Below are 110204 nucleotides of genomic sequence, written 5' to 3' on the forward strand. Positions count from 1 at the left end.
AGCGCCGGGCGGACAAGCCACCCGGCGCGCGTTTACGTTCCATCGAACTGGATCTAAAGACCCAGCAGACCGTTCAGCAGTCCACCGCGCTGGGGCGTGCTGGTGCGGGCCTGGCCGGTGACCTGCGCCCCGGTATCCACACGGCCCTGCGGCGCCGCCCGACGATCGTCACGGCGGGTGTCCAGTTCCTGATTGACGCGGGCGCCGGCTTCGGCATCCAGCTGTACCAGGTTGCCCAGGCCGAGTCCGAGGCCCACACCGGCGCCAGCGCCGGTACGCGAGTTCAGATCAGCCATCGCCTGGCCGCTCATGAGGCCCAGGCCAAGCATCGTCACGGTAATGAGTCGCATATCGCATCTCCTTGAGGAAGGGGTTGATCAAACGTTGCCGGTATCAACCGGACGCGTTCACCCTGCCCCGAGGCGCCTGAACCAATCCTGAACCCAGGATCGTAGCCGGCGGCTTACTCGTCGCGCTTCTGCTCCGCCTTCTGGGCCTCGACTTCGCGGATTCCGGGCACGAACAGGCGAGCACCCCAGATGCCGGCTTCGTAGAGGATGAAGATCGGCACCGCCAGCAGCGTCTGGGAAATCATGTCCGGCGGGGTCAGCAGCATCGCGATGGCGAACGCCCCCACCAGGACATAGGGCCGATAGCTGGCCAGGTCCGCCGGTGTGGTAAAGCCCGCCCAGACCAGCAGGAACAGGGCCACGGGCACCTCGAAGGCGATGCCGAAGGCCATGAACATGCCGAGTACGAAGTCCAGATAGCGGCTGATATCGGTCATTACCGCCACCCCTTCCGGGGCCACGCTGACGAAGAAACCGAATACCACCGGGAACACGATGTAGTAAGCGAATGCCATGCCCAGATAGAACAGGCTGGTGCTGGTCGCCAGCAGCGGCACCACCAGGCGCCGCTCGTTCATGTACAGCCCCGGGGCCACGAATGCCCAGATCTGATAGAGAATCCACGGCAGCGAAATGACCACCGCCAGGAGAATGGACAGCTTGAACGGCGCCAGGAACGGGGCAGCCACCTCGGTGGCGATCAGGCTGGAACCGATCGGCATGTGCGCCAGCAACGGCCCGGACAGCCAGGTGAACAGTTCCGACGAGAACACCGCCAGCGGGATGAACACCACCACCACCATGATCACCGCGCGCAACAGCCGGTCGCGCAATTCCAGCAGGTGGGAGAAAAGTGTCTGTTCCTTGTCCGGCCCCACGCTCATGAATCGCCGTCCCGGGTCTGCGACTCCAGGCGCCGGCCTGTCGGCTTGTCTGCCGATTCGTCGGTGACGGTCTCATCCGGGGTGGGCGATGCCGGCTCGGATGTCGTGCCGCCGGAGTCCTCGTCACCGCGCACCTCGGATTCGAGCTGCCGCCGGCCCTGGTCGAACTCGCTGCGGGTCTGGTCGATTTCGGACCGGGTCTGCTCGAAGGTGCGCCGCAGATCCTTGGTGTTGACCTCGCGCTCCAGCTCGGTGCTGAGCGTGCGCATGTAAGATCGCGCGCGGCCGGTCCAGCGGCCGAGCGTTCTGGCGACGGTGGGGAGCCGCTCGGGCCCGAGCACAATCAGGCCGATCACGCCGAGCACGACCAACTCCCAGAAACCCATGTCGAACATTCGATCAGGCCTGCAGGTAGGGTGTCACCGGCAACGCGCCGGTGGCCGGATCAGGATTTCTTGGCCTGATCCTGGCGTTTGTCCGCCTCTTCGGTCGGGTCCGTATTGGCCCGGGTCTCGCCAAGCTGGTCGATGACCTGGGGGTCTTCATCACGCTTGCGGGCGTCCTGGTCGTCCTCGTCACCGTCCTTCTCGCCGCCATCCTTCATGGCAGAACGAAAGCCCTTGATCGCCGAGCCCAGATCGCCGCCCATGTTGCGCAGCCGTTTGGTGCCGAAGACCATCACCACGATCGCCAGCACGATGAGCAGCTGCCAGATGCTGATACCGCCAATACCCATAATTTCCTACCTCGTTAACCCTGTCGTTGGCGTGCGGCCTTCTCGGCCAGCCCGGACATGCCGAAGCGTCTGCCCAGTTCGGCCAGCACGTCGTCGGCGGACAACCGCCGGTGTGTCAGCAGGACCATGGTGTGAAACCACAGGTCCGCAATCTCGTGAATCAGGTGGGCGTCGTCGCTGTCCCCGGCCGCCTCGATGACCTCGCCGGATTCTTCCTCGATCTTAGCAAGAATCGCCGCCACACCACCGGACAAGAGACGGGCGGTGTAGGACTCGGATGGATCGGCCTCGCAACGCTCGGCCAGCACCCGGTCCAGAGTGGCAAGCACATGATCGGTATCAGCCATAAATGTCTTCCGGATCGCGGATGACCGGGTCGGCATCCTGCCAGGCGCCGTCCGTCAACTGTCGATAAAAGCAACTCTCGCGTCCGGTATGGCACGCGATGCCGCCCACCTGTTCGACACGCAGCAGCAGCGTGTCGCCGTCGCAGTCCAGTCGGACATCGACGATGCGCTGCCGGTGACCGGAGGATTCGCCTTTCCGCCACAGTTTGCCGCGCGAGCGTGACCAGAACGTGGCAAACCCGGTGCGCAGGCTCTCGGCGAGCGAGTCGCGGTTCATCCACGCCATCATCAGCACGCGCCCGCCCGTCGCGTCCTGCACCACCGCCGGTGCCAGGCCATTCCCGTTCCAGACGACGTCATCAAGCCACTCGGTCGTCCCGTTCATCGATTGTCGTTTCCTGCTATACGCATGCCGTCGGCCATCAGACTCGCCGGCTCGCATTCTACGCCGTTCGCGCCCCGTTTGGCGCCGGCCCGACGCCCTTGCAAGCGGGCCGGTGCAGGTCTACTGTTCGGCGGCTATGAAGATCATCATTCTGGGGGCCGGCCAGGTGGGCGCCACGCTGGCCGAGAATCTGGCCGACGAGGCCAACGACGTGACCATCGTCGATACCCAGGCGAATCTCCTGGCCGAGCTGCAGGACCGGCTCGACATCCGGGCGGTTCAGGGATTCGCCGCGCATCCGGAAGTGCTGCAGGCCGCCGGGGCCGAAGACGCGGACATGATCATCGCGGTCACCGAATCCGACGAGATCAACATGGTGGCCTGCCAGATCGCGTACACCCTGTTCCACACCCCGACCAAGATCGCCCGCATCCGCGCGTCCGAATATCTCAAAGAAAAGCGTCTGTTCCAGCAGGACGCGCTGCCGGTGGACATGCACATCAGTCCGGAACAGCTGGTATGCGACTACATCAGCCGCCTAATCCAGTACCCCGGCGCGCTGCAGGTAGTGGACTTCGCCGGGGGCCGGGTCCGGGCGGTGGGCGTGAAAGCGTATTACGGCGGACCCCTGGTGGGGCAGGAACTGCGCACCATCCGCGAACACATCCCCGGGGTGGATACCCGGGTGGCGGCCATCTACCGGCGGGGCAAACCCATCATTCCGGAAGGCGACACGGTCATCGAAGCCGATGACGAGGTGTTCTTCGTCGCCGCCAAGAAGCACATCAAGAAAGTCATCAGCGAACTGCGCAAGCTCGACCGTCCGGTCAAGCGAGTGGTGCTGGCCGGCGGCGGCAACATCGGCCTGCGCCTGGCCCGGGCGCTGGAGGATCACTGTCAGGTCAAGCTGATCGAGCGCAACCGCGAACGCGCACGGGCCCTGTCCGAGCAGTTGACCAAGGCCATCGTGCTGGTCGGCGACGCCGCCAACGAAGCCCTGCTGCTGGAGGAGAACATCGAAAGCGTGGATGTGTTCTGCGCGGTCACGGACGATGACGAAGCCAACATCCTGTCCTCGATGCTGGCCAAGCGCCTGGGCGCCCGCAAGGCGATGAGCCTGATCAACCGGCTGGCCTACGTTGATCTGGTGGAAGGCGGGGCCATCGACATCGCGATTTCGCCGCAGCAATCGACGGTGTCAGCGCTGCTGTCGCACGTGCGCCGGGGCGACGTGGTGCAGGTTCACAGCCTGCGGCGGGGCGCCGCCGAAGCAATCGAGGCGGTCGCCCACGGCGACCCGAGCAATTCGCGCGTGGTAGGCCGGCGCATCGACGAGATCCGCCTGCCCACCGGCACCACCATCGGGGCCATCGCCCGCGGTGAGGAAGTGATCATCGCCCACCATGACACCGTGATCGAATCCGGCGATCACGTGATCATGTTCATCGTGGAAAAGAAGAACACCGCGGCGCTGGAGCGACTGTTCCAGGTCGGCGTGTCATTCATCTGAGTTCATGAGTCGCCGCCGGCCATGAATCATTCACTGGCGGTCGCCCAGCGGCTGGTGGGCATCCTGCTGATGCTGTTTTCCACCACCATGCTGATCCCGGCAGCAGTGTCCCTGCTGTATCGCGATGGTGAGGCGGATACGTTCTTCATCAGCTTCTGCGTGACGCTGGCGGCGGGTATCGTGAGCTGGCTGCCGGTGCGCGCGGTGCGCCGCGAACTCAAGCTGCGTGACGGCTTCCTGGTGGTGGTGCTTTTCTGGATGGTGTTGTCGCTGTTCGGTGCCATCCCGCTGCATCTTTCCAACGCGCCCGCACTCTCGATCACCGATGCGGTGTACGAGTCGGTTTCCGGTCTGACCACGACCGGTGCGACCGTCATCGTCGGCCTCGACCGGCTACCCCAGGGCATCCTGCTCTGGCGCCAGCTGCTGCAGTGGCTGGGCGGCATGGGGGTGATCGTGCTGGCAGTCGCGGTACTGCCCATGCTCGGTGTGGGCGGCATGCAGCTCTACCGGGCGGAGACGCCCGGTCCGATCAAGGACTCCAAGCTCACGCCGCGCATCCGCGAAACTGCGCGCGCGCTATGGATGATCTACGTGGGTCTTACCGTACTGTGCGCGCTGTGTTTCTGGCTGGCCGGCATGACGGCATTCGACGCGATCGGTCATGCATTCTCGACCCTGTCCACGGCCGGATTCTCGACGCATGACGCCTCGATGGGCTACTTCGACAGCGCGCTGATCGAGGGCATTGCCGTCGTGTTCATGTTTATTGGTGCGGTCAATTTCGCGCTGCACTTCCTGGCCTGGCGAAGCGCCAGCGTCATGGCGTATCTGCGCGACCCGGAATTCCGGGGCTGGGCCCTGCTCGCAGCCGGCGTGACCATTGCCTGCACGTTGGCACTCATGGCCGCCGGCACCTATAGCGAACCGGGCATCGCCCTGATCAAATCGGCCTTCCAGGTGGTTTCGATCGGCACCACCACCGGCTATACCACCGCCGATTTCACCCTGTGGCCCAGCTTCATTCCCATGATGCTGATCCTGGGCAGCATCGTGGGGGGCTGCGGTGGATCCACCACCAGCGGCATCAAGGTTGCCCGCTTCATGCTCTTGATCAAGCAAGGCGTCAGGGAACTCAACCGACAAGTGCACCCGAGCGCGGAGATGCCCGTGAAGCTTGGCGGGCGGGTAATTCCCGATCCCGTGATCCAGGCCGTATGGGGCTACTTCAGCATCTACATGGGCGTGTACGCCGTGGTGTTCATGATCCTGATGGCGATCGGCCTGGACGAAATCACCGCTTTCTCGGCCGTGGCCGCCTGCCTCAATAACCTGGGCCCGGGATTGGGTGAGGTGTCCTCGAACATGGCCGGCGTGCCCGACATCGGCAAATGGGTTCTCAGCCTGGCCATGCTCATGGGCCGACTGGAAATCCTGACCCTGCTGGTGATTCTCACACCGGCGTTCTGGCGACGTTAGCACCACGCCGGCACGGACCCGCCTACGTTACAATCCCGGCCCCATGGGCATGCGGGCGAAACTCGAGGCGATGCTGGACGGCGGGCAGGACACCGCCCTGCTGCGCTTTTCCCTCGGCGAACTGTGCGTGAAGGACGGTGATGCCCCGGCCGCAATACCGCACCTGCAGCAGGCCGTTGCGCAAGACCCGCAGTACTCCGCTGCCTGGAAGTTTCTCGGCCGCGCGCTGGCTGATGCCGGCCGCGACGAAGAGGCGGGTCAGGCATTCGACCAGGGCATTGCCGTCGCCGAGGCGCGGGGTGACCATCAGGCCGCCAAGGAGATGCGCGTATTCGCCCGGCGGCTGGCGCGCGGCAACGCCTGATGTCGGTTTATACCCGCCTGACCGCCGAGGACATCGACCGACTGCTCGGCGACTACGCCATTGGCGAGCTCGAGTATTTCCAGGGCATCTCCGAGGGCATCACCAACACCAACTACTTCGTTGATACCACGCTCGGGCGCTGGGTGCTGACGCTGTTCGAGGCGCTGGAGCCGGCCGAGCTGCCCTACTATCTCAATCTGATGGATCATCTGGCGGGGCTGGGCGTGCCCGGCGCCCACCCGGTGGCCCGGCGCGACGGCGGTTTTCTGTCGCACCTGGCGGGACGACCGGCGGCGCTGGTGTATCGGCTCCGGGGCCGCAGCCTGGTGACGCCCGACCCCGCGCATTGCGCGGCGCTGGGCGCCACCGTGGCGGAACTTCACCGGGCCGGGGAATCCTTCCCCGATCGCCAGGCCAACAGCCGCGGGCTGGCCTGGATCGCGGCCACGCGGGACGAACTGGCGGATCATCTGGCCGCGGGCGATAAAACTCTCCTGGACGACGAGATCGCATCCCAGCAGGCCTTCGACTACACCCCCCTGCCTCGGGGCGTGATCCACGCCGACCTGTTCCGCGATAACGTACTGTTCGAGGACCGCCACGTGTCCGGGCTGATCGATTTCTACTACGCCTGCCACGACCACTGGCTGTTCGACCTGGCGGTGATCTGCAACGACTGGTGCCACCAGCCGGACGGCCGGCATCTGCCGGATCACTGGCGGGCCATTGTCGATGCCTACCGGCGGCGGCGCCCGTTCACCCCCGCCGAGGTCGAGGCCTGGCCGATGATGCTGCGGGCGGCGGCGCTGCGCTTCTGGGTGTCACGCCTGGCGGACTGGCACTTCCCCCAGTCGGGCCACGACACCCACCAGAAGGACCCGCAACCGTTCGCGGACCTGCTGATTGCCCACCGAAACGCCCCGCCCCGCCTGCTGAACTGATGCGCCGCCTTACCCGGCTGGTGGCCGGCATCGACGCGGTGAACAATGCCATCGGCCGCGGCGTGGCCTGGCTGACGCTGGTCATGGTGCTGGCCGATGCCCTCGTGGTGGGGCTGCGCTACGGCTTCGGCATCGGCTGGACCGGCCTGCAGGAAAGCGTCACCTACATGCACGCCGCGGTGTTCCTGCTGGCGGCGGCCTATGCCCTGAATCGCGACGACCATGTCCGGGTGGACATCTTCCAGCGGCAGTGGTCGCCGCGTCGGCGGGCGCTGGTCGACCTGCTGGGCAGCCTTTGCCTGCTGCTGCCGGTGGCTGTGGTCCTGGCGGCGCTCAGCGTCGATTATGTCACCGACGCCTGGCAGCGGCTGGAAACCTCGGCCCAGCCGGGCGGCCTGCCCTTCGTGTACCTGCTCAAGACGCTGATCCTGGTGGTGGCCGCACAACTGGCTTCCGCCGCCCTGGCCCGGGCCGGGCACTGCTGGCTGATCTTGCGCGGGGCGTCAACGGAGGTCGGGCCGTGGCATTGATCGCCGGGTTGATGTTCTTGGTGGTCTGCCTGGTGCTGCTGGCCGGGTATCCGGTGGCCTTCACCCTCGCCGGCATCGCCCTGCTGTTCGGGCTGGGCGGGGCGGCGGCCGGTGCGTTCCCGGCCGGGGAACTGCTGGCGCTGCCGAGCCGCGTGTTCGGCATCATGACCAACGAAACCCTCATTGCCGTGCCGCTGTTCGTGTTCATGGGGGTGATGCTGGAGCGCTCGCAGATCGCCCGGGAACTGCTCGAGGCCACCGCCGCCCTGTTCGGCCGCCGCCGCGGCGGGCTCGGCATCACCGTGGTGCTGGTCGGGGCGCTGCTGGCGGCGTCAACAGGCATCGTCGGGGCGACCGTCGTCACCATGGGACTGCTCGCCCTGCCCACCATGCTGCGCCGTGGCTATGATCCCGGCCTGTCCGCCGGCACCATCTGCGCGGCTGGCACCCTGGGTCAGGTGATCCCGCCCTCGATCATGCTGGTGCTGCTGGGTGATGTCATCGCCTCGGCCTATCAGCAAGCCCAGGCCTCTATGGGCGTGTTCAGCATGCAGACGGTGTCCGTGGGCGACCTGTTCGTGGGCGCGCTGATCCCCGGCCTGCTGACCGTGGCCGCCTATCTACTGTACCTGCTGTTCGTGGCCTGGCGCTGGCCGGCCGCCATGCCGGCGGTACCCGACGACGAACGCGGCGCAACCACCGGCCTGGTGCTGGTCAGCCGGCTGCTGCCGCCGCTGGTCCTGATCATGGCGGTACTGGGCTCGATCATGATCGGTGCGGCCACGCCCACCGAGGCCGCCGCCATCGGGGCGCTGGGCGCCATACTGCTGGCCGCGGCACGCGGGCGGCTCGGACGGCGCGAACTCACGGCCGTGACCGACCAGACCGCCCGCCTGACCAGCATGGTGTTCATGATCCTGATCGGCGCGTCGCTGTTCTCGCTGGTGTTCTCGGCCTATGGCGGGGACCGCGCGGTGCACGATCTGCTGGGCAACCTGCCCGGCGGGGCGCTGGGGGCCATGCTGGTGGTGATGGCGGCCATGTTCCTGCTCGGCTTCATTCTCGATTTCATCGAGATCACCTTCGTGGTGGTGCCGATCGTGGCGCCCGCACTGCTGGCCATGGGTCTCGATCCGATCTGGCTCGGGGTGATGATGGCGATCAATCTGCAGACCTCGTTTCTCACCCCGCCCTTCGGCTTTGCGCTGTTCTACTTGCGCGGCGTGGCGCCGGCGTCGCTGGAAACCGGGGCCATCTACCGCGGCGTGGTGCCGTTCATCCTGATCCAGCTGGGCATGCTGGGGCTGCTGGCGGCCTGGCCCGGTCTGGTGACCTGGCTGCCGGGCCTGGTCTATCGATAGCCGGGGAAGCGGATGCACCTGGCGTTTCAGCCGTATCGGGCCGGCGACAAGGCCTATCTCTGGGCGATCTATGTCGAGGCAATGAAACCCCACATCTCGACGATGTGGGGCTGGGACATTGCATGGCAGGAAAACGACTTCGCGAAGAGCCTGGCGGCGTACGAGACTTGGGTGCTGGCGGATGGTGAACGCCGGATCGGCTATCTCCAGGTCAGGGACAATCGCGACAGCATTTTCATCGCCATGATCATTATCGAGCCGGGTTTCCGCTCGCGCGGCTATGGCCCGGCCATACTCGACAAGCTGCAAGGCGACCGGCCCGGCAAGCCGCTAACCCTGCGCTGCTTCCGAGTGAATACGGCCGCCTACCGGTTCTACATCCGGTGCGGGTTCCGCGTGGTCAGGACGGACGAATACTTCATCGTCATGCACCGACCCGCCTGACGATGGCGAGCCGCCACGCCACGGCCAGCTTCACTCGTCGGCGATAGCCCCTACGGTCGCAGTTCCAGGATGGCGGCCTCGCCCAGCGCGGTCCAGTCCCGCGCGCGGGCGGCAAAATCCCGGTAGGCGTCGTGCACGCGACCGGCGAAGGCATCCCCGGCCACCAGGTCTTCCAGCACGCCGGGGGTTGCCTCGCGCAAGGCCGACAAGATGTCATCGGGAAACCGGTGCAGGGTCACGCCATGCTCGTCGACCAGCGAGCGCAACGCCCGCTGATTGTTCGCCCGCATTTCCGCCTGCATGCGGCGGCCGGCGGCCATGCAGGCAGCACTGACCACGGCCTGCAGCCGTTCCGGCAGGGCGGCCCAGGCCGGCTTGTTGACGATAGCTTCGAGATTGCCGCAGGGCTCGTGCCAGCCGGGGTAATAGTAGTGGCGGGCGATCTTGTGAAAACCGAAGGCCAGATCATTGTAGGGACCGACCCATTCCGCGGCGTCAATCACCCCCTGCTGCAGCGAGGTGAACAGCTCGCTGCCGGGGATGTTCACGGTGGTCACGTCAAGCGCTTGCAGCACCTCGCCGCCCAGCCCCGGCATACGCACCTTCAGTTGCCGCAGCGCCTCCAGATCGGCCACCGGCTCGCGGAACCAGCCGCCCATCTGCGTGCCGGTATCGCCGGCCTCGAACGGCACCAGGTCGAACTCGGCGTACAGCTCCCGCCACAGCTCCATCCCGCCCCCGACATGCAGCCAGGCCTGCATTTCCGAGGCGGTCATGCCGAAGGGCACCGCGGTGAAGAACGGCGTGGCCGGGGACTTGCCCTTCCAGTAGTAGGCTGCCCCATGGCCCATCTGTGCGGCACCGCGCGACACCGCATCGAATACCTCCAGCGCCGGCACCCGCTCGCCGGCGCCATACACCCGCACCGTGAGTTCTCCGTCGGACATCCGGGTGATCAGGTCCGCCAGATGCTGGGCAGCGGTGCCCAGGCCGGGAAAATTCTTCGGCCAGGTGGTCACCATGTTCCAGGTGATGGATTCGCGGGCCGGCGCGGAACCGGTATCGTTCGCGCGCCCGCAGGCGCTGACAAGCCCGCCGGCGCCCAGCGCCAGCATCAGATCACGGCGTTTCATCATCCCCTCCGGTGTCGATCGATAACGCGTCGGAGTGTACCCAACCGCTCGGCGGTGACGGACACGAAAAGGCCCGACACCGCAGGGGGGCGCGGCGCCGGGCCAAGGGGTAGCCGTGCTAGGCTAACGGAGGCGAGACAGCAGGCGAGTCCCGTAGCCTGTCATCCGGTCCTGATCCATCCGTGGATGCCTCCCGCGCCGACCTCATTCCGTCCGTGGAGTCCAGTGGCATCGGCGCCAAGTAAGCGTGGCAGGGCCGATGCAATCCGCCTATCGGACGATTCAGCGATGATCTGTGAGCATTCTCCGACACCCAACACCACCAGCGACCGGCGGCCATGATCGGTCTGCTGCAGCGGGTAACCTGGGCCGGCGTCGATATCGACGGGGAAACCGTGGCCCGCGTCGATGCCGGGCTGCTGGTGCTGGTGGGGGTCAGACCCGACGACAACCCGGCCACCGCCCGGCGCCTGGCCGAGCGCCTGCTGACCTACCGGGTGTTCCCTGACGCCGACGGCCGCATGAGCCTGGCGCTGGCCGATACCGGCGGCGGACTGCTGCTGGTGCCCCAGTTCACCCTCGCGGCGCGCACCGACAAGGGCACCCGTGCCAGCTTCACCAGTGCGGCGCCGCCGGATCAGGCCCGGTCGCTGTTCGAGACGCTGGTAACCGCCGCCCGGGAACGCCATGCCGACGTCCAGACAGGCCGTTTCGGTGCCGACATGGCGGTATCCCTGACCAACGACGGGCCGGTGACCTTCTGGCTGGAAACCTGAAGACACTCGCTGCCGAGAGTTTCACCCCGCCGCGCCACGGCGTATCATGGCCGAAACCGCGGTGTGCCCCGCCCCCAAGACAGTAGCCATGACCACGCGAACCGCCGACATTCGCCGGGAAACCCGGGAAACGCGCATCCGCCTGACCCTGGACCTGGACGGCACCGGCAAGGCCCGGCTGGATACGGGGATTCCCTTTCTCGACCACATGCTGGAGCAGATCGCCCGCCACGGGCTGGTGGATCTGACCATCGAGGCCAGCGGCGATCTGGAAGTCGATGACCACCACACGGTCGAGGACGTCGGCATCTGCCTGGGTCAGGCGCTGTCGCAAGCGCTGGGCGACAAGGCCGGCATTGTCCGCTACGGGCACGCCTACGTCCCGCTCGACGAGGCTCTGTCCCGCGTGGTGATCGACCTGTCCGGCCGGCCCGGCCTGCAGTATGCGGTGGATTACCCCCGCGACCGCATCGGTCGTTTCGACGTCGACCTGGTGCGCGAATTCTTCCAGGGGCTGGTCAACCACGCGCGCATGACGCTGCACATCGACGGCCTGCGCGGCTTCAACGCCCATCACGTGGCCGAAACCGTGTTCAAGGCCTTCGGCCGGGCGCTGCGGGTGGCGGTCGAGCGCGATGCCCGGGCGGGGGACGCCATGCCATCGACCAAGGGCTCTCTCTAGAGCCACCACGTTCACGCGATCAGGGGCGACTGACGATGGCCACGGTGGGCATCATTGATTACGGCATGGGCAATCTGCATTCGATTGCCAAGGCGCTGCAGTATGTGGCCGGCGACGAACAGATCGAGGTTCACTACGACCCGGACGTGCTGGCCAAGGCCGACCGCCTGGTGCTGCCGGGTGTGGGCGCGATCGGCCACTGCATGGCGGAACTGCACCGGCTGGAACTCGACGCCATGGTACGCGAGCAGCTCGGTACCAAGCCGCTGCTGGGCGTGTGCCTGGGCATCGAAGTGCTGATGACCTACTCCGCGGAAAGCGGCGGCGTCCAGGGCCTGGGCGCCTTCCCCGGCGAGGCGGTGCGTTTTCCCGACCCGGACCACCAACCGGACGGCGTACGGCGCAAGATTCCGCACATGGGCTGGAATCAGGTACGTCAGGAACGCAGCCATCCTCTATGGAAGGATATCGCCCCCAACAGCTGGTTCTACTTCGTGCACAGCTACTACGTGGCGCCCGAGGACGAGCGCCACGTGGCCGGCACCACGGAGTACGGCCACCGCTTCGCTTCGGTGATACTGCGCGACCAGGTATTCGCGGTGCAGTTCCACCCGGAGAAGAGTCAGTCCGCCGGTCTGCAACTGCTGGCCAATTTCCTGGAATGGGACGGCGCTGCCTGATCACGGTCGGGCGCTGAACGACACAACAACGATTCGGAGGAGATCGTGCTGCTTATTCCCGCCATCGACATCAAGGACGGCAAGTGCGTGCGCCTGCGCCAGGGACGCATGGACGATGTCACGGTGTTCGACGAAGACCCCGCCGCCGTGGCAGAACGCTGGCTGGCCGCCGGCGCCGACCGCATCCACGTGGTGGACCTGGACGGCGCCACCGCCGGCAGGCCCGTCAACAAGGCCGCGGTCGAACGAATCATCCAGGCCTGCGGGGAGGTGCCGGTGCAGGTCGGCGGCGGCATTCGCAACGAGGAAGCCATCGACACCTACCTCGAACTGGGCGTGGAGTACGTGATCCTGGGCACGCGGGCGATCAAGGAACCGCACTTCGTGTCCGACGTGGGGGTGGAATTCGCCGGCCACGTAATCGTCGGCCTAGATGCCCGCGACGGCAAAGTGGCCACCGATGGCTGGTCCAAGCTGTCGAACCATGACGTGCTCGACCTGGCCCAGCAGTTCGAACGCGACGGCGTGGTGGCCATCATCCATACCGACATCGCCCGCGACGGGATGATGGAAGGCCTGAACATCGCGGCCACCCGGGAGCTGGCAAGCGCCATCACCATTCCGGTGCTGGCCTCCGGCGGCGTCACCTCGCTAGCCGACATCGAGGCCCTGTGCGATGCCGAAGAGGACGGCGTGGCCGGCGCCGTGATCGGCCGCGCACTCTACGAGGGCGGGCTGGATCTGGCCGCCGCGCGGAAGCTGGTCGAGGAACGCCAACAGGCATCATGAGTCTTTCCAAGCGCATAATTCCCTGCCTGGACATCGACAAGGGCCGCGTGGTCAAGGGCGTCAAGTTTCTCGAGATCCGCGACGCCGGGGATCCGGTAGAAATCGCCCGCCGCTACGACCAGCAGGGTGCCGACGAGCTGGTGTTTCTGGACATCACCGCCTCCCACGAGGCTCGCGATACCCTGATCGACGTGGTGGAACGCGTGGCCGGGGCGGTATTCATTCCCCTGACCGTGGGCGGCGGCGTCAAGACCCTGCCGGACGTGCGTCGCCTGCTGCAGGCCGGCGCCGACAAGGTCTCCATCAACACCGCCGCCATCGCCAGGCCCGAGTTCGTCACCGAGGCCGCCGACCGGTTCGGTCAGCAATGCATCGTGGTGGCCATCGACGCCAAGCGCGTCAGCAAGAAAAAGGAAGAACCCCGCTGGGAGGTATTCACCCACGGCGGCCGCAAATCCACCGGCCTGGACGCGGTGGAGTGGGCGCAGCGCATGGTGGCCAACGGCGCGGGGGAACTGCTGGTGACCAGCATGGATGCCGACGGCACCAAGACCGGTTTCGACCTCAAGCTGACCCGCGCCATTTCCGAATCCGTGGATGTGCCGGTGATCGCGTCGGGCGGGGTCGGCTCGCTGGAACATCTGCATGATGGCCTGGAAGTGGGCCGCGCGGATGCCGTGCTGGCCGCCAGCATCTTCCATTTCGGCGAATACACGATCCAGCAGGCCAAGGGCTATCTGGCCGAGCGTGGCGTATGCGTCAGGGACGCGATCTACCGCTGACGCTCGATCACGGCGTAGAAAAACCCGTCCATGCCGGCCTCGCCCGGCGCAATGCGTCGTCCCGCCCCGGCGGGTTCACCCCAGTCTTCGGTCATGGGCACCGGCCGGGCCGCCGGGGTGTCCTTGTAGAACCCTGCCACCACTTCACCCCCTTCGATGGCCAGCACCGAGCAGGTGGCATAGACCAGCCTTCCGCCGGGCGCCAGCAGCGGCCAGAGCGCATCCAGCAGCGCCCGCTGACGCACCGCCAGCGCGGCCGAGTCGGTCTCGCGCCGTAGCCACTTGATGTCCGGATGCCGCCGGATCACGCCGGTGCCGGTACAGGGGGCATCGATCAGGATGCGGTCGAAGGGGCGGCCGTCCCACCAGTCATCGGCCAGAGTTGCATCGGCGACCTGCAACGTCGCGCCCTCCCGCAAACCGAGCCGGTCCAGGGTTTCGGCAACCCGCTCGAGCCGGTTCGGATCACTGTCCAGGGCCACCAGTTCGCAATCGAACAACTCCCGGCAATGAGCCGCCTTGCCCCCGGGGGCACTACAGGCATCCAGCACCCGCATGCCCGGCTCGATCGCCAGCAGCCGCGCAGCCAACTGGGCCGCCGCATCCTGAACCGACACATCACCGTCGCCGAAACCCGGCAGTGACGCCACCCCGACCGGCGTATCCAGCATCAGGGCTTCCGCCGCATATGGATGCGCGTGCGCCACCATGCCCGCGGCATGCAGCCGGTCCCGATACGCATCGCGCGTCGTCCGCCGGGCATTGACACGCAGTGTCATCGGCGCCGGCTGATTATTGGCCGTCAGCAGCGCCGGCCAGTCGGCCGGCCAGTCCTGGCGCAGACGTGCGACCAGCCAGTCGGGATGGGACTGCTGCACGCCGGGGTCGTCGGACAGGGCCGCGATCCGATCCCGTGATTCCCGCTGAAAGCGCCTCAGCACGGCATTGACCAGCCCCCGATGCTGAGGTTTCTTCAGCGGGCCGGTGGCCGCCACCGTGGCATGTACCGCGGCATGGGGCGGGATCCGCATGGCGATAAGCTGGTGGAAGCCGACCAGAATCAGCGCAAGAACCGGACGCGGGGGCGGCCGGCGAAGCAATCCGTCAGCAATCGTCGCCAGGCGGCGATAATCCCGAACCACGCCGTAGGCCAGCGCCGCGGCCAGGCTCTGATCGGCCGCGGCCAGGCCCGCCTGGGCGGCCGGCAACGCCGCGTCCAGGCTCTGCCCCTGCAGTACCCCGGCCACCGCCCGGGCGGCGGCGGCACGGGTCGCCGCACCGTCATCGGCGTCACTCAAAACGCTTGCCGATCAGGGGACGGCCGCGGGCGATCTCCGCCGCCGGCAGCCGGCGCCGGCCGGGCCATTGCAGCTCGGTGATGCGCAGCTGCCCGTTGCCGGTGGCCACATCGATGCCGGCGGCGTCGGCCGCCACCACGGTACCGGCATCGGTCTCGGCGGCGCCGCCAATGGCTTCGGCCTGCCAGATGCGTACGCGCTCGCCATCCAGGCCGCCGTGGGCCACCGGCCAGGGGTTGAAGGCCCGCACCGCCCGCGACAGCGACACCGCCGACTGGCCCCAGTCCAGCGCGGCCTCGGCCTTGTCCAGCCGCCGCGCATGGGTGGCTGCGGCCTCATCCTGGACCCGTCCGGCAACCTCGCCATCGGCCAGCGCATCGATCATCGCCGGCAGCATACGGGCACCCAGGTCGGCCAGCCGGTCATGCAGGTCGCCGGCGGTTTCGCGTGGGCCGATCGCGGTGGATTCCTGGGCAAGAATGTCGCCGGTATCCAGCCCGCGGGCCATGCGCATGAGCGTGATGCCGGTGATCGAATCCCCGGCCAGGATGGCCCGGGCAATCGGCGCGGCCCCGCGCCAGCGCGGCAGCAGCGACGCATGCACATTGATGCAACCCAGCGCGGGCAGCGACAGCATCCAGCCGGGCAGGAGCAGACCGTAGGCGGCCACTACCGCCAGATCCGGCCGCAGGGCGCGGATGTCGGCCTCGCCATGCCGACCGCGCAGGGTTTCCGGTTGCAGTATCGGCAGGCCCAGTTCCAGCGCCCGCTGCTTGATCGGCGAGGCCTGCAGGCGCCGGCCACGGCCGGCCGGCCGGTCGGGCTGGGTCATCACACCCACCAGTTCGTGACCGATGTCGGCGACCGCGTTCAGGCTCGGCAGCGCGAACTCGGGGGTGCCCGCGAACAGGATTCTCACGCGGACCATCCGGACGGGAGACCGATCCGCATCCGGATCACGCCTCCCGCTTTCGGGTCTTTTCCAGCTTGCGCCGGATGCGTTGCTGCTTGAGCCGCGAAAGCAGGTCGATGTAGAGCCCGCCGTCGAGGTGACCGATCTCGTGCTGCACGCACTGCGCCAGCAGGTCCTCGGCCTCCATTTCGTAGGGCTCGCCGTCGCGGTCCAGCGCCCGGAACCGCACCCAGCGATGGCGGGTGACCTTGTCGTAGTGCTCCGGTACCGACAGGCAGCCCTCGTCCACCGTCACCGGTTCCTCGGCACTCAGGATTTCCGGATTGATCATCACGATGGGCATGTTCCTGTCCTCGGAGCAGTCCATCACCGCCACCCGCCGGGCCACCCCCACCTGGGTCGCCGCCAGACCCACGCCGGGGGCGTCGTACATGGTCTCGAACATGTCCTCTATGAAGCTCTGCAGATCGCGGTCGATATCCTCGATGGGTTCGGCGACTTCGCGCAGGCGCGGATCCGGGTGATGCAATATGGTCAGTAGGGCCATCGGTGGTCTGCTGCTGTGAGACGGGAAACTGCTAAAGTAAAAACGCTGCCGGGCCGGGGCGAATGCCGGGCAGCATCCGCCAGGATGGGCATGGGGAGACGCGTGCAATCAAACCGCAAGTATAACCGTTCGTTACGCCGGCTTTGGGCAGCCTGCGGCCTGGCCATGGCAATCCTGGGTGCCGCCGGCTGTGCCAGCAGCCCCTCGTCACCCGACGAATCGCGCCCCGATCAGCCGGCAACCGACCAGACCCGGCCGCTGCCCGACAAGCAGCCACCGGACGCCCGGGCCCGCGATCCGCGCCCGGCGCCGCGCCTGTCCGCCGAGGTCGACGAGAACGAGCCGCTGCGCTACGTGGTCAAGCGCGGGGACACGCTCTGGGACATCGCCGACTATTTCCTTGCCGATCCCTGGTACTGGCCGGAACTCTGGTACGCCAATCCGGACATTGCCAATCCGCACCTGATCTATCCCGGCGACATTCTGGAACTGGTGTGGGTGGACGGTCGCCCGCAACTGCGGCGCGCGGAACCGCGAACCGGCGAGCGCCTGTCCCCGGAGATACGCGAACAGCCCATCGATGCCGCCATCCCCACCATTCCGCTGGACGCCATCCGGCAATTCCTCAATGGTCCGCAACTGGTCACGGAAGAGGAGCTGGACGAGGCCCCCTACGTCATTCATTTCCTGGACGAACATCTGATCGGCGGCACCGGCGACGAGCTGTACGTTCGCAGGGCCGAGGCCGCAGACGGGGATGACTACGCCCTGGTCCGGCCGGGTCAGCGCTACATCGACCCGGACAACGGTGACCTGATGGGCTACGAGGCGATTCCGGTGGGCCGCGTCACCATGAGCGCCTTCGCCGACGTGTCCACCGGCGAGCTGCGGCGCAGCTACCGCGAATCACTGGTCGGCGACCGGCTGCTACCGCTGACCGACGAAAAACTGCTGGCATCGGACTTCTACCCCCGGGCACCCGAGCACGAAGTGGATGGTCGCCTGGTTGCGGTATTCGACGGGGTGTCCGAGATCGGCCAGTACCAGATCGTGGTGCTCAACCGCGGCGAAGTGGACGGCATCGAACGCGGCCACGTGCTCGACATCCTGCAGACCGGGCGGCAGACACGCGATCCGCTCACCGGCGAGCGGCTGACGCTGCCCGACCTCAAGGCCGGCACGCTGATGGTGTTCGATGTCGAGCAGGAGCTGTCGTTCGCGCTGATCATGCGGGCCACCCGCGCCGTGCACGTGCGCGACAGCGTGCGCAATCCCTCGGATTCGTGACTCGGGCGGCGGCGCTTTCCGACTGGCTCACACTCGCCCGCTGCCCCGGTCTGGGCCCGCGGGTGGCCCAACGCCTGCTCACCGAACACGGTGGCGACCCCGGCGCCGTGCTGTCAGCCTCCCGGACTGTCTGGCGGGATGCCGGCCTCAGCGCAGCGGGCTGTGACTGGCTGGCCCGGCCGGACGAAAAGGCCCTGGCCGAGGACCGGGCCTGGCTCGACGCCAACGACGACCGCCACTTCATCCACTGGCAAGACACCCGCTACCCGCCGAGCCTGGCGGATATCGACGATTCCCCGCCCTGGCTGTTCGCCATCGGCGATACCGACCTGCTCGCGGTACCGGGCCTGGCCATCGTGGGTAGCCGCAATCCCACGCCGGGCGGCCGGGAGAACGCCACCGGCTTTGCCCGGGAACTGGCGGCTGGCGGGCTGTCGATCATCAGCGGCCTGGCCAGCGGTATCGACACCGCCGCCCACCAGGGCGCCCTCGCCGCGCAGGGCATGACCATCGCGGTATGCGGCACCGGGCTGGACCGCGTCTACCCGGCCCGCAACCGGGATCTGGCGCGGCAGATCGGCAGCCAGGGCCTGCTGCTATCCGAATTTCACCTGGGCACCGAAGCCCGCCCCGGCCATTTTCCCCGTCGCAACCGCCTGATTGCCGGCCTGACCCTCGGGACCCTGGTGGTGGAGGCCGCCCGCGCCAGCGGTTCGCTCATTACCGCCCGGCTGGCATCGGAATCCGGCCGTGAGGTATTCGCCATTCCCGGGTCGATCCACAATCCGCTGGCGCGGGGCTGCCACCAGCTGATCCGGGACGGCGCCACCCTGGTGGAATCGGCCGGCGACATCCTGGCCGAGATCGGCCACCGCCTGCCGGCCGATGCCCCCGTCGGCGACCGGCCGACACCCGAAACCGCGACCGCCACCCCGGCCGATCCGGACCAGAAACACCTGCTGGACGCCATGGGGGATGGCCCGGCCCGCGTCGATGAACTGGTGGCCCGCACCGCGTTGACCCCCGAGGCCGTATCCTCCATGCTGCTCATCATGGAGCTGCAAGGCTTGGTCGCGACCGCTCCCGGCGGCGCATTCACCCGAACGCGCGAATCCTTCCGATTCGATCAGCCCGAATAAGTCACGAGGGCGATAGCCTAGGCGCATGAACGAAAACATCCTCGACGTCCTGCTCTACCTGTTCGAGAACTACCCGAACAACGAACTGCAGGACGACATTGCCCTCCGTGACGATCTCGACGAAGCCGGTTTCCTGCCCGAGGAAGTGGACGACGCCTTCGCGTGGCTGCGCGGTACGGATGCCGGTCGTCAACACCTGCTGGGCGTCCCGGGCGACCACGCCATCCGGCTGTATGCCGATATCGAACTGGAACGCCTGAGCGCCGATTGCCAGGGCTATCTGCTGCGGCTCCAGCACCACGGCATTCTCTCCGGCGCCATCCGCGAAGTGGTAATCGACCGCCTCATGGCGCTGGCCGACGAGGATGGCCCCGACAACGGGGTGATCGAACTGGAACAGCTCAAGTGGGTGGTGATGATGGTGCTGTCCAGCCAGGCCGACGACGCCGCCTATGCCCGCATGGAAGCCATGCTGCACGCCGAGGACGCGGTTCCGGCCCACTAGCCGCCCGCGCCGGCGGGCGCCCGGTTTGTCTCGCGTCGCCGCAAACGCCTGTGCTAGTGTTCGCGCGCTTCGACCGCTGATCGCCATTTCCACACTCATGGACATTGATGGGCCGTAATCTCGTCATCGTCGAATCGCCGGCCAAGGCCCGGACGATCGAGAAATACCTGGGCAAGGACTTCGAGGTCCTGGCCTCGTACGGCCACGTGCGCGATCTGGTGCCCAAGGAAGGGGCGGTCGATACCGAACACGACTTCGCCATGCGTTACGACGTCATCGATCGCAACGCCAAGCACGTGGACAAGATCGCCAAGTCGCTGGCCAAGGCCGACGCCCTCTACCTGGCCACGGACCCCGACCGCGAAGGCGAGGCCATTGCCTGGCATCTGCTCGAGCTGCTGCGCGAGCGCGACAAGATCAAGGACAAGCCGGTCAAGCGGGTGGTGTTTCACGAAATCACCTCCCGGGCGGTCAAGGAGGCAGTGGCCAATCCGCGGGAGATTTCCGCCGATCTGGTCAACGCCCAGCAGGCGCGACGGGCGCTGGACTACCTGGTGGGTTTCAACCTGTCGCCGCTGCTGTGGCGCAAGGTGCAACGCGGCCTGTCCGCCGGCCGCGTGCAAAGCCCCTCGCTACGGCTGATCTGCGAGCGCGAAGCCGCCATCGAGGCCTTCGAGCCCCGCGAGTACTGGAAGATCGAGGCCCGCGCCGACAAGGACGGCCAGGCCTTCGGGGCCCGCCTGTACGAATACGACGGTGACAAGGTCGAGCAGTTCACCGTCACCTCCGCCGACCAGGCCGAGCGCGTGGAAAAGGCGCTGCGGGATGCCGCCAACGGCGAACTTGCAGTCAGCAAGGTCGACAAGAAGCAGCGCAAGCGCAACCCGGCGCCGCCGTTCACCACCTCGACCCTGCAGCAGGATGCGTCGCGCAAGCTCGGCTTCACCGCCGTACGCACCATGCGCACCGCCCAGCAGCTCTACGAGGGCATCGACCTCGACGGCGAGGCCATCGGCCTGATTACCTATATGCGTACCGACTCGGTCAGCCTCGCCAATGACGCGGTCAGCGAGATGCGCGAGACCATCGCCAAGCGCTATGGCGACAAGGCGCTGCCGGACGCGCCGCGAACGTTCAAGACCAAGTCCAAGAACGCGCAGGAAGCCCACGAGGCGATCCGTCCCACCGCCAGCGCCCGCACGCCGGACGCGATGAAGGCCCACCTGACCACCGACCAGGCCCGACTCTACGAGCTGATCTGGCAGCGGGCGGTGGCCAGCCAGATGCAGCACGCGCTGTTCGACACCGTGGCGGCCGATCTGGCCGCCGGGCAGCATCTGTTCCGGGCCACCGGTCAGACGCTGCGCGATCCCGGGTTTCTCGCCGTCTACCAGGAAGGCAAGGACGAGGTCGACGACAGCGACGACGACAAGCGGCTGCCGGCCCTCACCGAAGGCGAAACCCTGGCCCTGGCCGATATCCTCACCAGCCAGCATTTCACGGAGCCACCGCCGCGCTACACCGAGGCCTCGCTGGTGAAGACGCTGGAGGAATACGACATCGGGCGGCCGTCGACCTATGCCTCGATCATTTCCACCCTGCTCGATCGCGAGTACGTGGAAATGGACGGCAAGGCCTTCCTGCCCACCTCGCTGGGCAAGATCGTCAACAAGTTCCTGACCGATCACTTCACCCGCTACGTGGACTACGACTTCACCGCGGCGCTGGAGGACGATCTCGACGCCATCTCCCGCGGCGAGCGGGAATGGAAACCGCTGCTGGCGGATTTCTGGAAACGCTTTTCCGAGCAGATCGAGTCCAAGCAGGACCTGTCCCGCGAGGAGGTCGCCCAGGCCCGCGAGCTGGGCACCGACCCGGAATCCGGCAAGCCGGTGATCGTGCGGCTGGGCAAGTACGGACCGTTCGTGCAGATCGGCAGCAAGGACGACGAGGAAAAGCCGAAGTTCGCCGGCCTGCGCCCCGGCCAGGACATGGACAAGATCACCCTCGACGAAGCCATGGTGCTGTTCACCCTGCCGCGCGATCTGGGCGAAACCCCGGAAGGCGAGGAGATGCAGGTCAATGTCGGCCGGTTCGGCCCCTACGTGCGCTACGGCAGCAAGTTCGCCTCGCTCAAGGAGGACGACCCCTACACCATCGGCCGCGACCGCGCGCTGGAAGTGGTGGCCGAAAAGAAGGAAGCCGACGCCAAGAAGCTGATCCGCGAGTTCGACGGCAGCAAGACGCGCATCCTGCACGGGCCGTACGGGCCGTACATCACCAACGGCAAGAAGAACGCCCGCGTGCCCAAGGAAACCGAGGACCCGGCCAAGCTGACCCTCGACGAGTGCGAAGCACTCCTCGCCGCGGCGCCCGAACGCAAGGCCCGCAAGCGCGGCGGCCGGCGCAAGGCGGCTGCCCGCAAGTAGCCCCGGGGCCGCAACCACCGTGAACCCGCCCGTCACCGATATCAGGATTGCGCCGGGTCCCGGTGTCGCTCAGGCCGGCCGGGAATGAGGATGCCCGACAACGCCGCGGCTGATGATTACGCCGGGTCACCCTGGCGGCTGGGCCACGCGGTCCGGATACTGGCCGCGGGCGGGCTGGTGAGCCACCCCACCGAAGGCGTCTGGGGGCTGGCCTGCGATCCGCTGGATCCGGCGGCGGTTCTGCATCTTCTGGCTGCCAAGCGGCGGGCACCCGACAAGGGACTGATCCTGATCGCGCACACCGCCGACGCCCTGACCCCGTTCCTAGACGGCGAGCCGCCCGCGATGGCCCGGGAAAGCTGGCCCGGCCCGGTTACCTGGCTGCTGCCCGCGTCCCCCAGCGTGCCCGACTGGCTCACCGGCGGTCGAACCACCCTGGCGGTACGCGTCACCGACCACCCGCTGGCGGCCGCCCTGTGCCGTGCCTGGGGCGGCCCGCTGGTGTCCACCAGCGCCAACCGTGCCGGTCACCCGGCCGCGCTGCACGGCTGGCAGGTACGGGCCGCCCTCCGCGATTACGTGGACCTTTTTCTGGCCGGCGACCTGCAGCAGCCGGGACGGCCCAGCCGCATCCGCGACGGCGCCGGCCACACCATCCGCGGGTCCGGTAACGCATGACGGCCGCCGTCGATGCCGACGCCGTGGTGGCTTATCTCCAGGGCCTGCAGGACGACATCTGCCAGACCCTGGGCAGGTTCGAGACCGAGGCGACATTCCATCGCGACGTGTGGACGCGCGAGGCCGGCGGCGGGGGCGACACCCGCATCCTGGCCGACGGCGAGGTACTGGAACGCGCCGGCGTGGGCTTTTCCCGTATCACCGGCGATTCGCTGCCGGCGGCCGCGTCGGCCCGCCGGCCGGAACTGGCCGGCCGGCGCTTCCTGGCCACTGGCGTGTCGGTGGTGGCACATCCGCGCAATCCCTACGCCCCCACCGCTCATGCCAACATACGCTTTTTCATCGCCGAACACGATGACGCGCCGCCCGTCTGGTGGTTCGGTGGCGGCTTCGATCTGACGCCCTATTACGGTTTCACCGAAGACGCGCGCCACTGGCACGCAACCGCTCGCGACCTGTGCGCGCCATTCGGCGACGATGTCTATCCCCGTTTCAAGCAGTGGTGCGACGAATACTTCTACCTGCCCCATCGCGACGAGCCCCGCGGCATCGGCGGCCTGTTCTTCGATGACCTGGACGACTGGGGCTTTGCCCGCTGCTTCGACTTCCTGCAGGCCGTGGGCCACGGCTTTCTCGACGCCTACGCCCCCATCCTCGAGCGTCGTCGGCACCAGCCCTGGGGCGAACGCGAACGGGATTTCCAGCTCTACCGCCGCGGCCGCTATGTGGAGTTCAACCTGGTCTACGACCGGGGCACGCTGTTCGGGCTGCAGTCGAAGGGGCGCACCGAGTCGATCCTGATGTCGATGCCGCCGCTGGCCGGGTGGCGCTATGATTGGCAGCCGTCACCCGGCAGCGAGGAAGCCCGCCTCTACGAGCACTTCCTGCAACCTCGCGACTGGGTCTGACACTACGACCGGAGCCCGCCATGACCCTCACCGAACTGCGCTATCTGGTCGCGCTGGACAAGGAACGCCATTTCGGCCGAGCCGCGGAACGGGCATTCGTCAGCCAGCCGACCCTGTCGGTAGCGGTCAGGAAGCTTGAAGCCGAACTCGGCATCGCCATCTTCGAGCGCAACCGCGGGGAGGCCGCTGTCACCCCGGTCGGCCGGCGCCTGATAGACCAGGCCTATCGCGTGCTGTCGGAAGTGGACACGCTCAGCGCGATCGCGGCCAGCGGCAAGGATGAGCTGCAGGGCCCGCTGCGGCTGGGGGTGATCTACACCGTCGGCCCCTATCTTCTGCCGCATCTCATCCCCACCCTGCGCACCCAGGTGCCCAACATGCCGCTGGTGATCGAGGAGAATTTCACCCGCAACCTGTCGCAGCAGCTGCGGGCCAACGAACTCGATGCCATTATCGTGGCGCTGCCTTTCAGCCAGCCCGGCCTGCTCGGCTGGCCGCTCTACGACGAGCCGTTCGTCGTGGTGCTGCCGCAGGGCCACCCCTGGGAAAAACAGACAGCCATCGAGGCTAACGACCTGTCCAGCGAGGAACTGCTGCTGCTCGGCCCCGGGCATTGCTTCCGCGACCAGGTGCTGGCGGCCTGTCCCGACTGCAACGAAACCGACCCCGACCAGCAGCCGCGCGCCGGCTCCAGCCTGGAGACTATCCGGCACATGGTGGCCAGCGGCCTGGGCATCACGGTGCTGCCGCAGTCCTCCATCGATGACCGCAACCGCGACGAGCAGCCGCTGCTCACCACCCGGCCGTTCGCCGGCAACGGACCCACCCGCCGGGTGGCGCTGGTCTGGCGGCGCAGTTTCCCCCGGCCGCGGGCCATCGCCGCCCTGCGTCAGGCGATCGTGGACTGCGAGCTGGGCGGGGTCACGCTGCTCCGGTCAGCCCCGCCGGTGGACGCCAACGACGCCGCGGTCGACATCGACAGCATCACCCTGTGACGATCCGCCGGCCGCGGTCACGCCGTCAGCAGCATATCCAGCCCGACGATCATCAACAGCACGGCGAAGGCCCGGCGTAGCCAGCTACCCGGCAAGTGGTGCGCCAGCCGCACACCCAGCGGCGTGAACACGAGACTGCCGAGCACGATGCCGGCCACCGCTAGCGGCTGCACGAAGCCGATGCTCCAGGCGCCGCGGCCCGGCTCGTCCAGGCCAACCCAGACCATGCCGACCGTCCCCGCCCAGGCGATGGGCATGCCGCAGGCCGCGGAGGTGCCCACCGCCCGGGCCATCGGCAACCGGCACCACGACAGGAACGGCACGGTCAACGACCCGCCGCCGATGCCGAGCAGGGCCGACAGCCCGCCAATGCCCCCGCCCACGCCGATCAACCCGGCCTTTCCGGGCAGCTCACGCGACGGCGAGGGCTTCATCTCGATGAACATGCGCACCGCCATGAGCACGGCCGCCATCCCGATCAGCCGCTGCAGAAACAGGCTGGAGATGCTATCCGCCACCGCCGCGCCCGCCAGGGCCCCGACGACCATCCCGGGCGCCAGCCAGCGGAACACCCGCCAGTCCACCCCGTCGCGGTGATGATGGGAACGGGCGGAATTGATCGCGATCAGGCTCACGCAGGCCAGCGACGTGCCCACCGCCATATGGGCCAGGGCGTTGCCATTCACCCCCAGCGGCGGCAACAGGTAGATCAGCGCGGGCACCATCACCAGGCCGCCGCCGATGCCGAACAGGCCGGCCAGCAGGCCAGCAACCATGCCCAGCAGGGCGAAAATCGCTAACGACAGGAGCATGCCCGCAGTTTACGCCATCGGTTACACTCGGCAGCCCCATCCGGTGGTGAGTCGCCAAGCCCATGCGCCTGTTCACAACTCTCTGCGCGCTGCTGCTGACAACCGGCGCCCAGGCTCTGACACCCGAGGCCGCGCGCGAGCTTTTCCGCGACCTGGAAGCCGCCGTGGCCCAGGGCGAGCTGGCCCAGCAGCAGGACGCGCTGGTCAAGCTGGCCGACTACCCGCTCACCCCCTACCTGCTGGCCGACGACCTGCGCCGGCGGCTGCGGCGTTCTCCCGACCCGGTGCTGGACGATCAGATCGATGCGTTTCTGGCCGAGCACGAACCGATGCCACCGGTTGAGAGTCTGCGCCGAGCCTGGCTCGACAGCCTGGCGGAGCGCGGACACTGGCCCCGGCTGCTCGAGCAGGTCCGCGACGATGACGGCACCGCGGTGCAATGCCACGCCACCCTCGCCCGCATCCGGCTGGACCAGGCGAGCGCGGCCGAACTCACCGCCCAGGGCCTGACGCACTGGCAGGTCGGGCGCAGCCAGCCGGAAGCCTGCGACCCCGTCTTCGCCTGGCTGGAACAGCGCGGCGAGCTCACCCGCGATCGGATCATCGAGCGGGCCCGGCTGGCGGTGCTGGCCGATCAGACCGGCCTCGCCCGCTACCTGGCCCGGCAGCTGCCCGAAGACCGGCAGGGCCCGATCCCGCGCTGGATCGACGCCGTCGCCAATCCCGGCGAGCTGCGCCAGATCGCCGCCCTGGATGGTGATATTGCCGTCCACGCCTACAAGAAACTGGCACTGCGGGACCTCGATGGCGCCGGGGACATCCTCCCGAGCCTGGTGCAACGCCTGGATCTCGACGCCGGACAACGCCACGAGATGCAGCGCTGGACCGCGCTCCTGCACGGCCAGGGTCACAACGACGAGGCACTAACCTGGTTCGCGAAGCTCGATCCGGCCCGCACGGACGACTTCGCCCGCGGCTGGCACGTGCGCAGCGCCATCCGCCAGCAGGCCTGGGACACCGCTCTGCGGGTGATCGATGCCATGCCGGCGGCCCAGCAGGAGGAAGAGGAGTGGCGTTACTGGCGGGGCCGCAGCCTGGCCGCGACCGGCCGCCGCGAAGCTGCGGAACAGGTCTACGCGGCGCTGGCGGGCGAGCGCTCCTATCACGGCTATCTGGCCGCCGACCGGCTGGATCTGCCCTATGATTTCAATCGCAATCCCCTGAGTCGGGATGCCGACAGCCAGCGCCGGCTGCAGGCGATTCCCGCGTTGCAACGGGCGCGCGAACTGCGGGCCCTGGAACGCGAGTATCCGGCCCGCGCCGAGTGGCGGCTGGGCACGCGCGACCTGTCGCCAGCCATGCTCGAGCAGGCCGCCCTGCTGGCCCATGACTGGAACTGGCACCCGCTGGCCATCATCACCCTGGCGGACAGTGACTACTGGGACGACCTGGACATCCGCTATCCGCTGCATTTACGCGATGCGGTCAGCGATGCCGCAACGACCAGCGGCCTGGATCCGGCGCTGATTCTCACGATCATGCGCACCGAAAGCCTGTTCATGGCCAACGCCCACTCCCCGGCCGGTGCCATCGGGCTGATGCAGCTGATGCCGGCCACCGCCCGGCGGGTAGCACAGGATATGGGCGAGGCCCGCCCGGGCATCGCCGATCTGGAAACCCCGGCCACCAACCTCCGGTTGGGTACCCGCTACCTGGATCAGATGCTGGAACGGTTCGACCGCCAGCCGGCACTGGCCATGGCGGCCTACAACGCCGGTCCGCACCGAGTGGATCGCTGGCTGCCGGAGGCCGCGATGCCGGCCGATATCTGGGTGGAGACCATCGCCTATACCGAGACCCGCGAATACGTGAAACGCGCCTTTTCCCACCTGATCGTCTTCCGCATGCGGCTGGATCAACCGGTCGGCCGACTGTCGGACCGCATGCCACCGGTACCGGCAGCCAGGCAACTGGAGGCCGCACGCGAGGCGGCCGACGAACGGGAGTCATGACCCCCGACGTCCCCCGACGCATCGGCGTGATTGGCGGCACCGGCTTCGTCGGCCGGGTACTGTGCCGGCGGCTGCGGGCCGACGGCCACCGGCTGGTAGTGATCTCGCGCAATGCTCGCCGCCACGCCGATCTGGACGACGGCGACGGCCTGCGGCTGCTGGAAGGCAACGCGTCCGACGCGCATTTCCTGGAGCACGCTTTTACCGGCTGCGATACCGCGATCAACCTGGCGGGCATTCTCAACGAACGGGGTAACAGCGGGCGCGAGTTCCGCGCCGTGCACGTGGACCTGCCACGAGTGCTGGGCCGCGTGGCCAAGGGCCTGAGCATACGGCGGGTGCTGCACATGAGTGCGCTGGGCGCCCGGGCCGGCGGGGCGCCCAGCCGCTATCTGCGCTCCAAGGGGGAAGGCGGCAACGCGCTGCAGGTGGAGCTGGGCGGCGCGGTCGAATGGACCATCTTCCGACCCTCGGTGATATTCGGCCCGGGCGATGACTTCACCCGCCGCTTCGCCCGCCTGTTGCGGCTGGCCCCGGGCGTGTTTCCGCTGGCCTGCCCCGATGCCCGCTTCGCGCCGGTGTACGTGGAGGATGTGGCGGAGGCCTTCGCCCGCAGTCTGGACAGCGAGCAGGTCAACCGCCAGCGCCTGGCGCTGTGCGGGCCGGAGGAATACACCCTGCGCGAGATCGTCGCGCTACTGGGCGAGATCACCGGCCATCCGCGCCGCATCCTGCCGTTGTCCGACCGCATGGCCCGATTCCAGGCCACCGTCATGGAACGCTTACCGGGCAAGCCCTTCTCCCGCGACAATTACCTGTCGCTGCAGATCGACAGTGTTTGCGAATCGGGCAGCGGCGATCGCGAGGGGTTTGCCGAACTCGGCATCCGGCCGCAGGCCATGCCCGGTCTGGTGCGGGGTTATCTGGGCCACCGGGACCGGGGCTGATGCAGACCTACCTGGTGGGCGGGGCGGTGCGCGACCGTCTTCTGGGGCTCGACGTCACCGAACGGGACTGGGTCGTGGTTGGCGCCACGCCGGAGACCATGACCGCCGCCGGCTTCCGTCCGGTCGGTCGGGATTTTCCGGTGTTCCTGCATCCGGATACCGGCGAGGAATACGCGCTGGCGCGTACCGAGCGCAAGGCCGGCCGGGGCTATCACGGGTTCGAGTTTCACGCCGGTCCCGAGGTGACCCTTTCCGAGGACCTGCAACGCCGGGATCTCACCGTCAATGCTATGGCCGAGGATGACCAGGGCCGGCTGATCGATCCGCATGACGGCCGTACCGATCTGGAAAATCGGGTCCTGCGCCACGTGTCGCCGGCGTTCGTGGAGGACCCCGTCCGCCTGCTGCGACTGGCCCGTTTCCACGCCCGCTTCCGGCCGCTGGGCTTTACCGTGGCCCCGGCAACCATGGCACTGCTGCGCCGGATGGTGGCCAATGGCGAGGTCGATCATCTGGTGCCGGAACGTGTCTGGGCGGAAATGCAGCGCAGCCTGGCCCTGGACGAGCCGCAGCAGTTCTTCCGCCTGCTGCGTGAAACGGGGGCGCTGGCGCGCTTGCTGCCGGAGCTCGACGCCCTGTTCGGCGTCCCCCAGCCGCCCCGTCACCATCCCGAGATCGACACCGGCGAGCACACCCTGATGGCGCTGGCCCAGACGGTGCGGTTGCAAGCATCACCGGCGGTTCGCTTCGCCGTACTCTGCCACGATTTCGGCAAGGCCCTGACGCCGGCGGACAAACTCCCCTCGCACCCCGGTCACGAGGCGGCGGGCATCGAGCCCGTTCGCGCCGCCTGCGAACGGCTCGGTGTACCGCGGGCCTGGCGGGAGCTGGCCTTGCTGGTCACCCGCTGGCATCTTCACATCCACCGCGCCGACCAGCTGCGCCCGGCCAAACTGCTGGATCTACTGCAGGCGGCCGATGCCTTTCGCCGCCCCGAACGGCTGGACGATCTCCTGCTGGCCTGCGAGGCCGATGCCCGCGGGCGTACCGGGCTCGAGGACCGGACCTACGAGTCGCCGGCACGCATCCGGCAGGCACTGACCGCGGCGGCGGCGGTGGACGCCGGACGGTTCGCAGCCGAGGGGCTCAAGGGGCCGGCCATCGGCGATGCACTGCGCCAGGCCCGCATCAAGGCCATTGCCGCAGCGTAGCCCGCGACCGACCGAGCCTTCCTCATGGCTCGAATCCGAATACCGCCAGCAACACCATGCCGAGCACGATGCGATAGATCACGAACGGCATCATCCCCATCCGCTGGAGCAGCGCCAGGAATAGATGAATGGTGATCCAGGCGGCGACAGCCGCCAGAAGCGCGGCCAGACTCAGCATGCCCCAGGGGGCGACCACCGGGTCCGCGATCAGTTGCACGGCTTCGTAGGCAATCGCCGCCGCGGTGATCGGCATGGCCAGAAAGAACGACACCCGCGCTGCATCCTGGCGCGACAGCCCCAGGGCACGGCCGGCCATGATGGTCATCCCGGAACGCGACGCGCCCGGAATCAGTGCCAGGGCCTGCGCCACGCCAATGCCCAGAAACCCCCGCAGGCCCAGATCGCCAGCCACGCGATCCGTGCGCGCGCGCCAGTCCACCCAGCCCAGAAGAACGCCGAACACGATACTGGCCAGGGCCACGACCCAGGGTTGACGCATCACCGATTCGCCGGTCAGGCCCAGCAGGGTGCCCACCACAACCGCCGGCACCGTGGCGAGGATGACGCCCCAGGCCAGACGGGCATCGGCATCGAATCCGCGACCGGCGAGGCTCGCCGCCCAGGCGCGCAGCATTCGCGCCACGTCGTGACGGAAATAACCCAGCACGGCAACCAGCGTGCCCAGATGCACTGCCAGATCGAAGGCCAGGCCCTGGTCCGGCCAGCCGGTGACCACCGGCACCAGAATCAGGTGGGCCGAGGAGGAGATCGGCAGGAACTCGGTCACGCCCTGAATCAGGGCCAGTACCAGAAGCTGCAGCAGATCCATTGCGTCCCTTGGGGCATCGACCGCGCCGAGCGGCGGCAGCGGCGGCTTGTTTCGCTACACTGGGTCCCGTCGCAACGGGCCGTGGCCCGCATCATACCCAGCCAAGTGAGTCATGTCCGTGTCAAGCGATCGAGCGCCCCTGTTCATTACCGGTGCGGGCCGCAACGTCGGAGCCCATATCGCCCGGCGTCTGCTCGCCGATGGACTGCCGGTGATCGCGCACTACCGGACGGCCACCGACGAGGTCGATGCGCTGGCGGCCGCCGGGGCCATGCTGGTCCGGGGTTCGCTTGATGACGAAGCCGGCATCCGTGCGGTGACGGACGCGGTCAACGGGCACACCCCGCGCCTGTCCGGCCTGATCCATAACGCCTCGCGCTTCGAACCCACGCCGGATGATCCCGGCACGGCGGCCGCCGCCTTCGCCGACTACTGGGCAGTGCACATGCTCGCCCCCTATCTGCTGACCACCCTGCTGACCCCGGCACTGGAACCCGTCGGCGATCGGGCGTCGGACGTGGTGATGATCACCGACATCTATGCCGACGACCCGACACCGAAACACGACATCTACTGCGCCACCAAGGCGGGCCTGCAGAACCTGGCGCTGTCGTTCGCCAAACGCCTAGGCCCCGGCATCAAGGTCAACGCTATCCAGCCGGGACCGATCAGCTTCACCGACTGGCACCAGCCCGAGGCCCGACAGCGCATTCTGGCCGACACGCTGCTGGGCCGGGCCGGCAATCCGGAAGCGATCTACCGGGCGGTGCGCGGGCTGATGGACAACGACTACATCACCGGCGCGATCCTGCCGGTGGACGGCGGTCGCCGCCTGGGCCGATGAGCCGCCGACCCCGAGCCGGCCGCCGCGGCCGTTGCAGCGCCTGACGCCGCCTGTCATGGCACGCGACCCAGCCACCGACGCCGGCCACGGCACCACCGGCCGCGCCGCGGCCGCCGCCTTTAACGACGCCGCGCTGGCGGCATTCGCCGGGCTGGTCGACAACCTGTTCGTCCATGCCGAGGAAACCGTCTTCGATCTCGTCGACGCGCGCGGCACGCCGGCACCACCTGCCGCCCGATTGCGGGCCCTGCGACGGGCACAGACCGCGGTGACCCGGGCCTTTATCGACGAAATCACGGACCGGCTGCGATACGGACCGCCACCGGATATGCCGGATCTGCCGGCCGCGCCGGCGTTCGAGTCTCTGATCAACGCGTCGGGCATGGCCACCCGGGCGGAAGCCGCCCATCGCGATGCCGTCCTGGCGCTGGAACTCCGCCTGGCCTGGCTGGCCGCTCGGCAGACCGAGGTGGCCGAGCGCGGAGCCAGTCCCCTGGCACTCTGTCAGGCGTTTGCTCAGGCCGTGGACACGGCCGGGCTCGACGACCCCGCGCGGGCCCTGCTCGACGACGTGTTCGAACACACGCTGCATACCGGACTGGGGGTTTGCTACGAAAATCTGCTCGCCGTTCTCGAACGCCACCAGGTGCCGGCTGCGCCGCGCCGGGTGCTGCAGGATGAGCGCAGATCCCCGTTGACCGCGGCCGCCACCGGCCGACGCGCCCGGCGGGACCAGATGCGCAATGCCGTGTCGCCGGAACAGCATTTCGGTGCCGGCGAGGTTCTGGCCATGCTGGAAAGCATGGCCGGGGCAACCTTCGACGCGGACACGCCCATCCTCGACCACCTGCTGGCGCAACTGCGCCGGGATCAGACCGACGCCGCGCCCCGCGGACTGCAGCCGGACCTGCGGGAACGCCTGCGCCTGGCCGATACGATCTGGCGGGACGCGCTCGAGGACGGCGTCGCCGACGCCGCAATCCGCCCATCGGTTGTCCGCCTGCGGCCGCTGCTGCTGCAGACGGCCCTGCTCGACCCGGGCGGGATTCGCGTGGGCGACCACGCGGCGCGCCGGCTGCTACAGACCGTCCCGGATGGGACCGCCAGCCGCAACGACTGGCCAGAGGCAATCGAACATCTGATCGGCTGTGTCGCGGACGATCCCGATCAACTGGAACCGCGGGTCGACGAGCTGGTGGCGGCCGCGACCGCGCATCAGCCGGCCGACTGGCGCGAGCGCCTGCCCCGGGTTCACCAGGTGATCCGGCTGGAATTCCGGCAACTGACCCTTGATCGGGTGCCCCCGGTGCCGGCCCAGCGCTTCCTGCTCGGCGCCTGGGCACCCCGCATGGCGGTGGCGTTGCTACAGGAGGGGCTCGGCGGCCCCGCCTGGCGTCTGGCCTCGAACCAGCTGGATCAGCTGCTGGATCTGCTGCAGCCGCCGGACTCGACCGACCAGGCCGACCATAGGCGGCCGGACCAGCAAAGGCTTCTGTCCGACCTGCGCAGCGCCCTGCGGCGCATCCGGTACAGCCCCGCCCGACTCACCGACGCGCTGGACCGACTGGTAGAGGCATTCGAGCAGGCCAATCAGGCGCCGCCGGCGCCGGCCGGGCGACCGCTGTCCATCTGGCAGCCGGATGACACGGTCTTCGATGACAGCGGCGCCCACGCGGGGGCGGATGAGCACTTCGAGCGGGTGGTGACAACCGCAATGGCCGCCCCCGGCACCGCGCGGGCTGCCGCCGAACCGGCGCCCGGGGCCCTTTTCGACGCCGTGGAACGGTTATGCCGACACGGCACCTGGTTCCGCTTCGAAACCGATCCCGTCGGTGCCGGACGCTGGATGAAGTTCGCCGCGCTGGACCGCGAACAGCAACTCGCCCGCTTCACCAACCGGCGCGGCGAGCTCGTTCAGGCCGTTCCGCTAGCCGATCTGGTCGCCGGTCTCAGGGCCGGGCGCGTACGCGCCATTGCCGATGTCGACAATGTCGAGACCCGTATCGCCGAGTTATTCGGACTGCATTCGGCAGAGGAGGACAACTAGGCGGCAGACTCGACCCGCAACGCGCCGCATACCCTCAGCAGCCGCAACTGCCGCGCCGCCGACTCGGCCTGCATCAGGTCGCGGTACAGCGGCCCCGGCGGCAGACAATCCTCCCAGTGCCAGGCAATGTGCTTGCGGGCGATACGCAGACCGCGGTATTCGCCATAGAAGTCATGCAGCTGCTCGACCAGCCATTCCAGCCAGGCCTGGCGTTCTGCCGGGCTCGGGGCGGGGCGATGCCGGCCGGTCGCCAGGAAGTAAGCAATGTCGCCGAACAGCCAGGGCTGGCGACAGGCCGCGCGGCCGACCATCACTCCGTCCGCCCCGGTCAGGTGCAGCACCCGGGCGGCAGCTTCCGGCGAATCGACGTCGCCGTTGGCCCACACCGGCAGACTCACCGCCGCCTTGATCGCGCGGATTGTTTCGTACTCGGCCCGTCCGTTGTAGAACTGGTCCCGGGTGCGGCCGTGTACCGCCAGCGCGGCGATACCGCTGTCCTCGGCAATCCGGGCGATCTGCACGCCATTGCGCGCCCGGGCCGTCACGCCGGTGCGAATCTTCAGGGTGACGGGTACCGACACGGCGCCGACCGTAGCCGCCAGAATCCGGCCCACCAGCGACTCGTCGGCCAGCAGCGCCGACCCGGCGGCCCGGCGGCAGACCTTCTTGGCCGGGCATCCCATGTTGATGTCGATGACGTCGGCGCCCAGGTCCACGTTGTAGCGGGCGGCATCGGCCATCTGACCCGGGTCGCTGCCGGCAATCTGCACGATGCGCGGCGAGGGTTCGCCGGCATGGTCCCGCCGCTGCCGGGATTTCGCGGTATCACGGGTGCGCGGATTGGCCGCCACCATCTCGGACACGGTCATGCCCGCGCCCAGGCTGCGGCACAACTGGCGGAATGGACGGTCGGTGACGCCCGCCATCGGGGCGGCTGCCAGACGATTGGCAATGGCATAGGGACCGATCTGCATGGCGGGATTCTACTGCCCCCGGCAGGCCGGCGGCATCGTGTAAGCTTTCGCCGCATGAAAAAGAATCACGCACTCCGCTACCGCCGTCTGCCCGCGATCGCCCTCGCCGCCGCCGTTCTGATCTTTCTCAACGGTTGCAGCGAGACGCCGCAGCAGCGCTACCAGCGGGCCACCGACGCCCTGACCGAGGCCCGCGACGCCCGCGAGACCGCAGCGGAAAACGTGGCCGAGCGCCGCCGCGCCCTGGATCGGGCGGAAAGCGACCTGGCGGCCGCCCGCGAGGAACTCGAGGCGGCCGAAGCGCGGGTGAACGAAGCCGAATCGGCCGTCAATGAGTCGGTCGATGACGACGTGCTGTTCCGGGCCGTCCAGCGCGCCCTGCTCGACGCCGACCGATTCGATGGCGCCGCCATCGCCGTCGGCGTGACCGATGCCGTGGTCACCCTGAACGGCACGGTGCCGGATGCGGCCACCCGCGAGGCTGCCGTGGCCACCGCCGCGGACTTCCCCGGCGTGGCCGACGTGCGTGATCAACTGGTAGTCGACAAGCCGGACCCGGACGGCGCACCCTGAACCGGTTCCCCGGCCGGTGTCGGCCGGGGCCACCCTGGGGAGGGGACGACCATGCTGACGATTTCACTCATCGTGCTGGCCGGCGCGGCCGCCGGCGGGCTGTTTCTGGGGCTGTCGAAACAGGTACCGGGATTCATGCGACTGGGCCACGGCGCCTTTGCCGGCATCGGCCTGGCCCTGCTGCTGATCGCCGCCCTGGGCGACGGCCGCAGCCTGGTATGGACCGCCTTTGGCCTGATCGCGGCCGGCTTTGCCGGCGGCGCGGTGCTGTTCGGTGCCGTGTTTCGCGACCGCAAGCCGCCCGGCTTCATGATCGCCGGGCATGGCGCCCTGAACGGTCTGGGCGTACTGGTACTGGCCTGGGCCGTACTCTACCCGGGCTGACGGGCGGGCCAATGCCCACCCGGCCGCCGGGTGGTGTCAGGCCTTTTCCTTGAGAAAGCCGCGGATGCGGAACGCGGTCTTGTATTCGTTGAACAGATGGCCGAACAGGCCGCGCAGCGCGCCCATGCGGTAATCCGCCTCGCGCCCGTTGCCGATGCGCAGCAACTGCATGTAGAACCAGCCCATCTGGCCGAAAACATTCATGAACTTCAGCGTCACGCTGCGGCTGGCCGGGCCCAGGAAACCGCCACCGATGTTGAGCTTGAGTTCCTGCTTCTCGGCCTCGTCGACCGTGCCTTCGAACAGACGCTTGACGAAGTGCGGGTCGGTCACCAGCGGCCGGCCGATGCCGAGGACGTCGGCGTCACCCGAGGCCAGCGCGGCTTCCATCACCTGGCGTGAACGAAAGCCCCCGGTCACCATGATCGGCATGGTGGCGACCTCGCGCACCTTCTTCGCATATTCCATGAAGTAGGCCTCGCGCTCGCGGGTGCTGGCCTTGGCGTCCGGGTCGGCGGTGTCCTCGTCGCCCTGATAGCCCACCATCCCGGGCTGCTCGTAGCTGCCGCCGGAGACTTCCAGCAGATCGATGCCGGCGTCGTTGAGCCATTTCACCACCTTGAGGCATTCCTCGAAGGTGTAGCCGCCCTTCTGGAAATCGGCGGAGTTGAGCTTCACCGCAATCGGGAATCCGGGCCCCACCGCCGCGCGGGTGGCGGCCACCGTCTCCAGCAGGAAGCGAGCACGATTTTCCAGCGACCCGCCCCAGTCGTCGGTGCGCTGGTTGACCAGCGGCGAGAGAAACTCGCTGATCAGATAGCCATGGGCCCCGTGGACCTGCACACCGGTAAATCCGGCTTCCTTGGCGGTGCGCGCCGCCACGGCGAAGCGTTCGATCAGTTCGCGAATTTCCGCATCGGTCAGCGGCTCGGGCTTGCCGTAGCTGCCCAGCAGCTTGAGCTGCACGTCCGACGGCGCCTTGGGATGGCGGTTGATGTACATCGGCGTCTGGCGGCCGGCGTGGGAAATCTGCATCCACAGATGGTTGCCGTTGGCGGTGCCGGCCTCCGCCCAGCGCGCCAGGTCCTCGCGCTTCTCGTCGGTATCGATGACCACGTTGCCGGCACGTTCCAGACAGTGACGATCCACCTGCACGTTGCCGGTGATCAGCACCCCGGCGCCGCCCTCCGACCACAGCCGGTAGAGCCGTTCATGGCGCTCGGTCGCGCGCAGCCGGTTGTCGGCCAGGCCCTCGGTCATCGCCGCCTTGCACATGCGGTTGGGCAGGGTGACGCCGCAGGGCAGTTCCAGCGGCTGCTGAAGGGGATCGCTCATGATGCTGTTCGTCCTCGGCAAAACAAGCGGGCATGTTAGCGCACCGCGCGGCCGATCGGACGATCAACCCGGCGCGGCGTCCCCCAGCCCGCTGTCGCCGGCCCGGGTGTAGATCGCGTGGCTGGCGTGTTCGGCCGGCTCCCAGAGATTCATCGCGCGAGCCACCTGATCGGCCTCGATCAGCGGCAGGCGCTCGGTGGCCGCGGACACGAACGCGGTCTCGGCCACCCGCATCAGGGCCCGGGTGTTGCCGCGCCAGGGGCAATCGCGGATCAGCGCCCAGGCCTCGTCGGTAAGGCCCGCCGGCGGCTGCCAGCTGGTGGCCTTCGACCCCATCCCGGCCAGGGTGGCGGCCAGCACCGCGATCAGATCCTCCTGGCGCACGGACAGATCGGCCAGATGCAGGATCACCGCCCCCAGCCGCGCATGCTCGTCCAGATTGACCTGGCTGATCAGCGTATCCCAGGTGCGGTTGGAGGCGAACACTACCGCGCAGCGCAGCGGCTGCTTGGCCGATGCCCCGTACGGCAGGTACTGGCCGGAATCCAGCGCCTCCATCAGCACTTCCATGACGCTGCCGGACACCCCGTGGGATTCATCCAGAAAGCACACACCCTCGCGCGAATGGGCGAACGCGCCGGTGCGCGATCCCGCGCCGGGGAATGCCCCGGCCACGTGGCCGCAAAGCAGCGACTTCATCGCTGCCTTGTCGTCGGTGGATTCCGAGGTGAGATTGACGGTGACGAAATTGCCCTGCGCCCGGGCGAGGTAGAAATAATAGGCCAGCGAGGTCTTGCCCGACCCCGGACCGCCCAGCAGGTAGACCCGCTCGATGCCGTTGGCCGCCAGTTCCGCCAGATGGGCCAGCAGGCCGCGCAGCTGGGGACTCAGGCAGTAGAAATACTTGTAGTCGGCGGTTTCCACCTCGGTGGACACGGGCATCGCCACCACATTGGGGCCGATAACGGGGGCGAGCCGGTCCTCCAGCGCCGCGGCAACCGCCAGCGGATCGGCGTCCACCACCAGCCGCAGACCGTCGATGCCATCCGCCGGGGCGTTGCGCGTCAGCCAGGCGCCGAAAGCCGTGAGCTGACCCGGCGCCAGTCCCACGACCAGCACCGGCCAGCCGTCGTCCCGGCTAGCGCGCGCGGCCTTGACCCGAGGCGCCAGCTGATCCAGCGCCTCGGGCTCGGGGAACAGCGCCACCACCGCCCGGGCGTCACGCAGCGCCTTGTCGGTGACCTGGCTGGCCTGGAGCGCGACAACGTCGCTGCCGGCGGCAGCGACCAGCGCCTGATTCAGCGCCTCGTCACCGGCCTGAGCCGGTGGCGCCACCAGCAGCACCGCATCCCCGGCGCCGGCGCCGGCGTTCTTCCTGCGATTGCCAAACATGACCACTCCCGTGACGGTTGATGGGCGAAGCGGTCGACCACTCCGGTAATCCGCAATTTACGCAACCACGCGCCGGCGCGCAGCCCGTAGCCGACCGGACCGCCCTGTCACAGTCATCGGCAGACCTCAGTCGTCGAACAGCCCTGCCTGTCCGCCAGTGGGGGCCAGCGTAACCAGATCGCCCACGGTAATGCCCAAAAGCCGAGCCGGGCGGATGCCGGCATCGGTACGCCGCAGCAGCGCGGCCGCCACCGAACGCAGCCACTCGGGCCGATGATCAGGCACCGGGAGCGTGGCGCTGCGGGTCACGGTGTCGAAATTGGCATAGCGCAGTTTCAGCGTCACCCGCCGGCCGCCAACACCGCCGTCCGCCAGACGTCGGGCCACCTTGGCGGCCAGCTCGTCCAGCACCGCGTCGAGCGCCGCCGGATCGCGCAAATCACGATCGAATGTGGTTTCCGCCCCCACCGACTTGCGCGGTCGATCGGGCCGCACGGGCCGGGTGTCCTCGCCCCGCGCCAGTTCCCCCAGCCGGGTACCCGCGCGGCCCAGTGCCGCGGCCAGGCCGGCGGCGGGATAGGCGGCCAGGTCATGGCAGGTGGTCAGGCCCAGTGCCGTCAGCCGCCGCGCCGTGGCGGGCCCCACCCCGGGCAGGCGTGCTACCGGCAGCTCGTTGAGCAACGCGGCTGCCTGGCCCGGTGCGATGACGGTCAGCCCGTCCGGTTTTTCCATCGCGCTGGCCAGCTTGGCCAGCATCTTGTTGGTGGACACCCCGGCGCTGGCGGTCAGGCCGGTGGTGTCGCGGATGCGCTGCTTGAGCAGTCGCGCGATGCGGGTGGCGGAGCCTTCGCAGACGTCCGACCCGGTGACGTCCAGATAGGCCTCGTCCAGCGACAGCGGCTCCACCAGCGGCGTGACCTCCCGGAACAGGGCCTGGATCTGGCGCGACACGGCGCGATAAACGTCGAACCGCGGCCGCACCACCACCGCTTCGGGGCACAGCCGCAGGGCGCGGGCGCAGGGCATGGCCGAATGAATTCCGAACCTGCGGGCCTCGTAGCTGGCCGCGGCCACCACGCCCCGTCCCTCGGGCCGGCCGCCCACGATCACCGGCCGACCGGCCAGGCTCGCATCATCCCGCTGTTCCACCGAGGCGTAGAAGGCATCCATGTCCACGTGCAGAATCTTGCGCACGGTCCCGGCCTCGGCCGGCGCGCGTACACTGGCGGACCCGCCGGCGTCTGGCGCCGGCTCGACGCCGTTTCGTGTGTTCATGCCGATCGCATCCGTCCTGCCGACAGCCCTGACACCGCGATTGTACCGCCGGCCGGCGCTGATCCTGATCGCCCTGCTGACCGCCGCCTGCGGACCAGCCGATCCGATGGAGGACTACGCCGACCGGGTGGCACGGGTGCTCGATCAACCGGTGACCCCGGCGGCGCCCTCCCTGCCCCGCTACCCTCGGCCGCGCGACCGGCATCTGCCCGTGCCGCCCGAGCGCACTGGCTGGATCGGCTACTTCCAGCTCAAGCGCTGCGGCCTGCTGGGTCTGATCGGTCAGCGCAACAGCATCCTGGGCCGGGTGGCACCCCCGGCCCGGCGCCTGGACTACGAACGCACGCTGCTCGCCGGCCTGCGCGCCTGCCGGCCAGATACACGCGAGGCGGCGGCCGATCCCGAATTTGCCGCCCGGCTGGACGAACTCATCGCCACCAAACAGGCGCAGCTGCCGAACGTGATCTGGAACGCCACGCTGGGCGCGGACGCCGTGGCCGACGCCTTCAGCCTGGCGGCCGGCCGCCTCCCGGTCACGACCGACGTGATGCCCGGCGAGTCGCTCGCGGCGCTGGCCAAACTGACCCGCGCGGCGCGTACGCCGCAGCCGCCGGAAACGCTGGAACCCGCCTACCGGGTGCTGGAAACCCGTCATTACGGCGGGCGGCTGCTGCAGTCGGTGGCCGCGGTCACCGCCACGCTGGACGCCGTCACCACAGCAATCGAGCAACGGCAGGACCGGCGGCCCCTGTGTTTCCGCGGGCAGGCCAACCGCCAGGCCCGCATTGCCGAAACCGTGCTGCGCGAGTTCTACATCGCCGGCCTGCAACCCCACATGGCCGCGCTATCCGACGCCGGCCGGCTGTGGCACGAGGCCCTCGACGCCCTATTCGCGTCCCAGTCGGTGACCGTTCCCGAGGCAATCACCCGTTATCGTGACCGCGCCCTGGGCGAGTCCAGCCGCGTATGGCGCCACTACCGGCGCGCCTCGCGGGAACACGGTCAGGCCTGGACGGAATTGCTCGACAGTTGCGGCCTGGCCCCCGAGCGCGGCTTTTGACCACCGCAAACCCCCGTGCTACAAGGTGTTTCCGCACTCAACCCGCAGCTCGTGACGCGTGAAAATCATCGGTCTGGATATCGGTTTCGGCTTCACCAAAGTCACCGACGGCCACCGGCGTGAACTGTTCAAGTCGGTGATCGGCGAGGCCACGGACATCCAGTTCCGGGCCCCGATCGGCAACAGCGGCCGGGACGAGGAACATCTGCACCTGACCGTGGACGACGAAGCCTTCTTCGCCGGCGACCTCGCCGAACGCCAGTCCAGCGTGCGCAGTTTCACCCTGGATCAGGACCAGCTGATCGCCGGCTACGCCAAGCGGCTGGCGCTGGCCGGCCTCACTCGTCTGGTGGGCGACAACGACCCGGTTCACGTGGTGACCGGCCTGCCGGTGCGCTATTTCCGGCGCCATCGCGAGGCCATCAGCAATCTGCTCACCGGGTCGCACAAGCTGACCCTGCACGATGTCGCCGGCAAGGCGCAGGAAATCACGTTGCGGGTGGACAAGGTACGGGTGGTACCGCAGCCGTTCGGGTCATTCTTCGGCGCCATGCTCAACGACATCGGCCGGGTGGCCGAGGCGCGCTTTGCCCGCGACAAGATCGGCATTATCGACATCGGCTTTCGCACCGCCGACTACAGCATTGCCGACCGCACCCGCTATTCCGAGCGCGGCAGCGGCACCTCGGATGCCGGCATTGCCCGCGCCTTCGAGCCCATCGCCGCCGCCCTGCAGGAGCGCAGCGGCGTCTCGGTGGAACTCTACCGCCTGTACGACGCGGTACAGTCCGGCAGCATCAAGATCCGCGGCAACAGCTACGACCTGGCCCGCATTACCGAACGGGCCTTCGGCCAGCTGGCCGCGGCGATTGCCGGCGAGGTCAACCGGCTGTGGGCAGACGACTGGGATGTCGACGCGGTACTTCTCGCCGGCGGCGGCGGGGCCGTACTGGCCCCGTACCTGCAGCCGCTGCTGGAGCACGAGGTTCTGCCGCTACCCGAACAGGATCCCCGCTTCGCCAACGTCAACGGCTACTGGAAATACGGCGTTCACCTCTGGAAGCGGTAGACCCGCGGGTTCGGCGCGAAGCGGCAGTCGCCGTATCGGCAGCGCCGGGGCTCATGGCCGTACCAGCGGCCCCGGTCATGGCGATAGTGATGACCACCGAACGCCGGGGCGCGCCAGTGGCGCTGCTGATAGATGGTGTTCGGCCCCAGAATGATCACGGACCGGTGGTGGCTGCGCGACTCGTAATGGCGCGGCAGCACTAGCCCCAGACTACCGTGCTTGCCCCGGTAGTGAACGGACGGGGCCTGCGGCGCCAGCCGATGACCGTGCCAGCCGGCACCGCCCGCCAGCGCCGGCGGCATTGCCGTGAACAACAGCAAGCCGGCGACAACGGCTGCGGCGAGGGATCGGGACATGGCAAACTCCGGTGAAGGATACGAACCTCGCGTATAGCGAGATGGTCATGAACCGGCGCTGAACGCCCGCGGCTTGCGCGTTCAGACTCGGTTCAGGGGGGACGGGCTAGGCTGCAGCCACGATTCGCGGACAACCGTGAATCCGCTACAGTCAAACAGCCAAGGAGACCGTCATGCGAGTACTGATTTCCAGCCTGATGACCGGCGCCATCCTAGCCACCGGCACCGCCTTTGCCGGGGAGCGCCAGCTCGACCCGATCTTCGCCGCCACGCCGGTGGATCAGGGCCAGCCCGCCCAGGAATGCTTCAACGCACCCGATAACCGCAACGTCGTGGTTCGCGGCGCCACCAGCACCACCGGCCAGACCATCATCGGCGGCCTGCTGGGTGCAGCCCTGGGTGACCAGTTCGGTGACGGCAGCGGCAACGATCTTGCCACTGGCGTGGGTGCCGCGCTGGGTGCTGCCAGCGGCGCCTGGAATGCCCAGCGCATGCAGGAGCAGCGCGTTCGTGAGTGCCAGCAGTACCAGGGGTACGCCGACAGTCAGCAGGGCGTGAACCAGGGCAGCCGCTACGACACCCGCCGGGTGGGCTACTGATTCCGCAGCCATGCAGCGACTCCCCCTCAAATCCGCCCGACCCGGGCCCCGATGGCTGGCGGCGGCCGTGCTGATGATGGCCGCCGCCTCCGTCTCTGCCGGACCCGCGGGCCTGGTCCCGTCCGCGGCGCTTGACGCGCTGGTGCCGGGGATGGCCGGCGACCGGCTGGCCCAGTCCAACCTGATTCCCCGGCTGGGCAATGACCGCAGCCGCAGTCGGCCCGACAAGACCCCGGCCGAGGCCGCCCGCGAGGCCCGCGAGCGCTACGGCGGCAAGGTGCTCGCGGTCAACCGCGACGGCGACGGCTACCGGGTGAAACTCATCAAGCAGGGCAACGTGCGCGTTGTCCGTATCGACTGATGCGCGCGCTGGTAATCGAGGACGATGTCGACCTGCAGGGTCAGATCCGTGACCAGCTGCGGGCCGAGGGCTTTGCCGTCGACGCCACCGGCGACGGCGAGGAAGGCCTGTTCTTCGCCGAGGAATACAGCATCGACGTGGCCATCATCGACCTCGGCCTGCCCGGCAAGAACGGCATGGAGATCATCCGCGAAGCCCGTGCGGCGGGGCGGGATTTCCCCATTCTCATTCTCACCGCCCGCACCCGCTGGCAGGACAAGGTCGAGGGCCTGGAGGCCGGCGCCGACGACTACGTGGTCAAGCCGTTTCAGCCGGAGGAGTTGATGGCCCGCGTGCAGGCGCTGGTGCGGCGCTCGCGCGGATGGTCCAAGCCGGTGCTGGAAGTCGGCGACATCGCGCTGGATACCGCCGGCCAGGAAGTAAGGGTGGCCGGCACGCCGGTGAGCCTGACCGCCTACGAATTCCGCGTGCTGCAGCAATTGATGCTGCGGGCCGGCGACGTGGTGTCCAAGACCGAACTCTACGAACACATCTACGAGGAAGACGACGAACGCGACAGCAACGTCATCGAGGTGTTCATCCGGCGGCTGCGCACCAAGCTCGACCCCGACGGCAACCGTCAGCCGATCGAGACCCTGCGTGGCCGCGGCTACCGCCTGTTGCGACCGGAGACCCCCTGATTCACGCCGCGCGACCTGATCGATGAACTCGCTGGCCGCGCGCCTGCTGGTGGCGGCCGGGCTGGTGCTGCTGGCCTTTGTGGCCCTGACCGGCCTTGCGCTGGAGCGCGCGGTCTATCAGCGGGCCCTGCAGGCCGAACGCGACAAGCTCCAGGGCCTGACCTACGCCCTGCTCGGCAGCGCCGAGATCGGCGACGACGGCAGCTTCCGCCTGCCGGAACGCTCGCTGCCCGATTCCGACCTCGCCCGCCCCGGCGGCGGCCTCTACGCCCTGGTCACCGATGGCGACGGGGCGGTGATCTGGCAATCGCCCTCCATCATCGATTTCATCGCCCCGCCACCCGCGCCGGGTGTCGGCCAGTGGCGCTTCGTGCCACCGGAGGCCGGCGACAACCGCTGGATCAAGCTGGCATTCGGCATCCGCTGGGTGGCCGGCGAGGATCAGGACTACCGCTTCACGCTCATGGTGGCTGAAAGCGCCGAACCGCTGACCGCCCAGCTCGAGCGGTTCCGCGGCGTGCTGTGGTTGTGGCTGAGCGGCGCGGCCGGTCTGCTGCTGGCGGTGCAGCTGGCGATCCTGCGCTGGGGGCTCGCCCCGGTACGGCGGCTGTCGCGCAGCCTGCGGGACATCGAGGCCGGCCGGCGCGAGCGCATCGAGGGTCAGCATCCCAAGGAGCTGCGCTCGCTGGTACGCAGCCTCAACGCCCTGCTGGCCAGCGAGAAGGCGCGGCTGGAACGTTACCGCAACGCCCTGGCCGATCTGGCCCATGCCCTGAAGACGCCGGTGGCCGTGCTGCGGGGCATGACCAATGAACCCGCCCTGCCCGATGAGCAGCGCCGGCACCTGCAGGGCCAGCTGGCGCGGATCAACGAGATCGTGGACTACCAGGTACAGCGGGCCGCGGCGGCGGGCACCCGCACCCTGGCGCCGCCGGTGGCGCTGGCGCCAATCGTCGAGCGGCTGGCCGGGGCTCTTCGCAAGGTCTACGCCGAGGCCGGCACCGAATTCCGCGTCGACATCGACCGGCGTCTGACCGCCGCCGCCGACGAGGGCGATCTCACCGAGGTGATCGGCAACGTCATGGACAATGCCGCCAAGTACGGCCGGGGCCGGGTACAGGTCAGTGGCGCGCGGGACGGCGACGCCACGTTGGTCTTCATCGACGACGACGGCGACGGTTTCCCGGAAGACGAACCGGATACCCTGCTGCAGCGGGGCGTACGCGCCGATGCCCGCCGCGAGGGCCAGGGTATCGGGCTGGCGGTGACCGCGGAAATCGTGAAAGCCTACGGTGGCGACATTCAGCTGACCCGCGCGCCAACGCTGGGCGGCGGCCGCGTGAGCCTGCGGCTGCCCGGCTGACTTGCGCCCCCGGCGCGGCTTGCAGACAATCTCGCCGAAGGCGCGTACAGGACTACCGCGCTTGCCACTTTGGACCCGTGCGGTGCTCGCAATGCTCACGTATTGCTAATACGCTGCGCTTTCTGCGCGCCGCCGTGTCCAAACTGGCTGCGCTCGCGACGTCTTATAAACACCTTCTCGGACCCGCGCCACTGCCACGAATGAGCGACTCCCTCCGTCACATCGACGTCAACGGCCATCGCATCGCGATCGCCGGCCACAACGAAGAGGCCGACGGCCCGCCGCTGGTGGTGATCCACGGCGTGTCCCTGTCGCTGAATGTCTGGCCCCATGCGCTGCACCACACGCTGCGCCACCGGCGCTGGTATGCCGTGGGCCTGCCGGCCCATTTTCCCAGCCAGCCACCGGCCGGCTTCAACGATCAGCCCATGCCTCCCAGCCTGTTCAGCCACGGACTGCTGGAAGCGATCCGCGCGGTAATCGGCAACGAAGCCTTCACCGTGATGGGGCATTCCACCGGCGGTTACTCGGCGCTGGCGATTGCCGCCGAGGCCCCGGCGCAGGTCCGCGCGGTCTGCGCCATCTCCCCGTTTGCCCAGGGTCGCTGGCGGGGGATTATCGGCCTGCTACAGTTCCTGGCCCGCATACCGGGCATCGGCCCCGGCGTTTGCGCCGCCGGTCTGTGGCTGCTGGCCCGGCACTCGCTGATCGCCCGGGTGGTCACGCTGTTCGCCACCACCCGGCCGCGGGCCTACTGGGCCTGGCCACCGGCCGCCGACATCGCGCGGGTGATGGTGGCCGATCTGCGGCGGGGATCGGTTCGCGCCCTGGCCCACTTCTTCGATGAAATCCACGATCACGACATCCGGTCGTCGCTGGGCGCAATTAAGGCCCCTACCCTTCTGATCCACGGCACCGCCGATCCCATCGTGCCCTTCGATCAGAGTCTTCTCATTCAGCGTTTCGTGCCGCATGCCGAACTGCTGCGCCTGAACGGCATCGGTCACATGCCCTTTGGCGAGGCCGGCGACGACTACGCACAACCCCTGGAGGAATGGTTCGACCGTGTCGACGCCTGAAACCCATCTGGACCCGGAACAGCTGGGCCGCGACGCCCTCGACCCGGACACCTATCATCTGGTGGTGGGGCCGGCGCTGCAGGTCTGCGCCGCGCTGGCCGCCAAGCGCGGCGACCCGACCCTGCACGCCGACATGCCGGCGATGCTGGCGCTGGTGCACCTGGTCACCGAACTCGGCCACCACTGGACGGCGGATCACGACGAGGCCGACAACGAGCGGCTGGACCAGGCCGCGGTGGCCGCCTGCGTGATGGTGCTGCGGGAAGCGGGTCTGGCCGAGGATGCCATCGGCCAGTGCCTGGCCGCGCTGGAGGCGGCGTACGCCCAGCTTGCCGAGCACAATGTGACCGAGCCCGCCGGCCCGTTCATCGGAACCGCCTGGCGGGCCCTGTCGGTGGACGACCGCGACACCGCCATCGAACAGCTCGAGCAGGCCGCCCACCGTATCGTGGCCGCGATCGAAGCCTGGCAGAACCAGGTCCACTGACATGCGCGCGCTGATTGCCCTGCTGATCAGCCTGCCCCTGCTGGGCGGCTGCGTGTTGGTGCTGACCCCGTTCGACTGGTTCGGCGACGAGTCGGGCCTGGTCGAACATGTGGTGCGGGGCGAGGGTGATGCCAAGATTCTTCTGGTGTCGGTGGACGGATTCATCAGCGACCAGCCCACCCAGCGCGCGTTCGGGCTGGTCCAGGAGCCTTCCACGCTGGACCGCGTGGCCACCGAACTCCGGCGCGCGGAAGCCGACCCCGATATCCGCGGGGTGGTGCTGCGCATCAACAGTCCGGGCGGCGGCGTGACCGCCAGCGACGAGATATTCCACCGTCTGCGGCGCTTCGCCGAGGACCAGGAGGTGCCCGTGGTGGCGGCGCTGGGCAGCGTGGCCGCCTCCGGCGGCTACTACGTGGCGCTGGCCGCTGACGAGATCCTGGCACATCCGACCACGGTGACGGGCTCGATCGGCGTGATCCTGGTCGGCCTGAACATCGACGGCCTGATGGACAAGATCGGGGTACGCGACGAAACCTTCACCTCCGGCCCCCACAAGGATCTGCTGTCGCCGCTGCGCGGCGTCACCGACGAGGAGCGCGACATCGTCCAGGGCGTGCTGGACGGCCTGTTCGAGCGATTCGTGCACGTGGTCGACGGCCGCCGCGGCGGGAAGCTGGACGCCACCCATCGCGCGACCATCACGGACGGGCGCATCTTCAACGCGCCACAGGCCGAGTCACTGGGGCTGGTCGACGGCATCGGCCGGCTGGACGACGCCATCGACCGGGTGCGGGAAAAAGCCGGCCTGGAGAACGCACGCGTGATCCGCTACACCCGCGAGGGCGGCCGGGCGGACACGGTGTATTCCCGCGGTGGCGGCATGCCGACGGCCGGCGGCGCGCCCGCTCAGGTCAACATCCTGCCGCTGGATCTGGGCCTGTCCGCCGCGAGTTCGGCACAGTTCCTGTATCTGTGGCGGCCGGGTCGCGAATAGCTAACCCGCCGTCGGCGCCTCAGGAGGCGTCGGCGAGGCCGCAATTATTCTTGTCGAACACGCGATCGGCCCGGTAGGACGAACGCACCAGCGGACCGGAGACCACTTCCAGGAAGCCCCGCGCCAGGCCCCACTGACGGTACTTGTCGAAATCGGCCGGCGGCACGTAACGCTCCACCGGCAGGTGATTGACCGTGGGCCGCAGATACTGGCCGAAGGTGACGATGTCCACGCCAATGGCGGCACAGTCATCCAGGGTGGCGGCGATCTCGTCCTCGGTCTCGCCCAGGCCCAGCATCAGGCTGGTCTTGGTCAGCACGCCGGGACGATGCGCCTTGGCGTGAGCCAGTACATCCAGCGTCTGGCGATAGCCGGCGCGGGCGTCGCGCACCGGATGGGTCAGGCGTTCGACCGTCTCCAGATTCTGCGCGAACACGTCCAGCCCGGAATCCACCACGGTTTCGACATCCGCTTCCCGGCCACAGAAATCCGGCGTCAGGGCCTCGACGCCGGTTTCCGGATTGGCCGCCTTGCAGGCCCGCACGCAGGCGGCGTAATGCCCGGCGCCGCCGTCCGGCAGGTCATCACGGTCCACCGACGTGAGTACCACGTACTTCAGGCCCATCAGCCGCACCGAATCGGCGCAGGCCTCGGGTTCGTCCGGGTCCAGCCAGCCGCGGGGGTTGCCGGTATCCACCGCGCAGAACCGGCAGGCCCGGGTGCAGGTGTCGCCCATCAGCATCAGGGTGGCGGTGCCGTGGCTCCAGCACTCCCCGATATTGGGACACATGGATTCCTCGCAGACCGTGGCCAGCCGGTGCTCGCGCACGTTCTTCTTCACCGCCTGGTAGTCGGGACCGCTGGGCAGTTTCGCGCGCAGCCAGTCGGGCTTGCGGCCGACCGGCGGGCGATCGGCGCCGCGCCGCGATTTCTGGCCGTTCTTGATCGCGGTGAAACCCTGCGGCTTGGCCACCTTGCTGCCAGAGACGATGGGAATGCCCTTGAACTGTTCGCGCATGGCCCTGCGATAGTCGAAACCGGCGATCAGTTTAACAGTCGCGCCGCCGCAGCCGGATGGGCCCGCGCGGCGAAAGCCCGGGATCGACGGGCACACCGCCCTGGCAGATGTCGATCTCGCCGCGACGGGCCAGCGTCAGCGCCGCGTCGCGCACCGCCGGCATCCAGTCGCGCCAGGCATCGGGGTCCAGCCGGCGGGCGATGTCGGACGGGCAGCAGGATTTGTCGGAACCGCGGGCCCGGGTGAGCCACCGGATCTCCGCCGCGATCCAGTCGCGCTGTTCATTGCCGATCACGGCGGCTGGTGCTCAGTCCGGCGTCATGCCCGCGGCGGCAGCGATGGCCTCGCCAAGCGCGGCGTCGGCCACCGCCAGCGGCTGGTCGCGGTCGTCGAATGTCTGCCACAGCTCGTCGTAGCGGCGCCCGTCCACCGGGTGCCGCGCGTCCGGCGCGATGTCGGCCAGCGGCTTGAGCGTGAACGCGTAGCGCCGGATGTCGTCACGCGGCAGCCGCCGTTTCTCGTCGATCCGGTCGCCCACCAGCAGCAGGTCCAGATCCATGGTCCGGGAACGGGTGCGTTCTTCGCGGAGGCGCCCGCAGGCATTCTCGATCTCGCGCAGGGCCTCGGCGATGGTGGCCGGTTCGTCGGTGGCGACGAACGCCACCACCAGGTTGACGAACGGCGGCCCGTCGAAGCCGACCGCGGGACAGGTGTAGGCGGGCGACACGTTCAGCGCCCCGAACCGTTCGCGCATGAGGCGCACTGCCTGCGGAATGTAGTTAGACGGCTCGATGTTGCTGCCCACGCCAACGAAGGCTCGTTCGGCGGCCGGCGAGGGATGCCGCTGCCGCCGGATATCCACCCCGACCCCGCGGGCCCCGCGCAGGGCGAAGGCCTTGTTCAGCCGCAGCCGTACCTGCTGCACCGGAAATTCATCCAGAATCAGCGCCGCCACCCGCTCGGCCAGGGTTTCGACCAGCTCGAATTCCGCCGCCTCGACGTACGCGATCACCCGCTTGGCCACCGCCTTGTAGTTGAGCGTGCGGTCCACGTCGTCGGTGGCCGCGGCGGCGGTGATGTCGAAGGCCATGTCGAGATCGAAGCGCACCGTCTGGCGGATACGGCGTTCCCAGTCGTACAGGCCGATGACCGTATCGATGCGCAGGTCTTCGATGTAGATGGTGTCCAAGCTGCCCTCCTGTTCAGGCGCCGGGCGGCGCCAGCTCGTGCAGCGGCCAGCGCGCGACCGCCATCGGGTCCGGTGCGCATGCCGCGCGGGCGTCGCCGGGCAGTCGCAATGCGCCGACGTGCGCGATCATCGCCCCGTTGTCGGTACAGAAGGCATGTCGCGGAAAGTACACCCGGAAGTCGTGTGCCGTTGCGGCGGCGTCGAGTTGCTCGCGCAGGCGCCGGTTGGCGCCCACGCCGCCGGCCACCACCAGTCTGGCATAGCCGGTTTCCTGCAGCGCCCGTCGGCATTTCACCGCCAGGGTTTCGGTGACCGCCTCCTCGAAACCGCGGGCGATATCGGCATGATCGGCCGGCCCGGCGTCGCGCACCGCCAGCGCCACGGCGGTCTTGAGGCCGGAAAACGAGAAATCCAGGCCGGGCCGGTCGAGCATCGGCCGCGGAAACACGAACCGTCCCGGTGCGCCGTCCTCGGCCAGTCGCGCCAGCGCAGGCCCGCCGGGGTAGCCCAGCCCCAGCAGCTTGGCGGTCTTGTCGAAGGCCTCACCCACGGCATCGTCCAGGGTGGTGCCGAGCTGGCGATAGCGGCCCACGCCTTCGACCGCCACCAGCAGCGTATGCCCGCCGGACACCAGCAGGGCCACGAAGGGAAACGCCGGGGCATCCGGCTCCAGCAGGGGCGACAGCAGGTGGCCTTCCATGTGATGCACGCCCAGCACCGGCACCTGCCAGGCCATGCCCAGCCCGCGCGCCACCGCCCCGCCCACCAGCAGGGCGCCCAGCAACCCGGGGCCGCGGGTGTAGGCGATGCCGTCGGCCCGGGACAGGCCCGCCTCGGCCAGCGCCGCGGCGATCAGCGGGGCCAGTTTGCGGACGTGGTCCCGGCTGGCCAGTTCCGGCACCACCCCGCCGTACTCGGCGTGCAGCGCCACCTGGCTGTAGATTTGATGGGCTAGCAGGCCCCGCTGGCGCGAATACACCGCCACCGCGGTTTCATCGCAGGAAGTCTCGATACCCAGAATGTTTTGCAAAGCGCCCGCAACCGGCATTAGAATACGCCGCCCTATTGTAAGGCAGCGGCATCAGCCGCTTTCTAGCCCCCGGAGAGTGATCGCTTTGCCAAGCGTACGAGTCAAGGAAAACGAGCCGTTCGAAGTCGCCCTGCGCCGCTTCAAGCGCAGCTGCGAAAAGGCCGGCGTGGTCACCGAAGTGCGCCGCCGCGAGCATTTCGAAAAGCCCTCGCAGGTGCGCAAGCGCAAGCGGGCGGCCGCGGTCAAGCGCCATCTCAAGCGCGTCCAGCGCGAACAGCAGCGCTTCACCCGGCAGTACTGATCCGGGCCATCAGCCGCATCGCGGCGAGTATCGCCCCCACATCATGACGCTCAAAGAGCAGTTATCCGACGACATGAAGTCGGCGCTGCGGGCCAAGGACCGCGAGCGGCTCGCGGTGCTGCGCATGCTGCTGTCCGCGGTGCGCCAGTGGGAGATCGACGAGCGTATCGAGCTCGACGACGCCGGCGTGCTGGCGCTGATCGACAAGATGGTCAAGCAGCGCCGTGACGCGGAAACCCAGTACCGGGATGCCGGCCGTGACGAACTGGCCGATGCCGAGGCCGCGGAAGTGGTGGTGCTGGAAACCTATCTGCCGGACGCGCTGAGCGACCAGGAACTGGCAGATCTGGTCGCCGCCGCCGTGACCCAGTCCGGTGCCCAGTCGATGCAGGACATGGGCAAGGTCATGGGCATTCTCAAGCCCCAGGTCCAGGGCCGGGCCGACATGGGCGCGGTCAGCGCCGCGGTCAAGAGCCAACTGAGCTAGCGATCTCCGGCCGCGCATTCGCGCACCCCAAAATTCCCGAACTCAGCCGCCGGTGGCGATCGCCGCCAGGGCCTGCCGGACGTGACGTTCCGCGGCCAGTTGCGCGCTGAACACCAGGCACACGGTTCCCGCACGATCGATCACGAAGGTGGTGCGGCCGGGCATGATGCCCAGCGTGCGGGGCACCCCGAAAACGCGCCGCAACTCGCCATCGGGATCCGATACCAGCCGGAACGGCAGCGAGTGGGTCGCCGCGAATTTCCGATGGCTGTCGGCGTCGTCGCCGCTGATGCCGATCACCTCGGCCCCGGCGTTGACGAAATCCTCGTAATGGTCGCGAAAGGCGCAGGCCTCACGGGTGCACACGGGGGTGTCGTCCTTCGGATAGAAGTACACCACCACCGGCTGCCGCCCGCGGTAATCGGCCAGGCGCACGGGCTGGCCGTGATGGTCGACGGTGTCGAAATCGGGGGCCGGGTCGCCCGGCTCGAGCATTGCCATATCGTCGTTCTCCGGTTACAGGGTGGCGTCGACCAGCCACCAGCTCAGCCCGGCTGCCAGCAGCACCCCGCCGCCCAGCATCACGGCCTGCGGCCAGCGCGCACGCGGTCGCTCGGGCGGCTGGTCGAGCCAGTTCTCCAGTTCACGCAGATTGCGGGTGGTGGCCTTCCAGTAGATGTCGGCCAGGTCACCGACCACCGGCACCAGGCCGATCACGAAATCGATACCGAGATTGCGCAGCATCCGACCCACCACCGGCCGCGGGGCCCGCAGCCGCACCGCCTCGCCCACCGACAGTGCCGACAGCACCACCCCGGCGAAGTCCCCGACCACCGGCAGCAATCCAATCGCGGCGTCCAGCCCTACCCGCGTGCGCAGGAACGGCACATATACCGAGGAATCCAGCCAGCGGGCCAGCCGCCGTACCCTTGCCAGGCTACGTTGCCGCCGCTCGGACAAATGGCTGTCGGACCGATCCTCGGGCCTGTCTTGATATGCTCGCGCCATGACGCTTCTCAGTATCCGGGACTATGAACGGGCAGCCAACGGGCAGCTTTCCGCGGCCACCCGTGACTATTATGCCGGTGGCGCCGCGGACGAGCTTACCCTGACCGCCAATCGCACGGCGTTCGAAGGCATCGACCTGATGCCGCGAACGCTGTGCGGCGCCACCCGGCCGGATCTGACCACCCGTCTGGGCGACCAGCCGCTGGCGCTGCCCCTGGGCATTGCGCCAACCGCCTTTCACAAGCTGGCGCATCCGGACGGCGAAACCGCCACCGCCCGCGCCGCCGGCGAGGCGGGTGCCCTGTTCGTACTCAGCAGCCTGTCCACCACGGCCATGGAGCCGGTATTCGCCGCCACCGACGCGCCGCGTCATTTCCAGCTTTACATGTACCGCGACCGGGCCACCACGCGCGACCTCGTGGCGCGGGCGCAAGCCGCCGGTGCCGGGGCCATCGTGCTGACCGCCGATGCCCCTGTCTGGGGCCTGCGCGAGGCCGATGCACGCAACCGCTTCGTGCTGCCGCCGCATCTGCGGGCGGAAAATCTGGCCGCGGGTACCGACCGCCTACCGGACAGCGGTGGTTCCGGCCTGGCCACCTACATGAACGAGATCGTGGACGGCGGCATCACCTGGGACGACCTCGACTGGCTGTGCGCCAGCACCACCCTGCCGGTGTGGCTCAAGGGCGTGATGCACCCCGACGACGCCCGGCGGGCGATCGACCACGGCGCCGCCGGGCTGGTGGTGTCCAACCACGGCGGCCGTCAGCTGGATCGCGCCCCGGCTACCATCCGGGCCCTGCCGGCGATCGCTCGGGCGGTGGACGGTCGCGTGCCGCTGTGGCTGGACGGCGGCATTCGCCGCGGCGCGGACGCGTTCACCGCCCTGGCCCTGGGCGCGGACGGGGTGATGATCGGCCGGCCCGCCCTGTGGGGCCTGACGGTCGACGGTGCCGCCGGCGTGGCGGCGGTGCTGGATATTCTCGCGCGCGAGCTGGCCAACACCATGTCGCTGTGCGGCTGCGCCTCGCTGGCCGCGATCCACCGCGACTGCCTCTTCGACACCCGAACGATTGAATCCCGATGAAACGAGTCGCCCTGCTGCTGATTGCCGTTCTAGCCCTGCCCCTGGCCTATCTGCTGTTCTGGCCGGTTCCGATCGAGCCGGTGGCCTGGCAGGCCCCGCCCGCCCCCGAACGCGGCGAACCCAATGCCTCGGGCCCCGACCTGGCCGAGGCCGAGAAACTGGGCCGGGACGCGGGCGTCGGTCCCGAGGATGTCGCCGTCGACAAAAGCGGCCGGCTTTACGCCGGCTACGAGGACGGGCGCATTCGTCGACTTGCTGCTGACGGCAGCGGGGCCGAGACGCTGGCCGATACCGGCGGACGGCCGCTGGGCCTGGCCTGGGCGCCGGATGGTTCGCTGGTGATTGCGGATGCGGAACAGGGCCTGCTGGCTATGCGTGAGGACGGCTCGCTGCGCACCCTGGCCACTGCGGCCGACGGGCAGGCGCTGGGGTTCGCCGACGACGTCGATGTCGCCGCGGACGGCACCATCTATTTTTCGGACGCCTCCACGAAATTCGGCTATCACGCCGTGATGGCGGATATCCTCGAGCACGGCGGCCACGGCCGGCTGCTTCGTTACGAGCCGACCGCCGACGAGACCACGGTGCTGGCCGACGGTCTGCAGTTTGCCAACGGTGTGGCGGTGGGCCCGGACGAACGCTACGTGCTGGTTACCGAAACCGGCGCCTATCGGGTTCAGCGGGTGTGGCTGGAAGGACCCCGGGCCGGGGAGACCGAGGTATTCATCGACAACCTGCCGGGCCTGCCGGATAACATTTCCTACGACGCCGAGCGCGACATCTTCTGGCTGGCGCTGTATGCGCCGCGCAACCCGTCACTGGATTTCATGGCCGACAAGCCGTGGCTGCGCAAGGTTACCTTCCGGCTACCGGCGGCGTTGCAGCCGGAACCGGAGAATCTCGGCTTCATACTCGGACTGGACCCGTCCGGCCGCATCGTGCACAACTTGCAGGATAGCAGTGCCGACGCCTATGCGCCGATCACCAGCGTCGAGGCAGCAGGCGATTCGCTGTACCTCGGCAGCCTGCTACAGCCCGCGATCGGCCGGCTGCCGGTGCCGACAGGCGATTGATAGCCGCGGGCTCGTTGAGCCCGCGGCAGATGCGACCGGAAATCCGGCTCGCGGTCGGAAGACTAGTTGTCTTCCATCGCCTCTTCCATTTCGTCGCCCGTTTCTTCGGCGGCATTGCCCATGTCTTCCGCGGAATCTTCCACCGCGTTGTCGTCCTCGAACATCTCGCCGACTTCCTCGGCGGCCTCCGAGGCTTCTTCGCTCATGTCCTCACGGGTGTCCTGTTCACAGGCTGCAAGCGTCAGCCCGCCAATGGACAGAGCAGCCAGCGCCAATGAGGTTTGCAGGGACGTTTTCATAGGGGTTTTCCTTCTATCATTCCATGAACCCGGATCGCCCTCGTACACGTCAGGATATTGCGGCGGCGCAGCATTATTCAAGTGACAACGGAATCTGATAGCTTTCAGCGGCCTTCATCGTCCAACCACAAACCAGGAAGCACGAACATGCAAAAAGCCATTGGTGCGGCCCTGCTGATCGCAGGGGTTCTGTTGTTGTTCTTCGGTTACAGCGAGTATCAGTCCCTGCAGTCAGAGGTGAAGGAATTCTTCACCGGTTCGCCGACGGACCGTGCGCTCTTGATGCTTATCGGCGGTGCCATCAGTAGCGTGATCGGCCTGGTGCTCGTGGTTCGCCGCGGCTGAGCGGCGCCGTCACGATGACCACGTCCGGACCCTGTGAGCTCGCCGCCAGTTTGCGCACTCTCGGCGCCCTGGAGGCCGAAACCGATCCGCCCGGTCTGGCAGGTGTACGTGCCTGCCAGCGCCGGCGCATTCAACGCAATTACGGCCCGGACCCGGTGCTCACGTTCTGCACCGACCGGCTACTGACCGGCCCGGACGTGAGCGCGCTGACGACAGACCCCGACGCCACCGCGGCCCGGCTTGGTCGCCTGCTTGGCGACACCACCGCCGCGGCCGCCGCGCTGGAATTCCTGGCGCTCACCGAGACCCTCGACCGCGCTGTCGCGGCCCGGGCCACCACCGACGAGCCCGGCGTCGTGGGGTTCGCCCGGGCCTCCCGGCGCGTCGGCCGGCTTGCCGACCGGCACCGGCAGGTGGATCTGGTGGGCCTGGTGGTCGAGGAATTGTCCGGCGTGGTCACCAGTCGCCTGTCCTGGATGGCCTTCCGCATGGCCCGAACGCCGGCGCGTCTGGCCGGTTTCGGGCCGTTCTACGAGTTGCTGCATGCCGGCTTCTCGGCGGTGCGGGACAACCCCGCCACCGTGGACCGCATCCCCGACTGGCTGGCCGAGGAGCGACGGCGCGTCGACCGCTTGCTGGCCTAGGCGTCCTCGATGGCCGCCGGCGGGAATACCATGGAAAAGCTGGCCACCTGCAGGCAGGACAGCACCCGCTGGCTGGTGAAATCCGGAAACACCGCGTCATCGATCCGGCACTCGGTAAGCCGGGCCGGCCGCACCCGGCCACGGGCACTGATGCGGGTGGTGTAACGCCGGCCTTCCCAGGGCTGCACCAGCGTGTGCCAACCACCCGGCGCGAGTGCGGTGGTGACCGGCCAGGACAGGGACCGACGCGCGAAACACAGCTCCGCGAAGGGACGGTCATCGCGCGACACGCGAACGTGCTCGTTGCCACTTTCCACCGTATGGCGCTGAAACGCCGCCAGCGTCTTGGGCAGCCCCCAGTTGCGCCGGCCGTTGTCCACGCTGGGTTGCGAGGACACCAGGATGTCGGTGACCGCGAATCGCTTGCGGCCTTCAACGTCGAAGCGGCCGGGAACCAGCAGCAGTTCACGGTACGGACCCACGGCGGATTCACTGTAATCGACCACCATCACGGTGCCGATGCCACCCAGGGCCCGCCCGGCCAGACCCGGCACGCCGGCCGCGCAACGTTCGCCGAACTCACGTGAACAGCGAATCAGAATGATGTAACCCTGCCCGCGCAGCTGCCAGGGCGGCGGTGCGTGGATCGGCTGAGATTCGGACATGGCCTTCCCCTTGCCGTGATCGCGGGCGCCAGCGTCAGCGCCAGGTGCGATTGTAGATTTCCACGAACATCAGCAACAGCAGATAGATGCAGTAGACCATGTCCACCAGCGGCAGGAAGGCCGAGTAGAACGGGTCCGGGCTGTCGAAATCGGTGAAGGTAAAGGCCAGATAGCCCAGAAAGATCAGCATCCCGTTGACGATGAGATAGATGGGCCGCATCCCGCGAACTCCCCGTGTTGCCCCCGGCGCCGACTCTAGCCCATCCGCTACCCCGCAGGCATCCGCATGACCGGTCGGGAAGTTTACCCATGTACAGGCGGGTGCCCAGCGGTTAACGTCAATGTCACCCGCGGGTGCTGATGGTATCCAAGGGGCGGTGGCCCGCATCCCCGTCGCTCGATGCGCCGGCCACCGGGACAGCTGTCGAATCGGATTCGCTTCGGCTGGCCGATTCCCTCCGTGTTCGGGCGGCGGCACCTGCCGCCGCCCGCTCTTGGCTACCCCGCCCGGCTAGAGCATGCCGACCTGCAGCTTGGCCGCGTCGGACATCATCTCCATCGTCCAGGGCGGGTCGAACACCAGCTCCACATCGACCCGGTCCACGGTCGGTATCAGGCGCACCCGCGACTTGACGTCGTCGAGCAGGATGTCGCCCATGCCGCAGCCCGGCGCGGTCAGGGTCATGGCCACTTTCGCGGTGCGGTGTTCGGGATCGCCGTGGTCGAACTCGCAGCCGTAGATCAGGCCCAGGTCCACCACGTTGATCGGAATTTCCGGGTCGTAGACGGTGCGCATCTGTTCCCAGGCCAGCGCTTCGACATCATCGTTGTCGGCACCTTCCGGCAACGCGATGGGCTCGGGCGGCTCCTTGCCGATGGCATCGGCCTCGCTGCCGGCGATGCGCAGCAGATTGCCGGCGATGTAGACGGTGAAACTGCCGCCCAGCGCCTGGGTGATGGTGCCGTGGGTACCCGCGGGCACTTCCACGGTGTCGCCGGCCGGAATCACCACGGCCTCGCAATCCCGCAAGAAGGTAACCGGTTCCTGATTGGGCATCTGCATGACGAGGAATCCGTTATCCGGATGACTGGAGGCTGATTGTAGCAACCCGGCGGCCCGGCACGGTGGGGTTTGCTATCCTCGCGGCCATGAATACGAGCCTGCTTCTGGTCGCGCACGGCAGCCGCCGCGAGGCCTCCAACGACGAGGTCCGGGCCCTGACCACCCGGCTGCGCACCGCGGCCGACGACCGCTTCCACCAGGTGGACTGCGCGTTTCTGGAACTGGCCTCGCCCCTGATTCCCGGCGGACTGGTCCGGCTGATCCAGGGCGGGGCCGAACGCATCATCGTGCTGCCCTACTTCCTGGCCGCCGGCCGCCATGTCACCGAGGACATTCCGGCGGAAATCGCCGAGGTACGTGCCGATCATCCGGAAGTGGATATCGTGCTCAACCCCTATCTGGGAACAGCCGACTCGCTGCCCGAGTTGCTGCTGTCCCTGATCGCCTACTAGCGAGACCACCCCATGAGTAACACGTCCCCCGATTTCACCAAGCAGACCGTCGAAGTGCTGGGCCGGCGCATGGCCTATGTCGAGGCCGGTACCGGCGATCCGGTGGTGTTCCTGCATGGCAACCCCACGTCGAGCTATCTGTGGCGCAACATCCTCCCGCACGCCATCAGCCTGGGCCGCTGCATCGTCCCCGATCTGATCGGCATGGGCGATTCGGACAAGCTTCCCGATCCCGGGCCGGGCAGCTATCGCTTCGTCGAGCACCGACGGTATCTGGACGGACTGCTGGACGCCCTCGGCGTCAATGACAACGTGATCCTGGTGCTGCACGACTGGGGCTCGGGGCTGGGCTTCGACTGGGCCAATCGCCATCGCGACCGCGTCGCCGGCATCTGCTATATGGAAGCCATCGTCCAGCCGTTATCGTGGTCCGACCTGCCCGACTCGATGCAGGGCATCTTCCAGGCCATGCGCTCGTCGGCGGGCGAGGAAATGGTGCTGGACAAGAACGTGTTCGTGGAGCGCATCCTGCCGGCCTCGATCCAGCGCGAGCTGACCGCCGCCGAGATGGATGAGTACCGCCGGCCGTTCACCGACGCCGGCGAGGCCCGACGGCCCACCCTGACCTGGCCACGACAGATTCCGATCGACGGCGAGCCGGCCGACGTGACCGCCATCGTCGACGACTACGGCCAGTGGCTCGCCACCAGCGACGACCTGCCCAAGCTGTTCATCAACGCGGATCCCGGCATCATCCTCACCGGCGGGCCACGCGAATTCTGCCGGTCCTGGCCGAATCAGACGGAAGTCACGGTGGATGGGCTGCACTTCATCCAGGAAGACTCGCCCGATGCCATCGGGCGGGCCCTGGCCGGCTTCATTCAGCAGGTACGCGGATGATCGACAATCGCCGATTCTGGCTGGTGGGCAACCTGGTCACCCTGTTGCTGCACGCGGCCGGCCTCTGGCTTTACGTCACCGACGGATTCAACAGTCCGGTAGCGCAGTTGTGGGCGGTGATCATCGCGATTCACATCCTGGAAATTCCGCTGGCCTTCCTGGCGGTGGCCGAGCGACGCATTCCCTGGGGTCTGACCGTGATCAACACCCTGATCTTCGGCTTCACCTGGTGGGTGCCTACCCGCCGCGGGGTGTTTCATGCGTAGTGCCCTGGCCGGGCTTATCTGCGCGGCCGTGGTGGCGGCGGCGGCCGGCACCGGCATCCTGTTCCAGCCGGGCGCCTGGTATGCCGGCCTGATCAAGCCCGCCGGCACACCGCCGAATATCCTGTTTCCGATCGCCTGGACGCTGCTTTACATCACCATGGCGCTTGCCGCCTGGCTGGTCTGGCGGGTGCGGGGCCTGGGCCCGGCTCTGTGGCTGTTCGGCATTCAACTAACCCTGAACGCGCTCTGGTCGCCGGTGGTATTCGGCGCCCATCGGCTCGACCTGGGCCTGCTGGTGATCATCGCGCTATGGCTGGCGGTCCTGGCCACCTGGCGGGCCTTCGCCGCCGTACGCCCGCTGGCCGGAGCGATGCTGCTGCCGTATCTGGCCTGGGTCGGTTTTGCCGGCTATCTCAACGCCGGGCTGCTCTGGCTCAACGGCTGACCGCGCGGGGAGACGCGATACACTCCCCGGGGTATCGAATCAATCCTCGCCGGTAGCGACCGGCCCGTTCTCAGGAGTCGCTCTCATGCCCAAACAACGATTTCTCGACCGCTACGGCCCCTGGGCACTGGTTACCGGTGCCTCGGCCGGCCTCGGCGCCGAATTCGCGCGGCAACTGGCCGCCTGCGGGCTCAATCTGGTGCTGGTGGCCCGGCGGGCCGACCGCCTGAATGAACTGGGGGAGCGTCTCGAGCGCGAGTACGGCGTCGACACCCTGAGCGTGCCGCTGGACCTGTCCCGACCGGACTTCATGCCGGACCTGGAACAGGCCATCGGCGACCGCGAGATCGGCCTGCTAGTCAACAACGCCGGCTTCGGCAACACCGGCGCCTTCCTCAAGGGCAAGCTCGAGGACGACCTGCGCATGCTCGACGTCAACTGCCGGGCGCCGCTGATCCTCACCCATGCCCTGGGCAACGCCATGACCGAGCGCGGCCGCGGCGGCATTATCATGCTTGCCTCGGTGGCCGGCCTGATCCCCAATCCCTATTTCGCCCACTACGCCGCCACCAAGGCCTGGGACCTGTTCCTGGGCGAGGGGCTGCACGTGGAACTCAAGGACAAGGGGGTGGACGTGCTGAGCCTGTGTCCGGGCCCCACCCGCACCGAATTCTTCGACGTGGCCGAGGTGGACGAGGGCAAGTGGCCCGCCGCCGCCCGCAAGACAATCATGGATGCCGACGATGTGGTTGCCGCCGCCCTCAAGGGCCTCGGGCGGCGCAGCGTGGTGATCCCGGGCTGGTCCAACCGGCTGCTGGTAGGCAGCACTCGCATCACCCCGCGCAGCGTGACCAGCGCCCTGGCCGGCCGAGTGATGAAGATGGCCGGCGGTTAGAGGCCCCCAGGACGTCCAATGAAGTCGCGGATCAGCCTGGCGACCTGGTCCGGGCACTCCTCCTGCACGAAGTGGGCAGCATCCAGGCTTTCCACCCGGATGTGGTCGAACACGTCGTCCAGATGCCGGGTGAATTCGGGCACGATCACCGGATCGTGCCGGCCGTGGATGTACAGCCCGGGCATGGCGAAACGCTGCCCTGCCAGCTCGGCCCAGCGGGCCCGGTCCGCCTTGTACGTGCGGTAGTAGTTGGCGCCGGTGGTGGCGGTGTGCGGCTGGCGATAGCAGCGCACATACTCGTCCAGCGCGTCGGCGGGAAAATCGAGCCGCGACCAGGTGCGCAGGAAGTGGCCCAGCCAGGCCCGCTCGTTGCCGGGGATCATGGCTTCGGCCAGCCCGTCGCCATGATCATCCCGCGCATTCTGAAAGAACTGGTACCAGAGCGCCGCGGGGTTGTTTCGCAGCGCCGCCTGGGCAGCGGCATTGCCGCGCGCATTGGGCAGCACATGGATGTTGAGCAGCACCAGACCGTCGAATCGGCCGGACTCGGCCAGGGCCGCCTCCTGGGCCACCGCCCCGCCCCAGTCGTGACCGACCAGCGTGGCACGCCGAATCCCCAGCACATCGAGCAGCGCCAGCAGATCGGCGCCCAGCGCCTGCTTGGTATAGGCCTCGAGCGTCAGGCTGCGTTCCGCGTCACCCAGTCCGCGCAGATCCGGCGCAATCACGCGGTATTGCTCGGCCAGCCGGCTTGCCACCGGCCACCAGCACCAGGACGACTCCGGCCAGCCATGCACCATCACCAGCGGCGGTCCGCTGCCCATCACGCGGCAGGCGAAGCGCCCGCGCGGCGTGTCCACCGGCTGCACCGAAAAATCACTCATGGCCCTGTCTCCTGCCGTGCGCGCCATCGCGAGGTTATCGCGGCCCGCCAATACTGCGAATAATCGTGATTGCCGATAATCTCGCGGGCGAGTCCAGACAACCAGGAATCCGCCATGGCGAATCTGAACGGCAAGACGCTCTTCATCACCGGCGCATCGCGCGGCATCGGGCTGGCGATCGGCCTGCGCGCTGCCCGTGACGGCGCCAATGTGGCCATCGCGGCCAAGACCGCCGAGCCGCATCCCAAGCTGCCCGGTACCATCCATACTGCGGCCGAGGAAATCGAGGCCGCGGGCGGCCGGGCCCTGCCACTGGTCTGTGACATCCGCGACGAGGATCAGGTCAACGCCGCGGTGGCAAGCACCGTCGAGCACTTCGGCGGCATCGACATCTGCGTGAACAACGCCAGCGCCATCAACCTGACGGGCACGCTGGACACGCCGATGAAGCGGTACGATCTGATGCACCAGATCAACGCCCGCGGCAGCTTCCTGGTCAGCCAGACCTGCATCCCGCATCTCAAGCAGGCCGCCAATCCGCACGTGCTGAACCTGTCCCCGCCGCTGGATTTCTCGGCAAAGTGGTTCGCGCAGCACGCCGCCTACAGCCTGGCCAAGTACAGCATGAGCGTCTGGGTGCTGGGCATGGCCGAGGAGTTCCGCCGGGATGGCATCGCCTTCAATGCGCTGTGGCCCCGCACCGCGATCGCCACCGCCGCCGTGCGCAACCTGCTGGGCGGGGAGGATATGGTCAACGCCTCGCGCACGCCCGAGATCATGGCCGACGCCGCCCACGAAATCCTGATCCGGCCCAGCCGCGAGTTCAGCGGCAACTTCTGCATCGATGACCAGGTGCTGTTCGACGCCGGCGTCACCGACTTCCGCCAGTACAAGGTCGACCCGGACGCGCGCGAGCTGGCGCCCGATTTCTTCGTGCCGGATGACAATACCCCGCCGCCGGGGGCCATGGACTGAGCGGCCGAGGCGGCCGTATCTCCCGCTTTGCCGTGGATTCGCCGGTCCTGTGCGGGGGTGGCTAGATGCCGGCACAACGCGACTACATCACCCGCGCCGGCTGGCAGATGCTCCGGGATGAAGCCGATCACCTGTGGCGCACGCGCCGGCCGGCCGTGGTGCGGGCACTCGCCGATGCCGTCGCCGAGGGGGATCGCTCGGAGAACGCCGAGTACATCTACCGCAAGAAGGAATTGCGGGAGATCGACCGGCGGCTGCGCTATCTGGGCCGGCGACTTGACCAGCTGGTGGTGGCCGACGCCAGGCCCGATGATCCCGGGCGGGTGTTCTTCGGCGCCCGCGTCACGCTGATCGACGAGGCCGACCACGAACACATCTACCGCATCGTCGGCGCGGACGAGACCGACGCCGCCACCGGCGCCATCAGTCTGCATTCGCCCGTGGCCCGGGCGCTGCTGGGCCGCACGGTAGGCGACGCGGTGGCCGTCTCGCTACCCGGCGGACAAACCGAGTTCGAGATTCTCGCCGTGGCATACCCCGGCTGACCGGGGCATGGTGACCACCGCCGACAACGTGCTCAGCCTGCCGGCCTTCCGGCGGCTGCTGGTGGCCCGGGTGGCCGCGACCCTGGCCACCCAGACCCAGGCCGTCGTGGTCGGCTGGCAGCTCTACGGGCTTACCGGGGACCCGATGACCCTGGGCTGGGTCGGGCTGGCCCAGTTCCTGCCGATGCTCGTTTTCATCCTGCCGGCCGGGGACCTGGCCGACCGGGTCGACCGCCGCCGGCTGCTGGCGGTGAGCTGGACCACCCAGGCGGTGGCCGGCGCGCTATTCCTGCTGCTGACGCTGAACGCCACAACCAGCGTGCTGCCGTTCTATGCGGTGCTGGTCCTGTTCGGCACCGCCCGGGCGCTGGCCGCCCCGGCCCTGCCGTCGCTGGTGCCGCTGGTGGTGGGCGAGCGCCTGCTCAGCCGCGCGGTCGCCTGGCACTCCTCGTTCTTCCAGATGGCCATCGTGGTGGGCCCGGCACTGGGCGGGCTGATCTACCTGCTGGGGCCAGCCGCCGGTTATCTGCTGGCCGCGGTGCTGTTCGCGGTGGCCGGGGTCGCCATTGCCGGCCTGCCGCTGGCCCGGGCGCAGCAGGCATCCCGCGAGACCGGCAGCGCGGTTCAGCGCTTTCTGGCCGGCGTGGCCTACGTCCGGTCGCGGCCGATGATTCTGGGCGCGCTGTCGATGGACCTGTTCGCGGTACTGCTGGGCGGGGCCACCGCTCTGCTGCCGGTCTACGCCGCCGAAATCCTGCACGTGGGGCCGGTCGGCCTGGGCATGCTGCGCAGCGCGATCGCCCTGGGCGCATTCGTTACCGGCATCTGGCTGGGGCGACGGCCGCTCACGCGCCGTGCCGGCCCGGCGATGTTCGGGGGCGTGGCCCTGTTCGGGGTGGCGATGATCGTGTTCGGCCTGTCCACCCATTTCTGGCTGTCCTTCGCCGCACTGGCGCTGGCGGGCGCCGCGGACATGGTCAGCGTGTTCGTCCGCGCCACGCTGATCCAGATCGCCACCCCCGACGCCATGCGCGGCCGGGTCAGCGCGGTCAGTTCGCTGTTCATCAGCGGCTCCAACGAACTGGGTGAATTCGAATCCGGCGCGGTGGCGGCCTGGCTGGGTGCGGTGCCGGCGGTGGTGGTCGGCGGCGTCGGCACACTGGCGATCGTGGGTATCTGGCGCCGGGCATTCCCCGCGCTCTGGCGCATCGACCGGCTGGAGGACTGCCGCGTGCCGTGACCGACGATCAGCCCGCCCGCAGCCCTTCCAGCAGCGTCTGCAGCACGCCCTCGACCACGGTTTCCAGCTCGGCCGTTTCGTGGCCGGCGTAACCCGTGCGGTTGTCCAGGTACAGGCTCATCAGCCCGTGAATCGCCGCCCACACCACCAGCGCCTGGGACTTGGGATCACGCGGGCGCACCGCGCCGGCGGCCTGGGCGTCGGTGAGTTCGCCGATGAGCACGTCATAGGCCGCATCGCCGGCCACCGCCAGACTCGGGAACTCGGACTCCTCCGGTGGTTTCTCGGCGTCGAACAGCGGGCCTTCGCAGAAATCCCCGGCGAACATCAGCCGGTAGAGGCAGGGATGGGTGGCCCCGAACCGGGCATAGGCGCGGCAGCCGGCCAGCAGCCGATTCGCCGGGTCTGTGCCCGCCGCCTGGTTGGCGCGTTGAATCGTCTTCGCCAGTAGTTTGAAACCCTGTTCAGCCGCTGCGGCCAGCAGCGCCCGCTTGTCGCTGAAATGCCGATAGGGCGCGCTGCGGGACACCCCGGCCCGCTCGGCCACCCCGCGCAGGGTGACCGCCTCGAGCCCCTCGGCTTCCAGCAGTTCCAGCGCGGCACGCACGCAGGCGTTTTGCAGGTCGCCGTGGTGATAGGGCCGGGAATCGGTAGCGGCTGCGGTCATGGAATAACTCTAAACGGGAGTGTTGACAGCGTCAACATGGCATCTTAATGTGGACGCTGATTACATCCAAGGGATCGGCCATGGTCCGTTTGTTCAGCTTGCTTCTGATCCTGCCCCTGGCGGCCTGCGATGCCGTCTCGGCGCCGGACACACCGCCGCCGGCGGACCAGCCGCATCCGGTGGAAACCGGGCAGGTGCGGGTGATCGACACCGACCGGCAGTTCGCGCTGTCGGGCGTGGTCCGGTCGGCGGACCGGGCGCGGCTGGCCTTCCAGGTCGGCGGCCGGCTGGTGGAACGCATGGTGGACATCGGTGAGTCGGTGGAGCGTGGCCAGCTGATCGCCCGTCTGGCCCAGCCCGAGCTGGCCCCGGCCGCGGAGGCCGCTGCCGCGCGCGTCCGGCAGCTGGAAACGCAGACCGCCCAGGCCGAGCGGGATCTCGATCGGGTGAAAAAGCTCAAGACCGATGCCGCCGCCACCCAGCAGGAACTCGAGTCGGCACAGTCGCGGATGGATGGCCTGCAGGCGTCGCTGGCGCAGGCCAGAGCCGACGCCAGCCGCGCCCGCCGCCTGCTGGCGGAAACCCGGCTGGAAGCGCCGGTTGCCGGTACCGTGGCCGAAATCCTGGCGCAACCGGGTGAATTCGTATCGCCGGGACAACCAGTGCTGGCGCTGTCCGGAGACAGCAGTGCTCTGGAAGCGGAAATCGGCCTGCCGGAAAATCTGCTCGGCGAAGTGGCCGTCGGCGACCGCGCCGATCTGGTGATGCCCATCATGGGCGGCGAGATCACCGGCCGCGTCACCGAACTGGCGGCCGCCGCGGATGGTGCCGGGCAGCTGTTCCCGGCCGTGCTCACGCTGGACGACGCGCCCGACCTGCGGGCCGGCACTACCGTGACCTGGCGCCTGCGCTCGAACCAGCCGGAACGCCTGACCGTGCCGGTATCCGCCATCGCCAGCACCGGCGGACGCAGCCAGCCGCGGGTATTCCGGGTGGATGAAGATCGGGCCCGCTCGGTGCCGGTCACCCTTGGCGTGGTCGTTGGCGAGCGGGTGGTGGTGGACGCCGACCTGTCGCCCGGCGACACCGTGGTCACGCTGGGGCTGGACGGTCTGGTCGACGGCCGCGCCGTCGCGGTCCGGCCATGATCACGGCCGTAAACATGACGCCCGGCCGGGGTTGGCATCATGTCTGACCGGCTGCAACGGCTGCTGGCCAACGAGCGGCTGATCTTCACCCTGGTGGCAGTGCTCGCGCTGGCGGGTCTGGCCGCCTACCTCACCATGGACCGCCAGGAGGATCCGGCCTTCCCCTATCGCGCCGGGCTGATCACTGTCGCGTTCCCGGGCGCCGACCCGGGCCGCATCGAGCGGCTGGTGCTCGAACCCATCGAGGAGGAACTGGCCGGGGTCGAGGAAATCGATCACACCGAATCCACCGCCCGCCAGGGCGTGGCCATCGTGCGCATCGAGCTGCAGGCCTGGGTGTATGACACCGACAGCGCCTGGGACCGGGTACGGGTGGCACTGGACAGCGCGCGCCGCGACTTTCCCGATGGCGTCGCGGAACCGGCCCTGGAGGATCGCATTGTCACCGCCTCGACCGCGGTGCTGGCCGTCACCGGCAGCGACGACCCGCTGGCACTGGCCGATGCCGCCGAGCGGTTGAAGTCGCAACTTCTGGACATGCCCGGCGTGTCGTCCATCCGCCTCATCGGCGATCCGGAAGAGCAGATCACCATCGCGCTGAGCGACGCCGCGCTGCTGCGTAGCGGGCTTACGCCCAACCAGCTGCTGACCCAGCTGCAATCCTCGAACGCGATCATTCCCGGCGGCTCGCTGCGCCTGTCCGGACGATCGCTGACCCTGCGGCCGCAAACCGATTACGCCTCGCTGAGCGAGATCCGCGACACCCCGATCACCCTAGCCGGCGGCAACGTGGTACCGCTGGGCACCATCGCCGAGGTGGTACGCGGCGAGCAGGAACCCCCCGAAGCCCGCGTGCGCTTTGACGGCAAGCGGGCCGTGGGCCTGGACATCAAGGCGGAACGCAACCGCACCAACGTGGTGAAGTTCGGGCAGGCGCTGCGGGCAGAGGTCGACGAACTGCGGCCGGCCTTCGCGCCGCTGGAAATCCGCGAGATGTTCTACCAGCCCACCTACACCGAGTCCCGGCTGGACAACCTGGTGGGCAGCCTGCTGCTGGCGGTGCTGATCATCGTCGGGGTGCTGTTCCTGGGCATGGGGCTGCGGGTGGGTCTGCTGGTGGCCACCCTGCTGCCGCTGGTCACGCTGTGCGCGCTGGGCATCTACGCCATGGGCGGCGGGGTGCTCCATCAGATCGCCATCATCGGGATGGTAATCGCGCTGGGCATTCTGGTGGACAACGCCATCGTGATGACCGAGAACATCCAGCACCACCTGAACCGTGGCGCCAGCCGCGCCAGCGCGGCCGCGCAATCGGTGCGGGAACTGGGCGGCCCGCTGTTCGCCGCCACCGGCACCACACTGGCGGCGTTCGTGCCCATGGCCCTGTCGGAGGGCAACACCGGGGATTTCATCCGGGCCATGCCCATCCTGATCATGCTCTCGCTGGTGGTCAGCTACGTGTTCGCGATCACCCTGACGCCGGTCACCGCCCGCCGCTTCCTGCGCCGCCAGTCGGCCGACAAGGAAACCAACGCCCCCATCATGCGGCTGGCCGAACAGCTCAGCCGGATATCCACCGCCCGTCCCTGGTGGATGGCGGCCGGTGGCGCGCTGGTGGTGGCGGCCGCCTTCGCCAGCGGCGGCATGCTGGATCAGCAGTTCTTCCCCAATGCCGACCGCAACCAGGTGCTGATCGACCTGACCCTGCCGGAAGGCACCCACCTGACCCGCACCCGGGAAGTGGCTGCCCGCATGGAGCGCGATCTGCGCCAGCGCGAGGATGTCCACGTGGTGCACAGCTTCGTCGGCTTCGCCGGCCCCACGTTCTACTACAACCTGCAACGCAGCCCCAGCGCCCCGCAACGGGCCCGGCTGGTGGCCGAAACCGACGGCCTGACCGCCAACCAGGCGGTGATCGACTGGGCCCGGACCTACGGCCGCGAGAGCCTGCCCGGGGTGGACGTGGTACCCAGCATCCTGCGCCAGGGCCCGCCGGTGGCCTCGCCGATCGAAATCCGGGTGTTCAATCCCGATCCCGATCAACTCGCCGCCGCCACCGAGCAGGTATTCGCGGCGGTGCTGGGTGTGTCCGGCGCCCGCGACGTGCGTCAGGACCTGGGCACCGGCGCCCCGGGCATCGTGTTCGACGTGCATGACCAGGTGGCCCGGCGGCTGGGCATTTCCCGGGTGGATATCGCCCAGGCCCTGCAGGGCCGCAGCCTCGGCATCAATGTCGGCCAGTACCGGGCGGGCGAGGATCCGGTACCGATCCAGCTACGCAGCCCGCAGGGCCAGCTCTTCCCCCTGCCGGAACTGGAGACCATCAACGTCTACACCCCGGACGGCCGTGCCGTACCGCTGGCCCAGGTCGCCAGCGCGAGGCTGGCCATGCAGCCGGGGGCCGTCCGGCACTACAACCAGCATCGCGTGGCCCGGGTCTACAGCGAACTGGCGGAAGGTTTCGTGTTCAGCGAAGTGGTCGCGCCGGTGCAGGCATCCATCGCCGATCTCGACCTGCCGCCCGGCACCCGTATCGAGTTCGGCGGCGAAGCCGAAGCCTCGCGCGACGCCAACTCCGCGCTGCTGCAGGCCGCGCCCCTGGGCGTGGGGCTGCTGCTGTTCTTTCTGCTGCTGCAATTCAACTCGTTCCGCCGCATGGGGCTGGTGCTGCTGACCATTCCCTTCGCGGTGGCCGGCGTGATTCCGGGTCTGCTGCTGCTGGGCATTCCCTTCGGTTTCCAGCCGCTGCAGGGCATCATCGCGCTGGTGGGGATCGTCGTGAACAACGCCATCGTGCTGATCGACGTGATCGACCAGCGCCTGGCCCAGGGCGAGGACATCACCACCGCCGTGCGCGACGCCGTGCGGCGACGCACCCGCCCGATCCTGCTGACCACCGCCACCACCATTGCCGGGCTCCTGCCGCTGGCCCTGTCCGATACCACGCTCTGGCCGCCCATGGCCTGGACCATCATTACCGGGCTGATTGCGTCCACCCTGCTCACCCTGCTGGTGATGCCGGCGCTGTGCCTGCTGCTGCTCGGCCGCCGATCGATGCCGGCGCGCGCCGCAGGCGGCAGCGCGGCCGCGCTGCTGGCCGGTCTCGTGCTCGTAATAGCGGTCGCGACGCCGTCAGCCCAGGCTGATGAAATAGACACGGTGGACTTCAACACCGCCGCCCTGGCCGGGGCCAACGAACTGGAAGTGGACGCCCTGGCCGCCCGCACCCGCGCCGCGCGCGCCGGGGCGAGCGCGGCTTATCGCGATGCGCTCGCCCCCAAGCTGAGCGTGCGGGCCCGGGCCTCGCGATCGGACGCCACCGGTTCCATCAGTGTCCCCGGGCCGATGGGGCAACAGCGCTTTGAAACCACCGCCCGCGAACAGAGCGAAGCGATCATCGAGATCCGCCAGCCCCTGCTGCGCCTGGCCGATCAGCTCTACGGCGCCCCGGCCCAGGCGGAAAGCGCCCGGGCCAGCCTGGCGCGGACCGAGAGCCTGAAACTGGCCAACGCCCTGCGCGCGGCGAGCATTTATCTGGAGGCGCTCCGGCTACAGGCCCGGCTGGATGCCAACACCCGGCTGCGCGACAGCCTGTCGGCGCGGGTGAAACGGGTGGCCGCCCAGGTCGAGGCCGGGCGGGCGCTGGAAACCGACCGGCTGGATATCGATCTGGCCCTGCAGGAAGCCCGGCGCGAGCAGATACAGCTGACCACCGGCTACCGCGTGGCCACCACCCGGCTGGCCCGTGCCATGGGTCGCGACGGCCGGGTGGTACCCGCGCCGCTGGACTACACGCCGCCGGCGGTGAATGCAGACCCGGAGACACTGCTGGCCGAGGCCATCGACGCCCGCCGCGATCTGGATGCGATCGAACACGACCTCGACGCCGCCCGGCTGCAGACACGCGCCGCCAGCAGCCGGTGGCTGCCCGAAATCGATGCGGTGGCCAGCCAGACCTGGCGCAGCGGCAACGCCTTCTTTCCCGACGACGAAGGCCGCATCGCAGCCGAGTTGACCTGGACCCCGTTTGCCGGCGGCGTGATCGCCGCCCGCCGCGACCAGGCCGAAGCCCAGCGCCAGGCCCTGGACGCCGACCGGCGCGCGTTCATGCACGAAATCCGTGTGCAGATCGAGGAACAGCTGGCCGCCATCGACAGCGCCCTGGCACTGGCCGACCTCGCCGAAACCGGACTGTCGAGCGCGCGCAGCCGTCTGAAGCTGCGCGATGCCCGCTTCCGCGCCGGCCGCGCCACCGCCGACGACGTGGTGGAGGCCGAGGCCGAACTGGCCCGCCAGCAGGCCCGCCGGGCCATCGCCCGTTACGATCACCTGGAAGCCTGGATCGGCCTGCAGGGAGCCCTGGCGCGCAGCGACTGGGTGACAACGCTGCCGGACTGACGCCCGAGGGCGTCCCGCTGTCGTAGTATTGGTGGCCCGGCCCCGGCAACCCGTCACACCATGATCGACCAGGCCCTCCGCCGGCAGACCGACCGGCGCCAACTCCAGCAGATCATCGCCGGCCTGCGCGACGGCGTGATCCTGCTGGAACACGACGGCCGCATTGCCTGGGCCAACGACGCGGCGCTCGCGGTGCACGGCATTCGCGAACGCGAGGCGCTGGGCGGATCCTGCGAGGGTTACCGGCAGCGGTTCACGCTGCGCTACCGCAATAACCGGGACGTGGCGCCGCATCGCTATCCGCTGGACCGGATGGTGGCCGGCGAGCGTTTCGACAACGTCGTGGTCGAGGTCACCCCGCAACACGATCCCGATCAGGCCCGGAGCCATTGCGTGCGCAGCCTGATCCTCACCGATGCCGACGACGAGCCGGATTGCCTGGTGCTGATCATCGAGGACATCACCGACTTCGTCAGCGCCGAGGAACGCTTCGAACGCACCTTCGCCGCCAACCCCGCCCCGGCGCTGATCTGCCGCCTGTCCGACCTGCGCTACATCAAGGCCAATGCCGGCTTCACCGACATGACCGGCTATACCCAGAGCGAACTTCTCGAGCGCACCGTCTACGAAATCGACGTGCTCACGGACGCCAACGAACGGGACCTGGCGGTGGCGCACCTGAGCGCCGGCCGCACCATCCCGCAGATGGAGGCCTGCCTGCCCCGGCCGGACGGCGGCCGGCAGCCGGTGGTTGTCGCCGGCCAGCCGATGGAGGTGGGTGACCAGCCCTGCATGCTATTCACCTTCATGGACCTCGCCCCGCGCAAGCAGACCGAAAACGAACTGCGCCAGAGCGAGCAGCGCTTCTCCCGCGCGTTCACCCTGGCCCCGGTGCCGATGTTCATCGCCACCCTCGACCGGCTGATGGTGATGAACGTCAACGCCGCCTTCACCCGGACCACCGGTTACGCCGCCGAAGCGCTTGGCGAGCGCGGGCTTACCGGCATCGCCCGGCCCAGGGACGGCAATACCGGCACGCCCCCGCTACAGGGCAAACAGCTGGTGGCTGCCACCCAGCAGGAGGTCCGGCTGGCCTGCCGCAACGGCACGAGCATCGACTGCCTGTTATGGGCCGATACCGTTCAAATCGACGATCAGCCCTGCGTGCTGGGCGCACTGCAGGACATCACCGAGCACAAGCGCTCGCAGGAAGAACTGGCGGCGGCAATCGAGGCGGTGATGGCCGACACCTCCTGGTTCAGCCGGAGCCTGATCGAGAAACTGGCCGACGTGCGCCAGGCCACCAATGGCGCGGGCAGCGGCAACGGCGGGGAAAGCCTCACCGAGCGCGAACGCGAAATCCTGGCGCTGATGGCCGACGGCCATGGCAACCGAGACATCGCCCGGCAACTGGCCATCGCACCCAATACCGTGCGAAACCATGTAGCCAACCTGTACGCCAAGCTGGACGTACATAATCGCGCCGGGGCCGTCATCTGGGCCCGGGAGCGCGGCCTGCGCCCCGACCCCGCTACATCCTGACTGGTATTTTCGTACCAGATGCACTGGTGCGAATGGCTCTTCCCCCACCGAATGGCGGTCCGCATTATTACGACCCGCGGTCCGGTGGTGCGCTGCCGGCTGACTAATACGAGATCCCGTACGGGAACACCGGGGCAGAGGGCATGTCCATTATTGTGTGGATGGCGATGGGACTGGTTGCTGGTTTTGTTTCCAGCCTGATCGCCGGCGGTCACGGGCCGCTACTGAACAGCGCGCTGGGTGTGATTGGCGCCATCACCGGTGTTACCGGCGCCGGCGCCGGTGCCGGGGCCCTCGCCCTCAACGCTGCCGATGGCCGGGGCGTCCCCGGGCTCGGCCTGTACAGCGTCGGGGCGGCCGTGATCGGCGCCCTGCTGGTGGTGTCGATCTACCACCGCCTGATTCGCGGCTGATCCGACCAGCGGACCAGCGCATTCCGCCGCCATTCCGGCGGCACGGCCGACAACGGAGCATGAAGATGACGGACAAGGATCGCATCAAGGGTACCGCCAAGAAGGTCAAGGGCTCGATCAAGGAAACCGTGGGCAAGCTCACGGGCGACGAACAGACCGAGGCCGAAGGCAAGGCGACCCGCACCGAAGGCAAGGTCCAGAATAAGTATGGCGAGGGCAAGGACAAGGTTCGCGACGCCTTCGACAAGTAGCGGCGACCCGCCCGATACCACCTGACGCCGGTGCAGCACGGGCTGCACCGGCGTCATCCATCAGACCTGACCCAAGGAGACCCGCATGGCGGCTCAGAACAGCGACGAAGTCCAGGCACTCAAGGACGATCTCCAGACCCTGCGCCAGGATTTTTCCCAGCTCACCGAATCGCTCAAGAACAACCTGCGCGAGGAATTCGGTGCCGGCGCGGACGCCGCGCGGGCATCCGCTGCCCAGGTCCAGGACCGGGCGCGGGAGGCCACCCGCAGCCTGGAGGCTGAAGTGGCGGCGCGTCCGCTGACTAGCGTGGCGGCCGCCTTCGGCGTCGGCTTCCTGCTCGGGAAGTTGCTGGACCGTTGAATATCCAGGCCAAGCTGGCCGGGGTCTTCGGGCTCAACGCCGCGATCTGGCTACCGCTGCTGCTGGGGCTGGCAGGCGTACTCGTCTGCGCCTGGGGCGGCTACGCCTGGCTGGCACCGCAATGGGGACCACCCCTGGCGGCCCTGGCCATCGGCGCCGGGCTGCTTCTGATCGCGGCAGGCCTGGGGGCCTGGCTACGCCGGCAGGTGGCGCCGCCAGCCCCGGCGCCGGCCGCCGCAACAAATCCGCCCGCGGCCGGCGACAACCTGCCGGTCAGCAGCGCGGACGAGGCGCTTGAATGGGCCCGGGCCCATCCGCGAGCCGTACTGGTGGCTGGCGGCATCGCCGGCCTGCTGGTGGCCAGTAGCCCCACCCTGCGTCGCGTCGCCGGACAGGCGCTGGGGCCGCTGGCTGCAAAGGCCGGCAGCAAAGCGGTTTCGCAACTACTGGACTGACGCCGGACAACAGCGAGTCCGGCTTGCAGGTCACCAAGGCCGGGCCAGCCGGCGCGCCACTTCGTCGACCAGACCGGCATCGCCGGCCAGCGTGAACACGTCGTTCGCACGGGTACCGCTGTCCAGCCCGGGAATCAACACTTCCCCGCCGCGTTCGATGCGCAGCACGCTGACGCCGTCCGGCAGGCCGAGGTCGCGCAGCTTCTGATCCCGCAGCCAGCGGTTGCGCAGCTTCACCACCCGCACGTCCTGGCTCAGCGCCTGATCCTGGCTCAGGGTGCGGGCCTCGCCGCTCAGGATCAGGCTTTCCAGCATCAGCAACTTGGAGGTGCTGGGGTTGATCACCTGGGCCCCGGCATCCAGGAAGCGCCGGTTGTGTGCCGGGTCCCGCACCCAGGCCACCACGTTGTGCACGGAATGGATATCGCGGGCCAGCCGGCACACGTACTGGTTGTCTTCATCGTGTTCGGCCATGGCCACCACGATGCCGGCCTCGTTGATGCCGGCATCGCGCAGTCGGGCCAGACGCGCGGACGAGACACCCCCCGCCGCCTCGTCTTCCGCGTGGGCCTCCCGCAGGGCCACGGCCTCCACGTCCAGCTCCAGCGCCCGCAGGCGCGCCACCAGCGCCCGGGCGTCAGCCCCGGCCCCCGCCACCAGGATGTGATCGCGCGGCCGCGGACCGGGCGGCAGCAGGCGGTTGAACAGCATGGGCGACAACAGACAGGTGACGATGGCCACCAGGATGATGGCGGCCTCCAGCGCCGGGGTGATGGCGCCGATCTCGCGGCCGATGGTCGCCACCGCGATGATCAGCGACAGGCGGGCGCTGAGCAGCGTGCTGGCGGCCAGCGTCTGACGCCAGGAATAGGCCAGCCGGAACACCATCCCGCCCGCCAACTTGACCGCGATGGCGATGGCCACCAGCACCGCCACCAGCTGCAGGCCCGAGCCGGAAGCCAGCAGCGCCGGCAGGTCGAACTGCACCCCGACCATGATGAAGAACACCGGGATGAAGAAGCCGTAGCCGATGGCGTCCAGCTTCTCGCGCAGCACCGAGCTGTGACTGCCCGACAGCAGCGAGATGATCACCCCGGCCAGGAAGGCGCCGAGGATGTTTTCCGCCCCCAGGCTTTCCGCCAGGGCGATGAACACCAGCGCCACCGCCAGCGAACCCCGCACCTGGATCTGCGCGGTGGCGGTGGACAGCATCCGCATCAGGTTCTGCGCCGGCACGTGTTCGCGAAAGCGCGCGGCCAGCTGATAGACGATGAGAAACACCATCACCAGGATCAGCACCACGAACATTTCCAGGCTCAGCCCCTCGCTCTGGAACAGTACATAGGTGCTGATCAGCAGCACGGTGACGAAATCCGCGATCAGCGCGCACACCAGAATGGTCTGGCCGTAACGCTCGGCCAGAAGGCCGCGTTCCTTGAGCACCGGCGCCACCACCCCGAGCGAGGTGGTGGACAGGATCATCGCCATCAGCCAGGGGCTGTCCACCACCCCAATGTGGCGCAGATAGAAGCCGGCCGCCACCGAACACAGCGCGGTCAGGGCAAACATCAGCCCGCCCAGGGCGAAGGGGTTGCGCACCAGCCGGCCGATCCGGCTGCTGCCGTGCAGCGAGCGGTGCTGGGGGATCTGGGAGAAATCCATCTCCAGCCCGGAGAGGAACATCAGGTAGGCGAAGCCGAAGGCCGACAGCACTTCCAGCACCCGCCCGGATTCCACCAGCCCCAGCCCGCTCTGGCCCACGATGATGCCGGCCACGATCTCGCCCACGATCACCGGAATGCCGAAGCGGCGCACGGGCGACAGCGCCACCGGCACCAGAAAGCCCAGCGCCACCACGATCAGCAGCGGAATGAAGGAAATCTCGGATTCGTGCATTGCGATCGGCCGGTCAGGTAACCCGACCGGCGGCGCTGGCGACGCGGATCAGAAGAAGGCCTGAATGCCCGTCTGGGACCGGCCCAGGATCAGCGCATGAATGTCGTGGGTGCCTTCGTAGGTGTTCACGGTCTCCAGGTTGAGCATGTGCCGGATCACCGCGTATTCGTCGACGATGCCGTTGCCGCCGTGCATGTCGCGGGCGGCGCGGGCGATGTCCAGCGCCTTGCCGGTAGCGTTGCGCTTCATCAGCGACACCATTTCCGGCGTGGCCCGGCCGGCGTCGAACAGACGGCCGAGCTGCAGCGAGGCGTTCAGTGACAGGGCGATCTCGGTCTGCATGTCCGCCAGCTTCTTCTGAATCAGCTGGTTAGCGGCCAGCGGCCGGCCGAACTGCTTGCGCTCCAGCACATATTCGCGGGCGGCGTGCCAGCAGGCGGTGGCTGCGCCCATGGCGCCCCAGGAAATGCCGTAGCGGGCCTTGTTGAGGCAGCCGAACGGCCCCTTCAGACCCTCGACGCCGGCCAGCCGCTGGCTGTCGGGCACCCGCACGCCGTCCATGTGCACCATGCCGGTGGCCGAGGCCCGCATGCTGAACTTGCCCTCGATGGCGCTGGTGTCCAGGCCGGCCATGTCCCGCTCCAGCACGAAGCCCCGGATCACGCCCTCGTCATCCTTGGCCCAGATCACGAACACGTCGGCGATGGGGGCGTTGGTGATCCAGGTCTTGGTGCCGGACAGCAGCCAGTCGTCGCCGTCGCGCCGGGCACGGGTGGTCATGCCGCCGGGGTCCGAGCCGTGGTCGGGCTCGGTCAGGCCGAAGGCGCCGATCAGTTCCCCGGACGCCAGGCGTGGCAGATACTGCTCCCGCTGGGCTTCGTTGCCGTAGGTATGGATCGGATACATCACCAGGCTGGACTGCACCGACAGCGCCGACCGGTAGCCGGCATCCGCCGCCTCCAGCTCGAACGCCGTCAGGCCGTAGGCCACGTGCGACAGGCCCGGGCAGCCGTAACCCTGGAGCGTAGTGCCCAGCATCCCGAGTTCGCCCATCTCCGGGTAGATACCCGGGTCGAAGCGGCCCTCGCGGAAGGCCAGGGTCGCGCGCGGGGCCAGTTGGCCCTGGGCATAGCTGCGCACGGCGTCGCGCACCGCTCGCTCGTCCTCGCTGAGCTGGCCCTCGAGGCCGAGCGGGTCGGCCCAGTTGAAGCTGGGTTTTCCGGTCATGACAAACCGTCCTGTCGGATCATCCCGGCACTATAAAGACCCGGGCCGTTCCTGCCCACCGCTGCAACCGCCGGCCCCGCCAACGCGGCCGGGCGATTTTTCAGTCCCCGATCTCGATCAGCAGATCGCGGGCGGCGACGGTTTCGCCGGACTTGACGTGAATGCGAATGACCTTGCCGTCCCGCGGCGAGGCCACGCCGGTTTCCATTTTCATCGCCTCGAGCGACAGCAGCGATTCGTTCTTTTTCACCGTCTGCCCTTCCTGCACCGCCACCTGTACCACCATGCCTGGGATCGGGGCGCCGACATGGCCGGGGTTGTCGGGATCGGCCTGCGGCCGGCTGGCGGCGGCTTCGCTGCCCTCGTGGGCCACGCGGATCATGCGCGGCTGGCCGTTCAGCTCGTAGAACAGCTTGGTGTGGCCCTCGTCCTCGTCCTCCGCCCGGCCCTGCAGGCTGATTACCAGCGTCTTGCCGGTCTCGATATCGACATTGATCTCTTCCTGTTCGGCCAGTCCGTAGAAGAACACCGGCGTGGGCAGACGGCTGACTTCGCCAAAACGGCTGCGGTGGCCGGCGAACTCCGCGAATACCTTCGGGTACATCAGATAGGACGCCAGATCGGTGGGGCTGACTTCGCCGCCGATCTCGGCTTCGGCCTCGGCCCGGATCGCGTCGAGATCGGCCGGCTCGAGGCTGGCGCCGGGGCGCCCCTCGATCGGCGTTTCGCCGCGCAGAACCTTTCGCTGCAGCGCCTCGGGAAAACCGCCGACCGGCGTGCCAAGCTCGCCGCGGAAGAACGACACCACCGAGTCCGGGAAATCCACTTCATGGTCGGGATCGGCCACCTGCTCCGGGGTCAGCCCCTGGGCCACCATGTACAGCGCCATGTCCCCGACCACCTTGGACGTGGGCGTGACCTTGACGATATTGCCGAACAGCCGGTTCACGTCGGCATAGGCCTGAGCCACTTCCGGCCACTGGCGGGTCAGCCCCATGGACCGGGCCTGCTCGCGCAGGTTGCTGTACTGGCCGCCGGGCATGGCATGACGGTAGACATCCGCGGTGCCCGAGCGCACGCCGGACTCGAACGGGGCGTAGTAGCGGCGCACCCCTTCCCAGTAGTCGGAAAGCTGGCGCAGGGCCGTGCGATCCACACCCGGATCGCGCTCGCCACCGGCCAGTGCCGCGGCGATGGCACCCAGATTGGGCTGCGAGGTCAGGCCGGACAGCGCATCCAGCGCTCCGTCCACCGCATCGGCCCCGGCGGCCACCGCCGCCAGCACGCTGGCCGCGGAGATGCCGCTGGTGTCGTGGGTGTGGAAATGCACCGGCAGATCGGTGGCCTCGCGCAGGGCCCGCACCAGCTGATCGATGGCCGCCGGCTTGCACACCCCGGCCATGTCCTTGATCGCCAGGATGTGCGCGCCGGCGTCCTCCAGCTGTCGCGCCATGGTCACGTAGTAGTCCAGCGTGTACTTGTCCTCGTCCGGGTCGCACAGATCGCCCGAGTAGCAGATGGTGGCCTCGCAAACGGCGCCGGCGTCGATCACCGCCGCCATGGCCACCCTCATGTTGTCGACATTGTTGAGCGCGTCGAACACGCGAAAGATGTCGATGCCGGTGGCCGCCGCCTGCTCGATGAAGTAGCGCACCACGTTGTCGGGATAGTTGGTGTAACCCACCGCGTTCGAGGCCCGCAGCAGCATCTGCAGCGGAATGTTGGGCACCGCCTTGCGGATGCGGGCCAGCCGCAGCCAGGGGTCTTCCCGCAGGAAACGCAGGGCCACGTCGAAGGTCGCCCCGCCCCAGCACTCCAGCGAGAACAGGTCGGGGGCCATCCGCGCGTAGTAGGGGGCGATTTCAAGCATGTCGCGGGTGCGCAGCCGCGTGGCAAACAACGACTGATGGGCATCGCGCATGGAGGTATCGGTGAGCAGCACGCGATCCTGCTCGCGCAGCCACTTGCCGAAACCGGCCGGGCCACGCTCCAGCAGTTCGTCGCGCAGGCCGCGCGGAATGTCCGTCTGCAGGTCCGCATCCGGCAGCCGCGGGGCCGGCAGCGGCCGCGGCGGCGGGGTCCGGCCGGCCATCTGCGGATGGCCGTTGACCGCCACGTCACCGATGAAGCGCAGCAGCTTGGTGGCGCGGTCGCGGCGCGGGCTGAACTCGAACAGCTCGGGCGTGGTGTCGATGAAATCGGTGGTGTAGTCGGCCGGGGCGAACGTCGGGTGGCCGATCACGTTCTCCAGGAACTGCAGGTTGGTGGACAGCCCGCGGATGCGGAACTCGCGCAGCACCCGGTCCATGCGGGTGACCACCTCGTCCACGGTGGGCGCCCAGGTGGTGACCTTCACCAGCAGCGAATCGTAGTAGGGCGTGATCTCGGCCCCGGAATAGGCGGTGCCCCCGTCCAGCCGCACGCCCAGGCCGCCAGGACTGCGGTAGACCGTCAGCCGCCCGTAATCCGGGGCAAAGCCGTTCTCGGGATCCTCGGTGGTGACCCGGCACTGCAGGGCATGGCCGTCCAGGCGCAACTGGTCGGGGTCGGGCAGAAGGCCCGCCGGATCGCCGATGCGGGCCCCCTGGGCCACGCGTAGCTGGGCCTTGACGATGTCCACACCGGTGACTTCCTCGGTCACCGTGTGTTCGACCTGGATGCGGGGATTGACCTCGATGAAATAGAACTCGCCGGTGTCGGCATCCATCAGGAATTCCACCGTGCCGGCGTTGACGTAGCCCACTTCGCGGCACAGGCGCAGCGCCGAATCGCACAGGGACTGTCGCTGCTGTTCGCTCAGGTACGGCGCCGGGGCCCGCTCGGCCACCTTCTGGTGGCGACGCTGGACGGTGCAGTCGCGCTCGAACAGGTGCATGACGTTGCCGTGGGCGTCCGCCAGCACCTGCACTTCCACATGGCGTGCATGCACCACCAGCTTTTCCAGATAACTCTCGTCGTTGCCGAAGGCGGCCTTGGCTTCGCGGCGGGCGGATTCCACCGCGCCGGCCAGTTCGTCGGGCTCGTGGATCATACGCATGCCACGACCGCCGCCGCCCCAGCTGGCCTTGAGCATTACCGGATAGCCGATGTCCTCGGCAATCGGGCGCACCGCCTCGATGTCCTCGGGCAGAACCTGCGAGGCCGGCAGTACCGGGACGTTCGCGGCCTCGGCCGCCGCCCGGGCGGACACCTTGTCGCCCAGCCGCCGCAGCACCTCCGCCGGCGGGCCCACGAACGTGATGCCGGCTTCCGTGCAGGCCTCGGCCAGGTCCGCGTTCTCGGACAGGAACCCGTAGCCGGGATGGATGGCATCGGCCCCGCTCTGGCGGGCGATGCGAATGATGTCGGGGATATCGAGATAGGCGGCAATCGGCTTGGCGCCCTCGCCCACCACATAGCTCTCGTCGGCCTTGAACCGGTGCAGGGCGAACCGGTCCTCGCGGGCATAGATGCCCACGGTGGAAATGCCCATCTCGGCGGCCGCCCGCATGATGCGGATGGCAATTTCGCCGCGGTTGGCAATCAGCAGCTTCTCGAACCCCATGACGTCTCCCTGGCCGTGGTCGGGTCGGTGGCGGCGGCCGCCATCACCGCCCCCGCGGATGCCGGCCTCGACCTGTCACCGCCGGACCCGGCGGTGTTGCCGACATCATAGAGGCGACGGGCGCGTCTGTCGTGGGCAGCACCCCGACCGGGGTACGGGCGGGCGGCGGCAACCGGCCACCACCCGCCGTATTATCAGGCCGGGTCGGGTGCGGTGGCCCCGCTGTCGCCGTCGCTGGACTCGGCCGCTTCGGCCCGGCGGTCGCGCGCCAGCAGCATGTAGATCGCCGGCACCACGAACAGCGTGAACAGGGTGCCGATGGACATGCCGGCCACGATCACCACGCCCATCGAGAACCGCGAAGACGCACCGGCGCCGGTGGCGATCACCAGCGGGAAGATGCCCATGACGGTCGCCGCCGTGGTCATCAGGATCGGGCGCAGACGCAGGCTGGCGGCTTCCTCGATCGCCTCGCGCCTGCTGCGGCCCTCGGCCTGCAACTGGTTGGCGAATTCCACGATCAGGATGCCGTGCTTGCTGATCAGGCCAATCAGGGTGATCAGCCCCACCTGGGTGTAGATGTTGATGGTGGTCACGCCGACGGTAATGAACGCCAGCGCCCCGGCCACCGACATCGGCACCGTCACCAGCATGATGATGGGGTCGCGGAAGGACTCGAACTGGGCCGCCAGCACCAGATAGATCAGGATGATCGCGAAGAAGAAGGTAATGATCAGGGCGTTGCCTTCCTCCACGAACTGACGCGACTGACCGGCGTAATCCAGCTTGTAGTCGCTGGGCAGCACCTCCGCCGCCTCGCCGCGCAGGTAATCCAGCGCCTGGCCGATGGTCACGCCGGGCGTGGGCACCGCGGACAGGGTGGCCGCATTGAGCTGCTGGAACCGCGCCAAGCTGCGGGGCTCGACATTGGTTTCCAGCGACACCACGGCCGACATCGGCACCTTGCGCCCATCAGCCGAGCGGATGTAGTAGTTCTCCAGCTGGTCGGCGTTCAGCCGTTCACCGCGCACCACCTGGGGAATCACCTCGTAGGCCCGGCCCTGGATGGAGAAGCGGTTCACCAGGTTGCCACCCATCATGGTGGACAGATCACTCCCCACCTGCTGCATGGTCAGCCCCAGATCCGCCACCGCCTCTCGGTCGATGTTGACGGTGACCTGGGGACGATCGAACTTCAGGTCCAGGTCGGTGAACAGGAACAGTCCGCTCTGCTGGGCCCGGCTGGCCAGTTCATCGACCGCCTCGCGCATCTGGTCCGGCTCGGCGGTGGAGCCCACCACGAACTGCACCGGCAGGCCACCGCCGCTGCCCGGCAGGGGCGGCCGCTCGAATACCGCGGTGTCCAGCCCGGCCACGCCGCGCATCACCTCGGTGAATTCGGGCTTGATCTCCATCTGACTGCGATCACGCTGGCCCCAGGGCTTGAGCGCCATGCCCGAGATCGCCCGGTTGGTGGCGCCGGCCTGGCCGGGACCGGCAAAGCCGTTGATCAGGAAATAGCGATCGTGCTCGGGGAATTCGTCGTACAGCGAAGTCATCTCCCGCGTGTACGTCTCCAGCTGCTTGAGCGTGGCGTTGGGCTGCGCGGTGGCCTGCACGAACAGGATGTTCTGGTCCTCCACCGGCGCCAGTTCGCTTTCGCCCATGATGAACAGGAAGTAGCAGCTCACCACCACCACCACGGCGAACAGATAGGTGACCGGCCGGAATTCCAGTGACCCGTGCAGCCGGCGCTGATAGGCGCCGCGCAGACGCTCGAACTTGTCATCCAGCCAGTTCTGGAAGCCGCCGCTATTACCGTTGTGCGGCTTGAGCACCTTGGAACACAGCATGGGCGAGAAGGTGATCGCCACGATGCCGGAAATGAACACCGCGCCCGCCAGGGTAAAGGCGAACTCGGTGAAAAGGCTGCCGGTGAGCCCGCCGGTAAAACCGATCGGCAGATACACCGCAATCAGGGTCAGCGACATCGCGATGATGGCCGTGCCCAGCTCGCGCGCGCCACGGATGGCCGCATCCACGGGCTTCATCCCGTCCTCGATGTGACGGTGGATGTTCTCCGCCACGATGATCGCGTCATCCACCACCAGCCCGATCGCCAGCACCAGTGCCAGCAGGGTAAGCAGGTTGATGGAGAAGCCCAGCATCAGCATCACCGTGCCGACGCCGATCAGTGACAGCGGAATCGCCAGCACCGGCACCAGCACCGAGCGCATCGACCCCATGAACAGGTAGATCACCAGCGTGACGATGGCCAGCGCCAGACCCAGGGTGAACACCACCTCGTTGATGGACTCCTCGATGTATTCGGTGGCGTCGTACACGATCTCGCCGCGCAGACCCTGCGGGAACTGGGCGGTGATCTCGGGGAATTTCTCCCGCACGTCCTGGATCACCGTCAGTTCGTTGGCCAGGGGCAGCACGGTAATGCCGACGAACGGCCCTTCCCGGCCGGTATTGATGGCGCTGTTGTCGTAGGTCTCGGCGCCCAGTTCCACCTCGGCCACGTCGCCCAGGCGTACCAGCGTGCCCCCGGATTCGCTGACCACCAGTTCACGGAATTCCTGCTCGCTGCTCAGGTCGGTGGCAGCATCCAGCGCCACCTTGACCATGTTGCCCTTGGTGGAACCGACCGCGGCCAGGAAGTTGTTCTCGGTCAGGCGCTGACGCACCTCGCTCGGCGTCAGGTTGAACGCCGCCAGCCGGTCCGGGTCCAGCCAGATACGCATGGCGAACCGGCGCCCGCCGATGACCTCGGCGCTCTCCACGCCGGCCACGGTGGACAGCTCCGGCACCACCACCCGATTGAGGTAGTCGGTAATCTGGTTGGGCTCCATCACCTCGCTGGTGAAGCTCATGTACATCGAGGCGGTGGTCTCGCCTACCTGTACATCGATAACGGGGTCTTCCGAGGCCTCCGGCAGTTCGGAACGGACCTTGTTCACCTTCGAGGTGATCTGGGTCAGCGCCTCGATCGGGTTGTAGTTGAGTTCCAGATGAGCCTGGATCACCGACGCCCCCTGGGCGCTGGTGGACTGCAGATAGTCGATGCCGTCCGCCGAGGCGATTTCCTTTTCCAGCGGGGTAGTGATGAAACCCTTGACCAGCTCGGCGTCGGCGCCGACATAGGTGGTCTGAACGCTCACCACCGCCTTGTCCGACTGCGGGTACTGGCGCACCACCAGATCGAAATAGGCCCGCAGGCCGACCAGCAGGATCAGCAGGCTCACCACGGTTGCCAGCACCGGGCGGCGGATGAAAATGTCGGTGAACTGCATGGCTTACCTTGCTTCAGGAAGATGTGACGCCGGCGAAACGCGGCGGCGCATCAGTAGTTGTCCACGTTCTCGGGGTCGGATTCGTCCGACGGCAAGACGTCGTTGTCGACCTTGACCGTGGCGTTCGGCCGCAGCTTGTGATTGCCGGACACCACCACCCGATCGCCGGGTTCGATGCCATCGAGAATCTGCACCTGGTCGCCACGGCTACGGCCGGTCTTGACCGTGCGGCGCTCGGCGGTAAGGCCGTTGTCGTCACCCTCGCCGTCCTTCGGCACCACCACCCACACCGAGTCGCCGTAGGTGTTGTAGGCAATCGCCGTCTGGCGAATGGTGAGGAACTCCTCTGATTCGCCCACGGACAATTCGACGTTGCCGTACATACCCGGACGCAGACGCTCGTCCTCGTTGGCCACCCGAGCGCGCACCCGCACCGTGCGAGTGGCGGTGTCCAGAGCCGGGTCCAGCGCTTCCACGGTGCCCTCGAAGGTGTCCGGATAGCCGGCGACGCGCACGTCCACCGACTGCCCGGGGGACAGGGCGGCAATCCGTTCCTGCGGCACCTCGAAATCGATGTACACCTCATCCAGCCGCTGCAGCATCGCCAGGCCGGTGCCAGGGCTCAGGTACTCGCCCAGATCCACCTGGCGGATGCCCAGCCGGCCCGCGAACGGCGCCCGGATGGTCTTCTTGGCGATCAGCTCTTCCTGCGCGGAAACCGCCGCCGAGGTCTGGCTGGCGCGAGCCTGGGCCTCGTCGAGTTCCGCCTGCGAGCCCAGGTCCCGGTCGCGCAGACCCTGCTTGCGCTCGAGCGTGGCCCGGGCCAGCCGCGCGTCGGCACGCAGGCCTTCCAGCCGTGCGCGGTCCTCGGCGGTATCCAGGGCCACCAGCGTATCGCCGGCCTCGACCCGGTCGCCCGACTCGAATTGAATCTCACGGACGATGCCGGCCACCTCGCCGCTGACCGACACGCCCTGGATGGCGACTACTTCGCCGGTCACCCGCAGGGTGTTGGTCCACTCGGAGGCCTCGGCCGGCGCCGTTGCCACGGTGACCGGTGGGGCATCCATGTTGGCGATGAACTGATCACGCATGTGATTGGTGAACAGTTTCCATCCGAAAACACCGCCCAGCACGACGGCGAGCAGCACGATGACGATAAACATGCGTAGGCGCATGGGTTACTCCGACTCGGGAATCAGGGTTTCAGCAGGGGCGTCCGGTTCGAGCAGCAGGGCATCGATCCGGGCAAGGTCTTCCGGCACCAGCACGCCGGAGGCCAGGCGCAGCCGGGTGACGGCGCTGGCGTAGTCATACTTCGCACGGGCACGATCGATAAGCGCCGAATACAGGTTGCGGCGCGCGTCGATCACATCGGTCTGGTTGCGTTCGCCCAGATCGAATTCACTGCGAATGCTGCGCAGGGCGGTGCGGGCCGACTCCACGGCCTTGTCCAGCGCCTGGACCTGGCGCAACTGGGTCACCACGCCGCGATAGGCGTTGCGCGTGGCCGCGGTCACTTCGCGGCGGGTCCGCTCCAGTTCGGCTTCCGACGCCGCATAGAGGGCGCGGGATTCGCGGGCCTCGGAGAAGTTGCGGCCGCCATCGAACAGCGCCCAGGTGGCCTCGAGACCGACACGGGTGTCGTTGCTGGCGCCACCGAACACGAAATCGGTGTCGTCGGTGTCCTGGTAGCCGGCCACCAGGTCGACATCGGGAATATAGGCAGCCCGCTTGCGCTCGATCTCCTCGCGCGCCACCTCGGTCTGACGCTCGGTGGCGGTCAGTCCCGGGTTGTAGCGCAGTGTGCGATCCACCCACACGTCGATATCGGCCGGCTCCGGCATCTGCGGCTCATAGCCCAGGGGCACGTCCGGCAGGGTCTCGTACCAGCGGGTGGTGAGTTCGCGCAGCCGCTCGCGCACCTCGTCCAGCGCGGCCTCGGCCGCGATGATGCGGGACTCGCTCAGGTCTCGCGCCGCGCGCGCCTCCTGCAGGGCGGTGACGCTGATCTCACCCACCTCATAGCGGCCCTCGGTCTGTTCCAGATCGGCTGCGATCGCCTCGCGCTCCTCGCGGGTCAGGCGCAGCGCGGCCTGGGCCTTGAGAAAGTCCACGTAGGTGTGCATCACCCGAGCCTGAAGATTCTGCCGTGCCTGCTGCAATTCGAGTTCGGCGATTTCCAGCCGGTCGCGCCCCTGGCGCAGCGTGGCCGGGATACCCCAGCTGAACAGCGGCTGGCGCAGCTCGACGCCGTAGGTCTTGCTGTTAAAGTCGTCGCTGAACGGTGGTGCCGGGCCGGCACCACCGGAGAACGGCGTCTGCTCGACCTCGCGATCGACCTTCGAGTAGCTGGCGGTGGCGTTCACGCTGGGCAGCACCGCGGCCCGTGCCTGCGGCCACACCTCGCGGTCGGCGCGATACTGGGCCTCGGCCGCCGCGAAAGTGGCGTCCTCGCGCTTGGCCAACTCATAGATGTCGATCAGCTTGTTGGCCTGACCTGCCAGCGGCCAGCCGGCCACCAGCAGCGCCACGGCCGCGACTCGAACGGATCTCACGCGTTGGTCTCCTGTTTGGCTCGCATACTGCTTAGAAGCACATCACTCAGCATCTTGATGTAGTGCTCCTGCTGCTCCGCGTACTCGCCGCCCGGCAGATGCCGGAGAACCTGATGACAGTGGAACAGCATGACGTTGCAGGAAAGCAGCACATGGGCGAGAAAACTGGGCGGCACCGCGCCTTCGGTCTCGCCGGCGGGCTGGATGTCCGCGAACAGCCGAGTCAGAGCGGTGAAATCATCGCCGAACACCTCGTTGGCCAGCGCTTCGGCACGGCAGGGGCCCGACTCCATGATTTCGCGGAAGATCAGTCGTGCCCGCTCGGGATCCTCGAACAACACGGTCAGGCTGCCGCGGATAGCGCGCTCGACGCGCTGCGACGGATCGAGTTCGGCCCGCATGGCGTCACGGAAGTGGTCGGTGCTGCGGTCCACCGCCTCCCGAAGCACGGCAAAGTACAAGGCTTCCTTGCTGCCGAAATGATGGAAGATATTGGCCTTGCTGGAACCGGCCCGCTCGGCGATATGCGCGATCGATACGGCGTCGAAACCGCGCTCGCCGAACAGATCGGCGGCGGCGCGCCGGATCTTGTCGGCACCGTCAAAGGCTTGAGTAGCGGCTTCCATTAAGCTGACTGATCGATTGGTCAGCGGCATTCTAGGCGCGGCCTAACCGCGTGTAAAGCCCGCGCTGGAATGATTCAGAGGATAACCCGCTCGCGGCCGACTCCACATTAAGCCACGGTGCGTATAGTCTGGGCATGTCACACGCCTGATCGGAGGCCATCATGATTCATCGTGGATTGTTTGCCCTAGCCGCGCTCGCCGTATCAATGGGCGCACAAGCCGAGGCCCCCTCGGATGCCGAACTCACCGAGGCGGTTGAGAGCCAGCTGCGCGCGAGTGCGGAGCAGCAGATCGAGTACTTCCGCAAGACCGACAAGGACGCCCTGCGGCTGGCGCGCGACATGGGCACGCTGGCGGACCCGGATACCATCGAAGTGTCGGATCTGAAGATCCAGAAGATGGCCGAAACCGAGGAAGGCGGCTACGACGCCGACGCCATGTTCAACCTGCGTATGGGCGAAAACCGCAGCCGCATGGCCGCGCGGGTGGAGGTTACCGAGGAAAAAGGTAACTGGAAGGTGCTCAAGATGCGCGCCTACTAGGGGGAAGCGTTCCTGATGCCGGTCAACGCCGCCGTACTGCACCAGATGGGGCTGCTCGCCCCGTACGCCGACTCCCGCCCGCTGACCATCGAACCGCTTGACCTGGACCCGCCGGGCCCCGGCGAGTTGCGGGTCCGGGTGCGCGCCGCGGGCCTGTGCCATTCCGACCTGTCGGTGATCAACGGCTCGCGGCCCCGGCCGACGCCGATGGTGCTGGGCCACGAGGCCGCGGGTATCGTCGAGGCGCTGGGCCCGGACACGTCCGGTTTCGAAATCGGCGACCAGGTGGTGTTTGCATTCGTGCCCGGTTGCGGCCACTGCGCCCCATGTGCCGAGGGCCGGGCCGCCCTGTGCGAACCCGGCGCCGCTGCCAACGGGGCCGGCACGCTGCTGTCCGGCGCCCGGCGCTGGCACCACGGCAACGACACCCGCCATCATCACCTCGGCGTGTCGGCGTTCGCCGAACAGACCGTGGTGGCCGCAAACTCCGCCGTGCGCGTCGATGCCGACCTGCCGCCGGAAATCGCCGCGCTGTTCGGTTGCGCGGTGCTCACCGGGGTGGGCGCGGTGGCCAACACCGCCCGCGTGCGGCCCGGGGAATCGGTAGTGATCTTCGGGCTGGGCGGGGTCGGTCTCGCCGCCCTGATCGGTGCCCGCGCCGCCGGCGCCCATCCGATCGTCACCATCGACCGGCTGGACAGCAAGCTGGCACTGGCCCGCGACCTGGGCGCCACCACCACCATCAACGCCGCCGATACCGATGCCGTGGACGCCGCCCGCGCCGCCACCGGCGGGGGCGGTCATTACGCGCTGGAAACCGTGGGCAGCGCCGCGGTGCTGTCCCAGGCCTACGCCGCCACCCGCCGGGGCGGCACCACCATCACCGTCGGCCTGCCGCATCCCGATGATGCGCTGTCCATTCCCGCGGTCAGCCTGGTGGCCGAGGAACGCACCCTGCGCGGCTCCTATCTCGGCTCGGGCGTGCCCTCACGTGACATCCCCCGCTACGTGGCCCTGTACCGGGCCGGCCGCCTGCCGGTGGACCGGCTGCTGACCCATCGCCTGCGACTGGACGAGATCAACGCCGGGTTCGACCGGCTTGCTGCCGGGGAAGCGGTGCGGCAGGTGGTGTTGTTCGATTGATCCTGATGACCTTCTGACGCTACCGCCGGCCCCGGCAGGCGCCGTTCATGGCGCCGGCCCGAATCAACGGGCCACCGAACCCCGCAAGAATGTCATAGCGAGGCCTCGTCAGGGGCCGCGGCAATCTCGAATCTTGGCGGCTGATCGCCGCCCAGCCCGGTAGCCGGCATAGGCGAAGCGGTGCCGGCAATTCGACGTTCCCCTAGCGCCGAGGGAAAGAAGATTCCGCCCCGCTGACGCGGGCCGGGTGTCTTTCTTATGCGACAAGAAAGTCACCAAAGAAACGCTCCCGGCGGGCGAGTCCTGCGCGCTTCGGTCGGCGAGGGGGTGTTTCGACGGCACCTCCGTGTGCCGGCGAAAACCGCGCGCACCTCCTGTGCGCGCCCCTTCGGGCCGGGAGCCTCGCCGCCCTGCAGTGCTCAGCTCGTCCCGACGGGAATGAAGAAAAGGTGCCACAGCCGGATGCGGTCGCCTCTTCCCTCCCGTTAGCGCTTGCCGTCCGACTGCCGGGGCATCGGGTAAACGGGCCACGGATGGCCCGTTTAGTGCCGTTCAGGACACGATGTCCTGTCGGCACGGCCCGCTTCATGCCCCGGCGGTCGGACGGGAATCCCCCGGTCAGCGCCGCCGCGCTGACCGGGGGACAAGCGGTCCGGGCGCCCTTCTTTTCGTTGCTTTTCTTGGGCGCGCAAGAAAAGGAACTCGCCCTTCAGGGCGAAATTCTTCTATCCCAACGGTCAGGGGACGCACTAACAAGTACGCCCTACGCCACCTGTTTATCGATACTCGCCGCTCAACAGCAGCTTGCTTGGTCCGGTTACCGGAATACCCCGCCCAAACCAGAAAGGCCCGAGCACACCGAAGTGGCCCGGGCCCGGAAAAGGCTTCACGAAGTCGCCTGAATCAGTCCCGCTCGTCGATCGGCACGAACTTGCGATCCTCGGGACCGACGTAGTTGGCGCCCGGCCGGATGATCTTGTTGTCCTGGCGCTGCTCGACGATATGGGCGGCCCAGCCGGTGATGCGGGACATCACGAACAGCGGGGTGAACATGGCGGTGGGAATGCCCATCATGTTGTAGCTGACGGCGCTGAACCAGTCGAGATTGGGGAACATCTTCTTGACGTCCCACATCACCGTTTCCAGCCGCTCGGCGATGTCGAACATCTTGGTGCGGCCGGCGTCGTCGGACAGCTGCTTGGCGACATCCTTGATCACGCGGTTGCGGGGGTCGGACACAGTGTAGACCGGGTGCCCGAAACCGATCACCACTTCCTTGTTGGCCACCCGCTCGCGGATGTCGGCCTCGGCCTCGTCCGGATTGTCGTAACGGCTCTGGATCTCGAAGGCCACCTCGTTGGCGCCGCCGTGCTTGGGCCCGCGCAGCGCACCGATCGCGCCGGCCACGGCGGAGTAGAAGTCCGAGCCGGTACCGGCGATCACGCGGCTGGTGAAGGTGCTGGCATTGAACTCATGCTCGGCGTAGAGCACCAGCGAGGTGTGCATGGCGCGCACCCAGAGGTCGGGCGGGGCTTCGCCGTGCAGCAGGTGCAGGAAGTGGCCGCCGACGGAATCATCGTCGGTTTCCACTTCGATGCGCCGGCCGGAATGGGAGAAGTGATACCAGTACAGCAGCATCGAACCCAGGCTGGCCAGCAGGCGATCGGCAATGTCACGGGCGCCGGAATGGGGATGATCGGCGGCCTCCGGCAGCACCGACCCCAGCACCGACACGCCGACCTTCATCACGTCCATCGGGTGGGTGGCGGCGGGCAGACACTCCAGCGCCTTCTTGACATTGGCCGGCAGGCCGCGCAGCGCGCGCAGCTGGCGCTTGTAGGCCGTCAGTTCGGCGCGATTGGGAAGCTTGCCGTGAATCAGCAGATGGGCGATTTCCTCGAACTCGCAGGCTTCGGCAACATCGAGAATGTCGAACCCGCGGTAGTGCAGGTCATTACCGGTGCGCCCGACCGTGCACACCGCCGTATTACCGGCGACCACGCCCGAGAGGGCAACCGATTTCTTCTTGGGTGTGCTTGCCTCAGTATTGTCTGCGGTCACGATCAATCCTCCCGAATAGTCAGCCTGTTCTGCTGTGTTGGTGATCGTCGCGGGCCAGCGGCGCCCACGACGTGGATGACGAACTCTTACACTGCCTGCGGCGCGACGATAATTCGCCACACCTTCGAATAGGGCGCAGTAGCGTACCTAAACTGCCGGCCGGACGCACCAGCGGGCAAGCCGACGGAACAACCATGAGTACCGACAAACAGCTTCTGATCATTGCGCACGCCCCCTCGGGGAATACCGAACGGCTGGCCGGCGCGCTGGCCGAAGGCGCCTCGGATGCCACCATCGCGGGAGTTTCCGTGCAGCGGGCGGCACCGCTGCAAGCCGGGCCGGATGACGTGCTCGCCGCCGACGCGATCCTGCTATTCACTCCGGAGAATCTGGGTTACATGAGCGGTGCGCTGAAGGACTTCTTCGACCGGACCTACTACGCCGTGCTCGACCACAAGCAGGGGCTGCCCTACGCCCTGTGCGTCCGGGCCGGGTCGGACGGCACCGGCACCTGCCGTGCGGTGGACACCATCACCACCGGCCTGCGCTGGCGGGCGGTGAACGAACCGCTGGTCTGCCGCGGGGATTTCCGCGACGCATTCGTCGACGACTGCCGCGAGCTGGGAATGGCCATGGCAGCCGGGCTCGAGGCCGGCGTGTTCTGAGCCGCCGGCGACGGGTCAGGCCCGACGCACCAGCCGGTAGACCGTTTCCACCAGCTTCGTGACGCCCCGATTTCGCAGGTTGGCGCTGTCCGCCAGGGCGTCGTTGTCCGCCAGCACCTCGATATCGAAATACGGCGATAGCCGGGTGATCACGTCGTCGCGGTCCACCGAAAACGGCGGGCCGTCGATCTCGCCCGACGGATAGGTCAGGCCGATAAGCAGGCCGCGGCTGCCCGCCGGCAGCCTGCTGCCGAGGGTGTCCGCGTAGCGCTGGCGCATGTCGGGCGGCAGGGCGATCAGCGACGCACGGTCGTAGAAGCCGCCGCAGGCGGCGAACGCGGCATCCGGCCAGGCGAAGAAATCACCCACGTCGATGCGGATGTCCCCGGCGGTGTAGCGAACAAAGCCGGCGTGGTCCTCGGTCTTCGCGATCAATGCCTGCTCGGCAAAGAAATCACGGGCGGCGGTGTCGCTGAGTTCCACCCCGGTGACGATATGGCCGCGGGCGGCAAGCCAGGCCATGTCGGGCGTCTTGCCGCACAGCGGCACCAGCACCTCGGCACCGGCCGGCACCCCGATGTCGTCCCAATACGCGGCCAGCAGCGGATTGCCCTGCGGCTGGTGAAACCCGATTTCGTGGCGCGACCAGCGCGCGTGCCAGAAGGCCTGATCCACTGTATTCCTCTCCCGCGGCGCCCAGATGACCGGCCCGAGGTTACACTGTCGGCCGCGAATCGCGGCGTGCAGCGGAGTCAGCGTGCAGGAATTCTTCTACTGGATCGGGGAACTGGTGGGCAGCGGCATCCGCGCCGTGGTGGATGGCCTGCACTGGGTGTTCGAACAGATCGACGGCGTGCTGAACAGTTTCGTCGACGGCCTGACCGAGGCCCTGGGCATCAGCAGTTCGGTATTCAGCCTCGCCTTTCTCCTAATCGGCCTGCTACTGGTGTATGCCGGCGTGCGCGCGCTGATCCGCACGGCCGTGGTCTCCGGCATCATCTGGCTGCTGATCGGCATGCTGCTGCTGGGCTGGCTGATTCGCTGACGCCGGCGCATCCGGCTCGCGCGTGCGGGTCAGACGTCACCCTCGGTAAAGAAATCCACCTGCCCGCTGGTCAGGCAGTAATCCGCGCCCACAAGGCGCAGCCCGCCCTGACGTTCGCGCTCGGCCAGCAGCGCCGATTCGGCGGTGAGGGCCGCCATCTGCGCCCGCACGTTGGCCCGGACCGCTTCGCGCCCCCGTTCGGGGCAGTCGTGACCGAGGCCACGAATGGCGGGCTGGATCCGGCCGACGATGGCGCGCAGGCTCGGTGTCAGATCGTCATTCGGCCGGTCGAGCGCATCCAGTGCCGCCCCGACCGCCCCGCAGCCGGTATGGCCCAGCACCACCACCAGCGGCGTGCCGAATGCCTGCACCGCGAACTCCACGCTGCCCAGCTGCGAGGTGGCCACGATGTTCCCGGCCACCCGGATCACGAACAGATCCCCCAGTTGCTGATCGAAGACCAGTTCCACCGGCACCCGGGAATCGGAACAGCCCAGCACCACGGCGAACGGTGCCTGGCCCGCTACCAGGCGATCACGGCGCAACGCCGCCGATTCGCCCGCGGCCCATGGCTGATCGGCCACATAGCGGGCATTGCCTTCGCGCAGTCGGGTCAGGGCCTGGGCGGCATCAATCACGGGAAATAACTCGGTTACGGCCGGATGCGGATAAATTCTAGCCACTTTCCCCGAGCCGGAAAACGCCAAAAATTGACGGCTTCGTCATTTTTTAACTAACGTGCACGCCGTCATGACGTCGCGCGTTACGAGGAAAGCTTCCATGCCCAGCGATCGCCAGCCCCGGATTGCCATCATCGGCACCGGCTTTTCCGGCCTGTGCGCCGGCATCCAGCTCAAGCAGGACGGGTTCGAGCATCTCACCCTGTTCGAGCGGGGCGACGAGGTCGGCGGCGTATGGCGGGAAAACACCTATCCCGGGGCGGCCTGCGACGTGCCCTGGCATCTGTATTCGTTTTCGTTCGATTACCAGGCCCGCTTCACCTGCCCGTACCCCGAGCAGCCGGAAATCCTGGCCTATCAGCAGGACTGCGCCCGCCGCTACGGGCTGTATCCGCATATCCGTTTCAACACCGAAATCGAATCGGCCCGCTTCGACGACGAGGCCCGGGTCTGGCATCTGCGCACCAGCCAGGGCGAGACACACGAGTTCGACGCCCTGATCACCGGCGTCGGCCAGCTCAGCCGCCCCGGCTGGCCGAACATCCCCGGCCGCGATGACTTCGCCGGCCACAGCTTCCATTCGGCCGAGTGGGATCACGACTACGATCTGCGCGACAAGCGGGTGGCGGTGATCGGCACCGGGGCCAGCGCCATCCAGTTCGTCCCGCGCATCGCCGCCGAGGTGGGCAGACTGGTGCTGTTCCAGCGCAGCGCGCCCTACCTGCTGCCCCGCTTCCAGCGCACCTACGGCCGGATCAACCGCTGGCTGTTCCGGCATCTCCCGCGCTATCGCGACATCTTCCGCTGGGCACTGCGGGCTTCCGGCGACGCCAGCGTGCCGGCCTTCCATCAGCAGAGCCGACTTTCCGGGCTGTTCCGCGCCTGGTGGCGCTTCCATCTCAAACGCCAGGTCAAGGCCCCGGCGCTGCGCGAGAAACTCACGCCCGACTATCCCATCGGCTGCAAGCGCATTCTGTTTTCCAGCGATTACTACCCGGCGCTGACCCGCGACAATGTCGTGCTGGAAACCGGTGGTATCGAGCGGATCACCCCCGATGGCATCCGCACCGCGGACGGCCGCGATTACGCGGTGGACGCAATCATTTACGGCACCGGTTTCCGCGCCACCGAATTCCTGGCTCCGATGACCATCGAGGGAAGCGGCGGCCGGTCGCTGGCCGATCGCTGGGCGGACGGCGCCGAGGCCTATCTGGGCATCACCGTGGATGGCTTCCCCAACCTGTTCATCTGCTACGGGCCCAACACCAACCTGGGCGGCAACTCCATCATCTACATGATCGAGTGTCAGGTGGAATACATCCGCCAGTGCCTGGGCGAACTGCGCGCCGGCCGGGCCCGGACCCTGGACGTGAAATCGAACGTGGTGCAGCAGTACAACGCGGACATCCAGAACGAACTGGCCGATACCGTCTGGAACTGGGGTTGCAACAGCTGGTATCACACCGCCGACGGGCGCATCACCAACAACTGGCCGGGCACCAACCGGCGATACCGGGCGCTGACGTCGGAACTGGACCTGGGCAACTATCACCTCGACGGGAGCCGGCACGAGCCGACCGACCGCGCCGCCTGACCACCTGCAGACGGGATTGCCGTGCCGGCGGCGGTCTGCGACATTCGCCGGCGTGGCACGCAACCACGGGCGGCAATCGGGTGACGGCAACAGACTCTTCCACCGGCAGCGGCCAGACGCCGATCGATGACGCCCCGGGGGCGCTGGCCACCCGGCGCGCGGCACGCGAATTCCTGGCCGCATTCGAGCCCTACAACCGCATCGAGCCCGCGCTGCTGGATCAGGCGCTGGCCGGCGCGCACCTGGCCTACCATCCCGCCGGCCACACGCTGATCTCGCCCGATGACGGCCCGCCCGCGCATTTCAGCGTAGTGCAGCAGGGGCTGATCGGCGGCCACGGGGCGGACGACGAGATCGTGTTCGAGTCCGGCCCGGGGGAAACGCTGCTCAGCGCCGCCCTGCGCGAAAACCGCGCCACCCGGACCCGGCATGTGGCCGAGCGCGACAGCTTCGTGATCGATATCCCGGCCGCCGGTTTCCGGCTGCTGCACGAACAGGCCGAGCCTTTCCGCGAATTCTGCCGGCGGCGCGCCGGCGCCCTGCTTCACCAGTCACACGAGTGCTGGCGCGGCGAGGCGGCCGCCGATCTACAGGCCGATGTGTCCCTGGACACGCCGCTGCAGCAATTGATCGGCCGGCCGCCGGTGACCGGCGAGCCCGATCTGTCGGTGCGCGAGGCCGTGCGGCGCATGCATGCCGACGAGGTGGGCAGCATCGTGGTGGTCGACGGCAACCGGCAACCCACCGGCATCTTCACCCTGCGCGACCTGCGCCGGCTGGTGGCCACCCGGGCCGACGGGCTGGAGGCCCCGCTGTCCGCGGTAATGACCCCGAACCCGCTGCTGCTGGACGCTGGCGAGTCGGCGTTCGAGGCCACCCTGCTGATGGTGGAACACCGCATCGGCCACCTGGTGGTCACCCGCGGCGGCGCGCTGGCCGGGGTGATTTCCGAACGCGACCTGTTCGCGCTGCGGCGGGTCAATCTGGTGCATCTGTCGCGCGGCATCGACCGCTGCCGGACGCTGGACGGCCTGCGGGCCCGGCGCCGCGAGATGCGGGAACTGATCCGCGCCATGCTGGCCTTCGGCGCCTCAGCCACCCAGCTCACCGGGCTGATCACGCGGCTCAACGACGCCGCGGTCGAGCGGGCCATCAGCATCTGCCGGGAGGCCTGGCCGGAACCGGTGCCCGATTTCACCTGGCTGTCGTTCGGCAGCGAGGCGCGCGGCGAACAGACCCTGGCCACCGATCAGGATAACGGCCTGCTGTTCGAGGCCGCGCCGGGCGACACCGAGGCGGTGCGCACGCGGCTGCTGCCGCTGGCGCAGCAGATCAACCGGGCGCTGGACCAGATCGGCTTCGACCTGTGCCGCGGCAATATCATGGCCGGCAATCCGGCGCTGTGCCTGAGCCGCGCCGAATGGCAGGCCCGTTTCGAGGGCATCATCCGCAGCACCACGCCGGCGCATCTGCTGGACGCCACCATCTATCTCGACTGCCGGGCGCTGGCCGGCGATGTCGACGCGGTCGAGCGGCTGCGGGCGATGGTGCTCGATCGCGCCGCGAACAACAGCATCTTCCGCCACGCCCTGGCCCACCACGCGCTGGGCAACCGGCTGCCGCTGGGTCTGGTGCGGGATTTCGTCACCGAGCGGGGGGAGGAAGGCCGGCGGCTCGACCTCAAGAAGAGCGCCCTGCAACCGTTCATCGGCGCCACGCGGGTGCTGGCGCTGACCCACCGGGTGGCGGCCAACAACACCCAGGAACGTCTGGCCGCGCTGGCGGCGACAAAAGCCATCCGGCGGCGCGATGCCCAGGCCTGGCAGGAGGCCTTCTCGTTCGTACAACTGCTGCGGCTGCGCCACAACCAGGCCCAGCTGGCGGCCGACGAACCGCTGAGCAACCGCATCGACCCCTATCGCCTGAGCCTGCTGGACCAGCGCGTGCTCAAGGAATCGTTGCGCCAGGCCCGGCGTCTGCAGACGCGGTTGAAACTCGACTACCCGTGAGGCGCCTGCTCGACCGCCTGCGCCCCTGGCGCGCCGGCCCGCCGCGGCCGCTGCACGGGCGGCTGGTGGTGGTGGACACCGAAACCACCGGCCTCGACCCCCGCCGGGCGGCCCTGCTGTCGGTGGGCGCCGTGAGCATAACCGGCGGCCGACTGGATCTGGACGACGGCTTCTACCAGCTGGCCGACCCCGAACGGGTCGCCGACCCGGACAACATCCTGGTGCACCGGCTCACCCCCGAGGCGCTGGCCGCCGCGCCGCCGGCCGGCCGGGCCGCCGCCGCCTTCCGGGCATGGCGCGGTGACGCGCCGCTGTTCGCCTATCACGCCGCCTTCGACCGCTGCGTGCTCGACCAGGCGCTGGTCCGGGTGGGCGAGCCGCGGCTGGCCGGCCCGGTGATCGACGTGGCCGACTGGGTGTGCCTGGCCGAACCCGAGTTCGCCGCCCGGCCGCCGACGCTGGATGCCGCTGCGGCCTTCTTCCGCCTGCCACTGTTGACCCGCGACCGGCACAACGCCCACGCCGATGCCCTGGTCACCGCCCTGCTGCTGCTCCGTCTGGCGGCCCGCCGACCGTTCACCGACACCCGCGAACTCGCCCGGGCCCTGCGCCGACAGCGACTGCTGCGCGCCGCCCGTCACTAGGAGAAAAAACCGCATAAGGGCGGTTTGACACGGATGCGTGACTCGTTTAATTTACATCGTAAATTAAACGCTGTTACAAGATGCCACGCGCTGCCCTGGACAATCGGGAAATCCAACGTGTTCGTCGCCGGCTGTGCGAGGCCGCCCTGGCCCTGTACCGCGAGGAAGGCGCCGATGCGGTGTCGTTTCGCCGGCTGGCCGAGCGCACCGGCACCAGCCACACCCAGCCGTACCGCTACTTCGAGAACAAGGACGCGCTGTTCGCCGCATTGCGGCTGGACTGCTACCAGCGCTTTTTCGACTGCATCCGCGACTGCGACCGGCCCGGCTCGGACCCGGCCGCGCGGCTGCAGGCCATTCACCACGGCATTCTCGAGTTCGTGCGGGCGCAGCCGGCCGACTATCAACTGATGTTCGCCGCCGACCAGCCGCCACTGGCCGACTATCCCGACCTGCTGGCCGTGCGCCGCGCGGCGTTCGACTACCTGGTGGCGATCGTGGCCGAGGCCACCGAGGCCGGGCGGCTGGATGGCGACCCGCGCGACATCATGCACGTGGCCTGGGGCGCGGTGCATGGCCTGCTCAATCTGCACACCGCCGGCCAGTTGCTGCACGGGCGGCGGCTGGAAGAACTCACCCAGCCGCTGCTGCGCACGGTGCTGCATCCGCTGTTCGAGACCGACCACGACGTCCTTCGGTCAGCCTGAATCCGGAGATCCGACCATGTCCATGACCCTCGGCCAGATCCAGCGCGAACTGACCAACGACGACAACCGTGCCCGCATCCGGGAGATCTGCCAGCCGCCGCTGGTGGCCTGGCAGACGCTGGCGATGATGGTGGTGTGCTTCGCAGTGTTCTTCTCGTCGGTGGCGGCCAGTGTGGCGGGGCTGATCCCGCTGTGGGCCGGGGCTCTGATCAACGGCCTGATCGGCTATCTGATCTTTTCGGTGGTGCACGACGCCATCCACCGGGCGGTATCGCGCCACCAGGGGCTGAATGATGTCATCGGCCAGATCGCCCTGATCCCGTTCGCCCCCATGGTCACCCTCGGCCTGTTCCGCTGGGGCCACATCCAGCATCACCAGCACGCCTCGGGGCCGAAGGATCCGGACCGCTGGTGCTTCGAGGGCCCGAAGTGGCTGCTGCCGGTGCGCTGGATGTTCATCGATGCCTGGTACTTCTATTTCGTCCTGCGCCACGGCGACAAGACCGCCTACCGGCATCTCAGGCCCACGCTGGTGGCCATCGCCATCTGCGCCAGCCTGTTCGCGGCCATCATCGCCGCCGGCTATGGCCTGGAACTGCTGTTCCTGTGGTTCCTGCCAGGGCGGCTGACCCAGGTACTGCTCGGCTTCGCCTTTTTCTGGCTGCCGCACGAACCCCACGACACCCCGCAGGCCGAGAATTTCACCCGCGCCACCACCGTGCGCCAGGGTTTCGAGACCCTGATGACGCCGCTGCTGCAGTCGCAGAACTATCACCTCATCCACCACCTGTTCCCGCGCGTGCCCTTCTATCGCTACGACGAGATGTGGGCGCTGCTGGAACCGCAGCTACGCGAACACGACCTGGCCATTCAGCACGATTTCGCCATCAAGCCGGTGATCCATCCGGGTACGTCCACGGGCTGACAACGCGGCCGGTGCTAACATGCCCGGCCCCACCCAGGACCACCACCATCGATGCCCGATATCGCCGACCTGTCCCAGCGCATGCTGGACCGCGCCCGCGCCGCCGGCCTGCCCGTGGACCGCGCCGAGCAGATTTACAGTGACCGCATCCAGCCGCGGCTGATCCGGTCGCTGTCCCGTTTCGTGATCCCGTTCGTGCGCCGTTCCGGCGTGCGGGTGGAGGCGCTGGAATCCGGCCGCGTGGTCTGCCGCATGCCGCTCAAGGGCAACGTCAATCACATCGGCACCATGTATGCCGGCGCCCTGTTCACGCTGGCGGAATTCCCCGGCGGCCCGCTGATGCTGGCCACCTTCGGCATGCGCCGCTACATCCCGATCGTGACCTCGCTGGACATGGCCTTCGTCAAGGCGGCCAAGACCGACGTCACCATCGAACTGACCATGACCGCCGCCGAGGCCGAGCGTATCGAGGCCGAGACCATCGCCGAGGGCAAGGCCGAATTCGTGCTCCACGGCGAGCTGCGCGACACCGACGGCGAGGTGGTGGCCACCAGCCTGGCGCGCTATCAGATGCGGCCACGCCGGCGCTAGCCAGCATGACCGACTGGCAGCATTTCGACGCCGCCGCCCTCGACGAACTGGACCGCGTCTACCGCCTGAATCTGATCAACAGCGTGACCGGCGTGAAGGCGGCGAACCTGGTCGGCACCCGCAGCCGCGACGGCCGGGAGAATCTGGCGGTTTTCAGTTCGGCGGTACACCTCGGATCGAATCCGCCGTTTCTGGGCCTGATGCTGCGGCCCACCACGGTGCCGCGCCACAGTCACGAGAACATCCAGGCCACCGGGGTGTACACGCTCAACGCCATTACCGGGGCGATGGCCGAACGGGCCCACTACACCTCGGCCAAGTTCGGCGCGGACGAATCCGAGTTCGAACACTGCCGGCTTACCCCGCATTACCGCGACGGCTTCGACGCCCCGTTCGTGGCGGAAAGCCCCATCCGCATCGGGCTGCGGCTGACCGAGGAGATTCCCATCCGCAGCAACGGCACGGCGCTGCTGGTGGGACAGGTGGAAACACTCGAGGTGCGCGACGACGGGCTGATGGACGACGGCGCCATCGACCTGGCCGCACTGGAGCTGCGGGCGATCGCCGGGCTCAACCGCTACCACCCGATCGAGCCGGCGGACTTCTTCCCCTACGCCCGACCCGACCGGGTGCCGGATTTTCGCGACTGACGCTGCCGCCGCCGGCTATCCCTCGCCCGGCTCCTCGAAGATGTAGGTGCCCGGGGCCGGATCCAGCGCCGGATAGTTCTTGCTGCCCAGCTTGCGCGGGGCGTTCTTCTTCTCGCCGCTACGGGCCTGAATCCACTCCAGCCAGTACTCCCACCAGGAGCCGGTTTCCTGGGTGGCGTCGGCGTACCACTGGTCGGGGTCGGCCGGCGGCTTATTGGTATCGTTGCGGAAGTAGCTCGCCTTGGGGTTGCCCGGCGGATTCACCAGGCTGGCCACGTGGCCGGCGTTGCTGAGCAGGAACTGGCTCTTGCCGCCCAGCAGCTGGGTGGTGCGATAGCAGGCCCGCCAGGGCGTGAGGTGGTCGTTAACCGCCCCGGTCACGAACGCATCCATCTTGAGCTTGCTCAGGTCCAGCCGCTCGCCGAACATTTCCAGCTCCCCAGCGGGGATCGGGTTGTTCTGGAACACATCCAGGAAGTCCGCGTGCAGCCCGGCAGGAAGATTGGTGCTGTCGTTGTTCCAGGCCAGGATGTCGAACTTGGGCGGGTCGTTACCCATCAGGTAGTTGTTCACCCAGAAGGTCCAGACCAGATCATTGGGCCGGAACCAGGCGAACAACGTGCGCAGGGTCTTGCCCGGCAGCACGCCGCGCCGGGCCGAGTCGCGCCGGCTGGAATCGAGAATCTGGTCGTTGTTGAGCGCCCCGACCATGGTCGGCACCGAGAAATCCAGCAGCGTCACCGCGTAGGACAGCGAGTGCACGCGCTTGTCGCCCCGGTTGGTCATGTGCCCGAGCAGCGCTGACTGGGTGATGCCGCCGGCGCAGAAGCCCATGGTGTTGAGGTCCGGCGACTTGGTGATATCCAGCACCGCGTCGATCGCTTCCAGCAGGGCCTCGATATAGGTCTCGAAGTTCCAGTGCGACTGCTCGGGCCCGGGATTGCGCCAGCTCACCACGAATATCTGGATGCCGTTCTGCGCCGCGTATTCAATGAAGCTGCGGCCCGGCGCCAGGTCCATGAAGTAGAACTTGTTGATCTGCGGCGACATCACCAGGATCGGGCGCTTGTGAACCTGCTTGCACTGCGGCTTGTACTGCAGGATCTCCAGCACCTCGTTACGGAACACGACCGCGCCGGGCGACACCGCCAGATCCTTTCCCACCGCGAAGGCATTGCGGTCGACGTGCCGGGGCATGCCGCCGTTCTGCCGCAGGTCGGTCAGGAAGTTGCGCAGGCCGTTGACCAGGCTGCCGCCACGGGTTTCCACCGCCCGCTTCAACGCGGCCGGGTTGGAGAACAGCAGATTGGTGGGCGACAGGCTGGAGGTGACGATGTCGGCCAGAATCTCGGCCCGCTCGTGCTCCTTCCAGTCGCCGGTTTCGGCCACGCTGTTATCCACCGCGCGGCAGAAGGCGAAGTAGGTCTGGGCCAGCCGCCGGAAGAACGGATTTTCCTCCCAGGTCGGGTCGCGGAAGCGCTTGTCCTTGGGATCGATGGTGATCGCCGAGTCCCCGCGCAGGATCGCGATCATCTCGCGGGCCAGTTCGGCGGTTTCCCGGCTGACCGCCCGGGTATCGAACAGGTGCGATGCCGCCGTCAGGGCGTCGCGGGTCTGCCCCACCCGCCGGCGCAGACTCTGCAGCGGGTTGAATCCGCTCACATCCGGTTTGGCCGGGCGCTGAACACGCTCTGTCATGGTGGCCTGCCTCCTCCTTGCTTGTTCAGCGCTACGATAGCAGGGATTACGGTGGCAAATGCCGAAACGAAAGTCGGGGCCGCCCCGAGGCGCGAGGTACCATTCATGCCCCACCGCGTGCAGCAAAAACGAACCCGCGGCTGGCGCCTGCCGGCGAATACCGTCAGCGTGGCGCGGCCCGGCATCTGGGGGAATCCGTATCGCGTGGGTGAGCACGGCGACGCCGGCGAGTGCGTTGCCCGCTTCCGGGCGGATTGCGAATCCGGCGCCATCCTCGCAGTCGTGCGGGGCCGTGCCAGCGCCCGCCGTCGCGGGCTGGATGCGAGCGTGGCCGCCTGGCTGGCGCCGCTACGGGGCCGAAATCTGGCCTGCTTCTGCCCGCTGGATCAGCCCTGCCACGCCGATGTTCTGCTGGCGCTGGCCAACCCCGGCGAGACTGCCTAGCGGGTGCGCCAGAGTGCCGCCATCACCCGCCACGAGAAGGCGAGCTGACTGCGCCAGTAGCCGCTGAACCTGGGCAGGCCATCGTCAACGTCGGCCGTTCGCCGGTGGTAGAAGATATGCAGCGCCGGATCCGGCAGGCCGGGTAGTTCCTGCAGATTCGCCGAGGGCACGATGGCCAGCTTCGGCAAGCCGGGCATGTCGAGATACTCGATCGCGGGCTGCTCGCAGTCCGCGCACTTGCCGCGCTGCACTGCGGGCGGCGGCCGGTAGGTATCGAATCGCACCCGTTCGGGCGCATTCACCTGCAGATCGCGGGCCCGGAACAGGGTGATATCCGCGTAGGGTGCCTCATTGAACGCCTGGCAAATGGTGCAATGGCAGAGGCCACGCATCAGGGCCGCGCCCGTGACGGTCAGTTCGATCGCGCCGCACCGGCAATGGCCCCGCCCGATGGTGTCAGTCATGCGGTTTCTCCCCGGCCGGACGGCCGCGGGCGCGAATGCGCCAGACCGCAATCCCGCAGAGCAACGCGAAGAGCGGGTCCACGCCGCGGTCGACCGCGGCGGTCTGATCGTCGTCGTCACAGAAACTGCAACCGCTGCCGAGGCTGTCACAGACGAAGGAATCGTCGCCAACGCCGCCGCCGTTGCCGCCGTCATCATCATCGTCGGCATCCGCCGGATCGATGATGAATATTTCGACGTTGCCCTCGGCGTTGTTGCCGGACAGATTGGCCGCGGACTGGAACGCCACCTGACCGGCACCCCCGGCAATCGCCGGCTGTTCCGACGCCAGCCCGCCGCTGGTCAGGCGGTCCGGATCATCGCCATCGGCATCCACGATGAACACGTCGGGATTTCCGTCCGGATTGTCCCCGCTGACGCCGGCAGTGGCCTGGAACACCACCCGGCTGCCGTCTCCGGCGATCCGCACGAAACCGGCGCTGCCCTCGTCAGCGTCGGTGAGGGCCTGCAGGTTGTCGCCGTCGGTATCCATCACGAACACCGCGCTGGTGCCCTGCGGGTTGTCGTCCAACGCCGCGGTGGATTCGAACGCGATGCGGCCGTTGTCGGCGATGTCGGGGCGAATCGAGGCGCCGCCCACGGTGTCGGTGAGCTGTACCGCCGACTCGCTGCCATCGGCGTCGACCAGGAAGATTTCACTGTTGCCGTTGCCATTGCTCCCGGCGAAATTCGCGGCCGAGGAAAAGACCACCTGGCTGCCATCCGCCTGCAGGCGCGCGAATCCCACCGCGGTGCCGGCCGGTCCGGTGGTCAGTTGCACCAGGTTCTCGCCGTCGGCGTCCACGGCAAACAGTTCGCGGCTGGCGTCGCCATTCTCACCGGTGAGATTGGCCGTTGCGGTGAACGCAATCCGGTTCGCATCGGCCGAGAGATCGGGCTGGGCAATGCCGCTGCCCGGCCCGGTATCCGTCACCTGAACCGGATTGCCGCCATCGCTCGCGTCCACCAGGAAGATTTCCGGCCCGCCATCGGCGTTACCCCCGGTGAGATCGGCGCTGGAGACGAACGCCACCCGTGAGCCGTCACCGGCGATGGCCGGCTGGGTCGAGGCCAGGGCGGACTGGGTGAGCTGGACCAGATTCGCGCCATCCGCATCCACCGCGAAGATTTCGCTCGAGCCGTCCGCATTGCCCACCCCGTCGTCGAGATTGGCGGTGGACTGAAACACCACCCGGGCACCGGCCGCATCGATGTCGGCGGTCGTGGACTGGCCCGCCGGCGCGAAGGTGAGCTGCTGCTGGGCCTGGGCAGTCCCGGTCAACAGCAGGCCGCCGGCGAACAGCAGGCCGAGGCCGATCCGGCATGCCGGGGCCGATACAGGGTCGGTAAATCTCAAACAGCGCATGACAGCAGAGTCGAACGGGTGCTTCGCCGAATCTTAAGCCATATCCCGCGTCAGCCACGACCCCGCTCGCGCGATGCCGCGGTGCAATGAAAGGCAGCCGGCGGTGCCAGGGACCATCTGAACTCGGACTGAACGCTACACCGGCCCGCGCCGGCTGCGACCGCTAACGGCTGCCCGCATCCTCCGAAGCCGACCCGTCCGCATCGGCTTTCCCATCGGCATCGACGCCCTCGTCACCGGACGCGGCGTCGGCCTCGGTCTCGGCCTCGAGATTCACGTCGACGTCGTCCTCGAGCTTCAACCCGGAATCCAGGCCGGCGTCCGTCTCGGCATCGATACCGAGATCAACTTTCGCCTCGCCCGCGGCGGTGCCCGCCATCAGGGTCAGGCCGACGGCCATCAGCATGGTGCGCCACATGGTTATATTCCTGCCGTGAAATGACTCTGCGCCGGACAGGGTGCCAGACACCGCGTCACTCGGCCGCCACGATCCGGCTGACGACCGACCCCACACCGTCGACAAACGCTTCCACGGTATCGCCGGGCTGCATGAAGCGCGGCGGCTTGCGGCCCACGCCGACGCCGGCCGGGGTGCCGGTGGCCAGCAGGTCGCCGGGTTGCAGGGTCAGTCCGCGCGAGGCGAAGGCCAGCATGTCGGCAATGCCGAAGATCATGTCGCGGGTGTTGCCGTCCTGCATGGTCTCGCCGTTGAGGCGGGTGCCCAGGCGGAGATTGTCCGCATCCAGCGCATCGGCGGCAACGATGTCCGACCCGATGGCCGCGCTGGCATCGCCGTTCTTGCCCAGCGCCCACTGGCCCTTGGCCTGGCGGTTGGCGCGTCCCTGATTGACCCGGCCGCTGATGTCGTTGAACACGGTGTACCCGAGGATGGCAGCCTGCGCCTGCTCGGCATCGGCGTTGTACAACGGCCGCCCCACGATCACCGCCAGCTCCACTTCCCAGTCCAGGCCGTGATGTTCGTCAACGGGTACCGGCACCTCGGCGCCGTCGGTGGACAGACAGGCCGTCCAGCGGGCGAACAGGTTGGGATACTTCGGGGGCTCGAAGCCGGTTTCCTCGCCGTGGCTGCGGTAATTGATGGCCGCGCACAGCAGTTTTGCGGTGGGTGGCACGGGCGGGGCGAGGTCGAAGGTGCCCGGCGACAGCGGGGGCGCATCACAGGCCGCCGCCCGCTGTTGCCAGCTCGCCGGGTCGGCATAGAAATCGGACAGCCGGGTCAGCGGGCGGACGCCATCGGACATTACGACCCCGAGGTCAGCGTCATACAGACCGTAGTCGGCCTCGTGCCGGCGATAACTGCGCAAACGCATACGCCATCATAACCGGCCGTTCCACCCCTCCCAACCGCCGGCCGGCGATCACGTCATTCGCCAGTGCGTCGCCCGGGCATCGGAATGAAACGCGGCACGGACGCGGCATACCGGCGATAGCGCTCACCGAAGGCCGCGATCAGGTCGCGTTCCTCGTACAGCGTGCCCACCACGATATAGGCCGTCATCCCGGCGCTGAATACCAGATGGCCCACCGTCATGTCCGGCACCAGCCAGAACACCATCAGGAACCCGGTCATCAGCGGATGCCGGACCCAGTGGTAGAGCGCCGGCGTCTTGAACGGATGCGACGGGCATTCCGTGCCGCGCCAGTGGTGCCATACCTGTCGCAGCCCGAACAGATCGAAATGATCGATCAGGAAGGTGGACACCAGCGCCACCACCCAGCCCAGGCCGAACAGCGCCCAGAGCAGGCCCCGCAGCCACGACGCCTCCACCGACCAGACCTGGCTCGGCATCGGCAGCCAGGCCAGATACAGCACGACCAGCGCCACGCTGGACAGCAGCACGTAGGTGCTGCGTTCCGCCGCCGGCGGCACCACCCGGGTCCATAACCGCTTGAAGCCCGGCCGGGCCATCACCGAATGCTGCACCCCGAACAGGGCGATCAGGCCGAGGTTGACGGCCAGCGCCAGCGGCCAGGCCACCAGCGGCCCGTCGTCCACGCCCTTGGGCACGGCGATGCCGGCGATGAACCCGATGAGATAGAGGAAAGTGCCCAGAAATACGAAATAACTGGCCGCACCGTATGCGGCGATCAGCGTTCTGCTCATGAGTCCCACCTCGTCTTGTTGCTGATCGGCCCACCATCATGCACCGGCTCGCCCGCCGGGACCACCACCCGCACCGGCCCGATTCAGCGGCGGTTCAGGCAGGACGCGCGATGCTCGGCTTGCCGAAAACGAGGCCCCGTGCAAGCGCAGAGGATATCGCCCATGAACAAGCCCCTTGTGATGATCAGCCTGGCCACCGCACTGACCGCAGTGCCGGCCTTCGCCGACCGGGACACCCTGGACGCGGCGATCGGCGGCGGGCTGGGCGGTGCGGCCGGTGCCGCCATCGGTAACGAGATCGGCGGGCGCAACGGCGCCATTCTCGGTGGTGCCGTGGGCGCTGCCGGCGGTGCCGCGATCAGCACCGACCGCCGCGATGACTATTACTACGATGACCGCGGACGCTACGACGACCGTCGCTACTATCGCGATCGCGCCCCCCGCGGCGGCTTCTGCCCGCCCGGTCTGGCCAAGCAGGGCCGCTGCTGATAGTGACCGCTATTTCTCGATCACCTGGCCCCGGTAGACGATGCGTCGCCGCGGGCCGGGTTCGGCATCGTCGGACGGCGGCGCCGATCGCGGCACCGCCACCCCGCGGTAATAGCGGCCGCCATCTTCCGCCGGCGCCGGCGCCGCGGCCGGTTCGTGCGATTCGGCGTAGGTGTTCATCGCTTGGATGAAGGCGTTGCCCGACAGCGGCAGTTTCAGGCAGATGACCCCCGTCGGCGCATCCGGCTCCCCCTCCTCGTGCCGTCCCGCCACCAGTGCCACAAGATGGTGCAACTGATCCGGCCCGCTGAGTTCGATGATTTCGCGACCGAGCGGCTGCCGCGTGTCCACGATCCGCAACTGCGCCAGTTCCGGCGCCACGTAGGCAAACTCGGCATTCAGGTGGGATCCGAAGGCCGATAACAGGCCGCGGATGAGTCGTTCCTCCTTGGGTTCGCAGGCAATGCAGCAAACGGGGATGGACATGGTGACGACGCTTCATCGGAAGGTGCCGTGAATATCCAGCAAGAAACATGCCTCGGCGCCAGCATCAGCCGCCGTATCGAGCCGGAAGAAAGGTGGGGAAAATCGCCGCCATTGCTGACAAAATAAAACCACAAGAACGATACAGGGGGAGATGCAGCCATGGACCGACGACAGCGCAGGATGGTGGGCCACGGCGCCATCGTGATCTTCATTGCCCTGGTAGCGGGCTTCGGCCTGGCCACCAGCCTGGTGGGCGGCCTGGAAATCTTCCCGGGCACCATCCTCCAGATCAGCCTGCCCGGTGACGGCGCCGCCTGGGCGCGGGCCCACGTGGGTGGCCTGCTCAACGGCCTGCTGGTATTCGCTGGCGCGGTGCTGATTCATGTGATGCGCATCCCGGAACGCCCGGCCTTCCACCTGGGCTGGATGTTCGTGGGCACCGGCTACGCCAACACCATCTTCTACTGGGGTGCGCTGTTCGCCCCCAGCCGCGCCCTGACCTTCGGCGACAACCGCTTCGGCGACACCAACATCGCCGGCATCATCGGTCTGCTGCCGGCACTGGTGTTCGCGTTCGTGGCCATGGCCGCGATGGTCATCCTGATGGTGCAGGCGTTCGGGCGCGCCACCGCGGATCGCTGACCGTGGCCACCGAACAGCGGCAGACCGACTACCTCATCATCGGCGCCGGGGCCATGGGCATGGCCTTCGCCGACGTGGTGTTCAAGGCCCGGCCCGATGCCCGCATCATCCTCGCCGACCGCCGCGACCGGGCCGGCGGCCACTGGCTGGACGCGTACCCGTTCGTCACGCTGCATCAGCCAGCGGCCTTCTACGGCGCGCCCTCGGCGAAACTGGGTGACGGCGGTGGCGACCTGGCCTCGCGCACCCGGATACTGGCCTATTACGAAGCGCTGATGAAGCGGTTCCTGGCCAGCGGCCGGGTAGAGTTCCTGCCCCAGACCGAGTACCGCGGCAACGGCCAGCTGGTATCCGCGCTGGATGCGGAACGCCGCATCGAGGTCACCACCCATCAGCGCGTGGTGGACGCCACCTGCATGAACGTGGAAGTGCCGGCCATGCGTCCGCCCCGGTTCGAGGTCGACCCGGCCGCCGCGCTGATCCCGATCAACCATCTAGCGGCCATCCGGCAACCCTGGGAACGCTACGTGGTGATCGGCGGCGGCAAGACCGGGATCGACGCCGTGCTCTACCTGCTGGAACGCGGCGTGGCCGCCGAGCGCATCCAATGGATCGTGCCCAACGACGCCTGGCTGTGGGATCGTGCCAGCATCCAGCCCGGCATCGTCGGGGCGGAACTGATGCGCATGACCCAGGCGGTGGTCGAGGCCGGGACCGTCGATGACGTGTTCCTGCGGCTGGAGCAGCAGGGCAGCATCATGCGCCTGGACGACACCGTCCGCCCGACCAAATGGCGCTGCGCCACCGTCAACCGCGACGAACTGGCCGCGCTGCGCCGCATCGACAACGTCGTCCGGCTGGGCCGGGTGGACGCGATCACCGCGGACGAAATCCGCCTGGAACAGGGCAGCCTCCCCACCGACTGCCGGACGCTGCATGTCGACTGCACCGCCAACGGCCTGGCCCGGCTGGACCCGCGGCCGATGTTCGCGCCGGGCGAGATCGCCCTGCAGTCGGTGTTCATGTGCCAGCAGGTGTTCAGCGCCGCGCTGGTGGCCCGCATCGCCCTGCTGGACTTGAGCGACGATGATCGCAACCAGATCTGCCAGGTCGTCCCGCATCCGGAACAGGCCGGCGACCTGCCCGGCTGCCTGAACATCAGCCTGCAGAATCTGCTGCGCGCCAACCAGCACTTTCCCTGGTGGCTGCGGCGCTGCCGGCTCAACCCGGTCGGTCACGATTCGGTCTGGCGCTACTTGCAAACGGCTCGGACGGCGAAGCGCCTGCAGGCGGATGCCGAACGGGCGGTCGAGCGGCTGGCCGCAGCCTAGTTCCAGCGAAGGACGGTCATTGCGAGTCGCCGAAGGCGGCGACGCAATCTCTCCCCGGATACGGCCCCGGGGCCCGGTCAACGGCCAGGATCAGCCCGGCACCAGCTCGATCGCGGTCCCCACTTCCAGTTCGCCGGGCTCGCGCACGGTAGCGCGCACCCCGCCGAGATTCCGCAGGCCCGCCCGCATATCCGCCCCCAGCAGGCGCGACAGATAGCTGCAAGGCGGGCAGGTGCTCATCACCTCGAGTTCCACCTCGCCGATATACAGCACCGAGCCGATGGCCGCCTTCAGGTCGATGCCGGATACCAGCAGGTTGCGCCGCATCACTTGCGCGGCGATGTCGGTGCCCAGCCGCTCGTTGCATTCGGCCACTGCCTCGGCCGCGATCAGCGACACCGGCCGCGACCCGGCCACCGCCGGATTGCGCGCGGAAAACGTGCCGCAGCGCCGGGCGTAACGGTCGCCCTCCAGCCCCGTCTCTACCAGGGCCCAGCAGCGCTCGACCGACTGCATCGGCGCGCCCGCGTCGGGGGCGATGAAGATATCCAGCAGACGCGCCTGCTCGGTCATGGCCAACCGCTCCGTGTGGAAATTCGTTCGGCCACCAGTCTAGCCCTGCATGGGAGCATTTCCACAATTCTTGGCATTCCCATTGTTTGTCTTGCCAGTATCTACCGGGCGTGCTACCAAAACCCGTGGCCCGGCCCTGCGGAGGCAGCCGGCCACCAGCAATCAAGCGAACAAGGAGGAGAGGATGTCGGAACAATCACTCTACGAGCGCCTCGGCGGCGCCTATGCCATTTCGGGGGCGGTGGACGTGCTGATCGACCGCCTGCACGTGAACCAGACGCTCAACAACATGAACCAGGGCGTGAAGGATTTTCACGTCGAGCCCTACAAGGCCGGCTACAAGTTCATGGTCACCGCCTGGAGCATCGAGGTGACCGGCGGGCCGAAGTGCTACATCGGCCGCGACATGTTCGAGGCGCACAAGAACCTGGGCCTGAGTGAATACGAGTTCGACGTGACCGCACACGAAATTCGCAACACCCTGTACTCGGTCGGCGTGCCGTCCGCGGAAACCAACGAGTTCATGGACATCATCGA

The 110204-nt window shown here is 68.1% G+C and carries 119 protein-coding genes (1 of these 119 running past the window's edge); 72 read left to right on the forward strand and 47 right to left on the reverse strand.

Going from position 1 to position 110204, the window contains the following annotated elements:
• Window positions 1–53 precede the first annotated feature (53 nt).
• The 6 genes from RM531_RS10395 to hisI form a co-directional block, all read right to left on the reverse strand.
• On the reverse strand, window positions 54–350 hold the full coding sequence (locus RM531_RS10395) for a hypothetical protein (RefSeq protein WP_311659114.1): 297 nt from the start codon (window positions 348–350) through the stop codon (window positions 54–56).
• Window positions 351–463: 113 nt separating this feature from the next.
• Window positions 464–1234, reverse strand: a complete 771-nt coding sequence (gene tatC / locus RM531_RS10400) for a twin-arginine translocase subunit TatC (protein WP_311659116.1) — start codon at window positions 1232–1234, stop codon at window positions 464–466.
• On the reverse strand, window positions 1231–1629 hold the full coding sequence (gene tatB / locus RM531_RS10405) for a Sec-independent protein translocase protein TatB (protein ID WP_311659118.1): 399 nt from the start codon (window positions 1627–1629) through the stop codon (window positions 1231–1233). Before tatB ends, tatC begins: the two co-directional genes overlap by 4 nt.
• Before the next feature lie 50 nt (window positions 1630–1679).
• Window positions 1680–1970: a Sec-independent protein translocase subunit TatA gene (gene tatA / locus RM531_RS10410; RefSeq protein ID WP_311659121.1), complete on the reverse strand. Its 291-nt coding sequence runs from the start codon at window positions 1968–1970 to the stop codon at window positions 1680–1682.
• A gap of 14 nt (window positions 1971–1984) precedes the next feature.
• Window positions 1985–2317 (reverse strand): phosphoribosyl-ATP diphosphatase, encoded by a 333-nt coding sequence (locus RM531_RS10415; RefSeq protein WP_311659123.1) that lies wholly within the window; start codon window positions 2315–2317, stop codon window positions 1985–1987.
• Window positions 2310–2702 carry a phosphoribosyl-AMP cyclohydrolase gene (gene hisI / locus RM531_RS10420; RefSeq protein ID WP_311659125.1) on the reverse strand — a complete coding sequence of 131 codons (393 nt, stop codon included), beginning with the start codon at window positions 2700–2702 and terminating at the stop codon, window positions 2310–2312. The genes RM531_RS10415 and hisI overlap by 8 nt, the downstream gene beginning before the upstream one ends.
• 136 nt (window positions 2703–2838) lie before the next feature.
• On the opposite strand from hisI, the gene trkA reads away from it, so the two are divergent.
• Genes trkA through RM531_RS10455 form a run of 7 tightly spaced genes read left to right on the forward strand, consistent with a single transcriptional unit; the run spans window position 2839 to window position 9331 of the window.
• A complete protein-coding gene (gene trkA, locus RM531_RS10425) occupies window positions 2839–4212 on the forward strand; it encodes a Trk system potassium transporter TrkA (protein ID WP_311659127.1) in 1374 nt (457 codons plus the stop codon).
• Window positions 4213–4233: 21 nt separating this feature from the next.
• Window positions 4234–5691, forward strand: coding sequence for a TrkH family potassium uptake protein (locus tag RM531_RS10430; protein WP_311659129.1), 1458 nt, complete (start codon window positions 4234–4236; stop codon window positions 5689–5691).
• 43 nt (window positions 5692–5734) lie between these two features.
• Window positions 5735–6055, forward strand: a complete 321-nt coding sequence (locus tag RM531_RS10435) for a tetratricopeptide repeat protein (protein WP_349255431.1) — start codon at window positions 5735–5737, stop codon at window positions 6053–6055.
• Window positions 6055–6996: a homoserine kinase gene (locus tag RM531_RS10440; protein ID WP_311659133.1), complete on the forward strand. Its 942-nt coding sequence runs from the start codon at window positions 6055–6057 to the stop codon at window positions 6994–6996. Before RM531_RS10435 ends, RM531_RS10440 begins: the two co-directional genes overlap by 1 nt.
• Window positions 6996–7526, forward strand: a complete 531-nt coding sequence (locus RM531_RS10445) for a TRAP transporter small permease subunit (protein ID WP_311659135.1) — start codon at window positions 6996–6998, stop codon at window positions 7524–7526. Before RM531_RS10440 ends, RM531_RS10445 begins: the two co-directional genes overlap by 1 nt.
• 11 nt (window positions 7527–7537) lie before the next feature.
• Window positions 7538–8887, forward strand: coding sequence for a TRAP transporter large permease (locus RM531_RS10450; RefSeq protein ID WP_349255434.1), 1350 nt, complete (start codon window positions 7538–7540; stop codon window positions 8885–8887).
• 12 nt (window positions 8888–8899) lie between these two features.
• The gene (locus RM531_RS10455; protein WP_311659139.1) at window positions 8900–9331 is read left to right on the forward strand and encodes a GNAT family N-acetyltransferase; all 432 of its coding nucleotides are present in this window, start codon (window positions 8900–8902) and stop codon (window positions 9329–9331) included.
• A gap of 50 nt (window positions 9332–9381) precedes the next feature.
• Here RM531_RS10455 and RM531_RS10460 read toward each other — a convergent pair whose 3' ends face one another.
• A complete protein-coding gene (locus RM531_RS10460) occupies window positions 9382–10464 on the reverse strand; it encodes a TRAP transporter substrate-binding protein (protein ID WP_311659141.1) in 1083 nt (360 codons plus the stop codon).
• Between the two features lie 338 nt (window positions 10465–10802).
• On the opposite strand from RM531_RS10460, the gene dtd reads away from it, so the two are divergent.
• The 5 genes from dtd (at window position 10803) to hisF (ending at window position 14173) form a co-directional block, all read left to right on the forward strand.
• Entirely contained in the window at window positions 10803–11240 is a 438-nt protein-coding gene (gene dtd / locus RM531_RS10465) for a D-aminoacyl-tRNA deacylase (protein ID WP_311659143.1), read from the forward strand.
• 88 nt (window positions 11241–11328) lie between these two features.
• Complete coding sequence (gene hisB, locus RM531_RS10470) at window positions 11329–11922, forward strand: imidazoleglycerol-phosphate dehydratase HisB (protein WP_311659145.1); 594 nt, start codon at window positions 11329–11331, stop codon at window positions 11920–11922.
• 35 nt (window positions 11923–11957) lie between these two features.
• On the forward strand, window positions 11958–12602 hold the full coding sequence (gene hisH / locus RM531_RS10475) for an imidazole glycerol phosphate synthase subunit HisH (RefSeq protein WP_311659147.1): 645 nt from the start codon (window positions 11958–11960) through the stop codon (window positions 12600–12602).
• Window positions 12603–12647: 45 nt separating this feature from the next.
• On the forward strand, window positions 12648–13391 hold the full coding sequence (hisA, locus tag RM531_RS10480; RefSeq protein WP_311659149.1) for a 1-(5-phosphoribosyl)-5-[(5-phosphoribosylamino)methylideneamino]imidazole-4-carboxamide isomerase: 744 nt from the start codon (window positions 12648–12650) through the stop codon (window positions 13389–13391).
• A complete protein-coding gene (gene hisF, locus RM531_RS10485; protein ID WP_311659151.1) occupies window positions 13388–14173 on the forward strand; it encodes an imidazole glycerol phosphate synthase subunit HisF in 786 nt (261 codons plus the stop codon). The genes hisA and hisF overlap by 4 nt, the downstream gene beginning before the upstream one ends.
• Here hisF and rsmB read toward each other — a convergent pair.
• Genes rsmB through def form a run of 3 tightly spaced genes read right to left on the reverse strand, consistent with a single transcriptional unit; the run spans window position 14164 to window position 16931 of the window.
• Window positions 14164–15471, reverse strand: a complete 1308-nt coding sequence (rsmB, locus tag RM531_RS10490) for a 16S rRNA (cytosine(967)-C(5))-methyltransferase RsmB (protein ID WP_311659153.1) — start codon at window positions 15469–15471, stop codon at window positions 14164–14166. The two genes, hisF and rsmB, sit on opposite strands and share 10 nt — an antisense overlap.
• Window positions 15464–16399, reverse strand: a complete 936-nt coding sequence (fmt, locus tag RM531_RS10495; protein ID WP_349255432.1) for a methionyl-tRNA formyltransferase — start codon at window positions 16397–16399, stop codon at window positions 15464–15466. The genes rsmB and fmt overlap by 8 nt, the downstream gene beginning before the upstream one ends.
• Before the next feature lie 28 nt (window positions 16400–16427).
• Window positions 16428–16931 carry a peptide deformylase gene (gene def / locus RM531_RS10500; RefSeq protein WP_311659157.1) on the reverse strand — a complete coding sequence of 168 codons (504 nt, stop codon included), beginning with the start codon at window positions 16929–16931 and terminating at the stop codon, window positions 16428–16430.
• A 165-nt stretch (window positions 16932–17096) separates the two neighbouring features.
• Here def and RM531_RS10505 point away from each other — a divergent pair, with 165 nt between their 5' ends.
• From RM531_RS10505 to RM531_RS10535, 7 genes are all read left to right on the forward strand, one after another.
• A complete protein-coding gene (locus tag RM531_RS10505; RefSeq protein ID WP_311659159.1) occupies window positions 17097–18218 on the forward strand; it encodes a LysM peptidoglycan-binding domain-containing protein in 1122 nt (373 codons plus the stop codon).
• Window positions 18215–19357, forward strand: a complete 1143-nt coding sequence (gene dprA, locus RM531_RS10510; protein ID WP_311659160.1) for a DNA-processing protein DprA — start codon at window positions 18215–18217, stop codon at window positions 19355–19357. Before RM531_RS10505 ends, dprA begins: the two co-directional genes overlap by 4 nt.
• A gap of 25 nt (window positions 19358–19382) precedes the next feature.
• On the forward strand, window positions 19383–19862 hold the full coding sequence (locus RM531_RS10515; protein ID WP_311652562.1) for a Smg family protein: 480 nt from the start codon (window positions 19383–19385) through the stop codon (window positions 19860–19862).
• A 107-nt stretch (window positions 19863–19969) separates the two neighbouring features.
• Entirely contained in the window at window positions 19970–22291 is a 2322-nt protein-coding gene (locus tag RM531_RS10520; RefSeq protein ID WP_311659161.1) for a DNA topoisomerase I, read from the forward strand.
• A 90-nt stretch (window positions 22292–22381) separates the two neighbouring features.
• On the forward strand, window positions 22382–22969 hold the full coding sequence (locus RM531_RS10525) for an L-threonylcarbamoyladenylate synthase (protein WP_311659163.1): 588 nt from the start codon (window positions 22382–22384) through the stop codon (window positions 22967–22969).
• On the forward strand, window positions 22966–23877 hold the full coding sequence (gene hemF / locus RM531_RS10530) for an oxygen-dependent coproporphyrinogen oxidase (protein ID WP_311659165.1): 912 nt from the start codon (window positions 22966–22968) through the stop codon (window positions 23875–23877). The genes RM531_RS10525 and hemF overlap by 4 nt, the downstream gene beginning before the upstream one ends.
• A 20-nt stretch (window positions 23878–23897) precedes the next feature.
• On the forward strand, window positions 23898–24872 hold the full coding sequence (locus RM531_RS10535; RefSeq protein WP_311659168.1) for a hydrogen peroxide-inducible genes activator: 975 nt from the start codon (window positions 23898–23900) through the stop codon (window positions 24870–24872).
• A gap of 17 nt (window positions 24873–24889) precedes the next feature.
• Here the strand turns inward: RM531_RS10535 and RM531_RS10540 are convergent, their stop codons facing one another.
• The gene (locus RM531_RS10540; RefSeq protein WP_311659170.1) at window positions 24890–25684 is read right to left on the reverse strand and encodes a sulfite exporter TauE/SafE family protein; all 795 of its coding nucleotides are present in this window, start codon (window positions 25682–25684) and stop codon (window positions 24890–24892) included.
• A 62-nt stretch (window positions 25685–25746) separates the two neighbouring features.
• Here RM531_RS10540 and RM531_RS10545 point away from each other — a divergent pair, with 62 nt between their 5' ends.
• Genes RM531_RS10545 through RM531_RS10555 form a run of 3 tightly spaced genes read left to right on the forward strand, consistent with a single transcriptional unit; the run spans window position 25747 to window position 29854 of the window.
• Complete coding sequence (locus RM531_RS10545; RefSeq protein ID WP_311659171.1) at window positions 25747–27696, forward strand: transglycosylase SLT domain-containing protein; 1950 nt, start codon at window positions 25747–25749, stop codon at window positions 27694–27696.
• Window positions 27693–28643 (forward strand): complex I NDUFA9 subunit family protein, encoded by a 951-nt coding sequence (locus tag RM531_RS10550; RefSeq protein WP_311659173.1) that lies wholly within the window; start codon window positions 27693–27695, stop codon window positions 28641–28643. Before RM531_RS10545 ends, RM531_RS10550 begins: the two co-directional genes overlap by 4 nt.
• Window positions 28643–29854, forward strand: coding sequence for a multifunctional CCA addition/repair protein (locus tag RM531_RS10555; protein WP_311659175.1), 1212 nt, complete (start codon window positions 28643–28645; stop codon window positions 29852–29854). The genes RM531_RS10550 and RM531_RS10555 overlap by 1 nt, the downstream gene beginning before the upstream one ends.
• Window positions 29855–29876: 22 nt before the next feature.
• Here RM531_RS10555 and RM531_RS10560 read toward each other — a convergent pair whose 3' ends face one another.
• The gene (locus RM531_RS10560; protein ID WP_311659177.1) at window positions 29877–30683 is read right to left on the reverse strand and encodes an undecaprenyl-diphosphate phosphatase; all 807 of its coding nucleotides are present in this window, start codon (window positions 30681–30683) and stop codon (window positions 29877–29879) included.
• A gap of 118 nt (window positions 30684–30801) precedes the next feature.
• On the opposite strand from RM531_RS10560, the gene RM531_RS10565 reads away from it, so the two are divergent.
• The gene (locus RM531_RS10565; RefSeq protein ID WP_311659179.1) at window positions 30802–31527 is read left to right on the forward strand and encodes an SDR family oxidoreductase; all 726 of its coding nucleotides are present in this window, start codon (window positions 30802–30804) and stop codon (window positions 31525–31527) included.
• A 55-nt stretch (window positions 31528–31582) separates the two neighbouring features.
• Window positions 31583–33574 carry a DUF1631 family protein gene (locus RM531_RS10570; protein ID WP_311659181.1) on the forward strand — a complete coding sequence of 664 codons (1992 nt, stop codon included), beginning with the start codon at window positions 31583–31585 and terminating at the stop codon, window positions 33572–33574.
• On the opposite strand, the gene dusB is transcribed toward RM531_RS10570, so the two are convergent.
• The gene (dusB, locus tag RM531_RS10575; protein WP_311659183.1) at window positions 33571–34548 is read right to left on the reverse strand and encodes a tRNA dihydrouridine synthase DusB; all 978 of its coding nucleotides are present in this window, start codon (window positions 34546–34548) and stop codon (window positions 33571–33573) included. The two genes, RM531_RS10570 and dusB, sit on opposite strands and share 4 nt — an antisense overlap.
• Window positions 34549–34602: 54 nt before the next feature.
• Here dusB and RM531_RS10580 point away from each other — a divergent pair, with 54 nt between their 5' ends.
• Both RM531_RS10580 and RM531_RS10585 read left to right on the forward strand, forming a co-directional pair.
• Window positions 34603–35121 carry a BON domain-containing protein gene (locus RM531_RS10580; protein WP_311659185.1) on the forward strand — a complete coding sequence of 173 codons (519 nt, stop codon included), beginning with the start codon at window positions 34603–34605 and terminating at the stop codon, window positions 35119–35121.
• A 51-nt stretch (window positions 35122–35172) separates the two neighbouring features.
• Window positions 35173–35505 carry a hypothetical protein gene (locus tag RM531_RS10585; RefSeq protein WP_311659186.1) on the forward strand — a complete coding sequence of 111 codons (333 nt, stop codon included), beginning with the start codon at window positions 35173–35175 and terminating at the stop codon, window positions 35503–35505.
• Between the two features lie 36 nt (window positions 35506–35541).
• Here the strand turns inward: RM531_RS10585 and RM531_RS10590 are convergent, their stop codons facing one another.
• The 3 genes from RM531_RS10590 to dinB form a co-directional block, all read right to left on the reverse strand.
• Window positions 35542–36840: an NADH:flavin oxidoreductase/NADH oxidase family protein gene (locus tag RM531_RS10590; RefSeq protein ID WP_311659188.1), complete on the reverse strand. Its 1299-nt coding sequence runs from the start codon at window positions 36838–36840 to the stop codon at window positions 35542–35544.
• Window positions 36841–36903: 63 nt separating this feature from the next.
• Entirely contained in the window at window positions 36904–38232 is a 1329-nt protein-coding gene (locus tag RM531_RS10595; protein WP_311659189.1) for a sigma 54-interacting transcriptional regulator, read from the reverse strand.
• Window positions 38233–38358: 126 nt separating this feature from the next.
• Complete coding sequence (gene dinB / locus RM531_RS10600; protein WP_311659190.1) at window positions 38359–39507, reverse strand: DNA polymerase IV; 1149 nt, start codon at window positions 39505–39507, stop codon at window positions 38359–38361.
• Between dinB and RM531_RS10605 the strand changes: the two genes are divergently transcribed.
• Both RM531_RS10605 and RM531_RS10610 read left to right on the forward strand, forming a co-directional pair.
• The gene (locus RM531_RS10605; protein WP_311659192.1) at window positions 39506–40567 is read left to right on the forward strand and encodes a DUF3080 family protein; all 1062 of its coding nucleotides are present in this window, start codon (window positions 39506–39508) and stop codon (window positions 40565–40567) included. The genes dinB and RM531_RS10605 overlap by 2 nt on opposite strands.
• Before the next feature lie 58 nt (window positions 40568–40625).
• The gene (locus RM531_RS10610; protein ID WP_311659193.1) at window positions 40626–41636 is read left to right on the forward strand and encodes a ParM/StbA family protein; all 1011 of its coding nucleotides are present in this window, start codon (window positions 40626–40628) and stop codon (window positions 41634–41636) included.
• Here RM531_RS10610 and RM531_RS10615 read toward each other — a convergent pair.
• The gene (locus RM531_RS10615) at window positions 41618–41992 is read right to left on the reverse strand and encodes a hypothetical protein (protein ID WP_311659194.1); all 375 of its coding nucleotides are present in this window, start codon (window positions 41990–41992) and stop codon (window positions 41618–41620) included. The genes RM531_RS10610 and RM531_RS10615 overlap by 19 nt on opposite strands.
• A gap of 173 nt (window positions 41993–42165) precedes the next feature.
• Here RM531_RS10615 and RM531_RS10620 point away from each other — a divergent pair, with 173 nt between their 5' ends.
• The 7 genes from RM531_RS10620 to sppA all read left to right on the forward strand — a co-directional run bounded on the left by RM531_RS10620 (window position 42166) and on the right by sppA (window position 47558).
• A complete protein-coding gene (locus RM531_RS10620) occupies window positions 42166–42591 on the forward strand; it encodes a glycine zipper domain-containing protein (RefSeq protein ID WP_311659196.1) in 426 nt (141 codons plus the stop codon).
• Between the two features lie 10 nt (window positions 42592–42601).
• Window positions 42602–42952: a hypothetical protein gene (locus RM531_RS10625; RefSeq protein WP_311659199.1), complete on the forward strand. Its 351-nt coding sequence runs from the start codon at window positions 42602–42604 to the stop codon at window positions 42950–42952.
• The gene (locus tag RM531_RS10630; protein ID WP_311659200.1) at window positions 42952–43632 is read left to right on the forward strand and encodes a response regulator transcription factor; all 681 of its coding nucleotides are present in this window, start codon (window positions 42952–42954) and stop codon (window positions 43630–43632) included. The genes RM531_RS10625 and RM531_RS10630 overlap by 1 nt, the downstream gene beginning before the upstream one ends.
• Before the next feature lie 22 nt (window positions 43633–43654).
• Window positions 43655–44995 (forward strand): ATP-binding protein, encoded by a 1341-nt coding sequence (locus tag RM531_RS10635; protein ID WP_311659203.1) that lies wholly within the window; start codon window positions 43655–43657, stop codon window positions 44993–44995.
• Window positions 44996–45195: 200 nt separating this feature from the next.
• Complete coding sequence (locus tag RM531_RS10640) at window positions 45196–46074, forward strand: alpha/beta fold hydrolase (RefSeq protein ID WP_311659204.1); 879 nt, start codon at window positions 45196–45198, stop codon at window positions 46072–46074.
• Window positions 46061–46561 (forward strand): hypothetical protein, encoded by a 501-nt coding sequence (locus RM531_RS10645; protein ID WP_311659205.1) that lies wholly within the window; start codon window positions 46061–46063, stop codon window positions 46559–46561. The genes RM531_RS10640 and RM531_RS10645 overlap by 14 nt, the downstream gene beginning before the upstream one ends.
• Before the next feature lies 1 nt (window position 46562).
• Complete coding sequence (gene sppA, locus RM531_RS10650) at window positions 46563–47558, forward strand: signal peptide peptidase SppA (protein WP_311659206.1); 996 nt, start codon at window positions 46563–46565, stop codon at window positions 47556–47558.
• A gap of 19 nt (window positions 47559–47577) precedes the next feature.
• On the opposite strand, the gene lipA is transcribed toward sppA, so the two are convergent.
• From lipA to tsaD, 4 genes are read right to left on the reverse strand one after another with little or no spacing between them, the layout of a single operon-like run.
• Complete coding sequence (gene lipA / locus RM531_RS10655; RefSeq protein ID WP_311659207.1) at window positions 47578–48576, reverse strand: lipoyl synthase; 999 nt, start codon at window positions 48574–48576, stop codon at window positions 47578–47580.
• Between the two features lie 31 nt (window positions 48577–48607).
• Window positions 48608–48871 carry a DUF3253 domain-containing protein gene (locus RM531_RS10660; protein WP_311659208.1) on the reverse strand — a complete coding sequence of 88 codons (264 nt, stop codon included), beginning with the start codon at window positions 48869–48871 and terminating at the stop codon, window positions 48608–48610.
• 12 nt (window positions 48872–48883) lie between these two features.
• On the reverse strand, window positions 48884–49765 hold the full coding sequence (gene folB, locus RM531_RS10665; protein WP_311659209.1) for a dihydroneopterin aldolase: 882 nt from the start codon (window positions 49763–49765) through the stop codon (window positions 48884–48886).
• Between the two features lie 13 nt (window positions 49766–49778).
• Window positions 49779–50813 (reverse strand): tRNA (adenosine(37)-N6)-threonylcarbamoyltransferase complex transferase subunit TsaD, encoded by a 1035-nt coding sequence (gene tsaD, locus RM531_RS10670; RefSeq protein ID WP_349255433.1) that lies wholly within the window; start codon window positions 50811–50813, stop codon window positions 49779–49781.
• 67 nt (window positions 50814–50880) lie between these two features.
• Between tsaD and rpsU the strand changes: the two genes are divergently transcribed.
• Window positions 50881–51096: a 30S ribosomal protein S21 gene (rpsU, locus tag RM531_RS10675; protein WP_311652525.1), complete on the forward strand. Its 216-nt coding sequence runs from the start codon at window positions 50881–50883 to the stop codon at window positions 51094–51096.
• 43 nt (window positions 51097–51139) lie between these two features.
• Entirely contained in the window at window positions 51140–51583 is a 444-nt protein-coding gene (locus RM531_RS10680) for a GatB/YqeY domain-containing protein (RefSeq protein WP_311659211.1), read from the forward strand.
• A gap of 42 nt (window positions 51584–51625) precedes the next feature.
• Here RM531_RS10680 and RM531_RS10685 read toward each other — a convergent pair whose 3' ends face one another.
• Entirely contained in the window at window positions 51626–52084 is a 459-nt protein-coding gene (locus RM531_RS10685) for a peroxiredoxin (protein WP_311659213.1), read from the reverse strand.
• Between the two features lie 15 nt (window positions 52085–52099).
• Window positions 52100–52591 (reverse strand): DUF4112 domain-containing protein, encoded by a 492-nt coding sequence (locus RM531_RS10690; RefSeq protein ID WP_311659214.1) that lies wholly within the window; start codon window positions 52589–52591, stop codon window positions 52100–52102.
• On the opposite strand from RM531_RS10690, the gene RM531_RS10695 reads away from it, so the two are divergent.
• On the forward strand, window positions 52590–53678 hold the full coding sequence (locus RM531_RS10695) for an alpha-hydroxy acid oxidase (RefSeq protein WP_311659215.1): 1089 nt from the start codon (window positions 52590–52592) through the stop codon (window positions 53676–53678). The two genes, RM531_RS10690 and RM531_RS10695, sit on opposite strands and share 2 nt — an antisense overlap.
• On the forward strand, window positions 53675–54751 hold the full coding sequence (locus tag RM531_RS10700) for an SMP-30/gluconolactonase/LRE family protein (RefSeq protein WP_311659216.1): 1077 nt from the start codon (window positions 53675–53677) through the stop codon (window positions 54749–54751). Before RM531_RS10695 ends, RM531_RS10700 begins: the two co-directional genes overlap by 4 nt.
• 62 nt (window positions 54752–54813) lie before the next feature.
• On the opposite strand, the gene RM531_RS10705 is transcribed toward RM531_RS10700, so the two are convergent.
• Window positions 54814–55050 carry a hypothetical protein gene (locus RM531_RS10705; RefSeq protein ID WP_311659217.1) on the reverse strand — a complete coding sequence of 79 codons (237 nt, stop codon included), beginning with the start codon at window positions 55048–55050 and terminating at the stop codon, window positions 54814–54816.
• 147 nt (window positions 55051–55197) lie between these two features.
• Here RM531_RS10705 and RM531_RS10710 point away from each other — a divergent pair, with 147 nt between their 5' ends.
• A complete protein-coding gene (locus tag RM531_RS10710; RefSeq protein ID WP_311659218.1) occupies window positions 55198–55395 on the forward strand; it encodes a DUF3185 family protein in 198 nt (65 codons plus the stop codon).
• A 14-nt stretch (window positions 55396–55409) separates the two neighbouring features.
• On the forward strand, window positions 55410–56039 hold the full coding sequence (locus RM531_RS10715; RefSeq protein ID WP_311659219.1) for an FFLEELY motif protein: 630 nt from the start codon (window positions 55410–55412) through the stop codon (window positions 56037–56039).
• Here the strand turns inward: RM531_RS10715 and RM531_RS10720 are convergent.
• The 3 genes from RM531_RS10720 to sufT form a co-directional block, all read right to left on the reverse strand.
• Window positions 56036–56704, reverse strand: coding sequence for an acetoacetate decarboxylase family protein (locus RM531_RS10720; protein WP_311659220.1), 669 nt, complete (start codon window positions 56702–56704; stop codon window positions 56036–56038). The two genes, RM531_RS10715 and RM531_RS10720, sit on opposite strands and share 4 nt — an antisense overlap.
• Window positions 56705–56738: 34 nt before the next feature.
• Window positions 56739–56924: a hypothetical protein gene (locus RM531_RS10725; RefSeq protein ID WP_311659221.1), complete on the reverse strand. Its 186-nt coding sequence runs from the start codon at window positions 56922–56924 to the stop codon at window positions 56739–56741.
• 291 nt (window positions 56925–57215) lie between these two features.
• Window positions 57216–57767, reverse strand: a complete 552-nt coding sequence (gene sufT / locus RM531_RS10730; protein WP_311659222.1) for a putative Fe-S cluster assembly protein SufT — start codon at window positions 57765–57767, stop codon at window positions 57216–57218.
• Window positions 57768–57853: 86 nt separating this feature from the next.
• Here sufT and RM531_RS10735 point away from each other — a divergent pair, with 86 nt between their 5' ends.
• The 5 genes from RM531_RS10735 (at window position 57854) to RM531_RS10755 (ending at window position 60725) form a co-directional block, all read left to right on the forward strand.
• A complete protein-coding gene (locus RM531_RS10735) occupies window positions 57854–58219 on the forward strand; it encodes a sirohydrochlorin chelatase (protein ID WP_311659223.1) in 366 nt (121 codons plus the stop codon).
• Between the two features lie 12 nt (window positions 58220–58231).
• The gene (locus RM531_RS10740; protein ID WP_311659224.1) at window positions 58232–59119 is read left to right on the forward strand and encodes a haloalkane dehalogenase; all 888 of its coding nucleotides are present in this window, start codon (window positions 58232–58234) and stop codon (window positions 59117–59119) included.
• Window positions 59116–59385: a hypothetical protein gene (locus RM531_RS10745; protein WP_311659225.1), complete on the forward strand. Its 270-nt coding sequence runs from the start codon at window positions 59116–59118 to the stop codon at window positions 59383–59385. The genes RM531_RS10740 and RM531_RS10745 overlap by 4 nt, the downstream gene beginning before the upstream one ends.
• On the forward strand, window positions 59378–59830 hold the full coding sequence (locus RM531_RS10750; protein ID WP_311659226.1) for a TspO/MBR family protein: 453 nt from the start codon (window positions 59378–59380) through the stop codon (window positions 59828–59830). The genes RM531_RS10745 and RM531_RS10750 overlap by 8 nt, the downstream gene beginning before the upstream one ends.
• A gap of 85 nt (window positions 59831–59915) precedes the next feature.
• A complete protein-coding gene (locus tag RM531_RS10755; protein ID WP_311659227.1) occupies window positions 59916–60725 on the forward strand; it encodes an SDR family NAD(P)-dependent oxidoreductase in 810 nt (269 codons plus the stop codon).
• Here the strand turns inward: RM531_RS10755 and RM531_RS10760 are convergent.
• Window positions 60722–61609, reverse strand: a complete 888-nt coding sequence (locus RM531_RS10760) for an alpha/beta fold hydrolase (protein WP_311659229.1) — start codon at window positions 61607–61609, stop codon at window positions 60722–60724. The two genes, RM531_RS10755 and RM531_RS10760, sit on opposite strands and share 4 nt — an antisense overlap.
• Before the next feature lie 114 nt (window positions 61610–61723).
• On the opposite strand from RM531_RS10760, the gene RM531_RS10765 reads away from it, so the two are divergent.
• The 3 genes from RM531_RS10765 to RM531_RS10775 all read left to right on the forward strand — a co-directional run bounded on the left by RM531_RS10765 (window position 61724) and on the right by RM531_RS10775 (window position 64369).
• Window positions 61724–62584: an SDR family oxidoreductase gene (locus RM531_RS10765; protein ID WP_311659230.1), complete on the forward strand. Its 861-nt coding sequence runs from the start codon at window positions 61724–61726 to the stop codon at window positions 62582–62584.
• Between the two features lie 65 nt (window positions 62585–62649).
• On the forward strand, window positions 62650–63129 hold the full coding sequence (gene greB, locus RM531_RS10770; protein ID WP_311659231.1) for a transcription elongation factor GreB: 480 nt from the start codon (window positions 62650–62652) through the stop codon (window positions 63127–63129).
• A 7-nt stretch (window positions 63130–63136) separates the two neighbouring features.
• The gene (locus RM531_RS10775) at window positions 63137–64369 is read left to right on the forward strand and encodes an MFS transporter (RefSeq protein ID WP_311659233.1); all 1233 of its coding nucleotides are present in this window, start codon (window positions 63137–63139) and stop codon (window positions 64367–64369) included.
• A 7-nt stretch (window positions 64370–64376) separates the two neighbouring features.
• Here the strand turns inward: RM531_RS10775 and RM531_RS10780 are convergent, their stop codons facing one another.
• Window positions 64377–65036, reverse strand: coding sequence for a TetR/AcrR family transcriptional regulator (locus RM531_RS10780; protein WP_311659234.1), 660 nt, complete (start codon window positions 65034–65036; stop codon window positions 64377–64379).
• Between the two features lie 80 nt (window positions 65037–65116).
• On the opposite strand from RM531_RS10780, the gene RM531_RS10785 reads away from it, so the two are divergent.
• The 7 genes from RM531_RS10785 to RM531_RS10815 all read left to right on the forward strand — a co-directional run bounded on the left by RM531_RS10785 (window position 65117) and on the right by RM531_RS10815 (window position 73604).
• Complete coding sequence (locus tag RM531_RS10785; RefSeq protein ID WP_311659235.1) at window positions 65117–66184, forward strand: efflux RND transporter periplasmic adaptor subunit; 1068 nt, start codon at window positions 65117–65119, stop codon at window positions 66182–66184.
• 39 nt (window positions 66185–66223) lie between these two features.
• Window positions 66224–70582 (forward strand): efflux RND transporter permease subunit, encoded by a 4359-nt coding sequence (locus RM531_RS10790; protein WP_311659236.1) that lies wholly within the window; start codon window positions 66224–66226, stop codon window positions 70580–70582.
• 60 nt (window positions 70583–70642) lie between these two features.
• Complete coding sequence (locus RM531_RS10795) at window positions 70643–72124, forward strand: PAS domain S-box protein (protein ID WP_311659238.1); 1482 nt, start codon at window positions 70643–70645, stop codon at window positions 72122–72124.
• 143 nt (window positions 72125–72267) lie between these two features.
• Window positions 72268–72537, forward strand: coding sequence for a hypothetical protein (locus RM531_RS10800; protein WP_311659240.1), 270 nt, complete (start codon window positions 72268–72270; stop codon window positions 72535–72537).
• A 65-nt stretch (window positions 72538–72602) separates the two neighbouring features.
• Window positions 72603–72788, forward strand: coding sequence for a CsbD family protein (locus RM531_RS10805; protein ID WP_311659242.1), 186 nt, complete (start codon window positions 72603–72605; stop codon window positions 72786–72788).
• Window positions 72789–72873: 85 nt separating this feature from the next.
• Entirely contained in the window at window positions 72874–73149 is a 276-nt protein-coding gene (locus tag RM531_RS10810; protein ID WP_311659243.1) for a hypothetical protein, read from the forward strand.
• Entirely contained in the window at window positions 73146–73604 is a 459-nt protein-coding gene (locus RM531_RS10815; RefSeq protein WP_311659245.1) for a hypothetical protein, read from the forward strand. Before RM531_RS10810 ends, RM531_RS10815 begins: the two co-directional genes overlap by 4 nt.
• Window positions 73605–73634: 30 nt before the next feature.
• Here the strand turns inward: RM531_RS10815 and RM531_RS10820 are convergent, their stop codons facing one another.
• From RM531_RS10820 to RM531_RS10850, 7 genes are all read right to left on the reverse strand, one after another.
• Entirely contained in the window at window positions 73635–75500 is a 1866-nt protein-coding gene (locus tag RM531_RS10820) for a monovalent cation:proton antiporter family protein (RefSeq protein ID WP_311659246.1), read from the reverse strand.
• A gap of 48 nt (window positions 75501–75548) precedes the next feature.
• Entirely contained in the window at window positions 75549–76727 is a 1179-nt protein-coding gene (locus RM531_RS10825) for an acyl-CoA dehydrogenase (protein WP_311659248.1), read from the reverse strand.
• 100 nt (window positions 76728–76827) lie between these two features.
• Window positions 76828–80271: a pyruvate carboxylase gene (locus RM531_RS10830; RefSeq protein WP_311659249.1), complete on the reverse strand. Its 3444-nt coding sequence runs from the start codon at window positions 80269–80271 to the stop codon at window positions 76828–76830.
• Between the two features lie 194 nt (window positions 80272–80465).
• Complete coding sequence (locus tag RM531_RS10835; protein WP_311659251.1) at window positions 80466–83570, reverse strand: efflux RND transporter permease subunit; 3105 nt, start codon at window positions 83568–83570, stop codon at window positions 80466–80468.
• A 50-nt stretch (window positions 83571–83620) separates the two neighbouring features.
• Window positions 83621–84748 carry an efflux RND transporter periplasmic adaptor subunit gene (locus tag RM531_RS10840; protein ID WP_311659253.1) on the reverse strand — a complete coding sequence of 376 codons (1128 nt, stop codon included), beginning with the start codon at window positions 84746–84748 and terminating at the stop codon, window positions 83621–83623.
• A gap of 3 nt (window positions 84749–84751) precedes the next feature.
• Entirely contained in the window at window positions 84752–86128 is a 1377-nt protein-coding gene (locus RM531_RS10845) for a TolC family outer membrane protein (protein ID WP_311659254.1), read from the reverse strand.
• Entirely contained in the window at window positions 86125–86754 is a 630-nt protein-coding gene (locus RM531_RS10850) for a TetR/AcrR family transcriptional regulator (RefSeq protein ID WP_311659256.1), read from the reverse strand. Before RM531_RS10850 ends, RM531_RS10845 begins: the two co-directional genes overlap by 4 nt.
• A gap of 206 nt (window positions 86755–86960) precedes the next feature.
• On the opposite strand from RM531_RS10850, the gene RM531_RS10855 reads away from it, so the two are divergent.
• Both RM531_RS10855 and RM531_RS10860 read left to right on the forward strand, forming a co-directional pair.
• Complete coding sequence (locus RM531_RS10855; RefSeq protein ID WP_311659258.1) at window positions 86961–87296, forward strand: hypothetical protein; 336 nt, start codon at window positions 86961–86963, stop codon at window positions 87294–87296.
• Between the two features lie 15 nt (window positions 87297–87311).
• Entirely contained in the window at window positions 87312–88439 is a 1128-nt protein-coding gene (locus tag RM531_RS10860) for a zinc-dependent alcohol dehydrogenase family protein (protein ID WP_311659260.1), read from the forward strand.
• A gap of 903 nt (window positions 88440–89342) precedes the next feature.
• Here the strand turns inward: RM531_RS10860 and prpC are convergent.
• Complete coding sequence (prpC, locus tag RM531_RS10865) at window positions 89343–90503, reverse strand: bifunctional 2-methylcitrate synthase/citrate synthase (protein ID WP_432280511.1); 1161 nt, start codon at window positions 90501–90503, stop codon at window positions 89343–89345.
• A gap of 191 nt (window positions 90504–90694) precedes the next feature.
• Between prpC and RM531_RS10870 the strand changes: the two genes are divergently transcribed.
• A complete protein-coding gene (locus RM531_RS10870) occupies window positions 90695–91165 on the forward strand; it encodes a flavodoxin family protein (RefSeq protein ID WP_311659262.1) in 471 nt (156 codons plus the stop codon).
• A gap of 15 nt (window positions 91166–91180) precedes the next feature.
• Here RM531_RS10870 and RM531_RS10875 read toward each other — a convergent pair whose 3' ends face one another.
• The gene (locus RM531_RS10875) at window positions 91181–91840 is read right to left on the reverse strand and encodes a thiopurine S-methyltransferase (protein ID WP_311659263.1); all 660 of its coding nucleotides are present in this window, start codon (window positions 91838–91840) and stop codon (window positions 91181–91183) included.
• A gap of 82 nt (window positions 91841–91922) precedes the next feature.
• Here RM531_RS10875 and RM531_RS10880 point away from each other — a divergent pair, with 82 nt between their 5' ends.
• The gene (locus RM531_RS10880; protein WP_311659264.1) at window positions 91923–92210 is read left to right on the forward strand and encodes a hypothetical protein; all 288 of its coding nucleotides are present in this window, start codon (window positions 91923–91925) and stop codon (window positions 92208–92210) included.
• Window positions 92211–92239: 29 nt separating this feature from the next.
• Here RM531_RS10880 and RM531_RS10885 read toward each other — a convergent pair whose 3' ends face one another.
• Window positions 92240–92848 carry a carbonic anhydrase gene (locus tag RM531_RS10885; protein ID WP_311659265.1) on the reverse strand — a complete coding sequence of 203 codons (609 nt, stop codon included), beginning with the start codon at window positions 92846–92848 and terminating at the stop codon, window positions 92240–92242.
• A gap of 142 nt (window positions 92849–92990) precedes the next feature.
• Here RM531_RS10885 and RM531_RS10890 point away from each other — a divergent pair, with 142 nt between their 5' ends.
• From RM531_RS10890 to RM531_RS10920, 7 genes are all read left to right on the forward strand, one after another.
• Window positions 92991–94484, forward strand: a complete 1494-nt coding sequence (locus RM531_RS10890) for a flavin-containing monooxygenase (protein WP_311659266.1) — start codon at window positions 92991–92993, stop codon at window positions 94482–94484.
• Between the two features lie 80 nt (window positions 94485–94564).
• A complete protein-coding gene (locus RM531_RS10895; RefSeq protein ID WP_311659267.1) occupies window positions 94565–96493 on the forward strand; it encodes a DUF294 nucleotidyltransferase-like domain-containing protein in 1929 nt (642 codons plus the stop codon).
• Entirely contained in the window at window positions 96490–97137 is a 648-nt protein-coding gene (locus tag RM531_RS10900; RefSeq protein ID WP_311659268.1) for a 3'-5' exonuclease, read from the forward strand. Before RM531_RS10895 ends, RM531_RS10900 begins: the two co-directional genes overlap by 4 nt.
• 80 nt (window positions 97138–97217) lie before the next feature.
• The gene (locus RM531_RS10905; RefSeq protein WP_311659270.1) at window positions 97218–97844 is read left to right on the forward strand and encodes a TetR/AcrR family transcriptional regulator; all 627 of its coding nucleotides are present in this window, start codon (window positions 97218–97220) and stop codon (window positions 97842–97844) included.
• A gap of 16 nt (window positions 97845–97860) precedes the next feature.
• Window positions 97861–98769, forward strand: a complete 909-nt coding sequence (locus RM531_RS10910) for a fatty acid desaturase (RefSeq protein WP_311659271.1) — start codon at window positions 97861–97863, stop codon at window positions 98767–98769.
• Window positions 98770–98820: 51 nt separating this feature from the next.
• On the forward strand, window positions 98821–99360 hold the full coding sequence (locus RM531_RS10915) for a YiiD C-terminal domain-containing protein (RefSeq protein ID WP_311659272.1): 540 nt from the start codon (window positions 98821–98823) through the stop codon (window positions 99358–99360).
• A gap of 5 nt (window positions 99361–99365) precedes the next feature.
• Window positions 99366–100010 (forward strand): flavin reductase family protein, encoded by a 645-nt coding sequence (locus RM531_RS10920; RefSeq protein WP_311659273.1) that lies wholly within the window; start codon window positions 99366–99368, stop codon window positions 100008–100010.
• A gap of 15 nt (window positions 100011–100025) precedes the next feature.
• Here the strand turns inward: RM531_RS10920 and RM531_RS10925 are convergent, their stop codons facing one another.
• Window positions 100026–101708 carry a PHA/PHB synthase family protein gene (locus RM531_RS10925; protein WP_311659274.1) on the reverse strand — a complete coding sequence of 561 codons (1683 nt, stop codon included), beginning with the start codon at window positions 101706–101708 and terminating at the stop codon, window positions 100026–100028.
• Between the two features lie 105 nt (window positions 101709–101813).
• On the opposite strand from RM531_RS10925, the gene RM531_RS10930 reads away from it, so the two are divergent.
• Complete coding sequence (locus RM531_RS10930; protein WP_311659275.1) at window positions 101814–102152, forward strand: DUF4326 domain-containing protein; 339 nt, start codon at window positions 101814–101816, stop codon at window positions 102150–102152.
• Here the strand turns inward: RM531_RS10930 and RM531_RS10935 are convergent.
• From RM531_RS10935 to mddA, 5 genes are all read right to left on the reverse strand, one after another.
• A complete protein-coding gene (locus RM531_RS10935) occupies window positions 102149–102616 on the reverse strand; it encodes a GFA family protein (RefSeq protein ID WP_311659276.1) in 468 nt (155 codons plus the stop codon). The two genes, RM531_RS10930 and RM531_RS10935, sit on opposite strands and share 4 nt — an antisense overlap.
• On the reverse strand, window positions 102609–104021 hold the full coding sequence (locus tag RM531_RS10940; protein WP_311659277.1) for a TolB family protein: 1413 nt from the start codon (window positions 104019–104021) through the stop codon (window positions 102609–102611). Before RM531_RS10940 ends, RM531_RS10935 begins: the two co-directional genes overlap by 8 nt.
• A gap of 163 nt (window positions 104022–104184) precedes the next feature.
• A complete protein-coding gene (locus RM531_RS10945) occupies window positions 104185–104439 on the reverse strand; it encodes a hypothetical protein (protein WP_311659278.1) in 255 nt (84 codons plus the stop codon).
• 55 nt (window positions 104440–104494) lie between these two features.
• On the reverse strand, window positions 104495–105352 hold the full coding sequence (locus RM531_RS10950; RefSeq protein WP_311659279.1) for a fumarylacetoacetate hydrolase family protein: 858 nt from the start codon (window positions 105350–105352) through the stop codon (window positions 104495–104497).
• A 53-nt stretch (window positions 105353–105405) separates the two neighbouring features.
• The gene (gene mddA / locus RM531_RS10955; protein WP_311659280.1) at window positions 105406–106146 is read right to left on the reverse strand and encodes a methanethiol S-methyltransferase; all 741 of its coding nucleotides are present in this window, start codon (window positions 106144–106146) and stop codon (window positions 105406–105408) included.
• Window positions 106147–106308: 162 nt separating this feature from the next.
• Here mddA and RM531_RS10960 point away from each other — a divergent pair, with 162 nt between their 5' ends.
• Complete coding sequence (locus RM531_RS10960) at window positions 106309–106635, forward strand: YMGG-like glycine zipper-containing protein (protein ID WP_311659282.1); 327 nt, start codon at window positions 106309–106311, stop codon at window positions 106633–106635.
• 9 nt (window positions 106636–106644) lie between these two features.
• Here the strand turns inward: RM531_RS10960 and RM531_RS10965 are convergent, their stop codons facing one another.
• Window positions 106645–107121, reverse strand: coding sequence for a hypothetical protein (locus RM531_RS10965; protein WP_311659283.1), 477 nt, complete (start codon window positions 107119–107121; stop codon window positions 106645–106647).
• 159 nt (window positions 107122–107280) lie between these two features.
• On the opposite strand from RM531_RS10965, the gene styC reads away from it, so the two are divergent.
• Complete coding sequence (gene styC, locus RM531_RS10970) at window positions 107281–107763, forward strand: styrene-oxide isomerase StyC (protein ID WP_311659284.1); 483 nt, start codon at window positions 107281–107283, stop codon at window positions 107761–107763.
• 2 nt (window positions 107764–107765) lie between these two features.
• Window positions 107766–109094 (forward strand): NAD(P)/FAD-dependent oxidoreductase, encoded by a 1329-nt coding sequence (locus tag RM531_RS10975; RefSeq protein WP_311659285.1) that lies wholly within the window; start codon window positions 107766–107768, stop codon window positions 109092–109094.
• 90 nt (window positions 109095–109184) lie between these two features.
• Here the strand turns inward: RM531_RS10975 and RM531_RS10980 are convergent, their stop codons facing one another.
• On the reverse strand, window positions 109185–109667 hold the full coding sequence (locus RM531_RS10980; protein WP_311652457.1) for an MOSC domain-containing protein: 483 nt from the start codon (window positions 109665–109667) through the stop codon (window positions 109185–109187).
• 184 nt (window positions 109668–109851) lie between these two features.
• Here RM531_RS10980 and RM531_RS10985 point away from each other — a divergent pair, with 184 nt between their 5' ends.
• Window positions 109852–110204: the 5' portion of a group I truncated hemoglobin gene (locus RM531_RS10985; protein WP_311659286.1), read on the forward strand. Its footprint extends 37 nt past the window's final position; the window shows 353 of its 390 coding nt (coding positions 1–353); it begins with the start codon at window positions 109852–109854; the stop codon falls past the right edge of the window.

This window comes from Spectribacter acetivorans, assembly GCF_031846305.1.
Taxonomy (GTDB): domain Bacteria; phylum Pseudomonadota; class Gammaproteobacteria; order Nevskiales; family Salinisphaeraceae; genus Spectribacter; species Spectribacter acetivorans.

Excerpts from the sequence above, each read along its gene's own strand:
- RM531_RS10395 (WP_311659114.1), bottom strand. The coding sequence starts at position 350 with ATGCGACTCATTACCGTGACGATGCTTGGCCTGGGCCTCATGAGCGGC.
- tatC (WP_311659116.1), bottom strand. The coding sequence starts at position 1,234 with ATGAGCGTGGGGCCGGACAAGGAACAGACACTTTTCTCCCACCTGCTG.
- tatB (WP_311659118.1), bottom strand. The coding sequence starts at position 1,629 with ATGTTCGACATGGGTTTCTGGGAGTTGGTCGTGCTCGGCGTGATCGGC.
- tatA (WP_311659121.1), bottom strand. The coding sequence starts at position 1,970 with ATGGGTATTGGCGGTATCAGCATCTGGCAGCTGCTCATCGTGCTGGCG.
- RM531_RS10415 (WP_311659123.1), bottom strand. The coding sequence starts at position 2,317 with ATGGCTGATACCGATCATGTGCTTGCCACTCTGGACCGGGTGCTGGCC.
- hisI (WP_311659125.1), bottom strand. The coding sequence starts at position 2,702 with ATGAACGGGACGACCGAGTGGCTTGATGACGTCGTCTGGAACGGGAAT.
- trkA (WP_311659127.1), top strand. The coding sequence starts at position 2,839 with ATGAAGATCATCATTCTGGGGGCCGGCCAGGTGGGCGCCACGCTGGCC.
- RM531_RS10430 (WP_311659129.1), top strand. The coding sequence starts at position 4,234 with ATGAATCATTCACTGGCGGTCGCCCAGCGGCTGGTGGGCATCCTGCTG.
- RM531_RS10435 (WP_349255431.1), top strand. The coding sequence starts at position 5,735 with ATGGGCATGCGGGCGAAACTCGAGGCGATGCTGGACGGCGGGCAGGAC.
- RM531_RS10440 (WP_311659133.1), top strand. The coding sequence starts at position 6,055 with ATGTCGGTTTATACCCGCCTGACCGCCGAGGACATCGACCGACTGCTC.
- RM531_RS10445 (WP_311659135.1), top strand. The coding sequence starts at position 6,996 with ATGCGCCGCCTTACCCGGCTGGTGGCCGGCATCGACGCGGTGAACAAT.
- RM531_RS10450 (WP_349255434.1), top strand. The coding sequence starts at position 7,538 with ATGTTCTTGGTGGTCTGCCTGGTGCTGCTGGCCGGGTATCCGGTGGCC.
- RM531_RS10455 (WP_311659139.1), top strand. The coding sequence starts at position 8,900 with ATGCACCTGGCGTTTCAGCCGTATCGGGCCGGCGACAAGGCCTATCTC.
- RM531_RS10460 (WP_311659141.1), bottom strand. The coding sequence starts at position 10,464 with ATGAAACGCCGTGATCTGATGCTGGCGCTGGGCGCCGGCGGGCTTGTC.
- dtd (WP_311659143.1), top strand. The coding sequence starts at position 10,803 with ATGATCGGTCTGCTGCAGCGGGTAACCTGGGCCGGCGTCGATATCGAC.
- hisB (WP_311659145.1), top strand. The coding sequence starts at position 11,329 with ATGACCACGCGAACCGCCGACATTCGCCGGGAAACCCGGGAAACGCGC.
- hisH (WP_311659147.1), top strand. The coding sequence starts at position 11,958 with ATGGCCACGGTGGGCATCATTGATTACGGCATGGGCAATCTGCATTCG.
- hisF (WP_311659151.1), top strand. The coding sequence starts at position 13,388 with ATGAGTCTTTCCAAGCGCATAATTCCCTGCCTGGACATCGACAAGGGC.
- fmt (WP_349255432.1), bottom strand. The coding sequence starts at position 16,399 with ATGGTCCGCGTGAGAATCCTGTTCGCGGGCACCCCCGAGTTCGCGCTG.
- def (WP_311659157.1), bottom strand. The coding sequence starts at position 16,931 with ATGGCCCTACTGACCATATTGCATCACCCGGATCCGCGCCTGCGCGAA.
- RM531_RS10505 (WP_311659159.1), top strand. The coding sequence starts at position 17,097 with ATGGCAATCCTGGGTGCCGCCGGCTGTGCCAGCAGCCCCTCGTCACCC.
- RM531_RS10515 (WP_311652562.1), top strand. The coding sequence starts at position 19,383 with ATGAACGAAAACATCCTCGACGTCCTGCTCTACCTGTTCGAGAACTAC.
- RM531_RS10520 (WP_311659161.1), top strand. The coding sequence starts at position 19,970 with ATGGGCCGTAATCTCGTCATCGTCGAATCGCCGGCCAAGGCCCGGACG.
- RM531_RS10525 (WP_311659163.1), top strand. The coding sequence starts at position 22,382 with ATGCCCGACAACGCCGCGGCTGATGATTACGCCGGGTCACCCTGGCGG.
- hemF (WP_311659165.1), top strand. The coding sequence starts at position 22,966 with ATGACGGCCGCCGTCGATGCCGACGCCGTGGTGGCTTATCTCCAGGGC.
- RM531_RS10535 (WP_311659168.1), top strand. The coding sequence starts at position 23,898 with ATGACCCTCACCGAACTGCGCTATCTGGTCGCGCTGGACAAGGAACGC.
- RM531_RS10540 (WP_311659170.1), bottom strand. The coding sequence starts at position 25,684 with ATGCTCCTGTCGTTAGCGATTTTCGCCCTGCTGGGCATGGTTGCTGGC.
- RM531_RS10545 (WP_311659171.1), top strand. The coding sequence starts at position 25,747 with ATGCGCCTGTTCACAACTCTCTGCGCGCTGCTGCTGACAACCGGCGCC.
- RM531_RS10550 (WP_311659173.1), top strand. The coding sequence starts at position 27,693 with ATGACCCCCGACGTCCCCCGACGCATCGGCGTGATTGGCGGCACCGGC.
- RM531_RS10555 (WP_311659175.1), top strand. The coding sequence starts at position 28,643 with ATGCAGACCTACCTGGTGGGCGGGGCGGTGCGCGACCGTCTTCTGGGG.
- RM531_RS10560 (WP_311659177.1), bottom strand. The coding sequence starts at position 30,683 with ATGGATCTGCTGCAGCTTCTGGTACTGGCCCTGATTCAGGGCGTGACC.
- RM531_RS10570 (WP_311659181.1), top strand. The coding sequence starts at position 31,583 with ATGGCACGCGACCCAGCCACCGACGCCGGCCACGGCACCACCGGCCGC.
- dusB (WP_311659183.1), bottom strand. The coding sequence starts at position 34,548 with ATGCAGATCGGTCCCTATGCCATTGCCAATCGTCTGGCAGCCGCCCCG.
- RM531_RS10580 (WP_311659185.1), top strand. The coding sequence starts at position 34,603 with ATGAAAAAGAATCACGCACTCCGCTACCGCCGTCTGCCCGCGATCGCC.
- RM531_RS10585 (WP_311659186.1), top strand. The coding sequence starts at position 35,173 with ATGCTGACGATTTCACTCATCGTGCTGGCCGGCGCGGCCGCCGGCGGG.
- RM531_RS10590 (WP_311659188.1), bottom strand. The coding sequence starts at position 36,840 with ATGAGCGATCCCCTTCAGCAGCCGCTGGAACTGCCCTGCGGCGTCACC.
- RM531_RS10595 (WP_311659189.1), bottom strand. The coding sequence starts at position 38,232 with ATGTTTGGCAATCGCAGGAAGAACGCCGGCGCCGGCGCCGGGGATGCG.
- RM531_RS10605 (WP_311659192.1), top strand. The coding sequence starts at position 39,506 with ATGCCGATCGCATCCGTCCTGCCGACAGCCCTGACACCGCGATTGTAC.
- dinB (WP_311659190.1), bottom strand. The coding sequence starts at position 39,507 with ATGAACACACGAAACGGCGTCGAGCCGGCGCCAGACGCCGGCGGGTCC.
- RM531_RS10615 (WP_311659194.1), bottom strand. The coding sequence starts at position 41,992 with ATGTCCCGATCCCTCGCCGCAGCCGTTGTCGCCGGCTTGCTGTTGTTC.
- RM531_RS10620 (WP_311659196.1), top strand. The coding sequence starts at position 42,166 with ATGCGAGTACTGATTTCCAGCCTGATGACCGGCGCCATCCTAGCCACC.
- RM531_RS10625 (WP_311659199.1), top strand. The coding sequence starts at position 42,602 with ATGCAGCGACTCCCCCTCAAATCCGCCCGACCCGGGCCCCGATGGCTG.
- RM531_RS10630 (WP_311659200.1), top strand. The coding sequence starts at position 42,952 with ATGCGCGCGCTGGTAATCGAGGACGATGTCGACCTGCAGGGTCAGATC.
- RM531_RS10635 (WP_311659203.1), top strand. The coding sequence starts at position 43,655 with ATGAACTCGCTGGCCGCGCGCCTGCTGGTGGCGGCCGGGCTGGTGCTG.
- RM531_RS10640 (WP_311659204.1), top strand. The coding sequence starts at position 45,196 with ATGAGCGACTCCCTCCGTCACATCGACGTCAACGGCCATCGCATCGCG.
- sppA (WP_311659206.1), top strand. The coding sequence starts at position 46,563 with ATGCGCGCGCTGATTGCCCTGCTGATCAGCCTGCCCCTGCTGGGCGGC.
- lipA (WP_311659207.1), bottom strand. The coding sequence starts at position 48,576 with ATGCGCGAACAGTTCAAGGGCATTCCCATCGTCTCTGGCAGCAAGGTG.
- tsaD (WP_349255433.1), bottom strand. The coding sequence starts at position 50,813 with ATGCCGGTTGCGGGCGCTTTGCAAAACATTCTGGGTATCGAGACTTCC.
- RM531_RS10680 (WP_311659211.1), top strand. The coding sequence starts at position 51,140 with ATGACGCTCAAAGAGCAGTTATCCGACGACATGAAGTCGGCGCTGCGG.
- RM531_RS10685 (WP_311659213.1), bottom strand. The coding sequence starts at position 52,084 with ATGGCAATGCTCGAGCCGGGCGACCCGGCCCCCGATTTCGACACCGTC.
- RM531_RS10695 (WP_311659215.1), top strand. The coding sequence starts at position 52,590 with ATGACGCTTCTCAGTATCCGGGACTATGAACGGGCAGCCAACGGGCAG.
- RM531_RS10690 (WP_311659214.1), bottom strand. The coding sequence starts at position 52,591 with ATGGCGCGAGCATATCAAGACAGGCCCGAGGATCGGTCCGACAGCCAT.
- RM531_RS10700 (WP_311659216.1), top strand. The coding sequence starts at position 53,675 with ATGAAACGAGTCGCCCTGCTGCTGATTGCCGTTCTAGCCCTGCCCCTG.
- RM531_RS10705 (WP_311659217.1), bottom strand. The coding sequence starts at position 55,050 with ATGAAAACGTCCCTGCAAACCTCATTGGCGCTGGCTGCTCTGTCCATT.
- RM531_RS10710 (WP_311659218.1), top strand. The coding sequence starts at position 55,198 with ATGCAAAAAGCCATTGGTGCGGCCCTGCTGATCGCAGGGGTTCTGTTG.
- RM531_RS10715 (WP_311659219.1), top strand. The coding sequence starts at position 55,410 with ATGACCACGTCCGGACCCTGTGAGCTCGCCGCCAGTTTGCGCACTCTC.
- RM531_RS10720 (WP_311659220.1), bottom strand. The coding sequence starts at position 56,704 with ATGTCCGAATCTCAGCCGATCCACGCACCGCCGCCCTGGCAGCTGCGC.
- RM531_RS10725 (WP_311659221.1), bottom strand. The coding sequence starts at position 56,924 with ATGCGGCCCATCTATCTCATCGTCAACGGGATGCTGATCTTTCTGGGC.
- sufT (WP_311659222.1), bottom strand. The coding sequence starts at position 57,767 with ATGCAGATGCCCAATCAGGAACCGGTTACCTTCTTGCGGGATTGCGAG.
- RM531_RS10735 (WP_311659223.1), top strand. The coding sequence starts at position 57,854 with ATGAATACGAGCCTGCTTCTGGTCGCGCACGGCAGCCGCCGCGAGGCC.
- RM531_RS10740 (WP_311659224.1), top strand. The coding sequence starts at position 58,232 with ATGAGTAACACGTCCCCCGATTTCACCAAGCAGACCGTCGAAGTGCTG.
- RM531_RS10745 (WP_311659225.1), top strand. The coding sequence starts at position 59,116 with ATGATCGACAATCGCCGATTCTGGCTGGTGGGCAACCTGGTCACCCTG.
- RM531_RS10750 (WP_311659226.1), top strand. The coding sequence starts at position 59,378 with ATGCGTAGTGCCCTGGCCGGGCTTATCTGCGCGGCCGTGGTGGCGGCG.
- RM531_RS10755 (WP_311659227.1), top strand. The coding sequence starts at position 59,916 with ATGCCCAAACAACGATTTCTCGACCGCTACGGCCCCTGGGCACTGGTT.
- RM531_RS10760 (WP_311659229.1), bottom strand. The coding sequence starts at position 61,609 with ATGAGTGATTTTTCGGTGCAGCCGGTGGACACGCCGCGCGGGCGCTTC.
- RM531_RS10765 (WP_311659230.1), top strand. The coding sequence starts at position 61,724 with ATGGCGAATCTGAACGGCAAGACGCTCTTCATCACCGGCGCATCGCGC.
- greB (WP_311659231.1), top strand. The coding sequence starts at position 62,650 with ATGCCGGCACAACGCGACTACATCACCCGCGCCGGCTGGCAGATGCTC.
- RM531_RS10775 (WP_311659233.1), top strand. The coding sequence starts at position 63,137 with ATGGTGACCACCGCCGACAACGTGCTCAGCCTGCCGGCCTTCCGGCGG.
- RM531_RS10780 (WP_311659234.1), bottom strand. The coding sequence starts at position 65,036 with ATGACCGCAGCCGCTACCGATTCCCGGCCCTATCACCACGGCGACCTG.
- RM531_RS10785 (WP_311659235.1), top strand. The coding sequence starts at position 65,117 with ATGGTCCGTTTGTTCAGCTTGCTTCTGATCCTGCCCCTGGCGGCCTGC.
- RM531_RS10790 (WP_311659236.1), top strand. The coding sequence starts at position 66,224 with ATGTCTGACCGGCTGCAACGGCTGCTGGCCAACGAGCGGCTGATCTTC.
- RM531_RS10795 (WP_311659238.1), top strand. The coding sequence starts at position 70,643 with ATGATCGACCAGGCCCTCCGCCGGCAGACCGACCGGCGCCAACTCCAG.
- RM531_RS10800 (WP_311659240.1), top strand. The coding sequence starts at position 72,268 with ATGTCCATTATTGTGTGGATGGCGATGGGACTGGTTGCTGGTTTTGTT.
- RM531_RS10805 (WP_311659242.1), top strand. The coding sequence starts at position 72,603 with ATGACGGACAAGGATCGCATCAAGGGTACCGCCAAGAAGGTCAAGGGC.
- RM531_RS10810 (WP_311659243.1), top strand. The coding sequence starts at position 72,874 with ATGGCGGCTCAGAACAGCGACGAAGTCCAGGCACTCAAGGACGATCTC.
- RM531_RS10820 (WP_311659246.1), bottom strand. The coding sequence starts at position 75,500 with ATGCACGAATCCGAGATTTCCTTCATTCCGCTGCTGATCGTGGTGGCG.
- RM531_RS10825 (WP_311659248.1), bottom strand. The coding sequence starts at position 76,727 with ATGACCGGAAAACCCAGCTTCAACTGGGCCGACCCGCTCGGCCTCGAG.
- RM531_RS10830 (WP_311659249.1), bottom strand. The coding sequence starts at position 80,271 with ATGGGGTTCGAGAAGCTGCTGATTGCCAACCGCGGCGAAATTGCCATC.
- RM531_RS10835 (WP_311659251.1), bottom strand. The coding sequence starts at position 83,570 with ATGCAGTTCACCGACATTTTCATCCGCCGCCCGGTGCTGGCAACCGTG.
- RM531_RS10840 (WP_311659253.1), bottom strand. The coding sequence starts at position 84,748 with ATGCGCCTACGCATGTTTATCGTCATCGTGCTGCTCGCCGTCGTGCTG.
- RM531_RS10850 (WP_311659256.1), bottom strand. The coding sequence starts at position 86,754 with ATGGAAGCCGCTACTCAAGCCTTTGACGGTGCCGACAAGATCCGGCGC.
- RM531_RS10855 (WP_311659258.1), top strand. The coding sequence starts at position 86,961 with ATGGGCGCACAAGCCGAGGCCCCCTCGGATGCCGAACTCACCGAGGCG.
- RM531_RS10860 (WP_311659260.1), top strand. The coding sequence starts at position 87,312 with ATGCCGGTCAACGCCGCCGTACTGCACCAGATGGGGCTGCTCGCCCCG.
- RM531_RS10870 (WP_311659262.1), top strand. The coding sequence starts at position 90,695 with ATGAGTACCGACAAACAGCTTCTGATCATTGCGCACGCCCCCTCGGGG.
- RM531_RS10890 (WP_311659266.1), top strand. The coding sequence starts at position 92,991 with ATGCCCAGCGATCGCCAGCCCCGGATTGCCATCATCGGCACCGGCTTT.
- RM531_RS10905 (WP_311659270.1), top strand. The coding sequence starts at position 97,218 with ATGCCACGCGCTGCCCTGGACAATCGGGAAATCCAACGTGTTCGTCGC.
- RM531_RS10910 (WP_311659271.1), top strand. The coding sequence starts at position 97,861 with ATGTCCATGACCCTCGGCCAGATCCAGCGCGAACTGACCAACGACGAC.
- RM531_RS10915 (WP_311659272.1), top strand. The coding sequence starts at position 98,821 with ATGCCCGATATCGCCGACCTGTCCCAGCGCATGCTGGACCGCGCCCGC.
- RM531_RS10920 (WP_311659273.1), top strand. The coding sequence starts at position 99,366 with ATGACCGACTGGCAGCATTTCGACGCCGCCGCCCTCGACGAACTGGAC.
- RM531_RS10925 (WP_311659274.1), bottom strand. The coding sequence starts at position 101,708 with ATGACAGAGCGTGTTCAGCGCCCGGCCAAACCGGATGTGAGCGGATTC.
- RM531_RS10930 (WP_311659275.1), top strand. The coding sequence starts at position 101,814 with ATGCCCCACCGCGTGCAGCAAAAACGAACCCGCGGCTGGCGCCTGCCG.
- RM531_RS10935 (WP_311659276.1), bottom strand. The coding sequence starts at position 102,616 with ATGACTGACACCATCGGGCGGGGCCATTGCCGGTGCGGCGCGATCGAA.
- RM531_RS10940 (WP_311659277.1), bottom strand. The coding sequence starts at position 104,021 with ATGCGCTGTTTGAGATTTACCGACCCTGTATCGGCCCCGGCATGCCGG.
- RM531_RS10945 (WP_311659278.1), bottom strand. The coding sequence starts at position 104,439 with ATGTGGCGCACCATGCTGATGGCCGTCGGCCTGACCCTGATGGCGGGC.
- RM531_RS10950 (WP_311659279.1), bottom strand. The coding sequence starts at position 105,352 with ATGCGTTTGCGCAGTTATCGCCGGCACGAGGCCGACTACGGTCTGTAT.
- mddA (WP_311659280.1), bottom strand. The coding sequence starts at position 106,146 with ATGAGCAGAACGCTGATCGCCGCATACGGTGCGGCCAGTTATTTCGTA.
- RM531_RS10960 (WP_311659282.1), top strand. The coding sequence starts at position 106,309 with ATGAACAAGCCCCTTGTGATGATCAGCCTGGCCACCGCACTGACCGCA.
- RM531_RS10965 (WP_311659283.1), bottom strand. The coding sequence starts at position 107,121 with ATGTCCATCCCCGTTTGCTGCATTGCCTGCGAACCCAAGGAGGAACGA.
- styC (WP_311659284.1), top strand. The coding sequence starts at position 107,281 with ATGGACCGACGACAGCGCAGGATGGTGGGCCACGGCGCCATCGTGATC.
- RM531_RS10980 (WP_311652457.1), bottom strand. The coding sequence starts at position 109,667 with ATGACCGAGCAGGCGCGTCTGCTGGATATCTTCATCGCCCCCGACGCG.